The sequence below is a fragment of the Haloflavibacter putidus genome, from assembly GCF_006546625.1.
Classification (GTDB): Bacteria; Bacteroidota; Bacteroidia; order Flavobacteriales; family Flavobacteriaceae; genus Mesonia; species Mesonia putida.
Window position 1 is genome coordinate 173,014 of record NZ_VIAR01000004.1, and the last position, 84,185, is coordinate 257,198.

The 84,185-nt window shown below is 35.4% G+C and carries 73 protein-coding genes, 1 tRNA gene and 1 pseudogene (1 of these 75 running past the window's edge); 26 read left to right on the forward strand and 49 right to left on the reverse strand.

Annotated features, from left to right (window positions below; genetic code table 11):
• Positions 1-646, forward strand: the final stretch of a protein-coding gene (ligD, locus tag FKR84_RS05800; RefSeq protein WP_141421357.1) for a DNA ligase D. 1,778 nt of this gene lie to the left of the window's left edge; 646 of the gene's 2,424 nt are visible here — the last part of the coding sequence; its start codon lies off the left edge, out of view; it ends in the stop codon at positions 644-646.
• 144 nt (positions 647-790) lie between these two features.
• Here ligD and FKR84_RS05805 read toward each other — a convergent pair whose 3' ends face one another.
• Positions 791-2,929 carry a catalase gene (locus tag FKR84_RS05805; RefSeq protein ID WP_141421358.1) on the reverse strand — a complete coding sequence of 713 codons (2,139 nt, stop codon included), beginning with the start codon at positions 2,927-2,929 and terminating at the stop codon, positions 791-793.
• Between the two features lie 415 nt (positions 2,930-3,344).
• On the opposite strand from FKR84_RS05805, the pseudogene FKR84_RS13570 reads away from it, so the two are divergent.
• A pseudogene (locus FKR84_RS13570) lies at positions 3,345-5,093 on the forward strand (Eco57I restriction-modification methylase domain-containing protein); the annotation flags it as partial.
• A 66-nt stretch (positions 5,094-5,159) separates the two neighbouring features.
• Entirely contained in the window at positions 5,160-7,466 is a 2,307-nt protein-coding gene (locus tag FKR84_RS13575; protein WP_141421359.1) for an Eco57I restriction-modification methylase domain-containing protein, read from the forward strand.
• 724 nt (positions 7,467-8,190) lie between these two features.
• On the opposite strand, the gene FKR84_RS05820 is transcribed toward FKR84_RS13575, so the two are convergent.
• A tRNA-Pro gene (locus FKR84_RS05820) sits at positions 8,191-8,264 on the reverse strand.
• Between the two features lie 375 nt (positions 8,265-8,639).
• Between FKR84_RS05820 and FKR84_RS05825 the strand changes: the two genes are divergently transcribed.
• The gene (locus FKR84_RS05825) at positions 8,640-9,899 is read left to right on the forward strand and encodes a multidrug effflux MFS transporter (RefSeq protein ID WP_262710715.1); all 1,260 of its coding nucleotides are present in this window, start codon (positions 8,640-8,642) and stop codon (positions 9,897-9,899) included.
• Between the two features lie 344 nt (positions 9,900-10,243).
• On the opposite strand, the gene FKR84_RS05830 is transcribed toward FKR84_RS05825, so the two are convergent.
• Positions 10,244-12,409: a T9SS type A sorting domain-containing protein gene (locus FKR84_RS05830; protein ID WP_141421361.1), complete on the reverse strand. Its 2,166-nt coding sequence runs from the start codon at positions 12,407-12,409 to the stop codon at positions 10,244-10,246.
• 198 nt (positions 12,410-12,607) lie between these two features.
• Here FKR84_RS05830 and FKR84_RS05835 point away from each other — a divergent pair, with 198 nt between their 5' ends.
• Together FKR84_RS05835 and FKR84_RS05840 are read left to right on the forward strand one after the other, a co-directional pair.
• The gene (locus FKR84_RS05835) at positions 12,608-13,234 is read left to right on the forward strand and encodes a Crp/Fnr family transcriptional regulator (protein ID WP_141421362.1); all 627 of its coding nucleotides are present in this window, start codon (positions 12,608-12,610) and stop codon (positions 13,232-13,234) included.
• Between the two features lie 53 nt (positions 13,235-13,287).
• Positions 13,288-14,094 (forward strand): sulfite exporter TauE/SafE family protein, encoded by an 807-nt coding sequence (locus tag FKR84_RS05840; protein WP_141421363.1) that lies wholly within the window; start codon positions 13,288-13,290, stop codon positions 14,092-14,094.
• 53 nt (positions 14,095-14,147) lie between these two features.
• On the opposite strand, the gene FKR84_RS05845 is transcribed toward FKR84_RS05840, so the two are convergent.
• From FKR84_RS05845 to FKR84_RS05870, 6 genes are all read right to left on the reverse strand, one after another.
• On the reverse strand, positions 14,148-14,552 hold the full coding sequence (locus FKR84_RS05845) for a DsrE family protein (protein ID WP_141421364.1): 405 nt from the start codon (positions 14,550-14,552) through the stop codon (positions 14,148-14,150).
• A gap of 6 nt (positions 14,553-14,558) precedes the next feature.
• Positions 14,559-15,149 (reverse strand): TlpA family protein disulfide reductase, encoded by a 591-nt coding sequence (locus FKR84_RS05850; RefSeq protein WP_141421365.1) that lies wholly within the window; start codon positions 15,147-15,149, stop codon positions 14,559-14,561.
• Positions 15,150-15,155: 6 nt separating this feature from the next.
• Entirely contained in the window at positions 15,156-16,817 is a 1,662-nt protein-coding gene (locus tag FKR84_RS05855) for a bifunctional metallophosphatase/5'-nucleotidase (RefSeq protein ID WP_141421366.1), read from the reverse strand.
• Positions 16,818-16,827: 10 nt separating this feature from the next.
• Entirely contained in the window at positions 16,828-17,274 is a 447-nt protein-coding gene (locus FKR84_RS05860) for a DsrE family protein (RefSeq protein ID WP_141421367.1), read from the reverse strand.
• A 2-nt stretch (positions 17,275-17,276) separates the two neighbouring features.
• Positions 17,277-17,681, reverse strand: coding sequence for a DoxX family protein (locus FKR84_RS05865; RefSeq protein ID WP_141421368.1), 405 nt, complete (start codon positions 17,679-17,681; stop codon positions 17,277-17,279).
• Between the two features lie 76 nt (positions 17,682-17,757).
• Complete coding sequence (locus tag FKR84_RS05870; RefSeq protein WP_233357678.1) at positions 17,758-18,057, reverse strand: hypothetical protein; 300 nt, start codon at positions 18,055-18,057, stop codon at positions 17,758-17,760.
• A gap of 200 nt (positions 18,058-18,257) precedes the next feature.
• Between FKR84_RS05870 and FKR84_RS05875 the strand changes: the two genes are divergently transcribed.
• Together FKR84_RS05875 and FKR84_RS05880 are read left to right on the forward strand one after the other, a co-directional pair.
• Positions 18,258-19,190, forward strand: a complete 933-nt coding sequence (locus FKR84_RS05875) for a sterol desaturase family protein (RefSeq protein WP_141421370.1) — start codon at positions 18,258-18,260, stop codon at positions 19,188-19,190.
• The gene (locus tag FKR84_RS05880; protein WP_141421371.1) at positions 19,171-20,502 is read left to right on the forward strand and encodes an MBL fold metallo-hydrolase; all 1,332 of its coding nucleotides are present in this window, start codon (positions 19,171-19,173) and stop codon (positions 20,500-20,502) included. The genes FKR84_RS05875 and FKR84_RS05880 overlap by 20 nt, the downstream gene beginning before the upstream one ends.
• Positions 20,503-20,572: 70 nt before the next feature.
• On the opposite strand, the gene FKR84_RS05885 is transcribed toward FKR84_RS05880, so the two are convergent.
• The 5 genes from FKR84_RS05885 to FKR84_RS05905 form a co-directional block, all read right to left on the reverse strand.
• Entirely contained in the window at positions 20,573-20,881 is a 309-nt protein-coding gene (locus FKR84_RS05885) for a hypothetical protein (protein ID WP_141421372.1), read from the reverse strand.
• Positions 20,882-20,918: 37 nt separating this feature from the next.
• A complete protein-coding gene (locus FKR84_RS05890) occupies positions 20,919-21,188 on the reverse strand; it encodes a hypothetical protein (protein ID WP_141421373.1) in 270 nt (89 codons plus the stop codon).
• Positions 21,189-21,277: 89 nt separating this feature from the next.
• The gene (locus FKR84_RS05895; protein ID WP_141421374.1) at positions 21,278-22,960 is read right to left on the reverse strand and encodes a PspC domain-containing protein; all 1,683 of its coding nucleotides are present in this window, start codon (positions 22,958-22,960) and stop codon (positions 21,278-21,280) included.
• The gene (locus tag FKR84_RS05900; protein ID WP_141421375.1) at positions 22,953-23,297 is read right to left on the reverse strand and encodes a PadR family transcriptional regulator; all 345 of its coding nucleotides are present in this window, start codon (positions 23,295-23,297) and stop codon (positions 22,953-22,955) included. Before FKR84_RS05900 ends, FKR84_RS05895 begins: the two co-directional genes overlap by 8 nt.
• Before the next feature lie 34 nt (positions 23,298-23,331).
• Positions 23,332-23,805 carry a DUF4870 domain-containing protein gene (locus tag FKR84_RS05905; protein ID WP_141421376.1) on the reverse strand — a complete coding sequence of 158 codons (474 nt, stop codon included), beginning with the start codon at positions 23,803-23,805 and terminating at the stop codon, positions 23,332-23,334.
• Positions 23,806-23,932: 127 nt separating this feature from the next.
• Between FKR84_RS05905 and FKR84_RS05910 the strand changes: the two genes are divergently transcribed.
• The gene (locus tag FKR84_RS05910; protein ID WP_141421377.1) at positions 23,933-24,400 is read left to right on the forward strand and encodes a DUF4442 domain-containing protein; all 468 of its coding nucleotides are present in this window, start codon (positions 23,933-23,935) and stop codon (positions 24,398-24,400) included.
• A gap of 168 nt (positions 24,401-24,568) precedes the next feature.
• Positions 24,569-24,766: a hypothetical protein gene (locus FKR84_RS05915; protein ID WP_141421378.1), complete on the forward strand. Its 198-nt coding sequence runs from the start codon at positions 24,569-24,571 to the stop codon at positions 24,764-24,766.
• 78 nt (positions 24,767-24,844) lie between these two features.
• Here the strand turns inward: FKR84_RS05915 and FKR84_RS05920 are convergent, their stop codons facing one another.
• The 8 genes from FKR84_RS05920 to FKR84_RS05955 form a co-directional block, all read right to left on the reverse strand.
• Entirely contained in the window at positions 24,845-25,789 is a 945-nt protein-coding gene (locus FKR84_RS05920; protein ID WP_141421379.1) for a LysR substrate-binding domain-containing protein, read from the reverse strand.
• Positions 25,790-25,908: 119 nt separating this feature from the next.
• Positions 25,909-26,316, reverse strand: coding sequence for a DUF2141 domain-containing protein (locus FKR84_RS05925; protein ID WP_141421380.1), 408 nt, complete (start codon positions 26,314-26,316; stop codon positions 25,909-25,911).
• A gap of 144 nt (positions 26,317-26,460) precedes the next feature.
• Positions 26,461-27,792, reverse strand: coding sequence for a DUF58 domain-containing protein (locus FKR84_RS05930; RefSeq protein WP_141421429.1), 1,332 nt, complete (start codon positions 27,790-27,792; stop codon positions 26,461-26,463).
• Positions 27,793-27,797: 5 nt separating this feature from the next.
• Positions 27,798-28,796: an AAA family ATPase gene (locus FKR84_RS05935; protein ID WP_141421381.1), complete on the reverse strand. Its 999-nt coding sequence runs from the start codon at positions 28,794-28,796 to the stop codon at positions 27,798-27,800.
• Entirely contained in the window at positions 28,796-30,001 is a 1,206-nt protein-coding gene (locus FKR84_RS05940; protein WP_141421382.1) for a DUF4350 domain-containing protein, read from the reverse strand. Before FKR84_RS05940 ends, FKR84_RS05935 begins: the two co-directional genes overlap by 1 nt.
• Positions 29,994-30,740 (reverse strand): DUF4129 domain-containing protein, encoded by a 747-nt coding sequence (locus FKR84_RS05945; protein WP_141421383.1) that lies wholly within the window; start codon positions 30,738-30,740, stop codon positions 29,994-29,996. Before FKR84_RS05945 ends, FKR84_RS05940 begins: the two co-directional genes overlap by 8 nt.
• Before the next feature lie 6 nt (positions 30,741-30,746).
• Positions 30,747-31,643: a hypothetical protein gene (locus FKR84_RS05950; RefSeq protein ID WP_141421384.1), complete on the reverse strand. Its 897-nt coding sequence runs from the start codon at positions 31,641-31,643 to the stop codon at positions 30,747-30,749.
• Positions 31,627-32,601: a stage II sporulation protein M gene (locus FKR84_RS05955; protein WP_141421430.1), complete on the reverse strand. Its 975-nt coding sequence runs from the start codon at positions 32,599-32,601 to the stop codon at positions 31,627-31,629. The genes FKR84_RS05950 and FKR84_RS05955 overlap by 17 nt, the downstream gene beginning before the upstream one ends.
• 37 nt (positions 32,602-32,638) lie before the next feature.
• On the opposite strand from FKR84_RS05955, the gene FKR84_RS05960 reads away from it, so the two are divergent.
• Positions 32,639-33,352: an RDD family protein gene (locus FKR84_RS05960; RefSeq protein WP_141421385.1), complete on the forward strand. Its 714-nt coding sequence runs from the start codon at positions 32,639-32,641 to the stop codon at positions 33,350-33,352.
• Between the two features lie 5 nt (positions 33,353-33,357).
• A complete protein-coding gene (locus tag FKR84_RS05965) occupies positions 33,358-33,987 on the forward strand; it encodes a trimeric intracellular cation channel family protein (RefSeq protein ID WP_141421386.1) in 630 nt (209 codons plus the stop codon).
• Here the strand turns inward: FKR84_RS05965 and FKR84_RS05970 are convergent.
• On the reverse strand, positions 33,971-34,729 hold the full coding sequence (locus tag FKR84_RS05970; RefSeq protein WP_233357680.1) for a peptidylprolyl isomerase: 759 nt from the start codon (positions 34,727-34,729) through the stop codon (positions 33,971-33,973). The two genes, FKR84_RS05965 and FKR84_RS05970, sit on opposite strands and share 17 nt — an antisense overlap.
• Between FKR84_RS05970 and FKR84_RS05975 the strand changes: the two genes are divergently transcribed.
• The 4 genes from FKR84_RS05975 (at position 34,723) to FKR84_RS05990 (ending at position 40,100) form a co-directional block, all read left to right on the forward strand.
• A complete protein-coding gene (locus FKR84_RS05975; protein ID WP_141421387.1) occupies positions 34,723-35,364 on the forward strand; it encodes an NUDIX hydrolase in 642 nt (213 codons plus the stop codon). The genes FKR84_RS05970 and FKR84_RS05975 overlap by 7 nt on opposite strands.
• 47 nt (positions 35,365-35,411) lie before the next feature.
• The gene (locus FKR84_RS05980; protein ID WP_141421388.1) at positions 35,412-36,221 is read left to right on the forward strand and encodes a lysophospholipid acyltransferase family protein; all 810 of its coding nucleotides are present in this window, start codon (positions 35,412-35,414) and stop codon (positions 36,219-36,221) included.
• A 141-nt stretch (positions 36,222-36,362) separates the two neighbouring features.
• The gene (locus FKR84_RS13330; protein WP_233357681.1) at positions 36,363-37,277 is read left to right on the forward strand and encodes a serine hydrolase; all 915 of its coding nucleotides are present in this window, start codon (positions 36,363-36,365) and stop codon (positions 37,275-37,277) included.
• A gap of 18 nt (positions 37,278-37,295) precedes the next feature.
• Positions 37,296-40,100, forward strand: coding sequence for an Npt1/Npt2 family nucleotide transporter (locus FKR84_RS05990; protein ID WP_141421389.1), 2,805 nt, complete (start codon positions 37,296-37,298; stop codon positions 40,098-40,100).
• Here FKR84_RS05990 and FKR84_RS05995 read toward each other — a convergent pair whose 3' ends face one another.
• The 7 genes from FKR84_RS05995 to FKR84_RS06025 all read right to left on the reverse strand — a co-directional run bounded on the left by FKR84_RS05995 (position 40,101) and on the right by FKR84_RS06025 (position 48,694).
• Positions 40,101-41,381, reverse strand: a complete 1,281-nt coding sequence (locus FKR84_RS05995; protein WP_141421390.1) for a serine hydrolase — start codon at positions 41,379-41,381, stop codon at positions 40,101-40,103.
• A gap of 3 nt (positions 41,382-41,384) precedes the next feature.
• Positions 41,385-44,300 (reverse strand): PEP/pyruvate-binding domain-containing protein, encoded by a 2,916-nt coding sequence (locus FKR84_RS06000; RefSeq protein ID WP_141421391.1) that lies wholly within the window; start codon positions 44,298-44,300, stop codon positions 41,385-41,387.
• Positions 44,301-44,551: 251 nt separating this feature from the next.
• Positions 44,552-44,953, reverse strand: coding sequence for a hypothetical protein (locus FKR84_RS06005; protein ID WP_141421392.1), 402 nt, complete (start codon positions 44,951-44,953; stop codon positions 44,552-44,554).
• Positions 44,947-45,525 carry a hypothetical protein gene (locus FKR84_RS06010; RefSeq protein ID WP_141421393.1) on the reverse strand — a complete coding sequence of 193 codons (579 nt, stop codon included), beginning with the start codon at positions 45,523-45,525 and terminating at the stop codon, positions 44,947-44,949. Before FKR84_RS06010 ends, FKR84_RS06005 begins: the two co-directional genes overlap by 7 nt.
• 27 nt (positions 45,526-45,552) lie before the next feature.
• On the reverse strand, positions 45,553-46,746 hold the full coding sequence (locus FKR84_RS06015) for an LETM1-related biofilm-associated protein (protein WP_141421394.1): 1,194 nt from the start codon (positions 46,744-46,746) through the stop codon (positions 45,553-45,555).
• 82 nt (positions 46,747-46,828) lie between these two features.
• On the reverse strand, positions 46,829-47,650 hold the full coding sequence (locus FKR84_RS06020; RefSeq protein WP_141421395.1) for a hypothetical protein: 822 nt from the start codon (positions 47,648-47,650) through the stop codon (positions 46,829-46,831).
• A 174-nt stretch (positions 47,651-47,824) separates the two neighbouring features.
• Positions 47,825-48,694: a diacylglycerol/lipid kinase family protein gene (locus FKR84_RS06025; protein WP_141421396.1), complete on the reverse strand. Its 870-nt coding sequence runs from the start codon at positions 48,692-48,694 to the stop codon at positions 47,825-47,827.
• 71 nt (positions 48,695-48,765) lie between these two features.
• Between FKR84_RS06025 and FKR84_RS06030 the strand changes: the two genes are divergently transcribed.
• A complete protein-coding gene (locus FKR84_RS06030; RefSeq protein WP_141421397.1) occupies positions 48,766-49,728 on the forward strand; it encodes an App1 family protein in 963 nt (320 codons plus the stop codon).
• Positions 49,729-49,784: 56 nt separating this feature from the next.
• Here the strand turns inward: FKR84_RS06030 and FKR84_RS06035 are convergent, their stop codons facing one another.
• The 12 genes from FKR84_RS06035 to FKR84_RS06090 all read right to left on the reverse strand — a co-directional run bounded on the left by FKR84_RS06035 (position 49,785) and on the right by FKR84_RS06090 (position 68,328).
• Positions 49,785-50,069 (reverse strand): YtxH domain-containing protein, encoded by a 285-nt coding sequence (locus FKR84_RS06035; RefSeq protein WP_141421398.1) that lies wholly within the window; start codon positions 50,067-50,069, stop codon positions 49,785-49,787.
• A 124-nt stretch (positions 50,070-50,193) separates the two neighbouring features.
• Positions 50,194-51,963 carry a mechanosensitive ion channel domain-containing protein gene (locus FKR84_RS06040; RefSeq protein ID WP_141421399.1) on the reverse strand — a complete coding sequence of 590 codons (1,770 nt, stop codon included), beginning with the start codon at positions 51,961-51,963 and terminating at the stop codon, positions 50,194-50,196.
• A 126-nt stretch (positions 51,964-52,089) separates the two neighbouring features.
• The gene (locus FKR84_RS06045) at positions 52,090-53,907 is read right to left on the reverse strand and encodes an acyl-CoA dehydrogenase family protein (RefSeq protein ID WP_141421400.1); all 1,818 of its coding nucleotides are present in this window, start codon (positions 53,905-53,907) and stop codon (positions 52,090-52,092) included.
• Positions 53,908-54,105: 198 nt separating this feature from the next.
• A complete protein-coding gene (locus tag FKR84_RS06050) occupies positions 54,106-55,299 on the reverse strand; it encodes an acetyl-CoA C-acyltransferase (protein ID WP_141421401.1) in 1,194 nt (397 codons plus the stop codon).
• Positions 55,300-55,339: 40 nt separating this feature from the next.
• Positions 55,340-55,693, reverse strand: coding sequence for a four helix bundle protein (locus FKR84_RS06055; RefSeq protein WP_141421402.1), 354 nt, complete (start codon positions 55,691-55,693; stop codon positions 55,340-55,342).
• 45 nt (positions 55,694-55,738) lie between these two features.
• Positions 55,739-58,144, reverse strand: coding sequence for a 3-hydroxyacyl-CoA dehydrogenase/enoyl-CoA hydratase family protein (locus tag FKR84_RS06060; protein ID WP_141421403.1), 2,406 nt, complete (start codon positions 58,142-58,144; stop codon positions 55,739-55,741).
• Position 58,145: 1 nt separating this feature from the next.
• Positions 58,146-58,598 (reverse strand): MarR family winged helix-turn-helix transcriptional regulator, encoded by a 453-nt coding sequence (locus tag FKR84_RS06065; protein WP_141421404.1) that lies wholly within the window; start codon positions 58,596-58,598, stop codon positions 58,146-58,148.
• 212 nt (positions 58,599-58,810) lie between these two features.
• A complete protein-coding gene (locus FKR84_RS06070; RefSeq protein WP_141421405.1) occupies positions 58,811-60,589 on the reverse strand; it encodes an AMP-dependent synthetase/ligase in 1,779 nt (592 codons plus the stop codon).
• A gap of 329 nt (positions 60,590-60,918) precedes the next feature.
• Positions 60,919-64,590: a phosphoribosylformylglycinamidine synthase gene (gene purL, locus FKR84_RS06075; protein WP_141421406.1), complete on the reverse strand. Its 3,672-nt coding sequence runs from the start codon at positions 64,588-64,590 to the stop codon at positions 60,919-60,921.
• 71 nt (positions 64,591-64,661) lie between these two features.
• Positions 64,662-65,165 (reverse strand): GNAT family N-acetyltransferase, encoded by a 504-nt coding sequence (locus FKR84_RS06080; RefSeq protein WP_141421407.1) that lies wholly within the window; start codon positions 65,163-65,165, stop codon positions 64,662-64,664.
• A 75-nt stretch (positions 65,166-65,240) separates the two neighbouring features.
• Entirely contained in the window at positions 65,241-67,112 is a 1,872-nt protein-coding gene (locus FKR84_RS06085) for an endonuclease (RefSeq protein ID WP_141421408.1), read from the reverse strand.
• Between the two features lies 1 nt (position 67,113).
• Positions 67,114-68,328 (reverse strand): RsmB/NOP family class I SAM-dependent RNA methyltransferase, encoded by a 1,215-nt coding sequence (locus tag FKR84_RS06090; RefSeq protein ID WP_141421409.1) that lies wholly within the window; start codon positions 68,326-68,328, stop codon positions 67,114-67,116.
• 75 nt (positions 68,329-68,403) lie between these two features.
• Here FKR84_RS06090 and FKR84_RS06095 point away from each other — a divergent pair, with 75 nt between their 5' ends.
• On the forward strand, positions 68,404-69,471 hold the full coding sequence (locus FKR84_RS06095) for a WD40/YVTN/BNR-like repeat-containing protein (protein WP_141421410.1): 1,068 nt from the start codon (positions 68,404-68,406) through the stop codon (positions 69,469-69,471).
• Between the two features lie 47 nt (positions 69,472-69,518).
• Here FKR84_RS06095 and FKR84_RS06100 read toward each other — a convergent pair whose 3' ends face one another.
• The 7 genes from FKR84_RS06100 to FKR84_RS06130 are packed head-to-tail and all read right to left on the reverse strand — an operon-like array spanning position 69,519 to position 76,228.
• Complete coding sequence (locus tag FKR84_RS06100) at positions 69,519-69,941, reverse strand: hypothetical protein (RefSeq protein WP_141421411.1); 423 nt, start codon at positions 69,939-69,941, stop codon at positions 69,519-69,521.
• A gap of 2 nt (positions 69,942-69,943) precedes the next feature.
• On the reverse strand, positions 69,944-70,549 hold the full coding sequence (locus tag FKR84_RS06105; protein WP_141421412.1) for a hypothetical protein: 606 nt from the start codon (positions 70,547-70,549) through the stop codon (positions 69,944-69,946).
• 17 nt (positions 70,550-70,566) lie between these two features.
• Positions 70,567-71,130, reverse strand: a complete 564-nt coding sequence (locus FKR84_RS06110; RefSeq protein ID WP_141421413.1) for an RNA polymerase sigma factor — start codon at positions 71,128-71,130, stop codon at positions 70,567-70,569.
• 3 nt (positions 71,131-71,133) lie between these two features.
• Complete coding sequence (locus FKR84_RS06115) at positions 71,134-72,963, reverse strand: ABC transporter ATP-binding protein (RefSeq protein WP_141421414.1); 1,830 nt, start codon at positions 72,961-72,963, stop codon at positions 71,134-71,136.
• 9 nt (positions 72,964-72,972) lie between these two features.
• Positions 72,973-74,688, reverse strand: coding sequence for a phospho-sugar mutase (locus FKR84_RS06120; RefSeq protein WP_141421415.1), 1,716 nt, complete (start codon positions 74,686-74,688; stop codon positions 72,973-72,975).
• Positions 74,689-74,733: 45 nt separating this feature from the next.
• Complete coding sequence (locus FKR84_RS06125; protein WP_141421416.1) at positions 74,734-75,690, reverse strand: glycosyltransferase family 2 protein; 957 nt, start codon at positions 75,688-75,690, stop codon at positions 74,734-74,736.
• A gap of 16 nt (positions 75,691-75,706) precedes the next feature.
• Complete coding sequence (locus FKR84_RS06130; protein ID WP_141421417.1) at positions 75,707-76,228, reverse strand: DUF4199 domain-containing protein; 522 nt, start codon at positions 76,226-76,228, stop codon at positions 75,707-75,709.
• Between the two features lie 171 nt (positions 76,229-76,399).
• Here FKR84_RS06130 and FKR84_RS06135 point away from each other — a divergent pair, with 171 nt between their 5' ends.
• The 8 genes from FKR84_RS06135 (at position 76,400) to FKR84_RS06170 (ending at position 83,173) form a co-directional block, all read left to right on the forward strand.
• Positions 76,400-76,654 carry a type B 50S ribosomal protein L31 gene (locus tag FKR84_RS06135; RefSeq protein WP_141421418.1) on the forward strand — a complete coding sequence of 85 codons (255 nt, stop codon included), beginning with the start codon at positions 76,400-76,402 and terminating at the stop codon, positions 76,652-76,654.
• A 316-nt stretch (positions 76,655-76,970) separates the two neighbouring features.
• Complete coding sequence (gene azu, locus FKR84_RS06140; RefSeq protein ID WP_141421419.1) at positions 76,971-77,519, forward strand: azurin; 549 nt, start codon at positions 76,971-76,973, stop codon at positions 77,517-77,519.
• A gap of 297 nt (positions 77,520-77,816) precedes the next feature.
• Complete coding sequence (locus tag FKR84_RS06145) at positions 77,817-78,413, forward strand: MarC family protein (RefSeq protein WP_141421420.1); 597 nt, start codon at positions 77,817-77,819, stop codon at positions 78,411-78,413.
• 479 nt (positions 78,414-78,892) lie between these two features.
• Positions 78,893-79,471, forward strand: coding sequence for a TetR/AcrR family transcriptional regulator (locus FKR84_RS06150; RefSeq protein WP_141421421.1), 579 nt, complete (start codon positions 78,893-78,895; stop codon positions 79,469-79,471).
• Positions 79,472-79,557: 86 nt separating this feature from the next.
• Positions 79,558-80,553: an NADP-dependent oxidoreductase gene (locus tag FKR84_RS06155; protein WP_141421422.1), complete on the forward strand. Its 996-nt coding sequence runs from the start codon at positions 79,558-79,560 to the stop codon at positions 80,551-80,553.
• Positions 80,554-80,571: 18 nt separating this feature from the next.
• A complete protein-coding gene (locus FKR84_RS06160; RefSeq protein WP_141421423.1) occupies positions 80,572-81,732 on the forward strand; it encodes an iron-containing alcohol dehydrogenase in 1,161 nt (386 codons plus the stop codon).
• Positions 81,733-81,838: 106 nt separating this feature from the next.
• Complete coding sequence (locus FKR84_RS06165; RefSeq protein ID WP_317129107.1) at positions 81,839-82,456, forward strand: type 1 glutamine amidotransferase domain-containing protein; 618 nt, start codon at positions 81,839-81,841, stop codon at positions 82,454-82,456.
• 81 nt (positions 82,457-82,537) lie between these two features.
• A complete protein-coding gene (locus tag FKR84_RS06170; RefSeq protein ID WP_141421424.1) occupies positions 82,538-83,173 on the forward strand; it encodes an SDR family oxidoreductase in 636 nt (211 codons plus the stop codon).
• Positions 83,174-84,185 lie beyond the last annotated feature (1,012 nt).

Sequence of the window (84,185 nt, forward strand, 5' to 3'; positions counted from 1 at the left end):
TTCCCAAAAAGAAATAAACTACTTGTTATGTCAAAATAAAGCAAGTTTGTTATATATGGCTAATTTAGGCTGTATTGAGTTGCACCCATGGAATTCGAAAGTTGGTAGTTTAACAAAGCCAGATTATACGGTAATCGATTTAGACCCTTCTGAAAAAAATAACTTTACGGAAGTTCTTGAAGTGACTTTGGCGGCAAAAGAAGTTCTAAGCAAAGCCAAGGTAGATGCTTATTGTAAAACTTCCGGTTCTAAAGGTATTCATATTTATATACCACTGGGAGCAAAGTATACGTATAAACAAGCGAGAGATTTTACGAAGTTACTTTGTTATTACATTCAAAATAAACTTCCTGGACTTACCACTTTAGAGCGCAGTAAAAAAAATAGGAAAAACCGGATATATTTAGATTACTTACAGAACCGAAAGGGACAAAGCCTTGCCAGCGCTTACTGTGTAAGACCCAAAAAATACGCCCCGGTTTCTACGCCTGTAAGCTGGAAAGAGATAGAAAAAGGCTTTGCAATAACAGATTTTACGGTACATAACCTTCCTAAACGTATAGAGAAAAAAGGAGATATTTTTAAACCTATTTTAGGACAAGGGATAAGTATAGAAAAGGCTCTAGAGTATTTAGAATCTAAATAAGCATAATATTCAATCGGTTACAGTTAGTATTTGATAGACTTTGCGTTACTAGATAATTGTAGCAGATATGCTTAAAAAAACACCTCCGGAACGGACCGAAGGTGTATAATAAATTTCGAAATTGAGTTTGCGTACTCTGGTAATCTAAGCCGGGATTTTTTTTGCTTTTTCTTCGCGCTCCCAATTTCTATGCTTGGCTATACCTTCAATAAATTTTTGTGGATTTTTATTGATAAAAACACAAGCATCCTCTTTAAATTCCTTTCCGTAAGTGGCGTCTAATAATTGTTCTCCTTCTTTACTTACGGCAATAGCTTTACAATGTTTTAGCGCTTCATTAATAAATTTTTTCGCTTTAGCTTCTTCTAACAAAGCATTTACACTTTTTTCGCCTCCCGGAACGAAGACGGCATCGAAAAGCACGCTTTCTGTAGTTAGTAATGCTGCATCAACCTGATGTTCTTTTCCTTTGTCACATTTTACCGTTCCGCCATGAGTGGCCAACAACTGAATTACTGCTCCTTTTTCTTCTAAAGCTTCTTTCATTTCCATCAAGGCTTTACCGTCAAATCCATCGCTTACCAATACTGCAATTTTTCTACTTGTAATACGATCTGTTTTTAAATGAGTTTGACTTAAGGCTTCTGATTTTTCTAAATAATTCTTTTTTTCTTTTGGCTGGTGTTTCTCGACATCAGCATCTGCACCAATAGCTTGGTTTACCGGATTTTCTATTTCGGAAGGAATTTCCATACCTAAACTTTCGGATACTTTTTGGGCTAGATCCTTATCTATTTGTGAAATTAAATAGAGCATTCTTTTTTTTATGTGGTCGTATGTGCATTTACCAATTTCAAAAGCATAAGCAGCTGCCAAATGTTCCTTTTCCCAATCTTGAAGACTGCGGTAAAATAAAGCCGGTTGACTATAATGATCGCTAAAACTTTCACTTCTTTCTCGTACTTTTTTTGCATCTACTCGTTCTTCATAAGAAGTAAAACCTCCTTCGGCCATTTTGGCTAGATGCGGACATCCGCCACCAATTGAGTTTGGAAAATAAGCTGTTTTTCCTTTATTAATAGTCATACGCATATGCGCATCCCGTTGGTTATTATGTACTTCATTAACGGGGCGATTAATAGGAATTTCGTGAAAATTGGGACTTCCTAACCGCGATAACTGGGTGTCTGTATACGAAAAAAGGCGCCCTTGTAATAACGGGTCATTGGTAAAATCTATTCCGGGAACCAAATGACCGGGATGAAAAGCCACTTGTTCAGTTTCCGCAAAGAAATTATCGGGATTTCTGTTTAAGGTCATTTTTCCTATCCTTTTAACAGGAACCATTTCTTCCGGAATTAATTTAGTAGGATCTAATAAATCAAAATCAAATTTATGCTCATCTTCTTCCGGTACAATTTGAAAACCTAATTCCCACTCCGGATATTGTCCTGCCTCAATAGCATCCCATAAATCACGGCGATGAAAATCACTGTCGGCTCCATGAATTTTTACTGCTTCGTCCCAAGTAATAGAATGGACGCCCAGCAAAGGTTTCCAATGAAATTTTACAAAATGCGATTTCCCTTCTTCGTTAATGAGGCGGAAAGTATGAATTCCAAAACCTTCCATCATTCTAAAACTTCTTGGAATTGCCCGATCACTCATAAGCCAAATTTGGTTATGAAGCGTCTCTGGGGTGTGTGAAACAAAATCATAAAATGTGTCATGAGCAGATGCTGCTTGCGGAATTTCTCTGTTGGGTTCCGGTTTAACCGAATGAATAAGATCTGGAAATTTCATAGCATCTTGGATAAAAAATATGGGCATATTATTGCCAACTAAATCAAAAACACCTTCTTCTGTATAGAATTTTGTAGCAAAACCTCGCACGTCTCTTGCCAAATCTGCCGAACCTTTACTTCCGGCTACCGTTGAAAAACGAACAAAAACAGGGGTTTTTCTCGAAGTATCTGTAAAAATTCCGGCTTTGGTGTATTTTTCTTGACTTTCGTAAAGTTCAAAATGCCCGTGGGCTCCGCTTCCGCGAGCATGCACAATACGCTCAGGAATACGCTCGTGATCAAAATGGGTGATTTTCTCTCTTAGAATAAAATCTTCTAATAAGGTGGCGCCGCGTTCTCCAGCTTTAAGAGAATTATTGGTGTCATTTACTTTTAGCCCTTGATTAGTGGTCATAGATTGGTCTTTCCCGTCTTCTTTATTCTTTTGTAAATCTTCTGACTTGGAAGTAGAATTGTCGTTTTGTTTAGGTTTACTCATAGCTTTCTGTTTTTTAATAAAGTCTTTAAATTTAAGTAAATTAATTCGAAATTATTATGGATAGAAAGTTTCTTTAGTGTTAAAAAAATATATTTTTCGCTTATAAGTACTTTTTTAAAAAATACAAACACAGGTCTTCCCCTGGTTACTATTTAGAAAAAATCATAACTATTCTAATGCAGTTTTAAAGAAAATTTGTTTTGCCATCTATTACTAAAATGCAGAATTTAAATAAGTTGGCTAACAGGGCTACAATACCGGGAAGATAGAAAATAGAATTACAAAACCAATTATACCTGCGTAGTGATTTACAATAGCTTTAAAGAAAAATTGTTTACTTATAACCGGTGGTTTAGTCGGTTCATTACAATTAAAATTTTAACTTTATAGCAAATAATATTTCCAATCTAAATCAATGGCATTATTTCAAACTTCGGTTTTAAAAAAGTACCTTAAAACACAAGATCAAGACCAGATTAATAAAGCGTATAAAAAGTTTAGCAACTACTTTTTAAATCTGTCTATTCAAGAAAATATCAAGAGTTCTAAAGAAGAAGAGTACCAAGGTATTTTTCTAACAGAGCTTTTTGTAAAGGTTTTAGGCTATACGATGAAACCTAATATAGATTTTAATTTGGTGGCAGAATATAAAAACCAAACCAATTCGCGTAAAGCAGATGGCGCAATTTTAAAAGAAGATTTAGCCATAGGCGTTATAGAACTTAAAGGTGCCAATACCAAAGATTTAGAAAGTATTCGTAAACAGGCTTTTGACTATAAAGCTAATCAAAAAGGATGTAAATATGTAATTACTTCCAACTTCGAAAAACTACGGTTTTATATTAACGATGCAACCGAGTTTTTAGAGTTTGATCTTTTCGGTTTAACCGAAGAAAAATTTGCATTACTCTATTTATGTCTGCAAAAAGAAAATGTAGTAAACAATATTCCATTAGAAATAAAGGAAGCTTCTTTGGTAGAAGAAAACCAGATTACCAAAGGTTTTTACAAAGATTATTCTGTTTTTAAACGCGAGTTGTACCGCGATTTGGTGCGCAATAATGCTAAAAATTTAAAAGCAATTCGTAAAAATGAATTGCTTAAAGAAATTGAAGAAACAGCTACGCTTAACGCGGAAATTGCTCGCTTAGAGAAAAACGTAAAACTTACATTATTTAAGAAGTCGCAAAAACTTATAGACCGCTTTCTATTTATCTTCTTTGCCGAAGATCGCGGACTTTTACCGCCTAATGCTATTTTACAAATTATAGAAGATTGGCACAAACTTAAAGACCTAGATGTAAACCAACCACTTTATGAGCGGTTTAAACTCTATTTTAATTACTTAGATACCGGAAGAAAAGGCACCGACACAAAAGCAGAAATCTTTGCTTATAACGGTGGACTTTTTAAACCGGATGCTATTTTAGATTTACTGGAAATTAACGATGAGTTGCTCTATAAACATACTTCCCAACTTTCCAGCTATGATTTTGAAAGCCAAGTAGACGTTAATATTTTAGGACATATTTTTGAAAATTCGCTAAACGAAATAGAAAGTGTAAGCGCAGAAATTGAAGGCGAAAATTTTGAAAAACAAAAAAGCAAACGTAAAAAAGATGGCGTTTTTTATACGCCCAAATACATTACCAAATATATTGTAGAAAATACCATAGGTAAACTTTGTCAAGAAAAGAAAAGCGAGCTTAATTTTCACGAAGAAGATTATTTTGAAGTAAAAAAAGGCACAAGAACTGCCACCAAAAAGAAACTTATAGCAACCTTAGATACATATCGCGATTGGCTGTTGCAACTCACTATCTGCGATCCGGCTTGCGGCTCTGGCGCGTTTCTAAACCAAGCATTAGAATTTTTAATCGCAGAACACGCCTATATAGATGAGCTTAAAGCAAAGGTTTTGGGCGGTGCCATTGTGTTTAGTGATATAGAAAACACCATTTTAGAAAACAATATTTATGGCGTAGATATTAACGAAGAAAGCGTAGAAATTGCCAAGCTTTCTTTATGGTTACGAACCGCACAACCGCGTAGAAAATTAAACGATTTGAGCAGCAATATTAAATGCGGAAATTCTTTAATAGAAGATAAAAGCGTTGCTGGCGATAAAGCTTTTAAATGGGGAAAAGAATTTCCGGCGGTTTTTAAAGAAAAAAACAAAAAAGCCTATCATATTACCACAGCCATTCACGACAGCCGAACTTCTGCCAGAATGGAAGAATATGAGGTGCGTAAACGTCGGGATTTTGGAACCAATCCTTATCCCAATATTGTTTATTTTACTCCCGAAGACGATTTTGTGATTACCAAAACTTTAAAAGAAATTGTAGAAGAAGATAACCTCCTTGTTTTGGCTTACAATATTTGCGGCGATCACATTCATTTATTGCTAGTGTGTGAACTTGATGAAATACCGCGCATCATGCAAAAAATAAAAGCAGTAACCTCAAAGAATGTCCGTATTGCACGGGAGCGTAGTACACACAATACAAGGGAGCATGCTCCCTTGCAGGGTACATACCTGCAGAATGCTCCTTTGCGACCTGCAGGTAATACAACAAGGGAGTATGATGCACGTAATACAAGAGAGCAAGATGCACGCAATACAAGGGAGCAAGATGCACGCAATACAAGGGAGCAAGATGCACACAATACAAGGGAGCATGCTCCCTTGCGACATGTAGAATTGCGACGTGCTCCCTTGCAGGATACAAACCTGCAGCATGCTCCTTTGCGGAAAGTAAAGAAGAAAAACAAACCGTTGTGGCAACAAAAATACAGCGCACCAAAAGAGATCACAAGTACAGAACAACTCACCAACACGCTGAACTACATTAAAGGCAACCGCAGCAAACACGAATTAGAACCGCATCCTAAAAAAACGCAGGAATTAATTCATGGTATGCTTTGCACGTACACCGAAGCTTTTAAACCAGAATACACCGGCGGTTTTGATGTGGTAATTGGGAATCCGCCTTATTTGAGAAAACAAGGACTGGTTGAGCATTATCCTAAAATGGTAGAATACTATGAGCAAAACTTCATTTCGGCAACTTCAAATTATGATATTTATGCGCTTTTTATGGAGCGTTCTTACGGGTTAATTAATCAATATGGAATAACTTCTTTTATCTTACCACATAAATTTTTAATAGCAGATTTTGGTTTGGGAATTCGGAAATTCTTCAAGGAAAAAACTGCCGTAAATAATCTAGTACATTTTGGCTCTGAGATTGTCTTTACGGAAGCAGCCACTTATACTTGTATTATAGATTTAACCAAAACCAGAAAAGAAAAGTTACGCTTTAAAAAACTAAAACCCGAACAGTTATTTGACCCGTTTGTTTGGGAAAGTATGAAATACGAAAAACTAACTACCAAAAACTGGGATTTACAAAGTGAAGAAGTTGTAGAAATCATTGAGAAATTAGAAAAGCAACCCCAAACTATTGATAGTGTTTTTGATAAAATTTTTCAAGGTATCGCTACAAGTTTAGACGCAGTCTATGTCTTTCAAGGCGAAGAATACGGTAATTTCATAAAAGGCTATAACGAAAAATACGATTATCATTTCGAAATTGAAAAAGAAATGGTTAAACCTATTTTTGGTGGAAGAGATATTTTTAAATACGATATACCTGAAATATCGAATTATGTAATTTTTCCTTACATATTGAGTGGTGATGAATCCACACCAATGGATGAGAGCTACATAAAAAAGAATCTTCCAAAAGCATATGCTTATTTAAAGCATTTTGAAAAAGAAATTAGAGGAAGAGAACGCGGACGAATGGATATTGAAGAAGGGTGGTTTTTATATATTTATCCTAAAAACCTACCTTATTTTCAAAACCCGAAAATTATGACTCGAGAAATATCTTTGGGTTGTAATATGACCTATGATGAAAATGGAGAGTTTTATCATAATACTAAGGTCTATTCTTTCGTAAAAAAAGACAGTTTTGAAGTAGATGAAAAATACTATTTAGGAATATTAAATTCTAAGGTAATGTGGTTCTTTTTGAAAAATACTGGTTCCGAATATAGAGGTGGTTACTATGTTTTTAAAACAAACTATTTAAAACCTTTCCCGTTACCGGAAATTTCTTCAAACGCCCAAGAAATAATTAACTTAGTCAATGAAATTTTAGCCCAAAATAAAGATTTTTCAAGCAAAACAGAAAAATTCCAAAACTACTTATTATCCCAATATCCGGTAGAAAAACTCTCTAAAAAACTACAAAACTGGCACGAGTTAGATTTTGGCGATTTTATTAAAGAGCTCAACAAAGCCATTAATAAAGAAAACCGCGCAAGACGTAAAAATGAGCAATCGGAAATCCCAAAACTCACCAAAAAAAACGAGTTTGAATGGATGGAGCTATTTGAAGACAACAAGAAAAAAGCGGTTGAACTACAAACCGAAATAAACCGTATAGATAACCAAATAGACCAAATGGTTTATGAGTTGTATGGCTTAACGGAAGAGGAGATAAAGATTGTGGAAAATACTGACTAGCAAATATGTAACAGGACACTTTAGTGCTCTGCTTCTTTAATGGGTGGTCTTTAACAAGGTACTTTAGTGCCTTGTCTGTGTTGTAACAAGGTACTTTAATGCCTTGTCTAGGAAAAGAGATTTGTGGTTCTTTTTGCGTTATTTTACTGAAAAAATGCTTTGGGGATAACTCATAGATACTCCATAGATACCTCATAGATAGTTCACCAAAACCCGTCTATAAAACCAAAAGAACTTTTTGCGTTATTTTTGGCTTATTAAATTCAATTTTCCTTTCTATTGCCTTGTAAATTTTTCAATCAGAAAACTTAGGTCGATTTAAGGTTAGCGGGCAAAAGAATCACAACGCCTGTTATCAAAAAATCTGCGTAAAGAAAAGATTCAGAATACCTCTGCTGCTTAATTCGAGTAATCGTTAATTGATAAATAAGAAGACCTTCCTACAAGGTACTTGTAGTGCCTTGCCTATTTTGACTAAAAAAGGTGCTTTTAATTGGTTGTAAGATAAATATACTAACAAAAAAGAACTCGCTAATGCGGAATCTTTTTCCATTAAGTCGGGATGACAGGATTTTTAGAATCCTAATTACATCCATTGCTGGAAATATAAAAGCTCTGCCAGCAAAAACTGGCAGCTTTTCTTGTTCAAAAACACACTACAAAGCCAGCTTTGCGTGCTTTTTTAAACAAGAAAAGTGATGCTCTCGCATCACTTTTATGCTTGTCGGGATGACAGGATTTGAACCTGCGACCCCACGCCCCCCAGGCGTGTACGCTACCGGACTGCGCTACATCCCGAATTGTTTTTTAAGATCAAATTCTTCAATCTTAAACCAGTTATTTTAAAAAAGACTACACTTATTGTAGTGCAGTTTATCCTGAGCTGCGACCCTAGGAGCATGCCTGCATTGAGCGCAGACGAAATGTCGAAGGGCTACATCCCGAAAATGTTTGAAAGCTTTGCATAAGCTAAAGCTTTGCATAAGCTAAAGCTTACAAGCCTGCAAATATACTTAACTTTTCTTGTTCTTTACAAAAGAAAAACGAGAAAAAATTGGCTATAATAATAGGCGTAAGATTGTCTAATTTTTTACCGAAAAATTCCTTCCGTAAAGCTAAAAACAAAAGATATTAAAGCTTTGCAATTAATTATTTGTTAAAGCTAAATAGGGGTTGAGCGATACGCTTAATTTATACGAAATTTGCAAAATGCATAAATTTAAAGAGCGTAATAAAAAACGCGAAATTGGTATTTTGTTGGTTTTAGGAACCTTGATTGCCTTGGGTCCTTTTTCTATAGATATGTACTTGCCGGCTTTTGAAAGTATTGCCCAAGATTTTTCTATTTCCAAATCAGATGTTGGTTTTTCGTTAACTTCTTATTTTATTGGAATAGCCCTAGGGCAATTGCTCTACGGACCAATAATGGATAAATTTGGTAGAAAAACGCCGCTCTTAGTAGGAATTGTATTGTATATTATAGCGTCTATCGCGTGCTTTTATTCTCCTAATTTATGGTGGTTGGTAGCGGCCAGGTTTTTTCAAGCTATTGGCGCATCTGCAGGAATGGTAGCTTCTAAAGCAGTGGTGCGAGATGTTTTTCCGCCAGAAGAAGTTTCTCGCGCTTTATCTTTTTTAATGTTAATTATGGGAGGCGCACCAATAATTGCACCAACGGTTGGTAGCTTATTGGTTACTTATTATAGTTGGCAAGTAATATTTATTAGCTTGGCAGGCTTAGCTACGCTTATGTTTATTAGCGTAATTAATTTTCTGCCAGAAAGCATAATTCCGGATAAATCTGTAAACCTGCGTACTTCAAAAGTGATAAAAAACTACGTAGGAATTTTAAAAAATAAAATCTTTCTTTTCTTTTCTTTTGCCGGTAGTTTAACCGTTGGCGCTATGTTTGGCTATATATCCAGCGCCCCAATAATATTTATGGATATTTACGATTTATCGGAAACCGAGTTTGGTTGGCTTTTTGGTATGAATGCTGCCGGACTTATTTTTGGTAGCCAGTTAAACCGCTTTGTTTTAAAACGCTATTCTACTTTTAGAACAACCTATAGTATTGCATATATTTTGGTAGGTTTGGCTATTTTGTTTTTACTGAATAGCCTATGGAGCGGTAATTTTTATATTACTATTATTTTACTATTTGGAATGCTGTTTTTGTTGGGTTTTCAAAATCCCAATACAACTGCCTTATCGTTATACCCGTTTACCCGAAGAGCGGGTCGTGCTTCTGCTTTAATTGGTAGTATGAAAATGCTTTTTGGGGCAATAACTTCTTATTTAATAAGCGAATTTACCAATATAAGCTTAGTGCCATTGGCACTTACTTTTTTGATCTCACTAGGGCTTTCGCTTGGTTTTTTAATTTGGTTTAGAACAAAAGAAAAACGTTCGGTGGTTTTTATAGGAAGATAAAAAAACGGAGCTAACTTTTAGGTTAGCTCCGTTTTTGGTTGGTTTTAGTTGGTTAATGAGAATTTAAGCGTGCTAAGAAATTAATTCTAAAAGATTTAAATTCTTACGTTTTAAAAACATTGTTCATTTTCTTTGCTCGTCCAAAGAAAACCCTTCGGCTTAAGCTCAGGATAAACCAAGCCAAAAGAAAAGACGCTTTTTCTTAGGTATTTTTTCGCTTCAAGCGAAAAATCGCTAAGCTTTTCCTAAATTTCTTCCAAGGCTTTAGAAATTTTTACGGAAAAGCTCAGCTATACTAAAGAAAAAGGTTTAACACACTTTCATATTGAATTAAAGTGAAAAAACTATTCTTTTATTACTTTAAGCGTTTTGGTGGCGCCGTTTTCTGCTGTTACTTGCAAGAAATAGCCGCCGGTAGAAAGCGCGCTTAAATCAATGTTTTGAGAAGTGCTTTCTCCCAGATTCTGGAAACTTTTTACTTTACGCCCTAATAAATCATAAACTGCAATAGCTTTTATGCTAGTTGGGCTTTCTATGTTTATTCTACCCGTAGTTGGGTTAGGATAAGCTTTTAAATTCCGTAAAGCATTTACTGCATCTGTAGATAAATTACCGCAAGAAATTGTTGCTTCCCAACCTTGTCCGTTTACATAAGGATCTGATACAAATTTAACGGTTATTGCTCCCGCAGGATTGCTGGCAATAAAAGTTTCTGGTAAGGTATTTCCTGTTAATTCGCCATTGGTAAATAATTGTGCTTCTGTATCTTCGCCATCATAAACGTATAAGAAATCGTAGCCATTTTCTAAGTCTAAGGCTGTAAATTCTAAACTTACTTCTTCGTTGGGATTATCTGGATAAAAAGTTTTACTAAACTCTTGGTTGTTTCCGTAAATACTATTGGTTCCGCCGGTATCTACAAAAATATCGTTCCCACAATAATCGCCATCTGTTAAGAACACTTTTTGTATGCTGCTACCTTGAAAACTTCCGGTGCTGCAAATGTTAGAAGCTTCTATAACATAATAGCTATTTGGTGCTAATTGGTCTATACTAACGCTGTTGCTGGAAGTATTAATCCAGTTTCCTACAAAACTATTAAAAGGTCTTACTCTATACTCCCAATTGGTAGAAATATTATCTACTATATTAAATTCTGCTGTGGTAGTGCCAATGTTGGTTATCTCTAGATTTTCTATAGAGGCAACACAAGAATTAACGCAATCTGTGCCTAAACAAGCTTTCCCGTTAATTGTATTTTGAATACGTGTAGCCGGCTGACTGCCAAAGCCATTGTTAAAGTTTATGCCAACGCTACCAACCAAATGGCAATAGCTCATAATTGTGCCGCCGTTTGTAGGAAGTGGGGCATCACAACCTTCGTCATTACCAGATTGCGGTCCGCAACCATCTATAGCAGTATTGTCGCCATTCCAAGCACAAGCGTGCGTGTGCGGCGAGCCCAAAGCGTGGCCCATTTCGTGCGTCATAGCCATAATTGTCCAAGAGTAAGTTGGTACGTTTTGATAATATTGGCTAATGCCAGAATATGCATAACGGTAAGCACCACATAAACTATTTAAATAAGCTACACTAGTGGTAGAAGGAGAGTTTACCAAATGGCCTAAATCACCGTTAAAACCTGTTCTGTAGTTGCTAAAGAAATTTAAGTTTTCACTAAAATTAAAATCATACGGATCGTCTTCTGTCCATATCAAAACTTCACTCAGGGCTGTATTTACATTATCGTTTTCATATAAAGTAGCAATATTATTATGTACTGCCGTTAACCAGTTTAAAGTTGCAACTTCGTCTGCGTTGTTGTTCAAATAAGGAGCGTAAGCAACCTCATAGTATACTCGAACACATTTATCTTGGTTGTTGCTTTGTTTTGCTGCTGTAAGCGAGTTTTCTAAAGTTACATCTTGATTTTCTGGCATAGCATCTACACCGCAATTAAACGGATTTTCTCCAGTTAAATTTGCTTCGGTATAGCTTAAGAAATCTGTAGAATTTTTAACCTTGGCTACTACCAAGTTTCCCTTTCTTGGGGTAGAGATTATTCCGTAAAGGTTATCTTCAAAAAAACTAAATGCAACAAGTGTATTGGTTTTATTTGCTACAATACCACGGTAATAAATACCCGGAGCATAATTTATAGTTTCTTCTGCCTGATTTTTAGCCGCAAAATCATCGGTTAAAATTTCGGCTTTATATAATTTTACTTCTACGTTGTTATTTTCGTAGGGTACGCTAATAGTTATGGTTTGTGGCTTTTTATAAAGTAAACTCGCTAAAGCGCGTTTGTTTAGTTTTAATACATTAGCATCTGTTGCCGTATTGCGGTAAATGCTAGCATCTACTTCGCTATTAATTTCTAAAACAGGAAAAGTTTTAAAAGCTTTTTTATTCTGTTCTAAACGCAAAATTTCTTGCGCAATTGGTTTGTTATGTTGCGCCATTGCAGCGAAACACAATAAAAAAGTAAATAAAGGGAATAGCTTTTTCATAATTTTTATTTTTTTGATGCCCAAATATAATTAGAAAGAAACCTTATTGTAACAAAATGTTAATTTTTTTTAAATTTCACCGGTAATTTTAACTTTTTTGCGTTCTTGACTTTACGGAAGGATTAAATATGAAAGAGTGTATTTGTTTTGTAAAAAAAACACGATATTAGAGGTGCGTAATTGTAAATTTACTACGAGATGAAACAAACACTTTCGGAACCTTATTCGTTGATTTTTCAACCAGAATTAATCAAAGAAATCGAAGACGTTGCGGTAAAAAAAGAAGTAAAAACCGGTGATGTTTTAATTAAAGCCGGAGATTATATACGTTCTATGCCTTTGTTGTTAGAAGGAGCGATTAAAATTTCTAGAAAAGATGAAAATGGGTACGAATTGCTGTTGTATTTTTTGGAAAAAGGAGAAACTTGCGCAATGACGCTTACTTGTTGTATGGGGCGTCACCAAAGCGAAATAGAAGCTGTAGCCGAAACCAATTCGACTATTTTGATGATACCGGTGCAAAAAATGGAAGAGTGGTCTTCTAAATATAAAAGCTGGAGAAACTTTGTGTTTGAAAGTTACCACGGCAGGTTAATGGAAGTTTTGCAAGCAATAGATTCCATTGCCTTTTCTAAATTAGACGACAGACTTTTAAAATATCTGGAGAACAAACGAAAGATAAACCAAAATTCTACAATAAATAGTACGCACCAAGAAATTGCCAGCGATTTAAATTCTTCTAGAGTGGTAATTTCTAGATTACTTAAAAAATTAGAAAACAGTGGATTTTTAAAATTGCAACGAAACAGTATAGAACTTCTTTAATGAGATCAAAAAACCAAAAATCCTTTTTGGGATATTGAAGCTAAACAAAAAATATGTTAATAGAAATTCTTGGTTATATAGGCGCATTGCTAATTGGAGTGGTGTTAGGGCTAACCGGTGGCGGCGGTTCTATCTTAACCGTTCCAATTTTTGTTTACGTTCTTAGTATAGAACCGGTTATTGCTACGGGTTATTCGCTTTTTGTAGTTGGTTTATCATCTTTATTTGGCACTTTTAAAAACCTTAGAAACGGTATGGTAAATTATAAAGCTGCTCTGCTTTTTGCCATTCCTGCTGTAAGCGCTGTCTTTTTAACCCGCAAATTTCTTATTCCCGCCATTCCCGAAACAATTGCGCAACTTGGTAAATTTACCTTGCATAAAGATATGGCAATCATGGTATTTTTTGCTGTTTTAATGTTAATTGCTTCGGTGAGTATGATAAAAACCAAAAAAGAAACTACGTCAAAACAGAAAGCAGAAAAAAAATCTTCTGTAACCAATTATACTTTACTTTTAGTTTTAGGAGCTTTTACCGGATTAATTACCGGCCTGGTTGGTGCTGGCGGCGGTTTTATAATTGTACCTATTTTAGTTTTACTGGCCAAGCTACCAATGAAAAAAGCTGCAGCTACTTCTTTGTTTATAATCGCTATAAACTCGCTTTTAGGTTTTCTTGGCGATGTGACAAATTTTGAAATAGATTGGATCTTCTTACTTAGCTTTTCTGCCATAGCAATAGCAGGTATTTATTTGGGTATCTATCTTAATAGATTTATTAATGGAAAAAAACTAAAGAAAGCTTTTGGTTGGCTGGTATTGGTAATGGGAATATATATTGTGTGGCGTGAACTTTTTTAAACAAAAAAGGTGATTGTTAGCAAACAACCACCTTTTTATATAAAAAAATAACGCTATAAATCTAAGGCGTAATAGCCTTTTTCTTTGAGTTCTAACAGATAAACAAAAGCATCTTCAACCACTTCAAATTCTTTCGGAATATGTTGTTTTTGTACATCAAATTTCTTTAAAGCAATAGCGCAAGCGCTAAATTCTATAGCTTTGTGGGTTACTTTATCTAGCCATAGTTTTGTGGTAGAACTTTTATTTAAATCTTGTACGGCTTTTCCGTAAAGAACAATTTTTATTTTGCCCAGATTTTCTTTTTTATTTGCTGCCAAAGTATTGGCCGTGCCAATTATTGCCGGTACGTAATTAGGATTACCGGTAGATAATACGTAATTCTTTTCTTGAGCGTTAACGTTGGTAAAAATACTGCTCAAGACTGCTAGGAATGCAATTAGAAAAAACTTTTTCATAATGTGTTATTTTAAATTATTGATAAAATTCTTAAACTTTTTGGTATCATAATCAGCCATGCCTTTGTGCTCAAAAGCTATATTGCCATTTTTGTCTACAACAAAGGTGGTGGGAATACTGCGACTTTGATAAACTCGGGGTAAATTTCCCAAAGTTTTATGTACGTCAAAATCAAACTCTTTACGGCTTTTAAACTTTTTTGCTTTTTCAAAGTTTTTATCTAGCGAAATCATTAGAAAAACCACGTCCTCATCCTTTTCAAAATGTTCGTGTAAATTATCAATGCTTGGCATTTCTGCTATGCAAGGCGGACACCAGGTTGCCCAAAAGTTTATAAATATAACCTTGTCTTTTAAATTGGCCATATCTACTTTATTGCCATTTTGGTCTAGCAATTTAACCTTGTAACTCGCTTTTTTAGCTTTGTTGTCTTCTGTGGTTTCAGTAGTGGTATCGGGATTCATTATTCCCAGCTCTAAAACGCCTCTTTGAATAAAACCAAATACTTCTGCCCGAAGGCTTGAAGTAAATAAAACTACCACAAAAACAATCCAAAAGCTGTAATTTCCTATTTTCTTAATTGTTTTCTTTTTCATGTTAATTTATTTGAATTCATAATTTGTTCCGGGCACGGTAGAAAAAGAATGTTCTCCTAAAACATCGCAATAAGCCCTTTTTTCTAATTTTGGCGCTACTGGAGAGTGTTCTGCCAAATACTCTTCTACGGCATCGTGAATAGTATAATCTTTTTCCACAACATTTTTTACGTTAGTCATTCTACATAAATTGTCTATTGGATCGCCGGGACGTTTACACGCAGATATAGTGTACATTTTGTCTTCTTGTATTGGTTCTCCTGCAACGCTAATACTGTTAATTCGTTCTCCTTTTGGCGCGTTGCTGGAAAAATCTACTTTCATTCCGGAAAAACGTACCAGCCAACCCCCAAAACGTTCGGTTGGGTTTTGTGCAAAAGCATTGTGCATTTCTTTTTCTAACCAATCTTTAATTTGTTTTCCCGAAGCTTTCCCAACTTTTACATTTTCGTTTACCGGTAAAATATTCCATAAATTGGCTTTGGTAATGGGGGCGGGTTCTCCGTTTTGTGGTACAATTGGATTTCCAAACCTAAAGCCGTTGGAGATAGAAATATCTGCGCCGGTTTTCCATTTTGCAGCATCTGTAATCATATTATCCATGGTGTTTTCCACCGTAAGGTAGCGATATAGCGGCACTTTTGTATAACCAATTATGCGTTCCATTTCTTTTTTATATGGTGCTTTTGCCTTTTCTACCAGGGCAGCAATTTTGGCATCTGCCGGATATTTTTTAGGATCTACTTCTAGCAAATCATAATCTTCTTTTACAATTTTTCCATCTACAAAATGCAGCACCAATTTTCCTACAAAACTACCAAAAGCGCCGGGTTCTGTAACGCGTGCAAATTTACCTTGTATAGGTTCGCGAATGCGCTCGTGCGTGTCATTTCCTAAAATATAATCTATATCTTTTGCAATGGGATTGTTGGCTAATTCTACTTGTTTAAAAACGCCAAAATGCGTCAGTAAAAATAAAGCATCTACCTTTTCTTCGGTTTTAAGTTTATCAATGAGATTTTTTGTAGCCGAATCTATTCCGCTAAAAGCGATACCTTTACTAAAAATGGGGTTTTGTCTTACCGGAACATCGGGATCGTTAATGCCTATAAAACCAAGTTTTACGCCATCTACTTCCTTTATCCAATGACTTGGAAAAAGTTCTTGCTTTTCTTTTTCATGAAACATATTTTGAGCAATTACCGGCGTGTCGTAGGCGTTTAAAATTTTTAGCATCTGCGCTTTGCCATACACAACTTCCCAATTGCCGGGAATTAACAAATCATAATTCATGTTTTTTATGATTTCCGGTAAAACATCGCCCTTGGAAAGCGCGGTATAACCACTGCCTTGAATTAAATCTCCGCCATCTACAATTATTGTGTTTTTGTTTTTGGCGCGTTCTTGATCAAACAGGGTTTTTATGTGTGCCAGACCGCCACGCTCTTTAAAAACAATTTGGTTGTTTTCCCAAAATAGTTCCGGGTGTGCGTCTAATTGTCCGTGAATATCTGCCGTTTGCAGAATGTTTATACTAATCGTGTCTTTTTTACTTTCGGTTTTTGGTAAGTTTTCGGCAACAAGTTTTTCTTTAGAAGAAGTTTGTTTTTTGCACGAAATAAACGCTAGTAAAATTAGACTTAAAATACTTATGTTTATCGTTTTCATTGGTGTGGTTTTATAATTCTATACTTTTATATCCTTTGCGTTGTAAATCTAAGTTGAAGTAAATACCGTTCTCTACAACATCTAAATCATCTGGCAAATCTTTTTGTTTTACACCGAATTTCTTTAAGGAAAATCCGCAAGCATGAATCTTAATTCCAAGTTTTTTTGCTTGATCTAGAAAAGGCTGTATACTTTTTGCATTGGTCATTTTTCGCACGGTTTTTCCGCAAACTACAATCTCGAACTTGCCAAATTTTTTGCCGTCCTCTTTTTTAATTTGTTCCGCGGCCAATAAAATTGGTTTCAGTTGTGGAATTTTTCGTGTTAAAACCACATAATTGTTCATTTTTTCTTTGGCAAGAGTTTCTGTGTGGCTTACCGCCGAAAGATTATTTTGAGCTTGCAAGCCAAAAAAGCCCACAAAGAATACTAAACTGGTTATTATTAATTTTTTCATGTTTATTTATTTTGTTTGATTAAAGAAATATCGTTTAGAATAAAAAATAGGAGTCCGCCCATAATGGCAATATTTTTAAATAATGGCCCAAGCGTGGTTATTTGTCCTACTTGAATGGTTAAGGTAATTGGTATGAGCACCAGCGCTAAAACTATGGCCGCATAACGTGTTTTAAATCCTATTAGTAAAGAAATACCGGCAATTAACATCACAATTCCAGATGCGATTACCAATAATTCCGGATTGCCAAAAAATAGGGCAATTCCTTTAAAATTTGCTTGATTAATACGGTTTACGGTTTTTTCTAAATGGATGAGGTGGTTAAAACCAGCCACCAGAAAAATGCCGCTTACCAAAATGCGCAATAGTTGCACAGAACGGTAGTTAACCGCTATGGTAAATTTCATAGTAAATTTATTTTAGGTTTATAGGCTACTTTCTTTACGGAAAAAAAGTAGTGAAAAACTATTTTGTAATAAATTACTATTTGGGAGGGGGTAAGTTTAAATCTTGGTACGTAAAATAATTCTGAAGTTTTGGCTCTTTAAAAAGTTTACGTTTTGGGGGAGTCATTTTGGAAAGTTCTTCAAAATTCTTCAGTAAAATAGGAGTAACACAAACCGCTTGAAAATTAAGTGTATGTGATATGCTTTGTTTTTTAAAGTCGGTTGTATCTTGATCTGTTGGATAATTTTTTTCGCAAAACGGATTGCTAAACGAAATAACATTTTCGTCAAGCATAAATTGCATGGTTTTTGCTTCAACCATCACAACCTTGGCCATAAAGAGCCAAACTAAAAAGAATGCTATAGAGTTTTTCCAATTCATTGAAATCAAAGATACACAAGATTGCAACTTACTTGCGTAACTTTGGTTACACTCTTTGTTTTTTAAGGAAAAACACCATACTTTATTGGTTTAATGTAACTATGGTTACCTATTTACTCTAAGATATTTTTTAAATTTGTTACGCGTAATAAAATATGGAGAAGTACTGGACAATTTTTCAAAATTCGTTTAGCGGCTATTTTAATTATTTGGTTAATGAAATAGCCAATCCGTCGTGGACCAATTATTTTTATTGGCTGCTGGTTCTTTCTTTGGCGGTTTGGGTGGTAGAAATAGTTTTACCTTGGCGGAAAAACCAAAAAATATTTCGAAAAGACTTTTGGTTAGACAGTTTTTATATTCTCTTCAACTTTTTCTTATTTTCTTTAATTGGTTATAACGCGATTTCTAATGTTGGCGTAGAGTTGTTTACCGATTTTCTAAATATATTTGGAGTTAGTAATATTGTAGCAATAGAAGTGCAAAACTTGCCAACTTGGGTGCAACTACTAATTATGTTTGTTATAGCAGATTTTATACAGTGGAATGTACACCGGCAATTACACAAACAACCTTGGCTTTGGAAATACCACCAAGTACACCACAGTATTAAAGAAATGGGATTTGCAGCGCAATTTCGGTTTCATTTTATGGAAACTATTTTTTATAAAAGCGCGCAATATATTCCGTTGGCAATGATAGGTTTTGGTATTAAAGAATTTATTATTGTACATATGTTTGCCGTTTTAATAGGGCATTTAAATCACGCCAATGTAGGCTGGGATTATGGTATTTTCGGGTATATTTTTAACAACCCAAAAATGCATATTTGGCATCACGCCAAAGCCTTGCCGCAAGAACATCCGCAGGGTATGAATTTCGGTTTGAGCTTGAGTATTTGGGATTATCTTTTTGGAACTGCTTATATTCCCCAAGACGGTAAAAATATAGAATTGGGGTTTGCCGGCGATGAAGATTTTCCGCAAAGCTTTAAAAAACAACTATTGTATCCGTTTGATAAAAACAAACCTTTACTATTTAAATTTAAAAAAATAAAAACTACAAATTATGAAGATAAAACAGTTTAAAGACGATGCTTTGGCACATTTTTCCTACGCTATTATTAGTAAGCAAAAAATGGCTGTAGTAGATCCGGCCAGAGATCCAAAACAATACTATAAGTTTGCAGAAGAAAATAACGCTCAGATTGTAGCTATTTTTGAAACGCATCCGCACGCAGATTTTGTGAGCAGCCATTACCAAATACATAAAGAAACCGGAGCAACAATATATGCTAGCGAAAAATTGGGAGCAGACTATCCGCACCAAGGTTTTGACGATGGAGCATCTTTTAAAATGGGAGATATTGAATTTTCTGCTATCAACACGCCTGGACATTCGCCAGATAGCATAAGCATTATTGCAGACGATGGTAAAGAAAAAGCAGCGTTTACCGGCGATACTTTATTTATCGGGAATGTAGGAAGGCCAGACTTACGCGAAAAAGCCGGTAATATGAGAGCTAAACGCGAAGAATTGGCGGAGCAAATGTACCATACTATGCAAAATAAATATACAGATTTACCAGACGAAACTTTGGTTTATCCTGCACACGGCGCGGGTTCGCTTTGCGGAAAAAACATGAGCGATGCTTCTTCTAGTACGTTAGGACGAGAGCGTATGAGCAATTGGGCTTTTCAAAAGCAAAGTGAAGAAGAATTTGTCGAAGAATTATTGAAAGACCAACCAATGATTCCGCATTATTTTGGTTTTGACGTAGACACCAATAAAACCGGTGCCGAAAACTATGCAAAAAGTATTGGAGCTGTTCCTGTTTTGATAAATGTAGATAAATTGGAAGAGCAATATTTGGTTGTAGATATTCGGGAGGAAGAAGAATTTAAACAAAATCATCTGGGAAACAGCATAAATATTATGGGAGTAAAAGACAGCCATAAGCTAGAAACCTGGTTGGGTGCAATTGTAAAACCAGATGAGAAATTTTATGTGGTAGTGCCATCTGTAAACGACATGGAAAATATTTTAAGCCGAATTGCAAAAATTGGTTATGAAAAAAATATTAAAGCTATTGTAACTATAACCGGCAATTTGCAGAAAGATGCTGAATTAGATTTAGAAGCTTTTAAAAACAACAAAGATGCTTACACCATTGTAGATATTAGAAATGCTCCCGAAGTAGCAGAAGGTGAAATTTTTGACTCTGCAGTGGCAATTCCGTTACACGAATTACGCGAACGTACAGACGAAATTCCTACTGATAAACCCATAGTGGTGCATTGTGCGGGAGGTTATCGTAGTGCTGCGGGCAGTAGCATTTTAGATAATAAACTAGATAAAAAAGTATATGATTTAAGCGATGCTATAGAGCAATTTAAGTAAACATACTTTATTAAACTAGAAAAAGCCTGTTTGTACAACAAACAGGCTTTTTTTGATGAAGAAAACGATATTAATTGTCGTAATCTACTTTTCTTTTTACAGTTTTACCGTCTTCTTTTTTAATTTTCTTTTCAACATTTTCGCCGTCAACTTTTACTTTTTCTACGTTGCCTTGCTCGTCTTTTTTGATTTTTACCTCTTTTTGGTCGTCCTCAATTTTAATCTTCTGGCCATCGTCACTTACTTTCATTTCTGCGTCTTTATCTACTTCTACGCCTTCAATGTTTTTTGTATCTTCGTTCTTGTTTTCGTCTCTGCAAGAAGAAAGCACAATACCAAAGCTTAACAACAAAATGCCTACTTTAACTAATTTTTTCATGAATAAATAAATTTTGGTTAGTTTGTGTAATAGCTAATTACCCGTCTATTACAATTTTATATTTTTTGTAAAAGAGCATCAAGCATATAAAACAGATTAAAACCATAAAGCCAACGCTTCTAGGGTCTGCAACATCTATACCTACCAATTTATGGTCTAAAGAATAGTTGCCGTGCGTCAATCTAAAACTCCAGTCTTTAGTTGTCTTCTGTGTAAAAAGACTTAAAAAATAAATACTGTTAAATGCTAAGAAACATAGACCCGCAATAATAATGCTACTTAGTAATAATCTTAATTTTAAAAGCATAACCCACTTTTTTTTAAAGGGCGAATATAAAACTTATTTCCATATTTCAATACTTTTCTTAAAAAATGTACCGGAAGGCAAAATTTCACTTAATTTTTTACTGGATAGCTAGTTGTAGGCTCCGCTGACTTTTTAAGTGATTTTTTTTTCCGGTTTAGAGAATCTTCTATAATGAGTGTGTCTCCTTTTATTTGCTGGTTTTTTTGATTCTGTTTTAATTGCAAAGTTGTATTTGGACAATTAGTGCATATAGCCTCGTTGGCAGAAATTATATAATAATTACTGTCTTGGTAATCTTTAAAAATACTATTATAGTGTTTTAAGTAATCTTCCAGATAATTGTCAGTATGAAAAATGGTGTTTTCTGGCAGATAGAGATTTACTTGCACTTCTTGATCATAAAAACCATATTGGGCCGCGGTAGTAAAATAACCATCAATAAACAAGGAACCGTTTTGGTATTCGGTTTCAAACAAAATATTATTTGCACGGTTTTGTGCGTCTTTGTAATTACGACCTTCAGCTTCTTTTAAAACTTCAATTTTGGCATTTTCGCTGGTGCTAGCAAGTAGGTTTACCGATATGTTTTCGGAATAGATTATGCTTTCTCCGTCTGCATTATTCTTAATTACAAAATCTTTGTCTTGGCTAATTTTATTTCCGTAAAGGGAATTGGCACGCATTTTTATACGCAAGGTGTCGTTTGGCTGGATATCTAGAGGCTGAGTAATAACTACCTGTTCTTCAAAAGAGCGTGCAGAAACTTGCTTTATAACCAAGAAACTTAAACCAAAATTAGCCAATAACCAAATTACCAGTAAGAAAATAGCGCCAGACCAACCTATGGTGCGTAAATGATTAGCCATTAATTTTAAACCAGCCATAAACAAAAAGAATAGGGGAATGGCGGTAGACAAAAATGCTAAAATACTTATAACCCAAAGCGGTGCACCAATTTGCGCCATCTCTACATAATCTAGCCAATAGGGTTCGTAAATACCCAGAAAACTTATGCTAAGTAATGCAAAAACAAGACTTAGCAATCCGCTAACGGCTATAAAAATAAGGAAAATACCTATTAATTTTTTGAGAATGTTGAAAGTGGTATTAAAAGCATTGCCTACACCTTCAGAAAACTCGGAAGTGGTTTGGTTTACTTTCTGCCCGTACTTTTTATAATCTACGTTTTTTACTTTGTTGGCCATGTTATCAAAACCCTCTCTTACTTTGCGTTCTATATTGTTGAGGTTTACCGGCTCGCCACGCATTTGCAACTTTTCTGCTGTAGTGTTAGCTTTAGGCACTAAAAACCATAATAGGAAATAGACCACCACAAAAGTTCCGCTGGTAGCAAGTGTTAAGATTATAAAAATAATACGTACCCAAAGGACATCTATATTAATGTAATGCCCAATACCGGAACAAACCCCTGCTACTTTAGAGTCGTCTGGATCTCTATATAGTTTTTTATCTGAATAATAGTTTTGGTAAGCGTCTTCTTCTGGCTCGTTTAGGTTATAATCTTCTGGTTGGCCCATTATTTCTATAACCCTATTTACTTCTGCCAAACTTATTACCTGATTTTGGGTTTGCATTTTTTCCGTAAATAACTCGGCTATGCGCGCTTCTATATCTTGTAAAATTTCTTCTCTGCCAACTTCATCTGTAAGGGATTGTTTGATGGCGTTGAGGTAATTTTGCAATTTGGCAAAAGCATCTTCGTCTATATGAAACGAAATCCCAGCTAAATTTATATTTACTGTCTTATTCATTGTTTGATGGTTTAGAGGTGGTTATTTTGGTTACGGCTTTATGCAAATCGTTCCAGGTGAGGGCTAATTCTGCCAAAAAATCTTTTCCTTTTTCGGTAAGGCTGTAATATTTTCTTGGCGGGCCGCTTGTAGATTCTTCCCAGTGATAACTTAACAAACCGGCATTTTTTAGGCGTGTTAATAAAGGATAAATTGTGCCTTCTACCACCAGTAATTTGGCATCTTTTAGCGCATCTAAAATTTCGGCTACGTAAGAATTTTTATCTTCTAAAACAGATAAAATACAGTATTCCAGTACACCTTTTCGCATCTGCGCTTTTGTGTTTTCAATTTTCATATATATAAGTTTTTCAAGAGCATAAGTGATTTTGTTATTGTGTTTTTTCTTCTGTTTTAAAAAAAGGAATGCTTAAAGGGTAACGATAGTTTTTACCGTTGCCGGAAGCTACAGCGGCTCTTATAACAAAGATTATGTCCACTAAAGTGAAAATAAGACTAAAAAAAAGGCAGATAAATATAAATGCTAACACTCCAGTGCTGAAAAGCCAGTTTTGATTTTGTTCTAACCAATAATCTTCTGCTATAATAAGTTGATTAATATTAATATATTGTAACCCAATAAACACCGCAATGCCTAAGCCAAAAGTGGCTAAAATTAAGGCATACAAAAACCAACTTATTTGAAAATTTAAAGCATTTTTACCGTGGTTGCTTATAAAAGCATCTTTTGGGTGACTTAGCCAAATTATTAGAGGTATTATAAAATTTCCGAACGGAAATATATACTTGCTAAAACTACCAAGGTGGGCAAAAACAGCCCAAATATTTGAATTATTATTTCTCATACCTAATATTATCTAATGCAAATATATATCTAAAAGATAGTATTATGCAATACAAAGTACCTAAATTTAACATTTTATTTTGATTATATAGTTTTCTGCTTTATTTCGCTTTAGCTAAATTGTCACGATGAAAACTCAATTAAATCCACGTAAAATAAATACATTTTTATTTTTTAAACTTCCATCTGCTTTTTGGTGTGGGGTTAGAGTTAAAGAAATTTCTACTAAGCATTGTAAAGTAGGTGTAAAGTATAGCTGGTTTACTAAAAACCCGTTTAAATCTTTATATTTTGCCGTACAAGCAATGGCAGCAGAATTAACAACCGGTAGTTTGGTAATGCAGGCCATACAAGAAACGCAGGCTTCTGTCTCTATGTTGGTGGTTGGTCAAAAAGCCAGCTTTTTTAAAAAAGCAACCGGAAAGGTTTATTTTGTATGTAATAAAGGTTCTTTTATAAAAGAATGCATAAATAAAACAGTACAAAATAACGAAGCGCAACGATTTTGGTTAGAAGTAAATGGGGTAGATAAGCAAGGAGATACGGTGGCTACTTTCTCTTTTGAGTGGAGTGTGAAATTAAAGTCTAAGAATTAAACAATAGTTAAAATTATTTATATTTTTTACTGCTTTATTTGTTAAAAAAATCTAAATTTTTCTGACTTTAATCGGTATTATTGTTTTAATTGTTTATATTAGTTACCAAATCAAAATCCAAAAGCGTATACTAAAAACTACCAAATTTCACTAAAAACTGTTCAAATTATGGCTAGAGCAATGGTAGAATATACGAAAGTTGTTCTAAAAAAAGTAAGCTTTGATGTAGCCCTTTTCTGTAAAGAAGTAGAGAAAGCTATAACACGATTACTACCTCATGAAATTGAGGAACTAAAAGAGTTTATTTTGGTGCTAACCAGACAAAATCCAAAATTAAACCAATGTTTAATCTATTTAAATAATTAACATAATTACGGGTGTTTAAAAACTTGATCTTATTTTTTCGTTACAACCAAAAACTAACTAATTTTTAAACACCCTTTTTTATGCTTTTTGTTTGAGCGGACTTATAATGTTTACGTTCTGAAAGGTAATTGCACCTTTTATCACGCCACTTATACTTTTTTCTAACACGTTTATAATTTGCATTTTTAACTCACTTTTGTTAAAAATTAAACTCACTTCGCGTGCCGGAACCGGTTCTTCAAAGCTATGTAAGTTATTTTGATACTTGGGTTGTAGGTCTAAAGTGTGTAAATAAGGTAAGAGCGTCATTCCTAACTCTTCGTTAGAGAGTTTTACCAAGGTTTCGAAGCTTCCGCTTTCTAAATGAAACTTGGTGTCTTCTATTTTTTTATGGGTTTTACAAAGGTTTATAATACCTTCTTTAAAACAGTGACCATCTTCTAAAAGTAAAATATCGTCTATATCTAAATCTTCTACTTTAAGCTCTTTGCTTTGTGCCAACCTATGGTTAGGCGGAATGTAAGCTACAAAAGGCTCGTAATATAAAGGTATTTCTTTTAAGGTTTCTTGTTGTAACGGGGTTGCTGCTATTGCCGCATCTAAATGTCCGTCCTTTAATTTTTCTATAATAGCTTCTGTGTGTAATTCTTCTATTTTAAGTTTAACCTTTGGGTAGGTTTTGGTAAAATTACTTAAAAACATAGGCAAAAGCGTAGGCATAATTGTAGGAATAATGCCCAGTTTAAATTCGCCACCAATAAAACCTTTTTGTTGGTCTACAATATCTTGAATACGATCACTCTCATTGACAATATTTTTTGCTTGCTCTACTATTTTTTTACCAACCTCTGTTAGTTCAATTGGTTTTTTAGTTCTGTCAAAAATTTGAACTTCTAATTCTTCTTCCAACTTTTGTATTTGCATACTTAAAGTAGGTTGGGTTACAAATACTTTTTGCGCAGCTTTTGTAAAGTTTTGATATTCTGCGACGGCCAATACGTAATGTAACTGCGTAATTGTCATAACTATTTGTTTTTTAAATACAAAGTTATAGTAACTATTGATTTACTCTATTAAACTTTTGCTAAACTTTTTAAGAGAAAAGAAAGTAAAATTGCGTTGTAACTAAAAGAATTCTTGCGTTACATTATTATGTGTATGGTAGTATCGCGTTTTACATCAAATTTAGATTCTTCCCAAGTTGGTGGGCCCATTAACATCTTGTTATTAGAGACACCATAACTTTCTTTAGGCATTCCATTAGCTTCAAAATCCATTGTTTGATTGCCATTACTATCTTGAAAACAGGAAGCGGCATAGGTTCCATTTTCCACATTTTCAAAAACAAATTTTACTTTGTTATTAGTTATGGGCAAGCTTTCGCTGTAATTGGGTGCGCCTTTCATAAAAGTGTTTTCAGTAAAAACACCCATTAAAACCTCTCCTTTATTATTAGGTATATTTTCTACCAGTACAGTTAAAGTACTTTTTTCCTGTGCAAATAAAAAATTACTTAGCATCACGGTTATACAAATCAAAAGAATTCTCATAATTTTTTATTTTTTAATTAATAGCAAGTTGTGAAATTATATAAATTTACGCAATAATAATCCGTAAAGATTGCATTATAATTTTAATTTTTTGTTTTTAAATGTTTTTTGAAAAAAATTTTAAGAAACATTCCGTAAAGTCTATTACAGCAAACCTCTTGCTTTAATTTCTAAATATTTATTAATGGTATTGATGCTAAGCTCTTTTGGCTTGCTAAAAATAGCTTGAATGCCATGTTTTTGCAGCAAATGCAGCATTTTCTTTTTATCTTGTCTAAACTCTCCCGCAATGGTTTTCTCGTAAATTTCGGGGAGCGTTTTTGGTTCTTGCTCGCTTAGTTTTTCCATTTCTGTATTTTCAAAAAACACTACCAGTAATAAATGCTTTTTAGAAATGGCTTTTAGATAAGGCAACTGTCGTTCTAAAGCGCCAATATGTTCAAAATTGGTATACAATAAAAGTAAACTGCGTTGTTTTACTTTTTGCTGAATACCGGCGTAAAGCAAACCAAAATCACTATCCATAAACTTGGTTTGTATATTGTATAAGCCGTTTAAAATGCGTTGCAGATGCGTTTTTTTATTTTGTGCATTTACAAAATCGCCTATTTGGTTAGAAAACGTAAACATGCCAATTTTATCGTCTTTTTTTAAGGCAATATTGGCAAAAGCTAAACTGGAGTTGATAGCATAATCTAAAAGGCTTAAATTTTCGAAAGGCATCTGCATAACCCGCCCGGTGTCTATCAAGCAATAAATTGGCTGCGATTTTTCGTCTTGGAATTGGTTTACCATCAACTCGCCATGTTTGGCCGTGGCTTTCCAGTTTACGGTTCTAATGTCATCGCCTTGCACATATTCTTTTATTTGTTCAAACTCCATTGTGTGCCCAATTCGTCTTATTTTTTTGAGGCCGCTGTGTGTTAATTTTTTATCGAAAGCTAAAAAGTCGTACTTTCTCATTTGTATAAAAGAAGGATAGACTTTTACCATTTGTTTTTTAGAAAAAGTATAGCGTCTTTTTATTAAACTTAAAGGAGTGGTGATATAGCAATTTAACTTTCCGAAAAAATATTCGCCGCGTTCTACAGGAGTTAAATAGTATTGCGTTTTTTTCTTTTCGGAAGCTTCTAATCGTATACTTTTTTTAAAATCTCTTTTCTGAAATTGTACCGGTATTTCGTCTATTAACACAGCATTAATACGAAACTTGTATTTATTTTGAAACCAAAGTACCACTGTATTGGCGTCTGCATTAGAAAATTTATCGGGTAAATTACGTTTTGCTTTAAAATTAGAACTTTGGTATAAAGCGCTGGCATCTGCCAACAGAATAATTGCAAATGCAAAAACTAAAAGCCAAATAAAAGGATAAATTGCTGGTAGCCAAAACGACACCAAAAATAAAAACGAAATGCCTACCAAAACATAATAGACGTTTTGGTGTAAATAAAGCGATTTGAAAAAGCCTAACAGCTTCATTATCTAGGAATTTCTACAGATTGGGTAATCATTTCTATAACCTGCTCGGGTTTTATACCTTCCATCTCGCGTTCGGGCGCCAGTAAAATACGATGGCTTAAAACCGGATTTAAAGCTTTTTTTACGTCTTCCGGAGTTACAAAATCTCTGGCTTGTATAGCTGCAAAAACTTTAGCGGCACGCATTATAGCAATACTTGCGCGTGGCGAAGCTCCTAAAAATAAATGCGGATGATTTCTGGTTTTGTCTACAATTGCAGCAATATAGTTTAGAATCTTAGGCTCTATTTTTATTTCGTGTATTTGGGTTTTAAATTTCTGAAGCAATTCCGGCGAAAGCACGGGTTCTACCATTTCTGTAGCCTCTTTTGCTTTACGCTGATGATGCGATTCTAAAATTTTAATTTCTTCTTCTAAAGAAGGATAGGCTACATTTATTTTAAATAAAAACCTATCTAATTGTGCTTCGGGCAGAGCATACGTACCTTCTTGTTCTATTGGGTTTTGTGTGGCCAAAACCATAAAGGGTTTTTGCATTGTGTGGCGTTTGCTGTCTATGGTTATTTGGCGTTCTTCCATAACTTCAAAAAGAGCAGCTTGGGTTTTTGCCGGCGCGCGGTTAATCTCGTCTATTAAAATGATATTAGAAAAAATAGGGCCGGGCTTAAACTCAAATTCAGAGGCTTGGTTAAGCACAGATGTTCCTAAAATATCACTGGGCATCAAATCTGGCGTAAATTGAATTCGACTAAAATTAGTTTGTACAGATTTTGCAAAAAGTTTGGCGGTTATGGTTTTGGCAATTCCGGGTACGCCTTCTATCAAAACGTGACCGTCTGCCAACATTCCTACAATTAACAGCTCTACAAAATCTTTTTGACCAATAATTACATTTGCCAATTGTTTTTTTAAATTTTCCACGGCTTGTTGCAATTCTTCTAGCGGGATGCGCGAATCAAAATTAATATTACCGGTGCTTTGGCTTTCTTCTGTTTTCATTAGATTTGTTTTTTAAATTTTATTATTTGTTGCGTTAGCAATTGCAATTGGTCTTGGTTTATTGACTGAGCAGTTTTTATCTTTTCTATCAAACCGAATAATTTATTTGTCAGCTCACTATCTACACCGGTTTGCGAGGCTATTTTTGTACTATCTATTTTGCTGTCTTTGTTTATTTCTAAACGAAATTCTTCTCGTAAATAAGCGTAAAACTGATTTATTTGCTTTTCGGCAATTTCTTTGTGCTTTTTTTGCTCCAGATACATTCCGGCAATGGTGCGGGTATACTCGTAACTACGGTTTTGTAAGGCTTTTACTACCGGAATGCTTTTTTGCTTGCGTTTTCCTTCAAAATAAATAAATAAAAGCGCTCCCAATAATACCGTGTAATAGGCCCATTTTAAATAGCGGTTATTTAGCAGAATATACAACGGCGAGGTTTGAATGGTTTTTCCGCTTTTGTAATAATTATCCCAAAATAAGCTTTGCTGCGGAGATAAATAGGCCAAAGCATTTTTTGCATACCTATAATTATCTTCGGCTAGCATAAAATAATTACTGAACAATTCTGGATTGCTGTGCATTAGAATTTTTCCTTCCCCGAAAGGGGCTTCTAAAAAGTTTACCAAAGAGTCTTTTAAATTCTTGTTTTCTAACCGAAGCGATGCAAGTCCCAATATCTTATGCTTGCTGGTATCTATTTTACTGAAATAAACTAACTCTTTTTCTTTTTTAAAGGCAAAAGCTTTTTCTGCTTTTAGCTCCGGATTACTAAAATTAAAATAGGGGAGGGTTTTTACTTTGTTAAGCGAGCGCTTGGTTTTTACTTCCAATTGCAAGGTGTCTAAAAGTGTGGTAGAAAAATTGTTGGCTGCCAGAAATAGAGTATTGCCGTTTTCTACCCAATTTAGCATTTTGCTCAACTCGGCTTTATCTAAAAATAAATTGTTGTTCAAAAAGAAATAATTTCCCGCTAAACTCTCGTGCTTTTGTAAAAATTGGTAAGGCGGATTGTTTACTTCTTCTAAGGTAAAATTGCTTTCTTTTAAACTTTCGTAAAGAACCAAACTGCCCAACGGAATTTTATCTGTCTTGGCATAGCTGGGATACCAATTTATGGGAGTTGGTTTGCTGGCTTCCAGATAAAAGATAAAACCTAAAACCAAAAGAAACCCAACTAATAAAAGTTTGTATGTTTTACCCATGCGAAGCTTGATTTAAAGTAGTTTCTATTTTTTTAAAATCAACTTCTGCCATCTTATATTGGTTATGGTTTACCGTAAAATCGCCGTACCAAATATATTCATACAAATGCGTAATGCTGTAAAACTGTTGTTGCAATTTTTTCGACTCAATTTCTGCCAGGTAATCTGTATTGGTTTTTTGGTATTGGTAATCTATATAATCGTTTTCTTTTAGCTTTTTTAAAATTAGTAAATAATAGTACCGCACCGCCAAACGATAATTGTTATTTTCTAAAGCCCTGCTAATTAAACTTTTTATATCGTCTTTTTCTATAATTTTTTCTTCTTCGCTTAAAAAGGTTTTTCCTTTGGCTTTACTTTCTAAAAAGTCTTTACCGGGATTGGCTTTTACAAAAAGATAAATTGCAAAACCTACAATAGTCAATAAAATTAGATAGGGTAAATAGCTTACTAAAAAAGCAATAAAACTTCCGGCTTTAATATCGCCAAAAAGCCATTGCCAAAAACTCATCCAGATTTGACCAAGCCAGTTTTTAAAACTTTCCCACCAATCTACAGCCGTATCTGCCGCTTCATAATTAAAAGCTTTATCTATTTTGTAGCCAATAAAATCTTTGGCTTCAAAAGAAACAGGTTGCAAATGCGCTTGCCGGTCATAGTGTAAACTATCTGGAGAGACTTGTGCGCTAATAGCGGAAAGTTTCAGTAAAAACAATAAAATTACAACTACCTGTTTCATATTTTTTTATTCGCCAATCTTGCTTATATCTTCGTAAGTACCGGTAGCATTTTTCTTTTCGTCCAGGTTAAAGTAAATAAAAACAGTACTTATCACTACAATAATATACACGATATATTGTGCCGCACTGCTTAAGACCGAAAGGCTTAAATAAACCCAATCAAACATAAAAGAGGTGTCTGCCATACTGCCTTCTTTTGCCAGTGTAAATACTTTTATAAACGAGTAAATTATAGCTGGTACCTGAAAAATTATATTTATTAAATAATATAATAACATCATTACTACCAGGGTTAAAAAGCTAATCCACCAGTTGTTTTTAACTAAACTAAAACTGTATGAAATACTTTCGCCAATACTATAATTTTTAAAAATTTTTATAGAATAGACCAAAGCTAAGGGAACGGCAATAAAAATACCCGGAATAATAAACAGGGTTAAACCGAAAAATATGAAAATACTTACCAAAAACCCAAGTCCCAAAAATTGCGGCCATTGTTTGTTTAGGCTATTTCCTACTTCTGTTTTGTCTATTTTTCCGTCGTTATTTATATAACTTTTTATAATTAAATTTATCGTGCCAAACAGCATAGCGTTGTATACCCAAGCACTGAACAATAAAAAAATTATTCCAATTAAAACACTGGAGAAAAACCCCGAAGCATTACCGGAGCTCGCCGCGCTAGTATCTAAAACACTTAAAAAATCTTGACCGGATTTTGCTGTGGTAAACACATAAAAACCCATTGCAAATATCAATACCAAATAAGCCGGACCAACATAGGTAAAAAGTGTTTTTAATAAGCTTTTGTAGTTTTCTCGTATAAAGCCAAAAGTATCTCCTAAGACTTCGCCCAGTTCACGTTCTCGCTTAAAGCGGATTTTTTTATTGGTCTGATTCATTTTTTAAAGTTTGTTGGTATAAATAGCGTGGATAAATTACGTAATAAAATAAAATAAAAGCCAAAGAACTACCTATTATAAAAATAGAAAGCCAATCTGGCATGTGCGTAAGACGGGTAACAAAACCTTCTAAAAATCCGGCTATAATAAAGAAAGGAATAGTGCTAACCACTATTTTTATTCCGTTTTTTACCCCGTTTATAAAAGATTGTAATCTAGTATAAGTGCCCGGAAACAAAATGCTTTTGCCAACTACAAGTCCCGCACAACCGGCTACTATAATTACAGAAATTTCTATCGTGCCATGAATCCAAATAGTTCTAACAGACTCCCACAGCAATCCTTGTTCATGGAAAAAATATTGAAAAGCGCCCAGCATTACCGCATTTTGCATAAGCGAAAAGACAGTGCCCAAGCCAACTAAAATTCCCAATACAAAAGTAATTAAAGCTACTTTTATATTATTTACCGTAATGCCCAAAAACATATCTACTTCGCCCATTTTTTTGTAAACGGCCATCGGGTCGTTGTTGGCAATATTATCTAAGGTCATATTTACATAAGCATCACCCATAATAGCCCGAACAAATGCGGTATCTGTAGCTGCAGAATAAGCGCCGATAATACTAAAACCGGCAAAAATTAAGAATGCAATTAAAAGTTCTTTTTGAAAACTATAAAAAAACAACGGAAAATCTTTACTGAAAAAAGACCAAAAGCGTTTTTTAGATTCTTTTTTGGTCTTATAAATCTTTTGGTGTGCTTCTCGCGCCAGTTTGTTTAGATATTGCGTAGTATTACTTTGCGGATAAAAAGTTTGCGCAAAACTAAGATGGTCAGAAATTTCTAAATACAACGAAGAAAGCTCATCTGGTGAAATTTTTATATTATTGTGCAATACATTTTCAAATTTTAACCATTTGTCCTTATTTTGTCGTACAAAAACCGCCTCGCGCATATTAGTTGTATTATAGCTCGTCAAAGAAACATATTTAATGGATAATTTTCAAATAGAAACCGCGCAAAATGTTAAGATAAAGCAAAATGTTGCTAACATTGGCGACAGAATACTGGCTTTTTTAATAGATGTTTTAATTCTGTTTGCTTTCGAAACCGTTTTGGTGCTGGCATTGAGAGGTATGGATGTAAACCTTTCAGAAAAATGGATGATGATTTTGGTTTTTGGACTTCCGGTTTTTTTATACCATCTACTGTGGGAAAGTTTTAATAACGGTCAATCTCCGGGAAAAGCCGTAATAAAAATTAAAGTGGTAAAATTAGACGGCAGTAAACCTTCATTTTTTAATTATCTGGTGCGTTGGTTGCTTCGCATTATAGATATTAGCATTACATCGGGAGCGGTTGCAATTGTTACTATTTTGCTTAGCGGAAGAGGCCAGCGCTTAGGAGATTTGGCGGCACAAACTACTGTAATTTCTGAACGGGATTCCAGTTCGTTTCATAAAACTTTGTTGGTAGATATTCCGCCAGATTATTCGCCACATTATCCGCAAGTCACAATTTTTTCCGATAAGGACATACAAAGCATAAAAAATATTTTTACGGAAGCTAAACGCAATCGCAATAATGCTGTAATTTTGGCGCTGCATAGACAAGTTACCAAAAAACTGGAAGTCGAGCCAAAAGAGAAACCAGTAATCTTTATAGAAAAAGTAATTACAGATTATAACTTCTATACGCAACAATAGTACAGATGAATTATTTATTATTTTTAGACATCTTAGGAGTAATCGCTTTTTCTATATCTGGCGTTTTGGCTTCTATGAACAAGCGTATGGATGTATTTGGTATCTTGATTATTGCCTTTGTAACTTCTGTTGGTGGTGGTACTTTACGCGATATTCTAATTGGTTTTCCGGTTGCCTGGATGCGCAATTTGGTATATGTGCACGTTATTATTGCAACGGTTATTTTTGCAATAGTTTTCCGCAAAAAATTGGTTTATTTTAGACGTTCACTATTTTTATTTGATACTATAGGGATTGGCCTTTATACCGTTTTAGGTATAGAAAAAGGTTTAGCAGCCGGCTTTCCTGCAATTATTTGTATAGCTATTGGCACAATGACGGCTTGTTTTGGCGGCGTAATAAGAGATATTTTGTGTAACGATATTCCGGTTATATTTCGGCATAAAGAAATTTATGCTACGGCTTGTATTTTAGGTGGGTTGGTTTATTTTTTACTGTTGTATACCAGTTTAGAAGATTTTTGGGTGTTTACTATCTCTGGCTTGGTGGTTATGATTATGCGCACGTTGGCTGTAATCTTTAAACTGCGTTTGCCGTCTGTCTATAAACAAGAAGATATTAGTCCAAAACTTTAATGTCTATATCTACATTTTCTCGTGGCCATTCTTTGTCATCTACTTCTACTTGTGCAATTTTGTCAACCACATCCATTCCGCTAATAACGCGACCAAAAACCGTATGTTCGTTATCTATATGATGTGCGCCGCGCTCACCTTGCACGATATAAAACTCAAACGGACTGGAAGCATTGCTAACGTTTTGTTCGCTATATTTTGCCGCGCCAAACGCGCCTCTGGTATGCGTATGTCCGGCTTCAAACTCGCTTGGTATTAAAAAAGAGCCAACTTTACTTCTAATTTTACTAGCAGCAGTACGATCGCTGTTGCCGCCTTGAATTACAAAATTTTTAGAAACCCTATGAAAAAAAGTAGCGTCAAAATATCCCATTTTTACTAAACGTATAAAATTAGCGCGGTGCAAGGGCGTATCCTTATAGAGTTGCACTTTTATATCTCCAAACGGTGTTTCTATAAATACTTTTGTTTCGGGGTTTTCTTTACCATATTTCGTAAGAAAAGGTATGAGTTCTTCTTGTTCTATGGTTTTTATAGCGGCAATATCTACCTTACTTTTTCCCCCGGCAGGGATTTTTATACTATTTAAAATACTATCGGTACGTTTTTCTTGTTCGGCTTGTTTTTTTTCTTTTAAAATTTTCTTCTTTTCGGGAGCAGTATTTTTAGTATCTTCACAACTGCACATTCCCAAAAAAAATAAAATGCTAATTACCGGTATAATGAATTTTAGTGATGACATTTTCAGAGTTTAAAAAATATATTCCAAAAATAGAAAAAATAGATCTTTTTGGAGAGAAAGCACATTTAGAATTGTCGCCAAAGTTTCGTACCAACGAATTAAAGCAAATAAATTTTGCCGAAAAAAATCCTAAATATGCCGGGGTTATGGCACTTTTTTATCCAGATAAACATGCCGAAACCCGAATTGTACTAATTCTTAGAAAAACGTACAAGGGCGTTCACTCGGCACAAATTGGTTTTCCCGGTGGCAGGGCAGAGCACATAGATAAAGATTTACAAGAAACCGCTATACGCGAAACTTATGAAGAAGTTGGAGTGCAACCCTCTAATATTCAGGTGGTAAAAAAACTAACTAAAATATATATTCCGCCATCTAATTTTTGGGTACAACCATTTTTGGGACATTGCGAGCATACACCAAATTTTAAACGTCAAGAATCTGAAGTAGAACAAATTTTAGAAGTAAAACTCATAGATTTTTTAAAAAAAGAAAGTTTAACCTCCCAAAATGTTACTACCTCTTATGCCAAGAACGTAGAAGTTCCGGGTTTTCTACTCAACCAGCACGTAGTTTGGGGTGCAACCGGAATGATGCTAAATGAAGTACGACTTTTGCTCAATAAAGTACTTTAATGCGTAAATTTGTATATTTGGCGGCTTTAAAAAACAGCAATTAACGTATGGGGTTATTTAAGAAAAATCCTTTTGGACACATATTATTATTAAAAAAATGGCTTATTCGTATTATGGGTGGGCTAACCCATAGCCGGTATCGTGGTTTTAACGATTTAAAAATAGAAGGCTCGGAAGTAATTAAAAATTTACCGGATAAAAACGTACTTTTTGTTTCTAACCACCAAACCTATTTTGCAGATGTAGTGGCAATGTTTCACGTTTTTAACGCGAGTTTAAGCGGTAGAACAGATAGCATCAAAAATGTAGGGTATCTATGGCACCCAAAACTTAATCTTTATTATATAGCAGCCAAAGAAACAATGCGAGCCGGTTTACTGGCTAGGGTATTATCTTATGCCGGCGCTATTACCGTAGAACGTACCTGGCGTGAGAAAGGCAAAGAAGTCAATCGCCAAGTAAAAATGAGTGATATTAGCAATATTGGTAAAGCTTTAGACGATGGTTGGGTTATTACTTTTCCGCAAGGTACTACCAAACCCTGGAAACCCATTAGAAAAGGTACTGCTCACATTATTAAAAAATACAAACCCGTTGTGGTTCCTATAGTTATAGATGGATTTAGACGTTCTTTCGATAAAAAAGGTATACGCATAAAAAAACGTAACATCTTACAATCTATGGTAATTAAAGAACCTTTAGAATTTGATTACGAAAACGAAGAGGTAAACAGCATTATAGAAAAATTAGAGTACGCAATAGAGCAACACCCATCCTTTTTAAAAGTTATTTCTGAAGAAGATCTTAAAGCGGAAGAAGAACTTAATGAAAAAAGAAGGTGGAGTTACAAAGAATAAGCTCCTATTTTTAGGCTTTATTGAGGTCTAAAGTGTTAAAAGCTAAAATTTTAACACTAAATCTTCGTTATGGCATAAACATTGAAATTAATTTGCAGAACCATTAAATTAAAATTAATTATTAAAAATTCTTTTTATTTTATGCAAAAAACACGTTTTGCCCTTCTAATTTTTAGTGCTTTATTTATTTCTTTATCCGTAAAAGCACAGCAAAGTTTACCCCTTACAACCACAACACCTTCTCCCTTAATAGAAGTTGCCAACGACCCACTACAAATCTTGTTGAAAGATGAAATTAATCGTCATGCACATTGGAAAAATCTTGTAGACCGCAAAAAAATGTCTGTTGCCGTAGTAGATTTAAGCAACATAGACAATGCTCGTTATGCCGGCGTAAACAGCGACGAAATGATGTACGCTGCCAGCCTGCCTAAAATCGCTATTTTACTTGCATCTATGGATGCTATAGAAAAATGTGAGCTGGAAGAAACCGAAGCCGTAAAAAATGACATTAGGGTAATGATTAGCAGATCTGATAACGCGGCTTCTACTAGAATGATAGATCGCTTAGGTTATGATAAGATTGCAAAAGTACTTACAGAAAAACGCTATAAATTATACGATAAATTGCAAGGTGGCGGCCTTTGGGTAGGCAAGCGTTATGCGGCAGCCGGAGCAAGAAATCCAGATCCTTTAAAAGGTTTAAGCCACGCAGCAACTGTAAAACAAGTTGCCCGTTTTTATTATAAAATGATTACGGGAGAATTGGTTAGCCCAGAGCGTTCTAAACAAATGTTAGAGGTAATGAAAGACTCTGACTTGCACCATAAATTTGTAAACACTTTAGATAGAATTGCGCCAAATGCCAAAGTTTTTAGAAAATCCGGTTCTTGGAGAAATTACCACGCAGACTCGGCTTTAGTTTGGGGTAAAGATGGTAGAAAGTATATAATTGTTGCCTTGATAGAAGATGCTAACGGCGAACAAATTATAAGAGATTTGGTAGAACCTATAGAAAAAATAATAAAAAAATCACGTTCTTTGGAAACTACTTAATATTAGTAGTTTGCCATAATGCTGAAAAAATTTATACAAAATACATTTGATATAAGAAACCGGGAATTACCGGTTTCTTTGTTCATGCAATTGTATATCTTTTTGATTATTACAACGCTTTTAATCGTAAAACCTACGGTTAATGCGTTGTTTTTATCAGAACTAACTTCCAAAAGCTTACCCTATGCTTATCTAATGGTTGCATTAGTAGCGGTGGTAAGCTCTTTTTTTTATAATAAAGCTTTAGGTTATTTTTCCCTTAAAAAAGTAATTAGTTTTACTTTGGTGTTTTCGGCGGCGGTTTTTTTGTCGCTTTATTTACTGCTTAACTTACAGTACTTTAATACAGGCATTCTCTACTTTTATTACGTTTGGGTAGCGCTATTTGCTTTATTGGCCACTTCGCAATTCTGGGTTTTGGCCAACTATGTTTATAACATTCGGCAAGCAAAAAGATTGTTTGGCTTTATTGGTGCCGGCGGAATTTTAGGGGGAATTGCCGGTGGTTACCTTACCAACTTATTGGCGCCGGTTATTGGTACCGCCAACTTGATGATAATTGCAAGTATCTTGCTTTTAGGTTGTATTCCTATTTTACATTTTATCTGGAAAAACCGTGTAAATCCTTCCAAAAATATAGACGATGCAAGCAGTACGCCTACTGCTACCACGCCGGCTTTTAAACTTATTCTAAAATATAGACACCTAAGTTATATTGCCGGTATTATTGGTATGGGCGTGGTTGTGGCCAAGTTGGTAGATTACCAGTTTAGCGATATGGCTTCGCAATATTACCCCAATTCTAATAATTTAGCTTCTTTTTTCGGGTTTTGGTTTTCTACTTTTAATTTGGTGTCGTTGCTGCTGCAATTGTTTTTAACTAGAAAAATTGTTGGGGTTTGGGGCGTGGCTTCTACTTTGCTAATTCTTCCGTTAAGCATTGGTTTGGCTGCGATGTTATTTTTGGTTTTCCCGGAATTGTGGGTGGTAATTTTAATAAAAGGTTTGGATGGCAGCCTAAAACAATCGGTAAATAAAGCTGCTTCAGAATTATTGGTTTTGCCGGTTTCCGAAGAAATCAAAAATAAAACAAAATCTTTTATAGATGTGGTGGTAGATAGCCTGGCTACTGGCCTTGCCGGCGCTTTGCTTATTTTTGTAATTCAGACTTTTAATTTCTCTGCCAGAGAAGTTTCGGTACTTATAATAATTTTGCTGGCGGCTTGGCTTTTCTTTATCTATAAAGTACGCGGCACTTATTTTGAGTCTTTTCGAGAAAATCTTATGCATTTTACCCAAACGCATAACCTACACAACAAAAATAAAAGTTCTAAACGGGTTTTAACCAAGAAAACCATTATTGGCGTTTTAGAAAATGGCAATACAAGCGAGTTGCTTTTTATTTTAAAACGTCTGGATAAAATTCAGGATAAACGCATTAGAGATTTGGTAATTGGCTTGCTTTCCCATCCTTCCGAAAAGGTAAAAACAGCGGCCATAAAGTCTTTATATTTTTTAGATAAAGGCGCTGCCGTAAAAAAAGTACAACAGTTAATTCATTTTAAGGAAGATGAGGTAGTGCTTGCAGCAATGGAATATTTATTGGCGCATACCAACCTAAACGAGTTGCGTATTTTTGATGCTTATCTAAACCATAAAGACGAATATATTTCTGGCGCAGCCTTGCTTTGTCTAGCAAAAGAAGCGCAAGAAAATGAGGTTTTGGCAAAGCGTTATAATCTAAAACTGCGTTTAGACATGCAGATAAAAGAATTGAGTCTGCCAGAAGAAATGCACCGCGATGCCACCACCATCCAATTATTGCTTAGTATAGGTTATGCCGGTTATTTGCGGTATTTTTCTTTTATCTCTGCGCATTTCAACAATAAAAACCCCGAAGTGGTAAAAGCAGCCATCAAAGCAGCCGGAATAAGCGCGCACCCAATGTTTTTTAAAGAGTTACTGAATTTTGTAAAACAAGCAGAATTTCGTTCGTATGCCATAGATGCTATAACCAATTATCGTGCATCGGTTATTGCTTTGTTGGTAAACGCGGTTAATAAACCCGAAGGTTCTTTTACGGTAAAAGAAAACATTCCCGAAATTTTAGCCGACTTGAATAGTCCTAAAGCAACAACGGCTTTAATTAAATTACTGAAAAATAAAAATTTAACTATCCGATTAAAAGCAGCTAAGGCTTTATATCAACTTAAAGAGAAAAACCCGAAACTTAAATTTCAGAAAAGAAAAATTGTACGCTTAATTTTAACCGAATGTAATTTGTATTACCAAGCGCTTTCTGCTATGTATTTACAGAAAAAAATTACAAAATCTTTAGATGCTAAAAACCTAGAAGATAAAGAAACCGAAGAATTGACAGCGAGAAATAGTTTAATAGAAATTTTAGAAGAACATTTAGAATATGCTTTAGAACAAATTTTCACCCTGTTGGGAATGCGTTATCCGCAGAAGGATATAGAAATTGCGTATAAAGGAATTAAAAGTGAACAGGAAGAAGTGCGGGCCAATGCGTTGGAATTTTTAGATAATTTATTACAAAAAGACCTTCGGCAAACATTATTGCCTTTAGTAGAACACGTAAATATTGGGCAATTAGAACCCTTGCAAAAAACCTCTCCAACAGAATATGAATGTTTTAAAAACCTCTTAAGCGGTCAGGATCTTCAGGTAAAGCTGGCAGTTTTAAACCTTATTCAACAAACCCAGGCAAAAGAATTTAAACCATTATTAAAAGGTTTAGACAAGCATTCTAATAAGAAAATAAGACGCTTTGCGCGGAAGGCTAAGTTAGCTGTAAAATAATTAGAGACTTTGATTTTTATCTTCTGCTGTAATTATTTTATCCAGTTGCGAAGCCAAAACCATATGATCCCAAGCCGAATTTTTCCGTAAAACATTGGTCATTAGCGCTACAATATATTTTTTACCTTGTGGATGCTCTACAATGGCAACAGAATTCATATAATTATAAACATTGCCCGCATACTCCCCACAAGTTTTTCCGTTAGACCTATCGCAAGAATATAAACTACCCGATTTAAAATAAACCGCGGCATCTTTTAATTCTTTTGAATAGGCATAGCGTATGCGACGATCTGTTAAATAAAGCAAACGTTTTATTTCTAAACTCGAGGCCTCATCTACAATATTACCTTGTTCCAGTTGAACCATATATTTCATAAGTCCCAAAGGCGTTCCTATGCTTCCGCCATAATCGTTTACATATTTATTGGCTCCCGAAGTAAAAAAGCTTCCTAAACGCCACTCGTCGTGCCCAATATTTACTTTCCGTAAAGGTTCGTTTACAATTTTATTGGCCAATAGTGTTATTTCTTTTTTTGGGGTATTTTTAAAATAAGCGTCAGCTTCTTCTTGCGTTAAATTTCGGTAAGCATCGCCAAAAGCAGCCATTAATAATGCTTCCCGCCATACAATGCTTGCCGCGCCATTATTGCTTACAGACATCATATGGTCTGCCCATTCGTATAGGCTAAAAACATCGTTGGGAACTACTTTTCGTTTTGTAAATTTATCGGTTTCCGGTTCATAATCCGGGATAGTGTGGTGGTCATAAATTGCCCAATCGCCGGCGCGCACTTTTTTGTTTTTCAGTAAAGCTACACGCGCATCCCAAGATTCCGGACAAAGTTTGTTCAATTGGTCAAACAAAGCAGTAATGACAGATAATTTCCCAACACTTCCCGGTTGGTAGCCAATTTCTGCTTTGTGAGAAGCATATTTTAAGTTATTGGGGTCTGTCATATCCATTACCGTAACAGAGTAATTTCCACGTGGAATTGCAGCTTTTATTTTTTCTGCAAATTCTTTGTCTTCTTCCAGTAAAACCGATAATGAATCGTCTTGACGCTCGGTTAAATTAAGTTCTATGCAATTAACCGGTAAAAGTGCTCCGGCTGGTAAGTTTAATGTTTGACTGGTATCTGCCGCAATATGTTCTAAGCGTAACAAACGCTTTATGCCCGTAGAACTGTAACCGTCTATCGGGTAAGCGTCTTTGTTGGCGTAGGCTAATAAAACCAAACAAAGAAGCGTAACTATAGAAATGCTTATTTTTTTATACATAGGTTATATTTTCTGGTTTAAGTCAATTTTTTTGGTGTAATCTACCGGCGGATTCATCGCGGCTAAATAATTAGAAGATTTTGCCTTTTCATTTTCTACAAAGGGTCGTATTTGAAAAAGCCATAAATTATCATCTTTAAAGCCTAATTCTACATCGTAAGGACCAGAACTTGCTTTTTTACTTTTCGGAATTTTCTCTCGGATAGTAGTTGCCAATTCCCTTATTTGATCGATGTTTTTTTGCGATAAAATTGGTCGGTTTAAATAGGTGTGTTTTTGTACAAGTCCGCCGTGCTCTGGCAATTGGTTATACAAAAACTCGCGCGCTGGCGCCAATAATTGTATACCTTGCGGATATTGCACTGTCCAAGATTCTGCAGACTGACCGTCTACCGCGCCGCCTGCACCTTTACTAAAGGCAAGCGTTAATCCATTAGATTGATTATTTTCTAAATCTTTGGTTATTAAAACACCGGAATAATCTACATCTACAGACGGAATAATTAAGATACTGGGATAAACATTTTCTGGGTTTTCAAGAAAACTTTGACGCCATTTAAAACTTCGTGCCGTATACGGCGAAGCCCAAACGTCTTTTATTCCTTGTAAAACTTTGTTTTTATCGCGTACATTAAAAACGGTTAGATTTAAACCGGCTCCGGTAAAATTCTCTAAATCTTCCATATTTGTATCGCTACGTAAAAATACCGGCGTTTGCCCAATAGAACTATTAAAGTTGTTTTGGAAGCTTTTTTCTAACGCATTTGTAAAATTTGGTAGAAATGCCATGTTTTCAATAGCATTTCGTAAAACAGCAAGACGCTCTAATTGGCAGGTTTTTATTTCTTCTTTCGTAAAGTTATGTGCTCGCAACTCTTCGGCTTCCTCAAAAGTAGCCGATAAGTAGTGCCAGTAACTGCCAGAGTAATTAGGCATTTTTTGTTCCATATGTGCTTGAAATACACCAAAAGGTAACACCAAACCGTTTACAACTTTTTTGGGGAACATATTTTTTAATTCGCCCAGATTGGCAGCTTTAGGGCCACAAATTTTACCCGAATGTTTTGCACTTATTTCCCGTAAAGAAACCGGTTTTTTGACCGATAAATCTAAGTTGGTTAACGGTACTTTAATTCTCTCTTGGGTTTGCTTTTCTTGCGAGAAAAGCTCTTTCTCTTTTTCAGACAACTCTGTGGCAGGTTTCATTACCACATTACCTTTATCTGAGACTGCATAAAAAATTTCTTGGTTCTTATACTTTTCTATTTCCTTTAAGTTTTCTTCTGAAATAACCGCATTGGGAATACCTAAATTACGTGCCAATAATTGCACATGCGAAACCAAATTACCTTCTGCAACAGTTGCTATGCCGGCAACGGGTTCTAAATCTGCCGGTGCTTTTTGAAATATGTAAATATTGTTTTGCTTTACATCTACTTTTTTAGGATTGTCTTTTACAATTATTAGCTTTCCTTTAGCAAAACCGGGATTTAAACCTCTAATATTTACTTGATTTTCTAAGTTAAACACGCGATTTTTTAAATTAGCTTCCTTTTTAACCAATTGCCCCATTTTTTCTAAGCTGTTGCTTAATTGCAATACCAAGGAAGAACGTATACGGTCGTCTATAAAACTAGTCGCTTTAGGTTCAAAAGGTTTATAATGCTCTACCACTGGGCCGTAAACTGTTTTTACCATAGCAGAACCCCATTCTACCATAGCTTGCGAATTGACTAAGAAATTTTGTAAATTCTTTAGACTAATATTTTGTAAATTTTCTACTTGTAAATGGGGTTCTACTTGATTCCATTCCCACCATTCTACATACCCGGAAGCTGCGGTGGCAAGGCTTAAATTATAAATTTTATCTAATAATTCCAGTAGGTTTTCCGGTTTCCATTTATGGGAATTTTTAAAGATTATTTCTTCCAATTGTAGAGAAATATCCAATGCCTCTAACTTATCTGAAGTGCTAGGTATACTTTCTAAAGAAGTGCGAATCTCGCACATTAAATTTGCGGCGTCTTGCACCAATTCTGCAGAAGAAAGTTCTTCTAAATTTTGATTTGAAAATTCATTTAATTTTTTTCTTAAAAAACTATTTTTAGGAAAATACCGCAATTTATTTTTAAAATAGGTTGCAGTAACCGGGGCGTAAAAACTTGTTAAGGCTTGGTGTAAAGAGTCTAACTGCTTTACTTGTTTTTCTGAAAGTTGCTTGGAATGATTTTCTCTAAAATTATCTACCAATTCTATATCCGAGGCAGCCGGAGAGCCGTGTATCTTGGTACGAACGTCCATAAAATCTTCGTTGTTATCTGCTATAATTTTAGATAAGCTTCGTACGGTTTCGGCTTCATTAGATTCATTATTGCCATGTGGAATGTCTTTTAAAGATTGCCGAATTAAAAAGTAATTTTCTTCTAAATTTTTATCGTTTAAAAACAGCCAATTATAAAAATCTTCGCCCCATTCTTCTTCGTCTTCACTTTGCACAGAACCGCGATAATATTGAGCTTTTTCTAAAATCCACCCGTTGTCTATACTAGCAAGGTATTTGTTTAATTGGTATTGTTTTAATCGCGAATGTAAATTAGCGGCATCCCAAAATGCGTTCTTCTTGGAGTAGGCCAAGATGTCTGCAAAAAATAAATGGTTTTTTTCTCTTAAAGTTTTAACAAATGGTTTGTAACTTGCGTGTTGTATACCTTCAATATCATCTGGGCACGGATCCTTAGAATCTCTTCTCGTGCCGTCTTCGCAAAACCATTCTATTTTTAAATAAGGTCCGCGGTGTAGCTTTTTATAAGCTTCAATTTTTTCTTTAATTTCTTGGTTACTAACCTCTTGGCTGTTTGCAAAATCTGTACTTCCAAGTAAAACTATGGCAAATAATAGGAAAAAGTAATGTTTTTTCATAAAAAATAAAGCTGTATTTAAATGCTTTGTAAGAATAATTTCAAGATAAGCTTTATAATGTTAATTTGATGCTAATAGAATGTTGATGGCATCCTAAAGTTTAATCTTTTTTAAGTTTTGTGAGAAATTATAGAAAATACTTCCGTAAAGAAATTAAGAATAAACATTTAGTCTTTACGGAATATCTATAAGAGGGGAGATGCGTAGTTTTGAAAGAAAAGTTTTTACTGAAAGAAAACCTACTAAAAACTTTATTTTTTTCCTTTACGGAAAAATATTTTTAAAACAGGCAATTTTTTAATCCCGTAAAGAACCAATATGGCAATACAAGCTGCAGTGCCCAAGCCGCCGCCGTAACCTTGAAAAAACTGACTGGCATGAAAATATAAAAAACAGAATAAAACACCACTAACAGCTGTATGCCAGTAGCTGGGAAAAATAATTTTATTAACCATCCCAACAAAAGAAGCGCCAAAAAATATAAAAGCAATCTCTGTAGCTACAGTTGTTTCTAAGCCAATAATTTTTACCAGAATGGCTACAATTAAACTTGGTAAAGCAGATGCTGTAACGGCATCCCAATAAAATTCACGCTGTAAAAAATACGGAATTACAGCGCCGCCAATACCGGTTAAAATATATAAAATTACCATAAGAAATAGTGTAAAAGCAGGCTAAACAACATTCCTACAAAGGCTATGCTACCTAATTTTCCGCCAAAACCTTGAAACCAAAATTGCGAAATGCTAAAAAACAAGCCGCTAATAATGCCGGCCAGACTAAGAATTAGATAATAGGGTTCTACAAAACCTTTTGTCATACCAATAAAGGAACCGCAATAAATAGCCGGTGCTAACAAAGCCGATGAGTTTTTAAATATCTTTTTTATTAGAACTCCTACAAGTCCAACCACAGCCGAAGCTATGACGCCGCCAAGGCCTAATTCTATATTTAAAATTCCGGTCAATAAAGCGCCGCCCAAAACGCCTAAACTAAGCGACCAGGAAAAGTTGGAAATCTTGTCTTTTCTACGAAATAAATACAAATACGCCAGCAAAACACTTAAGATAAAAACCGTATGTGCCAAACCAATATACCACGGATTTTCTTCTTCAAAAATTATAAAAAGTAAGAAAATACTGTGGGTGACAAAAAGTATAATCACCGGCAAGGGTGTTAACAGTTTTTGATAATTAGCAGGTTTTAAAGTATTGTTTTTTTTCAAAAGAGGTGTTTTTTGGACTTGCCAAAATTAATTGGTTATGCGGTTTTCGTTAAAGGCAGAAGGTAATAACTGCGGAATAAATTTTATAAGAATAGGCAGCAAAATACTGCCGCCGGGCAAAACAAAAATTGCCAAAGAAGGTACGCTTTTACAAATATCTAAAAGTTGTTCTTTTACAATTTTTCTCTCTTTTTCGGTTAGATTGCTGTGCGTAGATTTGCTGAGTAAAACTACCAATGCACCACTTTCTTTAATTTCTGTAAGCAAGCGGTTTTTATTCCGTAAAATAAGCAATTTTACTAATTTATGCGTGTTTTTATAGGCTTGATGAATTGCGTTAGAATTCTCAAAATAAGCTATTTCTGCTTTATGGGTTTTTAAAAATTCTTGCGTGCTTTCTAAAGCTTGGTGGGTGTCTTGTAGGCTAAAACCTAATTTTTTTCCTAAGTTTTCTATAAAAAGTTTTTCTGTTTTTTCTATAGCTTGATCGTTATAAACCGTTATACACGCCAAATCTAACACGTATTTTTTGGCGTTAGTGTTTTTTAAAGCTTTAAACTTTATTTCTTGCAAATGCTTTACGGAAGGTTTTTGATTGGTATACCGAAGCGAATTTTGGAGCAATTTTAGCACTAAAGCTTCATAAATATTTTTCTCTGCTTTTTGCTGAAATGCCAAATACATGGTATTTACAATGTTGGTTTCAGTATTTTTTAAATAAGCTAGCGGAGATTGTTTAGTTTTTAAAAATGTTTCAAAACCTAAAACATCTAAATATAATAAGGCATTAGTAAGCAGATTGCTAAAGTTTTTTTGCAATAAATTCTGGTTGGTTTGTATGCGTGCGTGCAGCAAATTTTCTAATTGAGAAGCCGGGCTACTTTTAAACTTAAATAGTTTTTTAAAAGTTTTATGTTGACTTTCTATACTAAGATAATACGCGCAAATTTTTGTTAGGCAGGCTTTTGCATCTTTTTTTTTACCGTGTTGATAATAGCTTACCACCAAAGCATCTAAGAGGTTTATTTTGGTTTTTTCTTCTATGGTCCATTTGCTGCTTATGCTTTGCGGATAGCTAGGGGTTTGCAAGGTATTTGCGTAAATAAAACCGGCATTTCTAAGTTCTAAATAAAAATTATTTGTTTGCCAGTTTTTGTCGTGTAGGTTTTCTAAAACTACAGGAAAATGTTTTTCTATCCATCCGGAGGCAGAAGGGTTCATAGGTATTTTTTTTCAAAAATAACATAAAAAAAAGACTGCCAAAGTAGACAGTCTTTTTTACATTTTTTAGCTTAATCTAATTTTACTTTTCTAGGGTAAAAGTTCTGGTTACAGGATTGTAAGGACTTTCAACGCGGTTATTATCTGCGTCTAATAATTCTAATTGCACAGTGTTTTCACCCATTGGTAAACCTTCCATAACATAAGGTGTCCATTCTGTAATCATAAATTCTTCTCCGTTTATGGTAGCTTTTACTTTGTTTCCGCCATCGCTTAAATCTGTATTAAGCAAGTAGAAATCTAACATTACTTTTTGCGTGTCTTTGCCAGAATAGGTTCCTTTTGGTCTGCTGTAAAACATATGTGGAGCAGAGAAATCTACGTCTAATTTGTTTTCTTCCGATACATCGCCTACAGATAATTTCTTAATTACATAAGCATTTTTGTTTTTAACAGCTTCGTGATAAGAGCGAGACAAGAAAGCCAAAACGGTATGGTCTCCTTCTTCTAAGTTTTTGGTGAAACTATCTTCATAATGTGCAGAATACGGATTGTTATCTACAATAAAATGTACGTGTTGTCCTTTTTTAGACTCTGCAATACCCAGATCGCTATCGGTTTCTGTAGGAATTCCTAACTCGTAGTTTTCTACATCAAATTGAAATTCTACTTCTCCGGCAGCAACTTGATCTTTTGTGGGTTTTGTCATACTTAAGGCTGCATCGTCAAATTTTGGTGAGCCTTGCATTTTGGTCAAGGTGATTTTTGATTTTTCATCAGAAACATCTTGCTCTTGTTCCATTTGGTCTGCCGCATTAGTGTCTGTATCTTTTTTGTTCTCGGTTTTACAAGAAGAAGCAAAAATTAACGCAAACATTGCTATTGTCAAACTTACTTTTTTCATAATATTTATATTATTTCATTTTTGGTAGAATAAAAGTACTAGGATAAGCGCCAACCGCAAAAAAATTAAAAAAAGCTTAACATTAAGTTATACAATAAATTTTATCGCAATTTCTATCGTATATCTTACATTTTGTTATTCCGTAAAGAAAAAAGTTAAAATTTGAACAGCTTTTTAGGGTACATAAACCTCTAGAATTTTAGGAACTATTTTGGCAGATACATTGGTAAGGTCTTCGCAATATTCGCCATCTATCTGAAAACTTACAGGTTTTGGCGTGCTTATTTTTACCTCTTTAAGCGGTATAATTTCTACAAAATCTTTAGACATTTCTGCTTCTTCGTTTAAGGTTTTTAAAATTTCTAAAACATCTAGTTTTTTAAAAATTAGCAATTCAAAAATACCATCGTCTATTTTGCCGTCTGGATTTACTATTGCTCCGGTGCCAAATTTTTTGCTGTTAGCAAGCGCAATCATAATGGCTTGGCGTGTAAACTTTTTTTCTTTTGTTTTGATGGTAAAAGGGTAGGGACCTTCGTTTTGAATTAGAGTAGGTATAGAATTTAACGCATAACCTAGTTTTCCGCGTATACTACTATTTGTAAACTCTTTAATTAACTCTGCGTTTAAGCCAAAATCGCTAATGTGTAAACCCAGCTCATTATTAATGTTTATAGCATCTATAGTTCTTGTTTTGTTGCCTAATGCTACTTTTAAAAACGTTTCTGGCGTTTGGGGTAAATTTAAATCGCTGGCCAAACCGTTGGCAGAACCTGCCGGTAAAATTGCTATGGGTGTTGCTGGTGTTTCGGGGTTTTGTAAACATTCGGCAAGCATTTTTATACTGCCATCGCCTCCTGCAACTAAAATCCTATCAAAATTATTTTTCTGTAAGAGGTTCGCAATTTGCTCTTTATCATTTTGTCCGTTAGTTTTATAAAGCTCTAAAGTGTCTTTTGGTTCAAGAAAATGGCGCAATTTTCTTACGAGAAATGCTTTATCTTGATTTCCGCTAACCGGATTTATGACCATCAAAATTTCCATAATTATATAAAAATCGTATTTTGTAAAAATATTGGTTAATATATAAAGACCACATTATTTTTCTTAATTATATGAAATTAGATTTAAAAATTTACAGAGGTTATGCTAACGAACGTAAGGTGGTAGTCTACGGACACGTTTTTGAAAAAGCCGCACCAGATGTTTTTGAAATGGATTTGCCGTGGTATAAACACGCTTTTCAAGTTTTGCGTATGTTTCGCATAAAAACCAGTAGTAATATAGCTATTTCTTTAAAAATTTTAGGTAAAACAGCTGAGACCAAAACTTTAGACGACGGGCATTTTAAAGTAATGGTGCCATATGATGGTAATTTAGAACCAGGTTGGCATAAATTTTCTGTTTCTGTAAAAAGCGGTGAAAATGAAGTGGAAGAATCTGGTGAGTTTGTAAAACCTTTTCCCGGGGAATACGGCGTGATTTCTGATATAGATGATACCTTTTTAATTTCGCATTCCGGTAATATTTTTAAAAAATTATATGTTATGCTTACGCGGAATGTAAATCGGCGTAAAGTTTATAAGAATGTAGTAAAACACTATCGTTTACTAAATAAACTAGGCAGAAAAGAAAGAGATAAAAATAACGCTTTTTTTTATGTGAGTAGTAGCGAGTGGAATTTGTATAATTTTATTATACAGTTTACAGAATTACATGATTTTCCTAAAGCGGTTTTAAAATTACAAGATATTAAAACCGGTTTACGCGATTTTTTTAAATCCGGAAAAGGAGATCACGGGCATAAGTTTCATAAAATACATCATATTGTAGAGTTTTATCCGGAACTACATTTTATTTTGCTAGGAGATGACTCGCAGCGAGATGTGTTTATTTATCGTGATATTTCTAAGCAATTTCCAAAAAACATTAGCACGATTTACATTAGACAAACGGGTAAAAAAAAGAAGAAAGAGGTAATAGCTATTTTAAAAGATTTGGAAGAGATTGGTATCAAGACTTGTTATTTTAACAATAGTGCAGAAGCTATGCAACATAGTGAAGAAAAATTGAGCTAACAAAAAAGACCGCTAAAAAGCGATCTTTTAATTTTTTTCTAACAGTTTACAGCAATCTAACTTGCAGCATCATGCAAATCTGCTTTTGCTTTATTTGCAATTTCTTCTCCCTTAGAATCTGCCATAGCTGCATTTTTTCGTGCCTTTAGCGATTCTATTTTATGTTCTAAAGAATTTTTCACTTCGCCAAATTTATCTTTTGCTCCAGATACATAATCGTTACCGGTTTGAGAAATTTGCTTGCGCGTATCAGCACCTTTTTTTGGTGCAAATAAAATTCCTGCTAATGCTCCTACGGCAGCGCCAGAAGTGATTCCGATTAAAATTTTTCCTAACTTCATTTTTCTTTTTTTTATGGTTATTGTTTTGCTGGGTTAAAATTACAATAAGAATCTCTTCCTTCCATACTTATAAAGTTAAGCTATGTATAAACTTTTTAATAGAATCTTAAAGATTTAACACTTGTTAATTTTCCTTATTTTTGGAAGTTTTATTTTCTATAAGAAACCGCTCTTTAGATAAGTGCGCCCCATGTTCTAACTCGCTTATAAATTTAACCAAATCTTCGCGCAAAGCGCAATGTAAATCCCACGTGGTTGTTGCATCTTTAGCACTACACAAAGCTCTAATTTTAATAGCTTTTTCTGTCATATCTACAACTTGCAAAACCGGTGGATAATCTTGGTCCCAATTCTCTGAATTTTCTAGCAATTCTTTAAATTTCTCACGTATTTTTTGTACATCTACTTTATAATCTGCATATAGAACTATAGGTCTAATTTGGTGAGCAGAATTCATAGACCAGTTTTCAAAAGTATTGGTAATTACGCTTTTCAGCGGAATTATAAGTCGGCGTAAATCCCATGTTCTTACCACCATATAGGTAAACCTTATATCTTCTACATAACCCCAGTCATCATCAAAAATCACTGTGTCGCCAATACTAGCCGGTCTGGTAATAGCAATTTGAATACCGGCAATAATATTCCCTAAAGTACTTTGGGCTGCAATACCTAAAATAACGGTAGCAACACCAGCCGATGCCATTAAAGAAATACCAATCTTTTCTAATGATCTAAATTGCGATAAAACAACACTTACTCCAATAATAATAACTACAAAAGTGAGAATTCTTCTTGCTACCGAAACATAGGTAAGCAATTTTCTCGCCTCCGAATTTTCTTCTGCGTTAATATCGCCAATTCTACCTTCTGCCAAATGACTTATAAAGTAATCTACCATTCGCATAAAAAACCAAGTGATAGAGCCAATTACCATAATTATAAGAATAGCGTACAAGGTGCTGGCATAATAACCGGTAAACGAGATAAGTTTGTTTAAAACCAAGTAGAAAAATAAAACGCCAATGGTGAGACCTGCCGGTTTGGCAAGTTTACTGGCTATATTATGAATCCATATTTTATTGGAGTTTAAGAATATTTTTCTAAAAATATAGGCTGTGAGCTTACCTACAAAGTAAGATAGAAAAAAGAGTAGGAGGGTACTTACAAATTTCCATACAGGAATTTTCCATATTTTTAAACGTGCCCAATCCGGCATCATTCTGTCTAATCTTCTTGGGCCGTAAACCTTATATAGTGCATCAATATTATCTACGGTATTGGCAGAAATTAACCAAATTGCACCATAATCTTTATATTTAATACGTTGCAACCGTAAAATTACATCTCTGTCTTCTAGATCTATTGCTCCAAAAACGAGACTTCTTCGTGGTTTTCCGGCAACAGCTTGGTTGGTGGTGGTGCTTATATCTATTTGTCCGTCTGGTCTGTCAGGCAAATCGTCCCAATTAATACGCACGCGTTGGTTTATTACAAAATAGAGTTTTTCTGCCAGAGTTGCCGCCTCTTTTCGCGTTAGATCATCTGGCATCAAATTGTAATTCAGCGCAAACAATGCGTCTTCGTAATTGTCATTTCTCGCATTTAATACAAAGTGCTCTAAAGCCGCTTGCGGAGTCTGTAAATTAAATTCGTTTGGGGGCAAACCAACCGATTTGTTAAGTCTGCTTAATTGGTAATATGCTTCATTATAAGCTTTTATAGAATTGGGTCTAAAATCTTCTTTGTCTTTGGTAACAGAGGTTTTTGAAGGAAGATTGCCTTGCGTGGTATCTTTGTCTTGTTTCTGATAAAAGCTAGTACCCGCAGTAGAATGACAAACAGAAAATAGCGTAAATAGAGCTACGGCAACAACTAAATTATAATTTCTCATGCGGTTTATGTAAAAATAGATTAACAATGGTACGCTGCAATTGTACTACAATAAGTTCAAATTACTGTTAAAAATAACAAAAGCTGCAAAAAAATTGCAGCTTTTGATCTTTAACTTTCGCAACACCTAGAAGCAATAATCGTTTTCTTCCGTAAGTTTTTCGGCAATTGTATTTCTTAGTGCTACTACGTTTGGCATGTTTTCGTATTTAGTAAAACGTTTAAGCCCCATAAGCAGCATTCGTTGCTCATCGCCTTCCGCAAAGGAAACAATGCCTTCTTTTGCTTTATGGTTTATTGTATCTACCGCTTGGTAAAGGTATAATTTAGCCATTGCAATTTGCTCTTTTTGGGCATCTTCTCCAAAACGCTTAGCATTCTTTTCGGCACGTAAAATACCGGATTCTGCCATATAAACCTCAATTAAAATATCGGCAGAAGCCAATAGCAATTGTTGGTGTTCTTCTAATTCTTGTCCAAATTTCTGAATAGCGCTACCGGCTACCATTAAAAATACTTTCTTTAATTTTTTAAGCATTTCTTTTTCTTCGGCAAACAACTGGTTATAATCGGGTTTGTCAAAAGAAGGTATAGAGGTTAATTCTTTTGCCACTGCTTGCGCTGGTCCTAATAAATCTACGTGGCCTTTCATTGCTTTTTTAATAAGCATTCCTACGGCCAACATTCTATTTATTTCGTTGGTACCTTCGTATATTCTAGAAATACGTGCATCTCTCCAAGCCGCTTCCATTGGCGTATCTGCAGAGAAACCCATTCCGCCAAAAATCTGTATACCTTCGTCACTACAGTTTTGAATATCTTCAGAACAAGCTACTTTTAAAATAGAACATTCTATAGCGTATTCTTCAATACCTTTCAATTCTGCTTCTGAAGCAGAATTGCCGCTCTCTTTACGGATATTAATGCGGTCTTCTATATCTTTTGCAGCGCGATAACTTGCAGCTTCTCCCACATAAGCAGAGGTTGCCATTTCTGCCAGTTTCATTTTTATAGCGCCAAATTTTGCAATGGGTGTATCAAACTGTACTCTGTCGTTAGCATACTTTACGGAATGATCTATCACCCGGCGTTGCGCGTCTAAACAAGCCGCAGCCAACTTTACACGACCAAAGTTAAGCGCATTCATCGCAATTTTAAAGCCGTTGCCACGTTCTGAAAGCAAGTTTTCTTTAGGAACAAGCGTGTCGTTAAAGAAAACTTGTCGGGTAGAGGAAGCATGAATTCCCAATTTTTTTTCTTCTTCGCCAAAGCTAATGCCGTTAGGGTTTTCTTTGTCGTATTCTACTATAAAACCACTTATGTATTTGTCGTCTTCAATTCTGGCAAAAACTATAAAAATGTCTGCAAACCCCGCGTTGGAAATCCACATTTTCTGACCGTTAATTTTATAGTTTTTTCCGTCTTCTGTAAGTTCTGCTTTGGTTTTTCCAGAATTGGCATCACTTCCCGCCCCAGGTTCAGTAAGGCAATACGCGCCAAACCACTCGCCGGTAGCTAATTTTGGAATATATTTTTTACGTTGCTCTTCATTTCCGTAAAGTAAAATTGGTAAAGTACCAATACCGGTATGGGCACCAAATGCAGTTGCGATAGATCCGGTTGCCCCGGAAATATAGTCGCAAACCAGCATCGTAGAAACAAAGCCCATTCCTAAACCATCATATTCTTCTGGAATAGCAACGCTTAAAAAACCAAGCTCTCCGGCTTTTTTTAAAATTTCTTCGGTAACTGCATAGTTCTTTTTTTCTATTTCTTCTTTTTTAGGAACTACCTCGCGATCTACAAAATCTTTAACCGAATCGCGCATCATTTTTTGCTCTTCACTAAAGTCTTCCGGAGTAAATACATCTTCTGCTTTTGTTTCCTTAACCAAAAACTGTCCGCCGCGTAGAAGATCATCTTTTTTATTTTCGTTTTTTTCCATTTTTTATTGTCTTATGAATTTTGTTGTTGTTTTATTAAGAGTCAAAGAGTCAAAGAGTCAAAGAGTCAAAGAGTCAAAGAGTCAAAGAGTCAAAGAGTCAAAGAGTCAAAGAGTCAAAGAGTCAAAGAGTCAAAGAGTCAAAGAATTTCTTTTTAATTTATTACTGACCACTGACCACTGACCACTCATCACTATAAACTACGAGAGAAACTCGTAAACTCCTGCGGCGCCTTGCCCGGTTCCTACGCACATGGTTACCATGGCATATTTATTTTGAAGGTTGCGTTTTCGCATTTCATCAAAAATCTGAACCGATAGTTTTGCGCCGGTGCAACCCAATGGGTGTCCCATAGCAATTGCTCCTCCGTTCGGGTTTATTTTTTCCGGATCTAAATCTAAACCGCGTATTACGGCGAGCGATTGCGAAGCAAATGCTTCGTTTAGCTCAATAAGTTCCATTTGGTTTTGCTTTAATCCGGCCTGCTCTAGTGCTTTTGGTATAGCATGTAAAGGTCCGATACCCATTATTTTTGGTGGTACGCCAACTGGGGCATAACTTACCAAACGAGCTATGGGTTCTAACTTATGTTCTTTTAAAAATTTCTCACTAACTACCATCGTAAAAGCAGCGCCATCACTGGTTTGTGAAGAATTACCTGCCGTTACGCTGCCGCCTTCGGCAAATACCGGTCGTAATCGTGATAAAGCTTCTAAAGATGTGTCTTTACGCGGACCTTCGTCTTTATTTACGGTATAGGTTCTTGTTTGTTTTTTATTATTGTCGTCTACATAAGTCTCGTCTACTTCTATAGGTGCAATTTGATCTTGAAAACGATCTTCGGCTTGCGCTTTTAAAGCTTTTTGATGCGATTTATACGCAAACTCGTCTTGGTCTTCTCTAGAAACTTCGTATTTATTAGCCACAGCTTCTGCCGTTAGCCCCATTCCCCAATAATAATCTTCGTGTCCTGCTTTAGCAGTTTTATAATTGGGTACAGCTTTGTATCCGCCCATAGGAATGTAGCTCATACTTTCTGTCCCGCCTGCAATAATGCAATCTGCCATTCCGCTTTGAATTTTTGCACTGGCAGTAGCTATTGTTTCTAAACCAGAAGCACAATAACGGTTTACCGTCACCCCGGGAACTTTTTCGGTTTCTAAACCCATTAAAGAAATTAATCGTCCTACATTGAGGCCTTGTTCTGCTTCAGGCATTGCATTACCTACAATTACATCGTCTATTTTATTTTTGTCAAAATCTGGCAGTTGGTCCATCATATACTTAATGGTTTCTGCCGCCAAATCGTCCGGTCGTTTAAACCTGAAAACACCACGGGGAGCTTTACCCACGGCTGTTCTATATGCTTTTACTATGTATGCTGTCCTGTTCATTTTTTAGTATTTAGATATTAGTATTGAGTAATCTGATTGCTCAAATAGCTAAAGATTTTATTAATGCGTAATTCATTTTTTGAATTTCAGTAACTTCTTTTAAAATGGGCTTAACTAAATCTTCTTTAACCAAGTTTAAATTTTTGGCAAGAATTAATTGCGTATGCAGTTCATAAGCTGAACCGTTTGCTATGCCCAAAAAGTTCTTAAATTCTCCGTTGGTATTTCTACCTGCACCTTCTGCAATATTAGAGGGTATCGAGATTGCACTTCTTCTTATCTGACTTGTTAGCCCAAATTTTTCTTCAAGAGGAAAGTTAGTAGAGAGTATGTAAGTTTTCTCAGCAATAATCATTGCTTTTTTCCAAAGTTTTAAATCATTTAGATTATGCATAACTTCTGAATTTTTTTCTCAATACTCAATACTAACTGCTCTGTACTAGTTTCTTAGCGGTTTCCCTTTCTGCAACATATGTTGTAAACGTTCTAAGGTTTTTCTTTCTCCGGTTAAGGATAAGAAAGCTTCACGTTCTAGGTCTAATAAATACTGTTCGCTTACTTCTTGTGCTTCCGATAAATCGCCACCTGCCATTACGTAGGCTAATTTGTTGGCTATTTTTTTATCGTGATCACTTATGTAGTTACCGGCATTCATTTGATCGGTTCCAACCAAGAAAGCTCCTAATGCTTGTTTACCAAGTACTTTAATATTATTGCGCATAATTGGTTTGGTATAGCCATTTTCTGCCATTAATAAAGCATGTTGCTTAGCAATGGTGAGCTGTCTGTCTTTGTTTATCACAACAATATCTTTACCTCTTTGCAAAATATTGGTATCAAAAGCTTCTTCTGCAGAAGTAGACACTTTTGCCATTCCTATGGTTAAGAAATTTTCGCGCAAGCGGTTTAATTCTACATCGTCTTTTTGATAAGTATCTGCAGCTCTTAAGGTCATTTCTTTAGAACCGCCGCCGCCAGGAATTACGCCTACGCCAAATTCTACCAAACCTATATAGGTTTCTGCGTGAGCCACAACTTTATCTGCGTGTAACGAAAGTTCGCAGCCGCCACCTAACGTCATATTGTGTGGCGCAGAAACGGTTGGAATAGAGGAGTAGCGCATACGCATCATCGTATCTTGAAAATACTTGATTGCCATATGTAACTCGTCATATTCTTGCTCTGCCGCCATCATAAATATCATACCTATATTGGCACCAACAGAGAAATTTTTACCGTTGTTGCAAACTACTAAACCGCGGTATTTTTCTTCGGCTAAGTCTATTGCTTTGTTAATTCCGTCAAGAACATCGCCACCAATGGCATTCATTTTACTACGGAATTCTAAGTTTAAAATACCGTCTCCTAGATCTTGAATGATTACCCCGCTATTGCTCCAGACTTCTTTGGTTTCTCTAATGTTATCTAAAACAATAAACTTATCTTGTCCGGGTATTTTAACGTGTTTTTTCTGCTGAAGGTTATAATAATAAGTATTACCATCTTTTACGGAATAGAAGCTCTCTACGTTATTTTCAAGCATTTCGTTTACCCACGCCGCAGGTTCATAACCTTCTTTTTTCATCATTTCGATGCCTTTCTTCACGCCAATGGCATCCCAAATTTGAAACGGACCGTGTTCCCAGCCAAAACCGGCACGCATACCATCGTCTATTTTATAAAGGTCGTCTGAAATTTCCGGAATACGATTAGAAACATAAGCAAACAAAGCCGAAAAGTTTTTACGGTAAAATTCACCTGCTTTGTCTTTGCCTTCTATCAATACTTCAAAACGGTCTTCTACTTTCTCAATAGATTTAGTTTTTTCTAAAGTTCCAAAAGAGGCTTTCTTTTTATCGCGATATTCCATTTTCTCCAAGTCTAACGACTTGATAGTACTGGAACCGTCTTTGTTTTTTATTTTTTTATAGAAACCTTGACCGCTTTTGCTTCCGTACCATTCATTATCCATCATGGTTTGTATAAAATCCGGAAGTTTAAAAAGCTCGTGTTGTTCATCGTCGGGTACATTTTCATACAAACCGTTGGCCACGTGTACCAAAGTGTCTAAACCAACCACATCTACTGTGCGGAAGGTAGCCGATTTTTGTCGACCTATTACCGGACCGGTAAGTTTGTCTACTTCTTCTATGGTCATATCCATATCTTTTACCATATGGAAAAGGCTCATAATACTAAAAATACCAATACGGTTACCAATAAAGGCCGGCGTGTCTTTTGCAACTACTGCATTTTTACCCAAATATTGCTCGCCGTAATCTTTTAAAAATTCTAAAACATTTTCTGAAGTATCAGGACCCGGGATAATCTCGAATAATCGCAAATAACGTGGCGGATTAAAGAAATGCGTTCCGCAGAAATGCTTTTTAAAGTCATCACTACGACCTTCGTTCATCTTGGCAATTGGTATACCAGAAGTGTTAGAGGTGATTAAAGTACCTTTTTTACGGTGTTTTTCTAGTTTTGCAAAAACATCTTTTTTAATGTCTAAACGCTCTACTACCACTTCTATAATCCAATCTACTTCTGATACTTTTTCAATATCGTCTTGCAAATTACCGGTGCTTATGCGGTTCGCAAATTTTTTGTGATAAATAGGCGAAGGTTTAGATTTTAAGGCGTCTTGCAGAGAATTGTTTACTATACGGTTACGTACTTCTTTATCTTCTAGACTAAGACCTTTTTTCTTTTCTTTCTCGTTAAGCTCTCGCGGAACAATATCCAACAGTAAAACCTCTACGCCAATATTGGCGAAATGACAGGCAATACCGCTACCCATAATTCCGGAGCCTATTACTGCTACTTTGTTAATTCTTCTTTTCATATTACTTTAGCGAAGTTTCTGGTTTATAAATTCTTTTATTATTAATCATCTCCATTATTGAGTTGGCAACCCTGTGAAAGGTTTTCAGGTCTTCTTCGGGAATTTCTTTTTTTACGGCTTCATCAAATTTTAAAACCACTTCTTTAGAAAACTCCCGCATTTCCCTACCAAAACTAGTAAGTTGTATAAGTACACTACGGCCGTCTTCAGGATTTCTTTTTCTAGTTATTAAGCCTTTATCTTCCATAGCACGTAGAGTACGCGAGAGACTAGTGGCTTCCATTCCCATTTTTGGTCCTAAAGATGTTGAAGGCGTGCCTTCTTCAGGGTCTATATTTAATAATGTAAAACCGGTTGCCATTGTGCTGCCTTTTTTTCCGGCTTCTTCATTATACATCTTAGATACGGCTATCCACGTAGATCTTAATGTATAATCTATTGTCTTTTCTCTCATTGCTGAATTTTGATTCTTCCAAATATACTAAAATATATTATGCGCGCATAATAAAAACTTTAAAAAAAAGATTAAAATTTAGCTTATTTAAGTTGTGCTACTGAGAAGTGGACTATTAAAAAAATCGATATAAAAAAATGCGTACAATTTAAAACTGCACGCATTTGGTATTTCTTTACGGAAAGGATAGATCTTTTTACAACTCTTTGTCTTTAAAACCTGTTGTAAAGTTTGTTATATAAATCTTCGTGTTTTTCTTTTACCACCTTTCTTTTTACTTTCATAGTAGGGGTAAGGTGGTCGTTGTCTACCGTCCATTCTACCGGAGTTAGTTCAAAAGTTTTTACCTGTTCCCAATGTCCAAAACGTTCATTATAAAAATCTATTTCTTCTTGAATTCTATCTCTTACCGAAGTATTTCTAACAATAGCTTCGTTAGATTCTTCTAGCTCTATATTTTTGCGTTTGGCCCATTCTTTAATAAATTCGAAATTTGGCTGAATTAAAGCTGCCGGCATTTTTTCGCCTTCGCCAACCACCATTACTTGTTCTATAAACCGCGATTGCTTTATGGCGTTTTCAACTTTTTGGGGCGCCACATATTTGCCGCCAGAAGTTTTAAACATTTCTTTTTTCCTGTCTGTTATAGATAAGAAGCCGTCTTTATCTATATCACCAATATCGCCGGTATGCAGATACTCGTCTGTAAAAACATCTTTGGTTTGCTCTTCATCTTTAAAATAACCTATCATTACTTGTGGTCCTGCAACCAGAATTTCGCCGTCGTCTGCAATTTTTATTTTTGTCTCCGGTATTGGCTTACCTACAGTTCCTATTTTCAAGCCGTTATCACGCATATCGTTTACAGCTATAACGGGAGATGTTTCGGTTAAACCGTAACCTTCTACTACATTTAACCCGGCGGCATTAAAAATCCGCGCTAAGCGAGGTTGTAAGGCTGCACTGCCAGAAACGATAGCTTGAATGTTTCCGCCAAGGGCTTCTTGCCATTTAGAAAAGATTAATTTTCGTGCAATTTTTAGCTGAAACTCAAACCACCAACCATTTTTACCGTAAGGTTCGTATTCTTCTCCCAGAGAAACCGCCCAATAAAATAGTTTTTTCTTTACACCGGTAAGTTCACTGCCTTTGGCTGCAATCTTGTCGTAAACTTTTTCTAAAAGCCTTGGTACGGCAGACATTACATCTGGTTTTACTTCTTTGAGGTTGTCGCTAATTTTATCTATAGATTCTGCATAATAAATTGTAACCCCGTTATATTGGTATAAGTAAATAAGCATACGCTCGTAAACATGACAAACCGGTAAAAAGCTCAACGCCAGGTTATCTCCTGGTTCTAAAGGTAATCTGGTAGTACAATTTATTGCGTTGCTTGCAATATTTTTATGCGATAGCATAACGCCTTTTGGTTTTCCGGTGGTACCGGAAGTATAAATTAAAGTAGCTAAATCGTCTTCTTTAATCGAGTCTTTAATTTTTTCTACGTCGTCTTGGTTGTCATCGTCTTTCCCTAAATCTAATAATTCTGACCAGTTTTTTGCTCCCTTTAAATCATCAAAAGAATAAACGTCTTTTAGTGTTTCTACTTTGTCTTTAATCTTGTTAACTTTATCTAAGACTTCTTTATCAGATACAAAACAGTAAGTAGATTCGCTGTGGTTTAACACATATTCATATTCTTCTTCAGAAATTGTGGGATAAATAGGTACGTTTTGCGCCCCTACTTGCAAAATACCAATATCCATTATATTCCATTCAGTACGGTTGCTGGTAGAAATTACAGCAATTTTATCGTTTGCTTTTACGCCCATTCGCAGTAATGCACGGCTAATCTGGTTAGCCTTATCTATATATTCTTTCGAGGAAGTCCCAATCCATTCGCCATTATATTTTGTTACCAGTGCTTTTTTAAGATTAAATTTTTCAAGCTGGTAATGAGGAAAGTCGAATAATCGTGTAGGCTCTTTCATAATAAAAAGATGGTGTTAATTTCTATGCAAAATAGGAAATTTACGCTTCTTTTAAAATTAATTTTTACAAAACTCAATTTAAATATCTTAAACTGTAACAAGCTTACTAATTACTTTGCTTGTTTTGTGTTGAAAATGATAAAGATAGCAGTAGAAAGTTGGTTTTATGCTATTATAATTTTTTTTGGAAAATAACTTTACGGAAATTGTAATTTATTGGTATAATTTTTTTCTTGGGATATTAAATTATTCTTATTAAAAAATCCTCGGGAGAAGTAATTTAAAAAACACCGCCCCGAGAATCGTTATAAGTAAAACAGATTGAAGTTTTAAGAATTCTCCAACCATTTTCTGGCATTAACAAAAGCCTCTAACCAAGGCGATACTTCGTCTTTTCTGTCTTTTGGATAATACGGCCAATTCCAGGTAAAAGTAGAGCGTTCTAAATGCGGCATCATAACCAAATGCCTGCCGGTATCATCTGTTAACATAGCGGTATTAAAATCGGAGCCATTTGGATTGGCAGGATAATTCTCGTATCCGTATTTCGCCGGAATGTTATATTTTTCTTCCCCGTAAGGAAAACTAAACTTGCCCTCGCCATGCGCTGCCCAAATTCCTAAACGACTCCCCGAAAGCGAAGAAAGCATAACCGAATTATTGTCCTGAATCTCTACACTGGTAAAATTACATTCAAATTTATGCGAATCGTTGTGCAGCATTTCCGGTTTTTGCTGGTGATTCGGGTTTATTAAACCTAATTCTATAAACAATTGGCAGCCATTACAAACGCCTAAAGACAAAGTATCTTCTCTGTTAAAAAAGTCTTTAAGAGCCTTATTAGCTTTTTGATTGTATAAAAACGCACCTGCCCAACCTTTGGCACTTCCTAAAACATCTGAGTTAGAAAAACCGCCTACAGCCGCAATAAACTGAATGTCTTCGAGGGTTTCGCGACCGGTAATTAAATCGGTCATATGTACGTCTTTTACCTCAAAACCGGCCAAGTGCATAGCGCGCGCCATCTCGCGTTCTGAGTTAGAACCTTTTTCCCTAATTATTGCCGCTTTAATTTTTGTTTTCCCGCTGTCTATTTTTGGTAACTTTCCGTCAAAACTCTCCGGAAATCTATAATTTAAAGGCTGTTTTTTATAGTTTTCAAAACGTTCTTTGGCTTTTTGTTCGCCGCTTTGTTCTTGGTCTAGCAAATAAGAAGTTGTATACCAAAGGTCGCGGTATTTAGCTACATCAAACTCCAAATTTGTTTCATAATTGCGTACTTGTAAAGTTCCGGAAGTGTTAACTTTTCCAATTTTATGGAAGTTGATATTCTTTGTCTTTAAGATTTCTTCTGCCAAAGTATCTTTGGCCTGAAAAACAATTCCGCAGTTTTCATTAAATAAAGCCTTTACGGAATCTTTTTCTTCTAGCGAAGATAAATCTATTTCGGCACCAATATTTGTATTGGCAAAACACATTTCGAGTAAGCTGGTAATCAATCCGCCCGAAGCGATATCATGTCCTGCAACAATTTGCTCTTGTTTAATAAGCTCCTGAATAGCCTCAAAACTATTTTTAAAATTTTCTACATCTTTAATCGTAGGCGTTTCTGTACCTATTTTATTTAAAATTTGCCCAAAAGAAGAGCCACCAAGTTTAAATTTATCTGCAGATAAATTAAGGTAATAAATTGCACCTTTAGAATTTTCCGATTGAAAAACCGGCTCTACCACTTGTTTAATATTGTTACACGTGGCTGCAGCCGAAACAATTACCGTTCCCGGCGCAATAACTTCTGTGTCTTTATATTTTTGCTTCATCGATAAAGAATCTTTACCGGTTGGCACGTTAATTCCTAAATCTATAGCAAAGTTAGATAAAGCTTCCACAGCTTCGTATAACCTGGCATCTTCGCCCGGATTGTTGCAAGGCCACATCCAGTTGGCAGATAAAGAAACAGCTTGCATGCCGTTTTCTAAAGGTGCCCAAATAATATTGCTCAAAGCTTCTGCAACCGAGTTGCGAGAACCGGCTGCTGCATCTATCAAAGCCGAAATAGGCGAGTGGCCAATGCTGGTTGCTATACCGTTTTTGCCGTTATAATCTAAAGCCATAACGCCAACATTATTAAGTGGCAATTGCAAGGCACCAAGAGATTGTTGCTTTGCAACACGACCACTTACACAACGATCTACTTTGTTGGTAAGCCAATCTTTACAAGCCACAGCTTCCAATTGTAAAACTTGTTCTACATAATCATAAATTTTAGCCGAATCGTATTCTAAATCTTTATAGGTACGCGACACTTTCGTATCGCTCATAATAGTGGTTGGCGAACTGCCAAACATATCTTCCAGCGCAAAATTCATTGGGGTTTCGCCGGTTTTTTGGTGCTTAAAAATAAAATTATTGTCGTCTGTTACACGACCAACATCGTAGAGCGGCGAGCGTTCACGTTTTGCAATTTTTTCTAAGTTACTTAAATGTTTCGGAGCAATTAATAACCCCATACGTTCTTGCGACTCGTTCCCAATAATTTCCTTAGCGGAAAGGGTTGGATCGCCTACCGGTAATTTATCTAAAGCAATATTACCGCCGGTATCTTCTACCAACTCGCTTAAACAGTTTAAATGTCCTCCTGCGCCGTGGTCGTGTATAGAAATAATAGGATTATCATCGCTTTCTACCATCCCGCGAATAGCGTTGGCTGCGCGTTTTTGCATTTCCGGATTAGAACGCTGCACGGCGTTTAACTCTAAACCACTGGCAAATTCTCCGGTATCTGCAGAAGAAACTGCTGCGCCGCCCATCCCAATACGATAATTTTCTCCTCCTAGAACTATAATTCGGTCGTCTTTTTTGGGTACTTCTTTTATAGCGTCTTTTGCTTTTGCATAACCAATTCCGCCGGCGAGCATAATAGATTTATCATAACCTAATAAACGATTATCTTCGTCGTGCTCAAAAGTTAATACAGAACCGGTAATAAGTGGTTGTCCAAATTTGTTTCCAAAGTCAGAAGCGCCATTAGAGGCTTTTATTAAAATTTCCATAGGGGTTTGGTACAACCATTCTCTTTCTTTAATGGCATTTTCCCAAGGATTTTTATTTAAACGCGAATAGCCGGTCATATAAACTGCAGTTCCGGCCAAAGGCAAAGAACCTTTTCCGCCGGCAAGTCTATCGCGTATTTCGCCACCGCTACCGGTTGCAGCGCCGTTAAAAGGTTCTACAGTCGTAGGGAAATTGTGTGTTTCTGCTTTTAAGGAAATTACAGACTCAAAATCTTTGTTTTGGTAATATGAAGGCCTATCGGCATATTGGGGTGCAAATTGTTCTACTTTTGGTCCTTTTAGAAAGGCAACATTATCTTTATAAGCCGAGACAATTCCGTTAGGATTTTCTTTGGCCGTTTTTTTAATGAGTTGAAAAAGGGACTCGCCTTTCTTCTCGCCATCTATTATAAAAACGCCATTAAATATTTTATGACGACAATGTTCTGAATTGATTTGCGAAAAACCAAAAAGCTCCGAATCGGTTAGCTTTCTGTCTAATCTCTCAGCGAGTTTTTCTAGGTAAGTGATTTCTTCCGCGTTTAACGCTAATCCATGTTTTTTATTATATGTGGCAATGTCTGCCGTATCTATTTCTTCAATAGCTTCCGGCGAGTGATTTACCTTAAAAATATCTTGATTTAAACAAGTATATTTTTGTGAAACCATTGGGTCATAACCTGCGTTTTGGGTACTTTCCTGGTAAAATTCCTCTATTCGTAAAATACCTTCTATACCCATATTTTGCGTAATTTCTACCGCATTGGTGCTCCAAGGAGTTACCATAGTTTTACGCGGACCAACAAAGTTGCCGGCAACCGTATTGCTTTCTATTTGTGGACTGTTACCAAAAAGCCAGACTAGTTTGTCTATGGCAGGTTGCGGTAAATCTTCCAGTATTTGTACTGCAAAAACAGTTTGATGCGGATCTCCAAAAAAAAGGATCATAAAAGTAAGTTTGTGTGTTGTGTTAGGTTGCAAATTTAATTGTTTCCTTTTAATAAACTTCAGAAAAAGCGTTAATCAGTTTTTTTTTGGTATAAATTATAGAAAGAACCCCCAAGTTTTTGTTCGCCTACTTTTATAAAGCCTTGCTGTTGGTAGTAATTACAGAGTTTGGTGTTCTTTGCTTCGCAATCTAAACGCAGGTATTCGAAATCTTGTTTTTTGGCTTCTTCTGCAATTTTTTGCAAAATCTTTTGCCCGATATTTTTTCCCGTAAATTTTTCTAAAACCACTAAAGAATGAATGTATTTGGCTTTAGCTGTAGTTTTGCCCCAATAACGTAAATCTTCTTCCAGAATACGAAGCATCCCGATGATTTCTTGTTGCTGACTTTCTATAAAGAAAAACTCTTCTTTTTCAAAGCCTTCTTGCACCCACGCAATTTTCTCTTGGGGCGGATTTTTCCAATACTGCCAATGGTCTATATTTTTCTTTGCAATACTTTCCGCGGCAGCTTTAAACATAGCAAAAGCTTTATTGATTTCGTCTTTTTTTGCTTTTCTTAAATTAAATTTCATTTATAAAATAATATTTATCTCAAACAAAAAAGACGAACCTGCGTCCGTCTTTTTTAAGCTTGAAAATTTATAGTTTTACTGAATTACCAATTTTTTAGTAGCAACTTTTCCTTCTGTAGAAACTTGCATTAAATACAAACCTGCTTGTAGTTTTTCTACAGAAATAGCTTGCCCGGTTTTCGCTTTCGCGGATTGTAACAAGCGCCCATTTATATCGAAAATTTTATAACTAAAATTATTGTTAGCAGAAAGTTTAACTTGAAGGTAACCGGAAGAAGGATTAGGATAAATTACTAAATCTTCCAATTTATTTTGAGCAACCGAAAGATCTTCTGTTCCTTCAATCTTAAAATTATCTACCGTCCAGCGCGTGGCTTGCTCGCCATTAGAAGTGTCGTATTTAAAGGCAAAATAAACATCTCCTTGAATACTGCTAATATCTATATCTTCAAAAAGGTAAACCTCTTCTTCGCTACCGCCGGGAAATAATGGAATTGTAACATTTGGAACTGGCAACCAAGCAGCGTTAGACGGCATTTGATTACTGTCATAATCTGTAGAGTACAAGAGTTGTAACTCGGTATTGCCAAAAGATGCATCTGTATAAAAACTTAGTTGCTCTTCCGTAAAGGCATCAAAATTAATTGGGTTATTGGTTATTAACCAGTCAATACTTGGTACTTGTTGTCCGCTTTCAAAAGCATTCATTTGGTAAGAACCCGTATCGTTTTGCCCGTATTGAATTGAACACTCCCAATCTACGTCACTCATTTCGCTAACTGCTGTGAATTGTATGTTGTTGCAATCGTTAAAGTCTTCTTCAAAAATAATTTCAGGCGCTTCTAAAGTCGTTATGCTTACACTATTACTTGCCGCAGAGATATTGTTTTGCGCGTCTAAAGCGAAAACACCAAAACTATAGGTATTCTCTGGCGTTAAATTGTTTACCGAAAAATTGGTAGTTACCGAAGTGCCAATTACCGCGCCGTCTTGTTCTATTTGATAGGATGTTACAGCCACATTATCTGTAGCAGCATCCCAAAATAAATCTACGCCGGTATCTGTTATGTTGTCTGCTGTTAGGTTGGTTGGAGCAGTTGGTGCTTCTGTATCTGGTTCTCCCCAAATTTCTGCAGCCCACTGCGGATTATCGATAAACGGATTACGATTGCCTTGAAAATCGTAGGAAGCATTGTTACGGTCTAATTCTTTTTGGGAAACCGGATCGCTAAAATGCCATTCTAAAAGCATGGCAAGCATCCAATCTTCAAAAACTTGGTCAGAACTGCCGTCCAAGGTATTTTGACTGCCGTCGTTTTCGCTTTCCCAGCTTCCAATCTGACTTTCGTAGCGGGTAGCCATATAAAAGTAAACGCGGGCAATGTCTCCTTTAAATTCGTCTATTGGTTCAAAAACTTCGCCGGTGTAGGCGTTGGGATATACGTTGTTTCCTTTTTTAGAACCGTTTTGCGACGTCCAGTTAGGATTGTTTACTTCGCCGAAAGGCAAATGCCCTCTTCTGCCATTAACATAACCATCTGTTGGGTAAACGTGGTGTACATCACTTTTCATAGGAGAAGCAGAATTAAACCAACTCTGCGGCATCAAATGCTCGCGGTTATAGCAAACTCCTTCGCCACTATAATTGCCGCACTGGTCGTTGCCCACAGAATAGGTATATGGGTCTGCGCCCGAAGGGTTTTCAGAATAAATATCTAAAATTGTCGCGTCGTTTTCGTAATAATAATCTCGATCTGTATCGTAGTAGGCGCTCCATAAAGCATCGTAACCTTGCGATGTGTGTCCGTTAGAAATTATGGTGCTTAGCGCAGATTTTAAAGTGTAACCACTTAAGTTTTGTGCATCGTTATAATAACCGGTTGGGGCTTGTGCAAAGATGCCAATACAGAATAAAAAAAATAGGGGTAAAGTAATTTGTTGTTTCATGTTATTCTTCTTTTTGTAATAATGCCATATAAAAACCATCGTAACCCGATTTATGGGCCAAGATTTTTTTCTCTTTTATCAAATTAAATTTTTCGCCTTCTTCAGATTTTAAAAAGTTTTGTACTTGCTTTTCGTTTTCGGGAGGGAGAATAGAGCAAGTGGCATATACCAATTGTCCGTTTGCTTTAAGTATCTTAGAATAATCTTTTAAGATTTCTTGTTGGGTTTTCTTTATTCTCTCTATAAATTCTGGTTGTAGTTTCCATTTTGCATCCGGATTTCTACTTAGAACCCCCAAGCCGCTACACGGCGCATCAATCAACACACGATCTGCGGTGTTGTGTAATTTTTTAATCACTTTGGTAGACTCTATCGTCCGGGTGTCTATATTATGTGCTCCCGCACGTTTTGCGCGTCTTTTTAATTCTCTTAATTTATTTTCATAAATATCCAGCGCTATAATCTGACCTTTGTTTTCCATTAAAGCAGCCAAATGCAAGGTTTTACCACCGGCACCGGCGCAAGTATCTACCACGCGCATTCCCGGTTCTACATTTAAAAATGCCGCTACCAATTGCGAGGAGGCATCTTGCACCTCAAAAAAACCTTTTTTAAATGCTGCTGTTTTAAAAACGTTTTCGCGATTTTCTAATTGTAGGGCATCGGGATATTTACTTAAGCTGCTGCTTTGTATTTTTTCTGAAAATAAGCTGTCGCGGACTTCTTTTTTGGAAGCTTGCAATTTATTTACGCGCAATACTACAGGTGCTTGTTTGTTTAGCGCCGCAATTTCTTTAGTCCAGGTTTCTTCGCCTAAGCTTTCTACGCCCAGTTCGTCTAACCAATCTGGAATGGACTCCCGGAATTTTCTTGTTTTACTAAGCTCGTCAAATCTGCCTTTTATACGGCGGGTAGGAGTTTCTTCCAACTGTTTCCAGTCGGGTAATTTTATTCCTTTTAAAGTTGCCCAAACCGCAAATAACCTAAATAAATTAGGTCTGGAAAAAGGCTCTTTTACTTCTGCAATTTCTGCATAAAGTCTTTTCCAACGTACAATATCGTAGGTGGTTTCGGCAATAAAACTTCTATCGCGGGAGCCCCAGCGTTTATCGCGTTTTAAAGTTTTGGCTATTTCTTTATCGGCATATTTATTATCGTTAAATATAAGTTTTAACGTATCTATTACCGCAAAAACAAGGTTTCTGTGCAGTCGCATGGTATAAAAATTGAGGAGGCAAAGTTACGTATTTTAGCAAGGAATAATCTTATATTTGAAATAAATTATAAACCAATGAGAAATCTATGGATACTGCCGTTACTTTTTATACATTTTGCTTGCGTAAATGTAGCTAAAGATGAGCAAACCCAAAATGCCTTTTCAGCAGTTAGGGTAGAAACTATTTACGAAGACGATATTAGTATTAGGGCGTTAATGGTAAATGCAGACCATATATTTTTTGCAGGCAATAAAGGAAAATTCGGGTATTTAAATACCGCAGATCATTCGGTTGCTTATTTAGGAAAGATTACCGAAAACGGTAAAAAACCGGAGTTTAGAGCAATTGGTACAAATGGCAAAGCAGATTTTTTATTGAGTGTTGCCAATCCTGCCTTGCTTTATAAAGTGAATTATTTTGGGAAACGGCAGTTGGTTTACACCGAAGAAAATAAAAATGTTTTTTACGATGCTATGCAGTTCTGGAATGCCAACGAAGGTATTGCTATAGGCGATCCCGTTGGCGATTGTATGTCGGTTTTAATTACAAGAGATGGTGGCCAAACTTGGCAGAAAGTAGCTTGTGACAAATTACCGCCCAAAAAAGAAGGTGAAGCGGCTTTTGCCGCCAGCAACTCCAATATTGCTGTCGTAGGTGAAAAAACTTGGTTTGTAAGCGGCGGAAAAACCTCTCGTGTGTATTTTTCCCCCGACAAGGGAAAAACCTGGAAAGTTTATAACACGCCTTTAGTGCAAGGTAAATCTACTACCGGAGCATATTCTTTAGATTTTTATGACGAAAAAAATGGGGTTATTTTTGGCGGAGATTATACAAAGCCGGAAATGAAAACCAATAATAAAGCCATTAGTAAAGACGGCGGTAAAACCTGGCAAATAGTAGCCAATGGTGAGATGCCCGGTTATAGAAGTTGTGTAAAATTTATTCCGCAAAGCAACGGAAAAGAATTGGTAGCAATTGGCTTTAAAGGCATTGCTTATTCTAACGATTTTGGCCAAACTTGGCAAAGTCTAACCAAAGAGCCTTTTTATACCTTAACTTTTATGAACGATTTTATAGCGTATGCAGCCGGAGATGGTAGAATAGCCAAACTTACCTTTATAGAAAATGGCCTAAAAAACTAAATTTTTAGACCATTTCCAACCATTAACACTAACCAAAAAAAAACTATTTATTTCCTATATTTTTTTAAAAGCATTTTATGAAAATCGTGTTCTGCTTTTTTTAAGCGCAATATTTTTTTTGCTGAAATTATTTCTTTTAACTCCTTAATAAATTCTTTTTTTAACGCTAAGCTTTCTTCTTTTAAACTAATGTATTCTTGCAATAATTCTTCAGAAGTCGGCTTATCTATTTCTTCTATTAACTCTAAACCGTTTTTTACATTACACCATTTATCGTCATATAAATCATCGGTGCGTTTATCAAAACTGTTATAAAGCGGCCAAAATTTTTCGGCTTCTTGGCTTGTTAACGAAAGTGCATCTGTAATAAAAGCTGTTTTTAGGTTCCGAATTTTTTCATCGTCCATCTTTTGAGCCGAAAGGCTAAAAATACTTGTGCAAAAAAACAGTAGAACTATTATTTTTCTCATTCTTAATTGCTTAGAAGCATAGAAACTTCTGATTTTTCATTTAAATATTCAAAAATTGCCTCTTGGGTAACTTCGTTTAATTCTTTAGATATTTCTTCTTTTTTCAAATCAAAAGAATACTGTATATCTTGGGTGTTAAAATCTATAGAACCATTATCTAAATAGGCTTCTATTTCTAATTGCGATAGCGGCATAACCGTATTTTCGGTAATGCTTTTTTCCGGCAATAAGAACAAGCCTAGCATAAATATAGCTGCAATTGCGGCTGCGCGTACTAGGTTTTTACGACGGAAAATAGAAATAACTTTCGGTTTTTTACTCTCTTCTTTAGGAATTTCTACTTTAAAGTCTTCTAAATAATTTTCGGGAGTTCTAAAGCCTGCTTCTACTTTTTCGGGTAAACCGCTATTTTCCAAAACAGGTAAATTAACAACAAAATCTTCTAAGTAATTTTCTGGCATTTTAAAACCGGAATCTTTTTTAGAAGGCAATACATTTTCTTGCTTTACGGAATTGACCAAAGAGCCATCTACCGAAAAATTTTCGAGATAGTTTTCAGGTGCTTTAAAACCTGAACTAAGATTATATAGCAACTTGCTCTTTTTCATCTACTTCTTAGACCGTATTATTTGTCTATGGTTTGATTTTCTTTTAAAAATTTTTCAACTTTTTTTACCGCGTGGTGATAATTAGATTTTAAAGCTCCTTCGCTTACTTCTAAAATTTCAGCGATTTCTTTGTATTTAAGGTCCTGAAAATATTTAAGATTAAAAACTTGCTGTTGTTTTTCCGGTAAAATAACTACTGCTTTTTGTAATAATAACTGAATTTCTTCACCTTCAAAATACGGGTCACTTTCTAAATTTTCAAGTAACAGCTCGTTCAACTCTAAGTTATTAATATTTAACTTTTTGGCTTTTTTGTTTAAAAAGGTAATCGACTCATTGGTTGCAATTCGATACATCCAGGAGTATAACTTGCTTTCTTTTTTAAACTTTTTTCTATACCTAAATACTTTTATAAACGTGTTTTGCAAGACGTCGTGCGCATCTTCGTGGTTTTTTACAATATGTCTAATGTGCCAGTATAAGCGTTCTTTGTAAAGCTGCACCAATTGATCAAAAACATACTCTACCTCTTGATCGTTTTGCAGTTTATTTACAATTTCTTCTTCGCTTAACCGACTCATATTTTATTCAAAAGATTGCATTTCTACCAAATTTCTATACGTACCATCTATACGCATAAGTTCTGCGTGCTTTCCCTGTTCTACGATTTTGCCGCGTTGCATAACAATAATTCTATCTGCGTTTTGTATAGTGCTTAAACGGTGCGCAATTACAATAGAGGTTCTGTTTCTAGTCATATTTTCTAAAGCTTGTTGCACCAGCTTTTCGCTTTCGGTATCTAAGGCAGAAGTGGCTTCGTCTAAAATCATAATAGGCGGATTTTTAAGCACGGCGCGCGCTATGGAAAGTCGCTGTTTTTGTCCGCCGCTCAATTTGTTTCCGCTATCGCCAATATTGGTATCTAAACCTTTGGGTAATTCTTGTACAAACTCCCAGGCATTTGCTATGCGCAAGGCTTCTTCTATCTCTTTTTCTGTGGCATTGTCTTTGCCCAAAGCAATATTATTTCTAACCGAATCGTTAAACAAAATCGAATCTTGGGTTACCAAGCCCATCAAATTCCGTAAAGACTTTTTGCTTATGTTTCTTATGTCCTTATGGTCTATTTCTATATTGCCGTCGTTTACATCGTAAAAACGGGTTACCAAATTGGCAATGGTAGATTTTCCGCTGCCGGATTGTCCCACTAATGCCACGGTTTGTCCTTTTTTAACCTCCATAGAAAAATCGTGCAAAACGTTATCTTTCTCGTACCGGAAATTGATGTTATTTATCCGGATTTTGTCTTCAAAAGCTGCTTTTTCTTCGGCGTTGGGCGCGTCTTGAATGGTAGATTCTGTCTCGATAATTTCTAAAATACGTTCTGCACTGGCGTTACCTTTTTGAATGCTGTAGGTAGCTTTAGAAATGGCTTTTGCAGGCGTTAAAATGTTGTAAGCCAAGACCAGAAAACCTATAAAAGTAGAAGCATCCATAGAGTTTTCTATCAATACCATTCTCCCGCCAAACCATAGAATTATAGTTATAACCACCACACCCAAAAATTCACTCATTGGCGAAGCCAGGTTTTGACGATGCAATAAGGAGTTAAGCGTTTTATTAAGGCGTAAAGTACTATCGTAAAACTTTTGTTTAAATTTTGGTTCGGCGTTAAAGCCTTTAATGATTTTTAAACTGGAAAGCGACTCTTCTACAATGCTTAAAAATGTGGCACTTTCTTCTTGTACCTCGGTAGATTTTGCTTTTAATTTTTTCCCAATAGAAGAAATAAGCAAACCTGAAAGCGGTAAAAATACAAAAACAAAAAGCGTAAGTTTGGGACTAAGCATTATCATGGCTATAAGTGTAAAAATAAGCGTTAGTGGCTCTTTTACAAACAACTCCAACATACTTAAAAAAGAGCTTTGTATAACCTGAACATCGCTGGTAATCCTAGAAATAAAGTCTCCTTTTTTCTTTTCGGAAAAAAACGAGATTGGCAATTCTACAATTTTATCATATATTTTATTGCGGATGTCTTTTAACATGCCATTGCGCAAACTGGCAATAAAATATAAGGCCATATAGTTAAAAAAGTTTTTTAAGAAAAACAGAATTATAACCGTAATGCAAATGGTAACCAAAGCCGAAATTTGCCCATATTCTTCTACGCGCTGGTTAAGAAAATAGTTAGAATAATCGTTAGCAAAATCTTTTAAATCGCCAAAACTGCCATCCCAAACAGGTTTGGTGGTTAAAGGTTCTTCTTCCTGAAAAAGAACCCGAAGCATTGGAATAAAAGAAATAAATGCCAAAGTGCTAAACAAGGCGTAAAAAACATTGCTAATAATGTTTAAAATTGCATAACGCTTATAAGGTTTGGCAAACTGCAGTATCTTTTTGAGGTATTTCATAAATGCTGTTTAAAAATCGAAATAGCTTACAAGCGCGTCTATTTTTTTGTTGAGTTCTTCTTGTTTTGTTTTAATGTCTTCTATGTTTTTCAATTCGCCTTTTAGACTGATGTAAAACTTAATTTTAGGTTCTGTACCACTTGGTCTTGCAGCTATTTTTGTGCCATCTTCCAAATAGAAAATAAGTACATTAGATTTTGGCACTTCTAAAACCGTTTTCTCTTGGTTAACCAGATTTTGCGCTTCAGAAATTTGATAATCTTCTACTTTTATAACCTTGGTTTCGTTAAAGCTGCTTGGGGATTTCTCGCGCAAGCCGGCCATTATTTTTTTAATTTCTTCGGCACCAGAAACGCCTTTTTTCACTAAGGATACAAGTTTTTCTTGATATAAACCGTGCTGTTGGTATAAATGCAATAATTCTTCGTAAAAAGAACTGCCTTTCTCTTTTGCTTGAGCTGCAATTTCGCAAACCAGTAGAGTAGAGGTAACCGCGTCTTTATCGCGAACAAAATCTCCTACCATATAGCCAAAACTTTCTTCGCCACCGCCAATAAATTTCTGTTCGGGGAAGTCTTTAATCATTTTGGCAATCCATTTAAAGCCGGTTAAACCAACTTTACATTCTACACCATAATGTTTTGCAAGATCTAACATCATTGGGGTAGAAACAATCGTACTAGCCACAAATTCGTTTCCTTTAAAGCCCGGATTTTCCTGGTATTTTTTCAGTAAAAAATCAGTCATCATTACCATGGTTTGGTTGCCGTTTAACAGCAACATCTTACCATCTAAATCGCGTACGGCAATGCCAATTCTATCGCTATCGGGATCGGTACCAATTACGATATCGGCATTTTTTTCTTCGGCCAAAGCCAAAGCCATTTTTAATGCTTCGGGTTCTTCGGGATTGGGAGATTTTACCGTTGGGAAATCACCATCCGGCTCGGCTTGTTCTTGCACGATATGCAAATTCTCGTAGCCGGCTTCTTTTAGCATTTTAGGAATTAAAGTTATCGAAGTTCCGTGTAGCGACGTAAAAGCAATGTTCAATTTGTTTTTGGCTTTCGCCGAAGTGCCAAAACTCCCGTTTTTGATAGACGCATCTATAAAAGCTTTATCTAATCTTTCGTCTATTGGCTCTATTAAATCTTCGTTAGCTTCAAAATTAATTTCCGAATAATCTAAGGCGTTAATTTGCTCGATTATCTCTTGGTCTTGTGGTGGCACCAATTGTCCGCCATCTTGCCAATAAACTTTATAGCCGTTGTATTCTGGCGGATTGTGACTTGCGGTAAGCACAATACCACAATGACACTCTAAATATTTTAAACTAAAAGAAAGCTCCGGAGTAGGGCGGAGGTCAGAAAAAAGATAAACCTTTATACCGTTTGCCGAAAAAACATCTGCTACCAATTTAGCCAGTTCTTTACTATTATGGCGACAGTCAAAAGCTATAGCCACTTTTAAATCTTCTCCTGGAAATTGTTTTTTAAGGTATTCCGATATTCCTTGCGTATTCTTACCCAAGGTATATTTATTTATTCGGTTGGTGCCAACGCCCATAATACCGCGCATTCCGCCGGTACCAAATGCCAAGTTTTTATAAAAACTATCTTCTAAAGTCTTGGGGTCGTTATCTATTAAATTCTGAACTTTATCTTGTGTTTTGGCATCAAATGTATTGCTAAGCCAATGTTTTGCTTTTTCTAAAATCTTTTCCATAGTAAAATTTGATTTACAAAATTACATATTAATTGCTGAAGACGCTTACGGATTTACAGTTTTGCTAATTTTATAGCGCTCGGGGTTTTTTTGCGTACGCAAAATTAACTCGCCTAAAAAACCTGCAATAAATAATAAGGTTCCTAAAATCATAACGGTCAAGGCAATATAAAACCAAGGATTGTCGGTTACCAGAATATCGGGAATGTTATGCCAAAGTTTGTACAATTTAGAAGCGCCAATCCAAATGGTAACAACAAAACCAACCACAAACATTAAAACACCCCAAGCGCCAAATAAGTGCATTGGTCGTTTCCCGAATTTAGAAAAAAACCAAATGGTTATTAAGTCTAACAAACCGTTTATAAAACGTTCTGCGCCAAATTTGGTTTTACCGTATTTACGAGCTTGGTGTTTTACTACTTTTTCTTGAATATTGGCATAACCGGCATTTTTTGCCAATACTGGTATATACCTATGCATCTCGCCGTGCACATCTATATTTTTTACCACTTTATTTTGGTAGGCTTTAAGACCACAATTAAAATCGTGCAATTTTACGCCAGAGGTTTTTCTGGCCGCGGCATTAAAGAGTTTGGAAGGCAGGTTTTTGGTAAGTACAGAATCGTACCGCTTTTTTTTCCACCCCGAAACCAAATGATAGTTTTCTTGACTTATCATGCGGTATAATTCTGGTATTTCTTCTGGATTGTCTTGTAAATCTGCATCCATGGTAATTACCACATTGCCAAGAGCAGCTTTAAAACCGGCGTGCAAAGCTTGCGATTTACCGTAATTTTGTTGAAAATGAATTCCTCTTACCGCTTGGTTTTTTTCTGCCAGTTTTTCTATAATTTGCCAAGAATTATCTGTACTACCATCATCTATAAAAATTATTTCATAGGTAAATTTGTGTGCTTGCATAACATCTACAAGCCACCTGTATAATTCTGGAAGCGATTTTTCCTCATTCAGTAAAGGAATTACGACAGATAATTGCATTAAAAAACTGTTTTGCTTAATGAACTGGATTGTCTTTTTTCATTACCAATCCTAAAATTAAAGAGATTATAAAGCCCATAAATAAAGTGCCAATTAAGCTCATAGTAGCCATCCAGAAAGGCGTGGTAAACATTTTAGACATTTCTAGGGCTTGGTTCATTTGCTCATCGCTCATATTGGGTTGACTTTCCATCATAGCGGTTTTTGAAGTTTCTAAAGCAATTTCTTGAAATTCTGGATAGATAAAACTATAATGTACAAAGGCATAAATAGCGCCAATTAATCCGCCAATGGCAGCAATGGCCAAACCTACTTTTAAGGCTTGCCCTAATTTTAAAAAGCCATTATTATCTTGTTTGTAATTTTTTATTCCGTAAAAATAAATAAAAACAGTAATAAGAATGCTAGCTATACTTAAGTATAAATTGCTTTCTTGTAAATTAAGCACGTAGGTTAAAATAAGTAAGGCAATGCCAAAAACACCTAAAATAACGCCATAGGTGCCGGCTGTAGATTGGATAGAAGCGGTATTTTTCATAATACTCGTGTTGGTTAAAAATGTTCTTTGCAGACAAATATAGAAAAAGCTTGCATAGTTGTTGAAGAAAAATTTTAAAAAGGCATATATTTTTGCCTAAAATATTGTTTAATTATAAGAATTGTTTAAATTTGCACCTCGAAAAAATCATAAGATTTAAAGTTTAACAAGATGAAACAAGGAATCCATCCAGAAAATTATAGACTTGTAGCTTTTAAGGATATGTCTAATAACGATATATTTTTAACTAAGTCTACTGTAAATACTAAAGAAACAATAGATGTAGATGGGACAGAATACCCATTGGTGAAATTAGAAATTTCTAGATCTTCTCACCCGTTTTACACCGGAAAAACCAAATTGGTAGATTCTGCCGGTCGTATAGATAAGTTTAAAAACAAATATGCTAAGTTTAAGAAAAAATAAACCCAAGCAATTATTATATAGTAAAAGCTCCTTTTTTTAAAGGGGCTTTTTTTATGTTTAACTTTACGGAAGTTGCAAATAGAAGATAATTTAAAAACACGCTCTATAATTCAGTTTTTATGGAAGTTGTTTTTCACATCAGAAAAAATTTTAATGGTAAAGGGATAGCTAAACTTGCTTTTTAAGTAATAAAATTCAAGGAAAAGTAATATTATTTGTCTCAAATTAAAAAGAAACCTTAAAATGAGAAGCAATCAACCAAGCTTCTTTTTAAATTACTTATCTTTGTCGCAGCTAACTTATAAAAATAAATGTAATGAAAATGTTAAGCAAATTCTTATTGGTATTAAGTGCCGTTGCTATGATAGCCTGCGGAGACACCAAAGAGAAAAAAGATCAGAAAGATACAATGACTGTTGGTAATAATAACAGTCAAAAAGCTACACCTGCAAAAAAATCTGAAGACACAAAAATGAATTCTTCAGACCAAGATGTAGTAGAATTAACTATTGAAGGAGACGACCAAATGCGTTTTAACAAAGAAGAATTAAAGGTAAAAGCCGGTCAAACCGTACGCTTAACCCTTAAGCACGTTGGTGAAATGAAAAAAGACGTGATGGGGCATAACTGGGTGCTTTTAACCAAAGGAACAGCTGTTTCTGAATTTGGTCAAAAAGCAGTTGAAGCGAAAGGAAACGATTATATTCCTAAAGGCACTAGCAAAGTTATTGCACATACAGATTTGATTGGTGGCGGCCAAACAACAACCGTAGAATTTAAAGCACCGGAAAAAGGTACTTACGATTTTATATGTAGTTTCCCCGGGCATTATTCTTTAATGCAAGGTAAGTTTATCGTAGAATAGACAACGCGCAACAAAGACGCAAAAAGCCTTTACAGCTAAAAAGTTGTAAAGGCTTTTTTTTATGCGGTTAAAAGTGTATGAATACGAGAAGGTTTTGCTTTATAAAGAGAAGTTTAAGTTGGTTATAGATGTAAATAGGCTATAAGCAAAGCAGCTTTGTTTGCACGGATAAACTATTCTGGTGAAAAGTTAACCTAGGAGCTTGAAAATTTATTTCTAATTCTACTCATCTTTATGCTTGTATGGGAGGTATAAAAGTGTTTTATTTGAAAAAAATTACAATTAAAACACACTGAAATGGATGAATTTGGGGCATCAATATGGTCAACAGCGGTACTGTTATTTTTTCTCATGGATCCATTGGGAAACATCCCAATTTTATTATCTGTTTTAAAGCAGTATAACGAAAAAGAGCAACGAAAAATAATTATTAGAGAGTGCCTAATAGCCTTTTTAATCCTAAATATTTTTCTATTCTTCGGATATAAAATACTCGAATTTTTAGATCTTCAGAAGGAATCGGTTACCATTGCCGGCGGAATAATTTTACTTATTATAGGAATACGGATGATATTTCCAAAACCAGAAGGAGTAATGGGAGCAACTGGCGATGAAGCACCAATTTTGGTACCTATTGCTATTCCTATGATTGCCGGTCCTTCTGTTTTGGCCTTTTTGATATTAATGGCTAAAAATGAACCAGGACATTTGGGCACCTCGTTTGCATCTCTTACAATTGCTTGGGTTTTATCGGCTATAATTATGATTTTAGCGCCTCATCTTCATAAAATTTTAAAGAACCGCGGACTTAAAGCCATAGAGCGACTAATGGGAATGATATTGGTAATTATGGCAGTTCAGATGGTGATTAATGGAATTAAACTGCTTTTTTAATAAATCAAGCTAAAAAATCCTTTTTCTTCAAAACAGAAAGCAATTTTTGTCGTAATAACTGCCATAACATAGTTATAAAGGTATTTTGGTTTTGTGTTGCTTTTAAATGCTGAACTATTTGAAATATTTAAGAAGCTCTTTTTTAATTGATGGCTGTCATTGTCTTGTTATAACCAATTTTACAAAACCTTACTTCCAAAATTTATCGAACCAGGCTATTATGCCAGAGTAAATAGCATGTTATGGTGAGTAAATCTCTTTTAATTCTGAAAACATATTTTGCATTAATTTGTTGAATTGCTTTATCTAAACAAGCACAAATCTTTCGGTTAACCACAAATCACCGCAACTATTGCGAAGTATTCACTAGATTTTAGATTAGGCGAAATCTAGATAATGTTAATCATTTATTAAGATAAATGAACGTTCATTCATTTTTTGTATATTTGCACTGTCAAACTAACTGAAGAAGAGGTAAAATGAGTAAAAAGGAGAACCTAACCGGTAAAAAAAAGGCTCTTTTAGAAGCCACCTTAAACCTGGTCAACAACGATGGGTTTCACAAGGCGTCGATGTCTAAGATCGCCAAACTTGCCAGGGTAGCTCCAGCAACGATTTATCTGTATTTTGAAAACAAGCAAGATTTAATCAATTCGCTGTATTTAACGGTGAAAGCGTCTTTTAGTGAACACGCATTTACAGGTTATAACGATGAGCTTCCGGTTAAAAAAGGCTTTGAGATTATCTGGTATAATATCGCCGATTACAAATTAAATAAAATCGAAGAAGCTGCTTTTTTATCGCAATGTGATATCACTCCAATTATAGACGATGCTGTTGCAGAAGAAGGCCTAAAGCATTTGCAACCCTTACTCGATTTATGGGAGCGAGGTAAAAACGAAGGAATCATAAAACCGCTTTCCAGTTATATTCTTTACGCTTACACAGTTTACCCTTTATCCTTTTTATTGGCTATTCAGGAGAAGAATTACTATACTCTTGATGATGAAATGCGTCAAAAAGCCTTTCAAAGTGCTTGGGATGCTATCAAAATATAAAAAAATTTACTCTACAAAACGAATGAACGTTCATTAATAAACAATAATTGCATAATAAATAAGTATACCTTAAAAAAAATAACAATATGAATAAGACCATTCTTTTAAACAATCGTCCAAAGGGAAAGCCACAAGAATCTGATTTTAAATTTATAAACGAAGCTACTCCTGAAGTAAAGAGCGGCGAGGTTCTTCTGAAAACCAAATACGTTTCGGTAGATCCTTATATGCGAGGTAGAATGAGTGATGCGGAATCTTACGTTCCACCTTTTCAATTGAATAAACCAGTTGAATCTGGAATAATTGCTGAAATAGTAGAGTCAAAAAATGGTTCTTTTTCGAAAGGCGATTTTGTTTCCGGAATGTTGGATTGGAAAGAATACCAAACCAACGATGGCAAAAACTTACTGAAAGTGGATGGTGAGAAAGCACCGTTATCAGCCTATTTGGGTGTTATCGGAATGACAGGTCTAACTGCTTATCACGGATTAACCGAAATCGGAAAACTAAAAGAAGGTGAAACCATTGTCGTATCGGGTGCAGCAGGTGCGGTAGGTAGTATAGTAGGACAAATAGGAAAAATCTTAGGCTGTCGTGTAATCGGTATTGCCGGAACTGATGAAAAAGGAGAAATGCTAAAATCAAAATTCGGTTTTGATGCTACGATTAACTACAAGACCACTGAAGATATGACCAAAGCCATCGCCGATGCCGCACCAAATGGTGTAGATGTGTATTACGACAATGTGGGCGGAACGATCTCAGATGGTGTTCATGCCAACATTAATTCTTTTGGGCGTATTGTGGTTTGTGGAGCAATTTCTCTTTACAACAGCACATCAATGCCAACCGGTCCTCGTGTGGAGCCATTTCTGATTAAGAAAAGCGTATTGATGCAGGGCTTTATTGTGAGTAATTTTGCTGACAAATTCTCTGAAGGTATGGACAAGCTTTCGCAATGGTTGAAGGCTGAGAAGCTCGATTTTTCAGAAACGATTGTAGAGGGTTTTGATAACATTCCCAACGCCTTTATAAATCTTTTTGACGGTAAAAATAAAGGTAAAATGATTGTAAAAGTATAATTTTTAAAAAACGAAATAATGAATAATTTTCAATATAAAAATCCAACAAAAATTCTTTTCGGCAAGGGGCAAATGGTCAACCTGGCAGAAGAAATTCCAAATGATGCTAAAATCCTAATGCTTTATGGCGGTGGGAGCATCAAGAAAAACGGTATTTATAAGCAAGTGAAAGAAGCACTTTTAGATAACGAGGTGTTGGAGTTTGGAGGCATTTCGCCAAATCCAGAATACTGCATTTTGTTAAAAGCCTTAGAAATAATTAAAACCGAAAACATTGATTATTTGCTCGCCGTAGGTGGTGGATCGGTCATTGATGCCACAAAATTCCTATCTGGAGCTGCCTATTATGAGGGCGATACACCTTGGGATTTGGTCACGCAAAACAAACCGGTCACCAAAGGTATGCCATACGGTACGGTGCTAACTTTACCAGCCACAGGTTCCGAAATGAATTCTGGAGCGGTTATTACCCGAGCAGAGACAAAAGAAAAATTATCAATGGGAGGGCCCGCGCTTTTTCCACAGTTTTCCGTTCTCGATCCACAAGTGGTTTCGTCCATTCCGCAGCGCCAATTGGCCAACGGAATTGCCGATGCATATACCCACGTTTTGGAACAATATATGACCTATCCAATTGGGGCTATGTTACAAGACCGCTATGCCGAAAGTATTTTGCAAACCTTAATTGAGGTAGCACCTGCTATTCAGAAAGACCCTTCAGATTACGAAGCTGCGGCTAATTTTATGTGGAGTTGTACAATGGCTTTAAATGGTTTAATTCAACAAGGCGTGCCAAGCGATTGGTCTATTCACGCGATTGGTCACGAGTTGACTGCGCTTTATGGTATTGATCACGCCCGCACCTTAGCTATTATTCTTCCGGGACATTACACGTATAATTTTGAAAACAAGAAAGAGAAATTGGCACAATATGCAGAACGTGTTTGGGCGGTTAAAGAAGGCAGCATAGAAGAAAAAGCCAAAGCGGGAATCAAAAAAACCGAAGAATTTTTCTATTCCTTAGGTATCGATACCAAACTTTCAGATTACACAGATGAGTATGCCGATACCGCAAGCACCATTTCTAAACGATTTGCAGACCGCGGCTGGAACGGATTAGGAGAACGCAAGGATATTACTCCAGCCGATGTAGAGAAAATCGTAGCAATGAATTACTAATTTTTTAAAACGTAAAAAGATGACAAATACAAAACAACAAAAAATATTAATCGTATTAACGTCTCACGAAGATTTAGGAGACACCGGCAACTAAACCGGTTTTTGGATGGAAGAGTTTACCACACCATATTATCATTTAATTGACAATGGTGCTAAGGTCACGCTAGCTTCTCTAAAAGGTGGTCAGCCGCCAATAGATCCTACGAGTGCACAAGAAGAAAACCAAACAGAATCGACGAAGCGCTATGAGAAAGATGAAGCTTTGAAAGAACAATTGAAATCCACACACAAACTCTCTGAAATATCTGAAAAAGATTACGATGCGATATTTTATCCTGGAGGTCACGGTCCGCTATGGGATCTAGCTGAAAGTGAAACATCGGCACAGTTAATTGAAGACTTTTACAAAGCTAACAAACCGGTTTCCTTCGTATGCCACGCTCCGGCTGCCTTAAAAAAGGTAAAAGACGAGTCAGGAATTCCTTTAGTAAAAGGTAAAAAAGTGACTGGTTTTAGCAATTCTGAAGAAGATATGGCGGGACTCACCAAAGTGGTTCCTTTCTTAGTAGAAGATATGCTTAAGGAGAATGGAGGTATCTTCAGTAAAGGCAATGATTTTGAAGCATACGCTTTGGAAGATGGCTTGCTAATAACTGGACAAAATCCGGCGTCTTCAGAAAAAGTAGCCGAGTTACTACTGAATAAATTGAATACCAAGAACTAAATTGATTAGAATACTGTTTTAAAGAGAAATACCGCTTTGGAACAGTATTTTAAACAGTTAACCTTTAAAAAAATAAATACTATGAATACAAAAGAAAATATATTGGTTGCCGGCGCAAATGGCACCACGGGAAAGTTAATCATCGATATATTGAAGAAATCAGAAACATATAATCCGATTGCGATGGTTAGAAAACAAGAACAAAAAGACAATTTTGACAAGCAGCAAGTACAAACGGTAATGGCCGATTTAGAAGGTGATGTAAGTCAAACCGTTCAAGGCGCTGATAAAGTAATTTTTGCAGCTGGTTCTGGAGGTGAAAATGTGTATGGAGTCGATCAAGAAGGTGCTAAAAAAATGGTAGATGCAGCAAAAGAAGCGGGTCTTAAAAAATTTGTGATGCTAGGGTCTATTGGAACAGATGATCCTTCGCAAGGTGGTGATCTTACAGACTACCTGAAAGCGAAACAAAATGCCGATACATATTTACAATCCAGCGGATTAGATTATTCTATCGTACGTCCTGGTGCACTTACCAATGCAGATGCAACTGGAAAAATTCAAACTGGCGGAATAGGAGAGTTGGATAAAAGCGGATATATTTCAAGAGCCGATGTTGCCCATACTTTAGTAGAAGTTTTACCTGATGCGATAAAACTTCAGGAGACCTTTGAAATTATGAGTGGTGATACGCCTATAAAGCAAGCTATTCAATGAAGAGCATAAAAACTAATCCCGGATATTTGAGTTTTGATATCTGGGATTTTTTTAACAGTTCTATAGGTGAATTTTTAGTAAACGAGAAACCTATGTTTCACTTAAGATATGCAGCTCATTTTACATCTTAAATGAATAAAACAGAATTTAAAGCCTTTAATATTATTACAAACGTCATTACATTAAATTACCGATCAATTTTAAATTACTTTACCAACAGAAGTACCTTTTATAAACATTGAACTTTCCTTATTATTCAGGTATAGTTTAGTATAGCTTCGGTATACCTCAAGTATGGCTAGTGTATTGAGAGTGTATTAAAACCATTTTTTAGAAGAAACTTTTAAAAGATACTATTTATAAAAGTTGACGGTTTAAAATATCTTGACAGAACCTATTCTTTTAGCGACATTTTTCTTTAAAACAATTTTTTAGATGCGCCATAGATACTCCATAGATACCTCATAGATACTCCCTTAAAACTTGCTTCTCAAAAAAGAAAGACTTTTAGCGTTGTTTTTAAAAAATAACTACTAGTGTCCGATTAAATTAATTAAAACGAATGACAAGCCAATAATAGCCAAGGATTTTGAGAGATTTGTAATACGACACCTTGCTTTAAAGGTTTTTATTTTTTAATGGCCTAAGCGAAGTTCTTGCATACGACGAGGAAGAATGACGAGAGTAATGCACAAAAAAAATGATGTGAGTGGAGGGTTAAGCAAACTAGCGCCAGCCGCAAAAAATTGAATAGACACGAGCAAAACTTAGAGCTTTAAAATTTTTGAAAACCAGCGAATACCTTTAGTTTGCGCCGTAACGAGGGAAATTTTTAGCAAAGTTCGATTAAGCCTAGTCCCCAACTAGAGTTGGGGATTGGTTCTCCCGTATTCTATGGTTAAAAAAAGCTTTTTAGTTAAAATTTTCAACATTTTTAAGCTGCATATTTCAAGGTATCAACATATGGCGTTCTCCGTTTTACAACTGCAAAAATCCTGGCTAGTAATTTGTT

What these genes read in the sequence shown, in the direction of transcription:
- FKR84_RS05805 (WP_141421358.1), bottom strand. Translation starts at nt 2,929, where the DNA reads ATGAGTAAACCTAAACAAAACGACAATTCTACTTCCAAGTCAGAAGAT.
- FKR84_RS13575 (WP_141421359.1), top strand. Translation starts at nt 5,160, where the DNA reads ATGGAAGAATATGAGGTGCGTAAACGTCGGGATTTTGGAACCAATCCT.
- FKR84_RS05830 (WP_141421361.1), bottom strand. Translation starts at nt 12,409, where the DNA reads ATGAAAAAGCTATTCCCTTTATTTACTTTTTTATTGTGTTTCGCTGCA.
- FKR84_RS05835 (WP_141421362.1), top strand. Translation starts at nt 12,608, where the DNA reads ATGAAACAAACACTTTCGGAACCTTATTCGTTGATTTTTCAACCAGAA.
- FKR84_RS05840 (WP_141421363.1), top strand. Translation starts at nt 13,288, where the DNA reads ATGTTAATAGAAATTCTTGGTTATATAGGCGCATTGCTAATTGGAGTG.
- FKR84_RS05845 (WP_141421364.1), bottom strand. Translation starts at nt 14,552, where the DNA reads ATGAAAAAGTTTTTTCTAATTGCATTCCTAGCAGTCTTGAGCAGTATT.
- FKR84_RS05850 (WP_141421365.1), bottom strand. Translation starts at nt 15,149, where the DNA reads ATGAAAAAGAAAACAATTAAGAAAATAGGAAATTACAGCTTTTGGATT.
- FKR84_RS05855 (WP_141421366.1), bottom strand. Translation starts at nt 16,817, where the DNA reads ATGAAAACGATAAACATAAGTATTTTAAGTCTAATTTTACTAGCGTTT.
- FKR84_RS05860 (WP_141421367.1), bottom strand. Translation starts at nt 17,274, where the DNA reads ATGAAAAAATTAATAATAACCAGTTTAGTATTCTTTGTGGGCTTTTTT.
- FKR84_RS05865 (WP_141421368.1), bottom strand. Translation starts at nt 17,681, where the DNA reads ATGAAATTTACCATAGCGGTTAACTACCGTTCTGTGCAACTATTGCGC.
- FKR84_RS05870 (WP_233357678.1), bottom strand. Translation starts at nt 18,057, where the DNA reads ATGGCCAAGGTTGTGATGGTTGAAGCAAAAACCATGCAATTTATGCTT.
- FKR84_RS05875 (WP_141421370.1), top strand. Translation starts at nt 18,258, where the DNA reads ATGGAGAAGTACTGGACAATTTTTCAAAATTCGTTTAGCGGCTATTTT.
- FKR84_RS05880 (WP_141421371.1), top strand. Translation starts at nt 19,171, where the DNA reads ATGAAGATAAAACAGTTTAAAGACGATGCTTTGGCACATTTTTCCTAC.
- FKR84_RS05885 (WP_141421372.1), bottom strand. Translation starts at nt 20,881, where the DNA reads ATGAAAAAATTAGTTAAAGTAGGCATTTTGTTGTTAAGCTTTGGTATT.
- FKR84_RS05890 (WP_141421373.1), bottom strand. Translation starts at nt 21,188, where the DNA reads ATGCTTTTAAAATTAAGATTATTACTAAGTAGCATTATTATTGCGGGT.
- FKR84_RS05895 (WP_141421374.1), bottom strand. Translation starts at nt 22,960, where the DNA reads ATGAATAAGACAGTAAATATAAATTTAGCTGGGATTTCGTTTCATATA.
- FKR84_RS05900 (WP_141421375.1), bottom strand. Translation starts at nt 23,297, where the DNA reads ATGAAAATTGAAAACACAAAAGCGCAGATGCGAAAAGGTGTACTGGAA.
- FKR84_RS05905 (WP_141421376.1), bottom strand. Translation starts at nt 23,805, where the DNA reads ATGAGAAATAATAATTCAAATATTTGGGCTGTTTTTGCCCACCTTGGT.
- FKR84_RS05910 (WP_141421377.1), top strand. Translation starts at nt 23,933, where the DNA reads ATGAAAACTCAATTAAATCCACGTAAAATAAATACATTTTTATTTTTT.
- FKR84_RS05915 (WP_141421378.1), top strand. Translation starts at nt 24,569, where the DNA reads ATGGCTAGAGCAATGGTAGAATATACGAAAGTTGTTCTAAAAAAAGTA.
- FKR84_RS05920 (WP_141421379.1), bottom strand. Translation starts at nt 25,789, where the DNA reads ATGACAATTACGCAGTTACATTACGTATTGGCCGTCGCAGAATATCAA.
- FKR84_RS05925 (WP_141421380.1), bottom strand. Translation starts at nt 26,316, where the DNA reads ATGAGAATTCTTTTGATTTGTATAACCGTGATGCTAAGTAATTTTTTA.
- FKR84_RS05935 (WP_141421381.1), bottom strand. Translation starts at nt 28,796, where the DNA reads ATGAAAACAGAAGAAAGCCAAAGCACCGGTAATATTAATTTTGATTCG.
- FKR84_RS05940 (WP_141421382.1), bottom strand. Translation starts at nt 30,001, where the DNA reads ATGGGTAAAACATACAAACTTTTATTAGTTGGGTTTCTTTTGGTTTTA.
- FKR84_RS05945 (WP_141421383.1), bottom strand. Translation starts at nt 30,740, where the DNA reads ATGAAACAGGTAGTTGTAATTTTATTGTTTTTACTGAAACTTTCCGCT.
- FKR84_RS05950 (WP_141421384.1), bottom strand. Translation starts at nt 31,643, where the DNA reads ATGAATCAGACCAATAAAAAAATCCGCTTTAAGCGAGAACGTGAACTG.
- FKR84_RS05955 (WP_141421430.1), bottom strand. Translation starts at nt 32,601, where the DNA reads ATGCGCGAGGCGGTTTTTGTACGACAAAATAAGGACAAATGGTTAAAA.
- FKR84_RS05960 (WP_141421385.1), top strand. Translation starts at nt 32,639, where the DNA reads ATGGATAATTTTCAAATAGAAACCGCGCAAAATGTTAAGATAAAGCAA.
- FKR84_RS05965 (WP_141421386.1), top strand. Translation starts at nt 33,358, where the DNA reads ATGAATTATTTATTATTTTTAGACATCTTAGGAGTAATCGCTTTTTCT.
- FKR84_RS05975 (WP_141421387.1), top strand. Translation starts at nt 34,723, where the DNA reads ATGACATTTTCAGAGTTTAAAAAATATATTCCAAAAATAGAAAAAATA.
- FKR84_RS05970 (WP_233357680.1), bottom strand. Translation starts at nt 34,729, where the DNA reads ATGTCATCACTAAAATTCATTATACCGGTAATTAGCATTTTATTTTTT.
- FKR84_RS05980 (WP_141421388.1), top strand. Translation starts at nt 35,412, where the DNA reads ATGGGGTTATTTAAGAAAAATCCTTTTGGACACATATTATTATTAAAA.
- FKR84_RS13330 (WP_233357681.1), top strand. Translation starts at nt 36,363, where the DNA reads ATGCAAAAAACACGTTTTGCCCTTCTAATTTTTAGTGCTTTATTTATT.
- FKR84_RS05990 (WP_141421389.1), top strand. Translation starts at nt 37,296, where the DNA reads ATGCTGAAAAAATTTATACAAAATACATTTGATATAAGAAACCGGGAA.
- FKR84_RS05995 (WP_141421390.1), bottom strand. Translation starts at nt 41,381, where the DNA reads ATGTATAAAAAAATAAGCATTTCTATAGTTACGCTTCTTTGTTTGGTT.
- FKR84_RS06000 (WP_141421391.1), bottom strand. Translation starts at nt 44,300, where the DNA reads ATGAAAAAACATTACTTTTTCCTATTATTTGCCATAGTTTTACTTGGA.
- FKR84_RS06005 (WP_141421392.1), bottom strand. Translation starts at nt 44,953, where the DNA reads ATGGTAATTTTATATATTTTAACCGGTATTGGCGGCGCTGTAATTCCG.
- FKR84_RS06015 (WP_141421394.1), bottom strand. Translation starts at nt 46,746, where the DNA reads ATGAACCCTTCTGCCTCCGGATGGATAGAAAAACATTTTCCTGTAGTT.
- FKR84_RS06020 (WP_141421395.1), bottom strand. Translation starts at nt 47,650, where the DNA reads ATGAAAAAAGTAAGTTTGACAATAGCAATGTTTGCGTTAATTTTTGCT.
- FKR84_RS06025 (WP_141421396.1), bottom strand. Translation starts at nt 48,694, where the DNA reads ATGGAAATTTTGATGGTCATAAATCCGGTTAGCGGAAATCAAGATAAA.
- FKR84_RS06030 (WP_141421397.1), top strand. Translation starts at nt 48,766, where the DNA reads ATGAAATTAGATTTAAAAATTTACAGAGGTTATGCTAACGAACGTAAG.
- FKR84_RS06035 (WP_141421398.1), bottom strand. Translation starts at nt 50,069, where the DNA reads ATGAAGTTAGGAAAAATTTTAATCGGAATCACTTCTGGCGCTGCCGTA.
- FKR84_RS06040 (WP_141421399.1), bottom strand. Translation starts at nt 51,963, where the DNA reads ATGAGAAATTATAATTTAGTTGTTGCCGTAGCTCTATTTACGCTATTT.
- FKR84_RS06045 (WP_141421400.1), bottom strand. Translation starts at nt 53,907, where the DNA reads ATGGAAAAAAACGAAAATAAAAAAGATGATCTTCTACGCGGCGGACAG.
- FKR84_RS06050 (WP_141421401.1), bottom strand. Translation starts at nt 55,299, where the DNA reads ATGAACAGGACAGCATACATAGTAAAAGCATATAGAACAGCCGTGGGT.
- FKR84_RS06055 (WP_141421402.1), bottom strand. Translation starts at nt 55,693, where the DNA reads ATGCATAATCTAAATGATTTAAAACTTTGGAAAAAAGCAATGATTATT.
- FKR84_RS06060 (WP_141421403.1), bottom strand. Translation starts at nt 58,144, where the DNA reads ATGAAAAGAAGAATTAACAAAGTAGCAGTAATAGGCTCCGGAATTATG.
- FKR84_RS06065 (WP_141421404.1), bottom strand. Translation starts at nt 58,598, where the DNA reads ATGAGAGAAAAGACAATAGATTATACATTAAGATCTACGTGGATAGCC.
- FKR84_RS06070 (WP_141421405.1), bottom strand. Translation starts at nt 60,589, where the DNA reads ATGAAAGAGCCTACACGATTATTCGACTTTCCTCATTACCAGCTTGAA.
- purL (WP_141421406.1), bottom strand. Translation starts at nt 64,590, where the DNA reads ATGATCCTTTTTTTTGGAGATCCGCATCAAACTGTTTTTGCAGTACAA.
- FKR84_RS06080 (WP_141421407.1), bottom strand. Translation starts at nt 65,165, where the DNA reads ATGAAATTTAATTTAAGAAAAGCAAAAAAAGACGAAATCAATAAAGCT.
- FKR84_RS06085 (WP_141421408.1), bottom strand. Translation starts at nt 67,112, where the DNA reads ATGAAACAACAAATTACTTTACCCCTATTTTTTTTATTCTGTATTGGC.
- FKR84_RS06090 (WP_141421409.1), bottom strand. Translation starts at nt 68,328, where the DNA reads ATGCGACTGCACAGAAACCTTGTTTTTGCGGTAATAGATACGTTAAAA.
- FKR84_RS06095 (WP_141421410.1), top strand. Translation starts at nt 68,404, where the DNA reads ATGAGAAATCTATGGATACTGCCGTTACTTTTTATACATTTTGCTTGC.
- FKR84_RS06100 (WP_141421411.1), bottom strand. Translation starts at nt 69,941, where the DNA reads ATGAGAAAAATAATAGTTCTACTGTTTTTTTGCACAAGTATTTTTAGC.
- FKR84_RS06105 (WP_141421412.1), bottom strand. Translation starts at nt 70,549, where the DNA reads ATGAAAAAGAGCAAGTTGCTATATAATCTTAGTTCAGGTTTTAAAGCA.
- FKR84_RS06110 (WP_141421413.1), bottom strand. Translation starts at nt 71,130, where the DNA reads ATGAGTCGGTTAAGCGAAGAAGAAATTGTAAATAAACTGCAAAACGAT.
- FKR84_RS06115 (WP_141421414.1), bottom strand. Translation starts at nt 72,963, where the DNA reads ATGAAATACCTCAAAAAGATACTGCAGTTTGCCAAACCTTATAAGCGT.
- FKR84_RS06120 (WP_141421415.1), bottom strand. Translation starts at nt 74,688, where the DNA reads ATGGAAAAGATTTTAGAAAAAGCAAAACATTGGCTTAGCAATACATTT.
- FKR84_RS06125 (WP_141421416.1), bottom strand. Translation starts at nt 75,690, where the DNA reads ATGCAATTATCTGTCGTAATTCCTTTACTGAATGAGGAAAAATCGCTT.
- FKR84_RS06130 (WP_141421417.1), bottom strand. Translation starts at nt 76,228, where the DNA reads ATGAAAAATACCGCTTCTATCCAATCTACAGCCGGCACCTATGGCGTT.
- FKR84_RS06135 (WP_141421418.1), top strand. Translation starts at nt 76,400, where the DNA reads ATGAAACAAGGAATCCATCCAGAAAATTATAGACTTGTAGCTTTTAAG.
- azu (WP_141421419.1), top strand. Translation starts at nt 76,971, where the DNA reads ATGAAAATGTTAAGCAAATTCTTATTGGTATTAAGTGCCGTTGCTATG.
- FKR84_RS06145 (WP_141421420.1), top strand. Translation starts at nt 77,817, where the DNA reads ATGGATGAATTTGGGGCATCAATATGGTCAACAGCGGTACTGTTATTT.
- FKR84_RS06150 (WP_141421421.1), top strand. Translation starts at nt 78,893, where the DNA reads ATGAGTAAAAAGGAGAACCTAACCGGTAAAAAAAAGGCTCTTTTAGAA.
- FKR84_RS06155 (WP_141421422.1), top strand. Translation starts at nt 79,558, where the DNA reads ATGAATAAGACCATTCTTTTAAACAATCGTCCAAAGGGAAAGCCACAA.
- FKR84_RS06160 (WP_141421423.1), top strand. Translation starts at nt 80,572, where the DNA reads ATGAATAATTTTCAATATAAAAATCCAACAAAAATTCTTTTCGGCAAG.
- FKR84_RS06165 (WP_317129107.1), top strand. Translation starts at nt 81,839, where the DNA reads ATGGAAGAGTTTACCACACCATATTATCATTTAATTGACAATGGTGCT.
- FKR84_RS06170 (WP_141421424.1), top strand. Translation starts at nt 82,538, where the DNA reads ATGAATACAAAAGAAAATATATTGGTTGCCGGCGCAAATGGCACCACG.